This is a genomic window from Fervidicoccus sp. (assembly GCF_049967375.1).
GTDB lineage: Archaea > Thermoproteota > Thermoprotei_A > Sulfolobales > Fervidicoccaceae > Fervidicoccus > Fervidicoccus fontis.
Genome location: NZ_JBMFSV010000001.1, coordinates 1 through 106879 on the forward strand (window position 1 = coordinate 1; position 106879 = coordinate 106879).

Consider the following 106879-nt stretch of genomic DNA (forward strand, 5'->3'; position numbering starts at 1 on the left):
GGCACGCTCATCACATTGTATTTGTCAGCGATGTCAGTGTTCTCATAAGCTTCTACTGTATCTGCAATTACGGATTTGTTTCCTAATTTATATGATTCGAAAGCGATCATGTTTGCAAGCAGCGCTGCATATGGACAGTATGGGCATGATGGAGTAATTATAACTTCAATATACACCTTTCTGTTTATGCTTTTGATGGTTTGCTTGCTGCTTTCTTCAAGACCTGAATCGTTCTGACTAATTCTGATAATTGTCTCTACTAAGCTCCTTATCTCCTCTCCTGAAGGTATACCAGTATATCTTATCCTTCCCTCAACTAATGTTACAGTAGGCGTTCTTGATATTCCATACTGCTTAAATTTCTCTGCATCCTTTTCTTTATCATATACAACAAAATCAAATAGCTTTTTTCCGTTTACGCTAGGACTTTTTTCCCTGAAATAACTTAAAAGCTTTATCGTTTCCTGACAGTAGTAGCAGCTTTCTTTAACAAAAATCTCTGCAATCACTGGAGATGCCATATCTCTAAGCGCCTCTTCGAGAGCCTCTAATGTTTCTTCGTCAAGCTCTCCTCCAGGCACCATTGGGTGCTCTTCATTAAATTCGGATGTCTCTTCTTCTGAACTCATGATTATTCACCTAAAAAATGACATAATCACTCTTTCGTTTGAAGGATTAAAAGGTTAACGTAAAGATCTTTTTTTGCACATTAGAAATGTCATATTTAATCCGAGAGCCTCCTCTATCTTAGTATGATGTTTGAATATTCCTAAGGTATTATTTTTTAAAGCCCGATGATAAGATATGAGTATGGTAAGGGAGTCAGTTCATTTTAGCACTTGATCCTCGAATACTCTTTCTTTTAAGGTCAGCGTCTTACCTTTTTAATCCTGTTTCTTGAATTTTAAAATTTTTAATTTAAAATATCTGGAGATCAGATTATACAACATGTCCATATCAACAAATTGAAGGTTTTTAATCATGAAGCTGTACTCAAAAAAAGGCGATGAGGGAAGCACGTTCTGCATGAAGTATCTAGAAATGGTTCCTAAGAATCATCCGTTTGTTGAATTCGTCGGAGAGCTTGATGAGGCTGAAGCTTCCTTAGGGCTAGCTAGTAGCTTGATTCCAGATGAGCTTAAGGAAATAAAAAGCGAGGTTGATTGGATCCAAACCCTTTTGTTCAGGATAGGTTTTACTATCGCTGGTAAGGACTGCATCAGCGAAGAAGACTTAAAAGTACTTGAGAGCATAGCAGATAAATATTCAATTTATGCAAAGCCTCTATTTTTGCTCAACGGTGGGCATCCCGCTGCAGCAGCCGTATCGCTATCTAGGGCAATAGTCAGGAGAGTTGAAAGAAGACTTATAGATTTAATTTCAAGAAAGGAGGTCATAAACAAAGAAAAGCTGGTCCTTTCCATTTTGAATAGAGCGAGTAGCGCTTTGTATGGAATACAATTAGCCATAAACGGCAAATTGGGATATGAAACCAAAAGGATAGAGTGTGGAAGCTCAAAGCTCGTATAAAAATTCCGGAATTTCTACGATTTTTTTCCCAGAAATTACCTGATCAATGCTGTGTATTACTCCTCCATAGTTTAAGAGCTCCCTTTCAACTTCTTTCAGATCAATATCTCTGCCCTCTATCACTATTAAGATTGACTCCGTTTCTACATCAATCTCTTTGACAGTTATGTTTACACCTTCAACTCCCCTCACTCTTTCTAAAACTAGCGAGAGCTCATCAATGCCTATTCCTTTGATTGGAATGAGAACATCCAGAACGGCCCTCAAAATGCCCATATTTTATTATCACCGGCCTATTCCAAAATTATATTTGATTTGTTATCTTTATCTTTTTTTCTATATATTGCGGCTCGCTATTTTCCTTCCATATCAACCTCAAAGTAATCGAACTAGAATTAGGAGGCAACTTAAGCACCAGCTCCCTCTTTGCTGAGCTTTTTGGCTGTATGCTTTCTAAGTCAATTTTTGATACGAGAATACCTGAAGAAAATGCAACCAGCATCGGTGCTTCGAGCGGACTTTCAGAATTATTGAAGACGTCTACATTTACGATTACACCGCTTTCATTTCTTCCCCTTATCTCCGCCTCCAAATCTATGCTCCGCTGTTTCTTACTTGCAGAGTTCACTATCAAATTTGTAATTAATATGAAACTCTGGCTCTTTCCGCCGACATCAATTCCATCATTCTTAAAACTTAAAGTTAATATGGGCTCCTTGTCAAAGGGAATTTGATAATCATCGCAATTTTTTGAAATCTCTAAGCGCTTAACGTATCTCTCATTAACCCTTATCTCTAAATACTGAGGAACTTTCTGCGCAAATATGTTAAAGTGAATGTTATTTTGCCTCAATTCATTGCTTTTTACGGATATCTTCTTTATTTCCTGGCTCTTTATAATAGCCCCTCCAGTATAATACTTTATCCAGTTAGTCGTATCCGAATTATCTTCAATTAGCTTTATAATCGTCGCATGGGTCAAAAACACAGGTGTCGAGGATATAACTGTAAGCTTATGGAACCTCCTCTTCGCCTCTCTATTTACAAGCGGGGTGATGTCTATCACCGTAGCTCCATATGTATTTTCTCCAATAGGTAATATAAAATTCGGCTTAAATTGTTTTGATACAGAAATACCATCGAACCAGATCCTCCACTTAACGCTTTCCTGCTTGTCAAAAATTGCTCCTATTTCAAGCAGTGATAAAGTAGCTTTAGAATTGTTCTTCACTTTGTGAAAATAGACTGACTGCTTAGAAGGTCTATACAGACCGCCAATGCTTTCGCCTATTACTACCGATTCGCTAAGGGCCTCACCGCTGAACTTTTTTTCCAATAGTGCTGTTAAAGTGCTATCATCCAAAATAATGTCACCCTTTCAATAATTCTTAACTAAAAAGCAATATATATCATTTGACAGTTTTAGCTTTTATCATTTGCCTAATTAAAAAACATGCTAAAGATTTACCAATATAAATGATAAGGGAACAATTATTGGAACCACAAATCCTGTCAGGAAGCCCTGCACGAAAGCAGCGATAACGCTATCTTCACTCTTGCAGTACTTAAGCACAAATGGAAACAAAACGTCATATACAGGATCTCCGGCATAAGTTACTGCGCCAAAATCTCCAAAGTATTTTTGAATGCTTGGAAATGCGATTATGCCGAAGAGCTCACGGGACAAATTGGAAAAGAAGCCTATAGTTCCTAGAGTGCTTCCGCCTAAAGCGCTTAAATATGGACCTGTAAAAGTATACCATCCGAGCCCCATGCATGCAGGTATGGAGCCCTTCCCAAGCACAAAAAAGAAAAGCAAACCCGTTATAAGAGAACCTAAAATTCCGAACAACAGCGTTCTTACTCCTAAAAACGCCTTTCTAAAGCTTTTGATTTCCTTAATCCTTAAAGATGCTTCTATGCTGGCAAAAAACACAAGCATCACTAAAAAAGAATTCTCCATTAAAAGACTTACATTCTCAGGCCTAAATAACTTTCCTGCAATAAAACCAGCTATGAACGCGAGGATTACTGCTTGATAAAACTTCATCATTTGGTACCTTTCATAACTATTTTTGCTAGAAAAGCTCCTAAAATTCCACTTAACACTCCCATTATTGAAGATATTGTGATCAGAAAGACGTCCGCGGTTTCCCAGCTTGAGCCCATCTCCATACCCACAGAAAATATTATAACAAGAACTGAAATTTCTAGCCCATAGCCAATGGCCTTTTTCACTCCCTTTCCGTTTTCAAACCTTTTCCTTCCAAAAATTCCAGCGAGAAATCCTATAAATATTGCAAAGTAGAGAATGCCCAAATATGCAATTTCATCCATTTATCCTTCACCTTTTGCTCTCCATTTTCCCATATGTTTAGGATAGTTGTATTTTGGTTCTATTCCAGCTTTTTCAAGCATTTCGCAGAGCTTGCATACATCTCTTCCGATGCTCGTCGGCTCGCCACATATTCTGCAAGTTGGGAGGGAGTTTAGTTCCTTCAGCTTGTTTGTTCTATCTAAAAGCAAGTTATCAAAAAATTCCAAAATCCTCAGCTCAACGCCCGGAGCTTCCCTTTCAAGCATGTAGAGCCAGTGCCTTATTCTCGCTCTCAATGTCGGCTGGTAGATTATATACGGACACTCGGTTTCTTGAAATTTGAATCCAAGTAAATAGGCATAAAATGCTGCCTCATACTCGTATATCTTTCTCAAGGGCTTTACTCTCTGCACTAGCTTGTCGCTCAACTTAGGGGAAAGTGGGTGCTGTCTCAGTAGCCTTTCCGGATCTCCTCTAAGTATGTTCATAAAAATGGTTTGAACCTCATCATCCAGATTGTGGGCTGTGAGTGTCCTGTCTGCTCCGAGCTCTCTGGCATAGACATTAATTATCCTTCTCCTCAAGCTGCCGCAGTAAGTGCAGGGAGAGAGCTCAATCCCCATTTCACGAGATTTTTCTACTATTTCTCCAAGGGAATAGCCCACAAATTCCTTTATGCTGGTTATTACTGTATCTATGCCCCTCTCTTTAGTATATTTCTTTATCCTTTCTATGTACTCCTGCCTATTATATCCGGGAATTCCCTCTACAATTGATAGTGCTATAATTTTGCTTGAAGGGTGAAAATGCGATACTGCATCTAGAAGAACAAAGCTGTCTTTTCCTCCGCTAATTGCGAGGAGGAGATTGTCTCTTTCTGAGAACATCCTCTTATCTTTTACTTCGTTTGCAATCCTTTTCCTAACATCCTCTATAAAGCACTCTCTGCAGAGATACTTGTTCGTGAAGGCTTGATAGAAAACTGCCTCTCTTCCGCACAAACTGCACTTCACAATCTCACGCACTTGCATCAGTATTATTGAAATGAGAAATTAAATACATTTTGTTTAAAAAAAGAGATAATTTTTAGAAAAAGTTTATATTAAAATATGAAAAAGATCAATTGAATTTTAACAAAGGTGACTATTTTGCTTTTAACGAAAGAAGATGCTTTAATAATCGGCGATTGGGACGCTGATGGAGCAGTCTCCGCTGCAATACTTTCGTATATGCAGAACAGCAGAGCGTACCCTTCAAATAAAAAGCTTGTCGTATATGTAAGACCTAGCGGTCCCAGAGAATTGAGAAAAGTTATGAACGATTATTCTGGGTGCCCCGAGTTTATTGCGTTTCTAGACATACCATATATCCAGGAAAATTTTGGGATTTTTGAAGACATAAAAAAGAGCTGTCCTAACACGCAAGTCATTTATGTAGATCACCACTTCTCCACAATAGACAATGTCGAGGTGCTTAGAAAATTTATTGACAAGTTTAGACTGGGGAAGGATAAGCCTACGTCCATGCATTTATTGGATATTGCTCACGAAATTAAGCTCCAGCTTCCTCAAAGGCTTGAGCTTTTTGCGAAGGCTCTTTGGTATATAGAGCTAGGGAGGAAGCCATCTGATGAAATAAAGGAGACCGTTAGAGTTGTGGCTACGATCTCGAGGGCTCTAAAGCTGAACAGGGAGGAGAAGTTTTGGGAGAAAATGGTTAGGTGGCTATCCAACCCTCTCCCGATACCTTTGGGAAAAAGCGATTTGGAAATAATGAATAAAGTTGAAGAGGAAATAAAAAAGAGAGATGAGGAGCTTGAAAAGGCAGTGGAAGACCTTGCAATAAGCGCGAGGAGGGTCGGATGCTTCAGGTTTGTTGACGCGAGAAAGAAGTGGAAGAGGAGAGGCGTCTCCAGTCTTGCGACGAGGTTAGCGAGGAAGTTCAAGGCACCTGTCGCTCTTTTAGCTAAAGTAAAGGATGGAGAGATTTTGGTGATAAGGACTAAAAATGCAACTGCTAAAAAAATCGCGGACGAGCTCTATGCTATTGGCATGGCTGTTAATACTGGAGGCCATAGAAATATAAGCATTGTAAGGCTGAAGAGAGGTTATGATTTGAAAAAAATAGAAGATGTATTAGTAAAGTACTGTAGGTACATATGAAAAATCACATCACGTGACTTTTGAAGACCTTGTCATGATATATAATTATTCCCTTATCAGTTATATCGAAAGGATGTCTTCTCATATCATGCGCAGTGCCCCTCATCTTCCAAACAATTATAGACCTTAAAAGCTGCCCATCATATTCGTCAAGATCTAGCCTTATTATCCCATCAGCAGCATGCTCAACACCAGGACCTCCGAAGCCTCTTTCTGTTACGCTTACTTGGGAAATTAAAAAGCTTGTTGTTCCCAATCCAGAAAGTATCCTTTTTAGTTGCATTACTGTATTTCTGGCAATTGCAGGCTTAGTCATGTATAAAGTGGAGACGGAATCTATAACTACTCTCTGAGCATTTGTCTCTTTAATAGCCATTCTAATTACATCTATGAGCTCTCCGACATCATCAACGCTTTTTACAACATACTTCTCTCTTTTCGCAGCTTCACCTATGCCCGAAGTAAATGCATCTACAATAGCGAACTTTCCCTCCTCTTCAAATTTTTTCACATCCCAGCCGAACGTAGCCATAGCTCTCCTCACTTGAACAGGATGCTCCTCTAAAGACACATATACTGAAGCCTCTCCCCTCACAAGTCCATTGTACAGAAAGTGCTGCGAAAGTATTGTCTTTCCTGTTCCCGGCCCTCCGGTGATTATGACAACGTTTCTTTTAGGAATCCCCCCATTCAGTAGCTCATCAAGCCCGGGGATCCATGTTTTTACCCTTTCAATAGTAAAAGACACTTTTCATCACTCATAAGGATTTTATAATATATTATGCAGGCGTGTAATAAATTATTTACTGAATATTTTTATTTGAAACTTTTTCTGAAACTTTTCTGTGGTTTATTTGACGCGAATGCCTGAAAGATACGTCTCCTCTATCTTTACATCTCTGATCTCTCTCTCATCGAGCTCAAACGGATTTCTATTTACAACGATGAAGTCGGCGTATTTTCCTTCTTCTAGGCTTCCCAAACTACTCTCTTCAAACAGGATATATGCAGAGCCCTCTGTATAGAAATAGAGAGACTCCTCTAAGTTTATCCTTTCATCTTTCGTGAATTCATATATTGGCAAATTTTCGTATTTTCCCCTTGTAATGGAGCTATAAACCGTTTCCCATGGGTTCAGCGATTCTACTGGAGAGTCTGTGGAAAATCCCAGTTTAATTCCTTTCTTAATCATCGACTTGAATGGGTAAGCCAACCTGATCCTTTCCTCTCCAACTCTATTTTTGATCCACCAGTCAGATATTACAAAGCGCGGCTGAAGTGATATAGCTATTCCAAGTTCAGCAATCTTTTCTAATTGGTCAGGCCTCAGGATTGATGCGTGCTCTATCCTATGCCTTTTCTCCTTTAAATTTCCAAGCTTTTCGTAAGCGCTAATTATCATATCTATTGCCCTATCTCCAATTCCATGAACAGCAATCTGTAGCCCCAGCTCGTCCGCAGCTTTAACAATTTCCATTAGAACTTGTTCATCAATATTTGGATGACCGCTATTTTCTGGGTCATCAGAGTATGGGCTTGAAAGCCATGCGGTTCTTGCGCCAAGGCTTCCGTCTGCTATTATTTTAATTCCCATGAGCTTCAACATATCATCCCCTACCCCTCTTTTTAATCCCAAACTCTTAAAGAAGTCGAATAATTCCATAGCTTCTTGATAATTCAAATAAGCCCTTACCCTAACCTTCATCCTGCCCTCATCTTTTATCTTCATAAGAGCTTTGAAAGCCTTTAAGCTACAGCTCACGAACCCCACAGTAGTTACTCCTTGGGAAGATGTGTAATTCATCGCATCTTCCAAAAACTTTGAGTAATCGTCAATGGTGAGGGATTCCGAAAACTTTCTCCTTGCAACTTCAAACGACTCCTCTTTCACCACTCCAGTTGGAATTCCATTCTCATCCTTCATAACACCAGGAAGATCGCTGTTTATAAGACCACTGAGTTCCATAGCTTTAGTATTTAGAACTGCAGCATGCATGCAGATCCTTGTAAGCATTACTGGCTTCTCCTTTACAACTTCATCCAGGTCGTGCCTAGTTGGCCATCTCTCCATTTTTTCTTGATCCCATCCGTGCCCGAGGATCCAGGAATTTCTTGCTTTTCGAACGTATTCCCTAAGCATAGACTTCATTTCTTCTACGCTCTTCACTTCTCTCAGATCAAGCATATTTAAAAACATTCCGAGTTCATCCAAGTGCATATGCGAGTCAATAAATCCAGGAAGGACCACTCTTCCATTAAGGTCTAATATTTTTCCATTGAGCTTTCTGACCACATCTCTCACAATGCCTTCCTTACCCATATATACAACCCTACCCTCGCTTACGATCATTGCCTCTTCTATCCTCAAAGGGTTAAAAGACGCATATATCTTCGCATTAACGAAACCCGTTACCATAAAGCTCCCCATCACTTGAATATAATTATAATCACTCACTTTAAAGAATGTGGGTTCTTAAAAGCGAAGAAGGAGGTCAAATAGGATTTTGCAAAAATTTAAAAAGCAATAAATTTTGCGCTTTTAGAAATTAAAGAATTGCAGTTATTTATAGCTAATTCAAAAAATGCGGCGGCCGGGATTTGAACCCGGGATCACCGGCTTGGAAGGCCGACGTCCTAGTCCAGGCTAGACGACCGCCGCTCTTGTTCCTCAACTAGTGATGTTTAATGAAAAAATCCTTATAATTTTTTTGCTTTTTCAAAAAAAGGAGTATAGGGGATTGTTAAAAATTATTGAGCCGTATATCCCCCATCTACTACAACTTCTGAACCAGTCATGAAAGATGACTCATCGCTCAGCAAAAATACGATAACTGAGGCGATCTCCTCCGGCCTTCCAAGCCTTCCAAGAGGATGCAGCTTCTTTAGGGCCTCATATACCGCATCTCTATTTCCTGTACCCTCCGCATAACCCCTCACCATTGGAGTATCAATAAATCCAGGATGGACAGAATTCACTCTTATGTTATATTTCGCATAGAATAGAGCATCGACCTTAGTCATGATCCTTACGGCTCCTTTTGAAGCATGATATGGAGGTACATCCGGAGCTCCTACTATTCCATAAATAGAAGACAGGTTTACTATGCTACCTCTGTTGTTTTTAATCATGTATGGAACTGCGTGCTTTGTGCAGAGGAACACTCCATTGAGGTTAACATTTATGACCTTATTCCACTCTTCAAGCGTTATCTCATGAGTGGGCTTGCTCACTCCCGCTATTCCAGCGTTGTTAACCAACCCGTAGATATCTCCCAGATCTTTTGAGATCTGCTCAAATGTTCTCTTTACCTCATCTTCGTTCGTCACATCAAGCCTGTAGAATTTTACGTTTTGATTCCCAGTTGTCCTCTTAATCTCCTCTGCAGCCTTTTTCCCTTCATCTTCAAGAACATCGCACACTGCTACCTTTGCCCCTTCCTTCGCTGCGAGCATTGCTGTAGCATATCCAATGCCTCTTGCAGCACCTGTTATTACCACTACTCTATCTTTTAATCTTTCACACAATTTTTACATCATTTTATATTATAATCTTCTATACTATTTAAAAGTGAGTATATATTTTATATAATTTTATATTTTATAATTTTTTCATAAAATTAATTTGTTACTGTGAAAAAGAATTCAAAGATCGGAGAACCAGTAAAAAAAGCGCTTTTTCAGCTTATTTTTAGAAGAATTTTTAATTTGAATCTCCAATTGCCCGGACGCTTCGATAATCGATTTAGCGATTGATCGATCAGTAAATTTATCGGTGCACTTTATAAAACACCTCTGCAGTTTTAATATGGAGAAATACTTTGAATCAATTTTTTGGAAAAGTTATGGAAATACTTTGGAAGGTGTTCCACTTCAAAAGAAAGCAGTTTAGCTATTTAAAAGGAAGATTTTCCTCTATATAAATGCTTTTAAGTTTTACTTCTTTTCCTTCAATTGATATATATGTATGAAAGTTTTGTATGATTTGTGGGAACACCATAAGCTTTGGGAAAACGGAAAATTTTCGCCGATTAGCTATGTATTTTACCCAATTTTTTGTGAAAGGATAGCTAACAAAATCCCCTTAATTTTTAGTGTAATTTAATACTGAAAAATCGGATAGCTTCATTAGATATAAACTTTTTCTGTAAGATTTTTGGCACTCTGTACAGCATTTCTTCATTTACCTTTTAGTGAATTTAAATAGCTATTTTGCCATTTTCGAGGTTAGAGAACATTCATTTTTAATACCAGTTGTCCTCCATCTTAAAAAGGAGAAATGAGCTTAACAGTTAATTGTGAGCATGATTGAAATGCTCGGACATCTTTTTTCTTGGTCTCCGCACGGCGCATTGGAAATGAGGTTAAATCAACCGCCGGTGTTTTTAATCTCCAGTTAAACACACCGAATTTTAAGCTTGGTTGTCTTGACATAATGCTCGGATGTTTTCATGGAGACCCTCATCGGAAATCTTCGTTAGAGAAAATTTCTTTTACATCGGCACATCTGGTGGAAGCCTTATGAATATAAACGCTTTCTCTATATCACTCAGAAAGGCATCTTATTTCTTCAACATTATTGCTTTCAATCTTCTTTCCAAGAACAGCAGATAGGAAGCCTCTGTATGCTCTAAACAGTTATATTCCGCACTCAAAAATACAAATCCTAAAAGAAGAAAAGAATTAAGATGGATCTTACGGAATTCCTAGACATGCTAAGACAAATGGAGATATGGAGAGAAGAACTACCCATATAAAAGACAGTAATACTAACAAATTCAGAACGGTTAGTAGCAAAACCAAAAAAAAAAAAATAACACGGACAAGATGGCTCAAATTGTTAATCGTATAAGTATATAGACTGCAATTCTTCGATCAACACTACTTCTGCGAACTACCAAAATCCTAAAAACGATCAAACTCAAAAAACGGTACCGAAATACGCAAGGAACCAAAACCTTCCTCTCTAACAACCTAATAAAAATTTTCAAATCCAACACGATACCAATCATCAAACCCTCTTCATCTCATGCTCACGAAGCCTAAAAATAAAATACCAATGACCAACTATCCTTCTGCGCTTGAAGCAATCCTTATTGGAAAGCCTTACCACGTTAAAGCTCTTTTTATAATGGGTGGCAATCCGGTATTAACAATCGCTATTTACAGATGGCTAAGGAACTAGATTTTATAGTTTTTTGATGCAAGTCGATAAAAACCCTTTCAACTCTAATCCTATATCTGTAATTTTCCAAATTTGCTAGAATTTTTATGATGAATAGTTTTAGAAAAGTTTTTTACTTTCGGCACGAAAGTAACTTTCGGTGTGAAAATGTTATTTGATCCGAGGCCAAAAGTAAATAAAAAAGATCTTTACGATTTCGAAAAAGAATTTGAATTTCTCAAGAAAAATATAGGAGAACCACTTTTAGTAGTATCGGGCTTAAGAAGAACGGGAAAAACATCTCTCATTCTTTCCACTCTCAATGATTCCGACATTCCTTATGTTTTCTTTGATATGAGAAGCATGCCGAATTCAAGAAGAGACCTATATCATCTCTTATCCGAAGGGCTCACTGACTTTCTTACTAGAATCTCAAACAAAGAAAAGTTTTACAAGTCCTTAACCAAGATGCTTAAGCTGATTAGAGGCATATCTGTAGATGGATTCGAAGTTTCTCTTTCATGGGGGAAAGATAGAGCTTCGCTTGTGGAAATTCTTAGAGCTTTAGATGAATCATGCGCTGAATACGGAATAAAAGCGGTTATTGTCTTTGATGAACTTCAGAGGGTAACAGGAAAATTATCTGTAGAGCTGGCTAATGCCATTGCATATTCGTATGATCACTTGAGGAATTTATCATTTATCGTTTCTGGCTCGGAAATGGGTGTACTATACCGATTCTTCGATGAGCCGAACGCTCCACTCTACGGAAGAGCTTACCTTGAAGTAAAGACTAGAAGGCTTGACAAGGAAAAATCTATAGATTTCTTGAAAAGGGGATTCGAAGAATCGAAAATTAGAGTAAATGATGAAGAATTAGAAGCTGCTGTTGATAAGCTTGACGGCATTATTGGCTGGCTGACTTATTACGGATATTCTAGAACAATGCAGAATAGAGATTTTGAAAGTATATGGAGAGAGGCTGTTACAATGGCTAGGCAGGAGCTTGAGAACTTTTTAAAAAACAGGGTAAGTGCAGAAAGATATAGAGCCGTATTAAAATTTCTCGCTAATGGAGAAAGAGAATGGAAAGAGCTCAAGAAAAAAATGGAAGATTTGGAAGGAAGGGTTTTAAGTGAAAGGGTGCTTTATGATATCCTCATCACGTTGAGGAAATATTCAATAATTGATGATCAGAACAATTTCCTAGATCCTCTTGCTGAAGAAGCTGCAAAGAACTTATAGCAAAAGTGATCTTTGAAGAATAAAGGTTTTTAAGACTATTTTAAGCGATTTTGTTCAATATTAATAGGTTATTATTTTAGAACCATAACACCAAAATATAAAGATCTCTTTACTAATCTCGTCACTATTTTTGCAATAGCCACCCTTTATCCATATATGGTTCAACTGAGAACAGAAGCGCTAGGAAGGCAGTTGAAGCTTTGGAAGAAAATTATAATCTCATTAATTTACGTATTCATTTTGTTTCCACTACTAGCAATATCTGTAGCGAGTAAGTTGGGTCCTCAGTTTGGAATAGGATTTGTTGCAGCGAATTCGGTGCCAGCATCAAGCGCAGCACTTGGTTACGTTTTAATTTCGGCAGGAAACGTAGAGCTTGCTACTGCCCTAATACTAATTTGACATAATTGTTGCAATTCCAGCCTTGCCAGTAATTTTGGGATTATACAGCAGGAGCATATCCGTCCCTGTGCCAATTGGCACAATTCTTATCTCACTGACTGAAATATTGATCCTCCCGCTGATTGCAGGACAGCTAACCAGAATATATATAGAGAAAAGTGTGGAAGCTTGAAGAGCTTAGAGTGATAAGGAGCTCACTTTCAGTAGCGACTATGATTTCACTGTTTGTTTTGATATTCATTATAATTTTTTCAAAAGCTTCATTGCTTATTGCAAAGCCAACAATTGCCTTAGAGATCATAGGTTATCAAACACTGATAGTGTTCGGATTAATTGCGCTGTCTTTGGCTGTCGATAAGGTCCTGCGCATAAAGTATGAAGATCACCAATCAATTATATTGACTTCCATTACCAAAAACGAAAGTGTTGCTGTAGCGATGGCTACAATGGCGCTTAGCCCTGCTGCCTCCGTAGTTCCGCAATAATCCTATTGATCCAGCCAGTGCTTGCAATTTCTTACATTCATCTTGAAAAAGAGGTAAAGAAGTTATTAGGAACAGCAAACTCCTAATTTTTAAGAAAAGCTTCAGCAATTGCTTGTTTCAAGATAATTCATATTTTTTTGTTTTTCCTATTAATAAGTCCATCAGAAGTTTTTCATGCTTCTTTTCATCTTCTTCTATAAGCTCAAAGATTTTTTTGATTCCTCCCTTTAAATTCTCTCCGAGAATCCTGGTGATAATCGAAGACAGAGCTTCCTCATAAACTCCTCCTTCATAATTAACCAGCATACTTATAATTTCATAAATTTGCTCGTCTGAAATTTTGTCTATTTTAAATACAGAGGCCTTTAATTGCTTTATAGAATTCAAGGAATCCATAAATAAGTCTCCAAGAATATCTCTACAAAGATCTTCATCGGAGGATTCTCCGTTCAAAAGTCTATCGTAAATCAAATAATGCTTATAAGAGTCCATCCCGATGTATAAAAATATATGCTTGATTTCTTCTTTTTCTATTTTGGAATAAAGCATGTTATAAACAAAATATGTTTCATATTCTATATCTCTTAAACACTTTAAGTATTCTTTAAATTCTTCCATAACTTTATATCTCTTTAAAATTTTCTCTTCATTATTTATGTTTTATATTTTTTCCGTTTGCTGAAAGATCTTAGGTTTTCAATAAATAAGTACGATCATTCCGATATATAATTGCGATCGATTTAACATTATTAATGCAAAAAACTTATATAAAACCTTCATTTATTTTTTAATTGGTGAATTGTGCGTTGACGGAAAAATATCTTCAGGAAAGGAAAGATTACGTAATGAGTGCAGTTCCCCTATACCATCCGATAACCGTCGTAAGAGGAGAAAATGCTTTTTTATTTGATACTGAAGGAAAAAAATACATAGATTTCACCTCAGGGATCGGAGTTACCTCTCTAGGACATGCAAATCCTGAGCTTATCGATGCGGCTGTAGAGCAGCTGAGAAAGTTGTGGCACATATCAATAGTGAACCTCAATTATCCTTCATATGTTGAGCTGGCAAAAAAGATATCCGAGGTATCTCCAGGAAAGGAGAAGAAAAGAGTTGCATTTTGGAACAGCGGATCAGAGGCGATTGACAACGCTATTAAGGTGGCAAGACAGGCGACTGGAAGGCATGTAATAGTTGCATTCGAAAATGCATTTCACGGAAGAAGCACTTACGGTCCAGCGCTGGCTGCTACAGGAAAATATATGCCATACAAAGAGAGCATGGAGCCATTTTCCCAAGGAGTTGAGCTTCTTCCATATCCTTATTGTTACAGATGTCCATTTAGGCACGAATATCCGGAATGTGGTCTAGCTTGTCTAGATTATATGAAAAAGTGGTTTACACATACAAGATATCCTCCCAACAGAATTGCTGCATTTTTAATGGAGATGATCCAGGGAGAGGGAGGCTTCGTCGTTCCTCCAAAGGAGTATGTAAAGGAGCTGAAGAGCTTTTTGGAGTCAAATGGCATTCTGCTGATAGATGATGAAGTTCAAGCAGGATTTGCGAGGACTGGAAAAATGTGGGCAGTTGAGCACTTTGATGTCGAGCCAGATATAATGGCATTTGCAAAGGCGGTAGCCAACGGCCTTCCACTCTCGGGAATCGCAGTTAGAGAGAGCATCGCGGAAAAAGTGCATTTAGGCTCCCTTGGGGGAACCTTTGGTGGAAACCCGGTCTCCTGCGCCGTTGGATTGAAAGTTTTAGAAATAATGAAAAGAGACAACCTTCCTGCTAGGGCTGAAATGCTTGGAAGGATAATTAGAAAGCGGCTAGAAGAAATGTATGAAAAATATGAAATAATAGGGGATGTGCGTGGCTTGGGGATAATGCAGGCAATAGAGATTGTAAAGGATAGAAAGACAAAAGAACCGGATGAGGATATAACAAAAAAGATAACAGATACAGCTAGAGAAAGGGGTCTTCTTTTGTACATAGCCGGTCTATACTCTAATGTTATTAGGCTACATCCGCCTTTAACAATCGAAGAAGACGTGCTAAAAAGAGGGCTCGATATATTAGATGAGTCAATAAAAGAAGCTTTAAAAAAGAAGTAATTTTTACTTCTTCTTTAAATATCCTATAATTATTAATGCGGTTAAGATAAAAGCGGATCCTAAACCTACCAATGCTAAATAGTTATATGAAGCAACTATGTTTATAATTGAGCTATATACGCTGAATCCTGCTGAATCCGTTACTTTTACTTGAATTTTATTTAAGCCATTCGCTAGAGAAAATGTATATTCCGGCTCACTGCTTGTTGATACGATCTTTCCGTTTAAATACCATGTATAAATGTATGGAGGCGTACCGTTATTAACGCTTACAAAGACCTCGACCTTGTTGTTTTCAAACAAAAAGTTACTTGATGAAGAAATATATGTGAAGTTACTCATAACGGGATCTGGATTTACATCTACTTTGATCTCTTTTGAAACTTCATATCCTGCTGAGTCTTTTGCAATGGCTTTAACATAATAGCTTCCTGGATAGGTCGCATTAAGTATATACTGAGAGGTGTTAAAAGCAACGGGAGTTCCGTTGATCATCCATATATACATAAAAGGAGGAGTCCCTGAGCTCACATTTACAGTAAAAGCTATTGGAACGCCTACATCACTATTACTTCTTGCATAATCAAGACTGATCGCTGGAGGACTGTTTACTTTTATTTCAAGAAGCTTTTCTACGGTGAAATTCGCAGAGTCTTGTAAATATAGAACAACGAAGACAACTCCAGAGGCGCTTGGAGCATATGTAACATTAACTTTGCTCCCTTGCTGCAAAATACTTCCACTATCTATAAGAGACCCATTGGCATAGATAGAGTAGGTGTACTGAGGAGTGCCGTTAAATGCATAAAATGAGATACTTATTGGTACACCGACATCTGTTTCTGTTGCATTTGCAGAAATAAAAACGAAAGGATCTGGGTTTACATTTATAGTATAACTATTTGAAAAAAAGGAATTCCCTAAAGAATCATTTACTTCAATAACAATATAATGCCCTCCCTCATTCAGAGGCTGAACAAATGCTGAAAAGTTTAGCTTATCTGAATAGGAAGTTAGCTGATAGATTGGAGAACCGTCTACATAAATAATGTAAGTATATGGGGGAAGACCTCCAATGATCTGAGAACTTATTTCAATTGGAAAACCGACATCTGCATCTGCATTTGGATATGATATTGCAATTTTTGCGCTGAGTTTAGAGAGATTGACCGAGTAGAACACAGGATAAAAATTTCCGCTCCCTATTTGAACCGTGGGAATTCCATCAATTAAATTTGTCGAGAGGTCATCTGCTCCTTCAGCTGTATCGCTCCCAAATCCGTATAGAGACATGGGAAGAACAATTGTTTCATTCTCCAGAACATATTTAAGCATCAGCTGGGCATTCATTTTTGTAAAATTAGTGATCTCTCTATTCCCTTCTCCTCCGAACACCAATTCAGAGTCGTAAAAATGTCCGCTTGGAGTTTGGGAGAAGCCCGAGATTATAAATGAAGCTGATGTTATCCCTGTTTGTGGTATAATAACTTCATCGTACCAAGTAATTTCTTCGCTTTCTCCCAGAGAATATCCAAATGAGATGTATACAGCGTTACTTGAGAAATTTTCGCTCACTGCAAGTTTTAAGTTCAAAGGAAGAGTATATTTTCTCATTTCTGTTGAATAAGCATAGTAGTCTTCTCCTACGTTGTCAACATAAACATACCCATTTCCTTTAACGCTCTGGTTTGTAAGGAAAGAAAAATGTGAAGTAGAGTTCCAAACGTTATCTACAAAGAACAAAGTATTATTATTAGTCCAGAAATTTGGGACGTTCTGAACCCAATATGTATAAGATCCGTATGTTGTATTCACCTGAAGAACAACGTTGAGCTGAAGACTAGCTCCGTATTCTGAAACCCCAGATGGAGGCGTTGAATTATATGCCTCTATTGAGTATATGTTCGCTATTCCAATAGCTTCCTTGTAAAGCAATTCATATGGAATTAGGACTCCCGAGGAATTTACAACCCCATAGTCCGCAATTCCGATTGGCGCAGGAAGGCTGTTATAATATGAATATACATCTATAGGGATCGTTGAAACCTGGTAGCTTACATAAGCTATTTCGTTCGAGGCATCATTGTAAACTACTAGATAGTAAGTTCCGTAATGCATAGGACCTATATTAGCTGAAATGTTATATCCTCTATAGGAATAAAGATATTCGATTGAGCCGGAAGATTTAAAAGTAGATAATTGGGAAGGAGTCATAAGATACACATCTACTATTTCACTGGAATTTACCTCAAATGTTATGTTCATTCCGCTTTCAACTTGTATAGGATAGTAGAGAAAGTAGTTAGGTTGGATGCTCACATAACTTAATGAGCTTTTTTCTGGCACTTCTCCGAAAGGCTCAGATCTTGCAACTGAGCTATTTTCAACAAGTGCAACATTATAAATACTCGCAATAGCAGTAACAAAAATAATTGTAAAAGCAAGGCAAAGAACTTTCTTCCTCATTTATAGTAGACCTCGCTCAGCAAATATAAATAAGCATTTTTTTAAAAAAGCTTTTCTATTTAAATTATGAAGGTGCTTTTGAAAGCTTTTTCTTTTTGTTTTAGTACATATTGAAAAAAATATAACCTAATTTTACTTATTTTTAATGTTTCTTAAGACTGGGGAACTAAGTTGACCGGAAAGCTTGAAAACCTAAAGAGAATTCTAGCTATAGGTCCAGCAACTTTAGTTTCTGTCGCATATATTGATCCGGGAAATTTTGGGACGAATATTGAAGCTGGCTCTAAATACGGGCTCACTCTGCTTTGGGTCGTCTGGCTTTCCGGAGCAATGGCGATCATGTTTCAGTATATTTCCGGAAAGGTTGGTATTGTCACGGAAAAAGGACTGCTTGACGTATCGATGGCAAAGCTCAGAAAAAATGAAAAAAAGCTCTACTTTTTCGGACTGTTTATTGCGATACTCGCCACCGACATGGCGGAGTTCGTAGGTATGGCTGTCGGTTTTCACCTAATTTTAGGCATACCGCTCTCAATTTCAGCTGGCCTCTCAGTTGTGGATGTTCTCTTGCTTTTTTTACTTACTGAAGACTTAGGGAGAATGGAAATTGTAATAGCAGGACTTGTAGGGATTGTTGGATTAAGCTACTTGATCGAGTTAGTAATTGTTCATGCTAATCCTGAAGAAATTCTCATGCATTCATTCATCCCTTATTTAAGTGGAAGTGAAATGATCCTGACCGCAACAAGCATAATAGGTGCGACAATAATGCCTCATGCAATTATTCTTCATTCGTATTTATCTGCAGAAAAGTCAGCAGGGAAAGGAGGAATTAACAAAAAAGGGGAAATTAAGAACCATCTTAAAGAAACACTCGTTAATTTAGGAGGTGCCAGCCTTGTTAATGCTGCAATACAGATAATGAGCTATTATGCATTTTATCTAAAAGGGTTGACTAATATTACTAGCTTGGAAAGTGCGTATTACACATTAGCTCCTCTTTTCGGTGCTTTAGCATCATGGATTTTTGCGATCTCTCTCTTCTCGTCTGGATTGAGCTCCTCTATGGTAAGTGTAATAGCTGGAGTAAAGATATTGGAAAGCTATTTTGGAACTCCTACTAAGCAGTGGAAAGTTAGGTTAATGCTGAGATTGATAAATATGGTGCCATTTCTAATTGCAGTTTACCTTGGAGTGGACATGATGAGCATTCTCGTCTATACCCAGGCAATTCTCTCTTTCTCTCTTCCCCTTGTGCTCTTTCCTCTTATTAATATAAGTAAAGATGGAAATTTAATGGGAGGATACAAAATTAGTAAGCCTCTTTACGTTATATCCTTAGTATCTACCGTATTTATTGTCCTAATAAACATCGCTATGTTTGTCTTTTAATTTTTCTGACCTCCTTCCCAGCTTAAAAAGCGAGGCTTTCAGTTATAAAGAGTATTTGCAAAAAGAATTTTGAATATTTGGAAGTAGATTTATCCAAACCATTATTCGAAAAAACGATAGAAAAATAAATTAGTGATAATTTTCATCCTGTAGATCAGATGCTTTTTCGTTTTTCGTTTACACTTTTTTTGTAATTAATCAGATGCTGGTTTATATCCAATTTCGTTACGACTTTAAAGACAAAGCTCTATATTTCAACAAGCTCTTCAATCGGTATAAATCTTCTATACCACTTATCAAAAATCTCTCTAGTAATAATGTGTAGCTCGATGGGTTCATCTATCGATTTAAAAACCTTCACCATTATTTCATATTTCAATTCAATTTTTTCTGTTATTATCAAAATATCAATGTCGCTTGAGGCTACGTTTTTTCCCTTGACAGCTGAGCCAAAAATATATAGTTTTGCATTAGGGTCAAAGCTGTTTACAATTTCTTTAATTTTTCTCCCTATTTCTATATAATTTTTAAAATTTGCTTTATAGGAAAACATTATAATTCATCAATTATAGGTTTAAATACTTCTTTGACAAATTTAAAAAGGCTAATTGTTTCCTTTTCTTCATAAGTATAAGGGAAATATCTTGAAGCCACGTATGCCTCCTCTAATCTTGCTATGTAATGCAGTTTATCCTCGTCTTCAATAAATGAACGCAATTTTGTATTTATTTTTGTTAAATCTTTTATAAGTCTTCTAATTGAATAAGTCCTTGGATAAGTTCCAAAATGCACCAGCATTTTATATTTTAAAATAAGCTGGCAGTACTGCTCCAAGCTAAAAACTGCGAGGTCCCATTCCTTTTTCCCAATAAGATCCTCAGAATTCCTTAAAAAAGCTTCAGCCCTTCTCTTTATGATTTCCGCTTCTTCAAAAGACAGTTCTGTTCACCATGAGTTCTTTAGGTTTGTTTTTATTATAAGTTTTGCCTATACAATAATTTCGACAATAGTATTAAATTAAAATAAGATCTTCTTTAGCTGCATAATCAACTACTTCAAAATATTCATCTTTTCTCACTTTCCGATTTAAATCTCTCCACCTCTCGCTTTCTGATAACACCCTATAAGTAGGATAGTACTGATCCATAATGTTTACAACAAGCCAATCCTTCGGCATGTTTTTAGAAAGCCATTCAATTATCGGGATACTGCAACACTTCACATGGTTTGGAAGCACTAAATGCCTTAATATGATGCTACCTTCATTTTCTATCAATAACAAATTTCTGATTACAGCTTCTCTATACCTTGGTGCAGCGGAGAGCACTATTGCATGAGAATCATCCCAGTATTTAAAGTCTGGAAGCCAAAGATCTATGAGATCTCTGAGCAGTATAGTGAGTTTCTCGCTCATATAGAAATTGCTGTTCCATATCTGAGGCGTATTCGTTTTTAGATATTTAAAGCTTTCAACAATTGCATGTGTATAAGGGGTAGGCTCTCCACCTACATGATTTATATTCTTTGCACCTTCTTTTACAAGCTTATCCTGTATTGCAGCAAGCTGCTGAGGTGCTACGACTTTTCCTTTGAGTGGAAAGCTTTGAGAGATTTCATAGTTCTGGCAATAAACACATCTGAGATTGCATCCAGAGTAAAAAATTGTCCCGCTTGGAACAAGTGGATATTCTTCTCCGTAGTGCAGAAAATATGATGAAATATATGTCTTATAATCCACTTTGCAGAATTTTCCCTTATCTGTTAACCTATTCGATCCGCATTTTCTCTCGCAATATTCGCAATTTGTAAGCATTCTTTTTAGTATTTCAATTTTAAGGTCCAAATATGAATTATTAGAAGAATCTCGTAGCTCGATGGATTCGTCTTTCATTATGTCGTTTGATAACTTATGAAATTCTTTCTCAAATTCTTCATGTAAAGACCAAAGCTCTTGTAGGCTAAGGGAGGTCAACTTAACATCGACTTCAAGACTTCTAGCGATCTTATATTTGGGCGGATACCTTCCTCTTAATATTCCATAGTACCAGCTTAGTGCTCTCTCGATTCTTGAGTTCAAACTGATCCCTTCCGCGAACTCGTCATAGAAAAAATTGGTCAAAAGGATGTTTGATCCGATGTTATTTGATTGAAATGAATGTTTTTAATTGCAGACCTTTGCATCATCTAATAATTGATTTTAAATATACGGATTTGTCAGGAACAGAGGGAGATATAATGTCTAGTACTTCTTCTGTAGCTTTCATAGAATCCCCATTAAATGGCTCGTATACATACATTGCATCTTTAATTAGGTCAATATCAATTCCCGTAATAATGGAATATAATTCTAAATATCTGCTTCTGTCCTTCGAATACGCTTCTAGAGATTCTCTATACATCCAAGTTATTTTTTCTCTCACACTTTCAGCAACAATATTTGAAATTGCTAGGGAGCAACACAGCTCATTTTCCATAATTCCCGCATCTTTTACTACTTTAAATCCCATCGATTCGACTTTTTTATACAAAGGATGCCAAGTTATTACATAACCTTTTTCTTTTTTGGCCATGTAGAGGAGCTCATCAGGAGAGCTATAATATACGGTATTTTCAGCATCAATAATACCATTTTTGATAGATAAGCTTCTTATGTAATCCATAGTGCTGAGCTTACTCGAATGAACCTTATTCCCCCCATCAAGATATAAAATCTCATACCCTCTCCCCATACCTCTAGGGAGAATTTTGTAGCTTTCATAAATGGTTGAAAAAATGAGCTGACCAATAAAGGGGGAAATTGCAAGATCTATTCTCCCGTGGACTAAAGCATCTAGAGCTTCTAAGCCATCGCTAAAAACTTTCACGTTCACTTTATGTTTCATTTCGTTCATTTTTTTCAAAAAGTATCCCAAGAAGAGGTATTCGCTCGAATAAACTATTCCGATCGTCATCCTCATTTCATCTTTTTCATGAGCTTTTTCCTTTATCCCGGTATATGCATAGATAAATTTGCTTCTTCCTATCTGCTTCCTTTTTATAAGCCCTTCTCTTTCCAGCTCATATAGGATTTCACTTACTCTCGACTTTGAAGCAGAAATGCTTCTATGAATATAAGATTGGGGTATTGATTCCCCTTGAAAGTTTGCGAGAAGTTCCAGTATTTTTTCTTTAAGCTCTCCTTTAGACATGATCTCAAAAAATTTTATATATAACTGAGTATTTAAAATTTATCGAACATATGTTCGGTTGTGATTTAAAATGAGAAGAACATATATAACGTTTAGCTTTCTCATATTAGCTCTTTTTTATCTGGTTCCCTATGCTTTTCTGAGAAATTCAAAAGGAATTGAACTCCTACTCTTCTGGCCTTCTTTAGCTTTCTTTTGGATATTGCTCTCCTTAATACTCTTGTGGAGAGGGAAAATGGAATGAACGTTTTTATCATCTATTTTTTAATTTATGCTATTATTGGAACAGCAATTGCAGTTGCATCAAAAAGAGTTGGCATAAAGAGCGCGAGAGATTACTATATTGGTGGAAGAAAAATAGGAGGAATTCTAGCTGGTGCTACTTATGCTGCGACCACTTACAGCGCGTTCATGATGATAGGACTTGTAGGAATGGCTTATTCGACAGGAGTGGGGACGCTTGGCTTTGAGCTTTCATATTTGCTTTCTACAGTCGCAATTCTCTCAACAGTCGGATATGAAATATGGAAGATCTCAAAAGAAAGGCAATGGATCTCTCCATCTCAGATGCTAGGAGATCTTTATGGTTCTATCTTTTTATCAAAATTTATTGCTCTTTTATACATTTTTGCTATGATCCCATACATAGCAGCTCAAATTCAGGGGTTGGGCGTAATTTTCCAAATAGGAGGGATGAGCTATGAAAGTGGCGTTGTCGCTGCGGCCGTAATCGTCGCACTTTGGATAGCTATTGCGGGAATGTGGAGTGTGGCAACTACCGATTTGTATCAAGCTATTTTAATGCTCGGAGGTGGAATATTATTTTTATATGTCGTTATTTCGATGATTTTGCCTTTTGGCGGATCTCTAAGGGCGATAGAGGTTCTAGCAAGCAGCGGATATTTAGGTATTATGCCATTTTGGAGCTTTCCCGTTTTTCTTTCTTATACACTACCATGGATCTTCTTTGCTATAACAAATCCTCAAGTCATTTTAAGGCTCTTCATACAGAGAGATGAGAAATCTTACAAAATGAGCGTCACATTCTTCGCTGCCTTTGGACTTCTATATACTTTATTGGCAGTAATGATTGGGCTTTTTGCGAGATATCTAGCAATAAACGGTATAATCCCTTCAGGTTTGGGAGGCAATTATGTTACTCCTGCGATTCTCTCAAAGCTTAGCGCAATAGCAGCTGGTTTCATAGGGATATCTATCATAGCTGCTGCGATTTCTACGGCTGACGGCATTATTCTCTCTGTATCGAGTGCTATCTTCAAAGATCTTCTAGGACTTAAAGATAAAAAAGTTGAGTTGATTGCTACAATCGATGTGGTTTTGACAGTAGTAGCTTCAATTTTAGCTTATCTTCACCCTGCTTATATTGTTGACCTTTCAGTTATGACTTCATTGTTATTATTGCCTTTAGCTCCAGTAACTATAGCTGGAATTGCTTTTAAAAACAAACTGGGAAAGTTTTCAAGAGCTTCCAGTTTAGCTTCTATAATATCGGGAGTGACGATAGGTGTTTATGGTTTGTATGCCAATGGAGCCGGAAGAATATTCACATCGATGCTTTGCGGATTGCCAACATCCCTATGGGTTTTATTGATATCATGCTTAGTCATTGTAATAGGGATATCTTTAGATTATCAATCCAAATTAAAAAGACATATTTTAGATTTAAAATAATTTTTAACAATAAAAATGATAATAATGAATTTTTATTATTAAAAAATTTTATAAAAAACTTATAAGTTTTTTTTAAAAATTGTAAAAATTCTACAAAAAATTTTTATATATGAGAAAATATTATAATTAATATGGGTAGAAAATTTGAAAGAAGATTTGGAAGACTTCTTAAAAATGAATTTGGAATCGATATTTACACTTACTCCAGCTAGGCCAGTTACGTATTTTGGAGTTGGAGCGATCAGGATGATATCTGAAATTTCAAAGAACTTAAAGTCTAAAGGCATTGATAGGGCAATTATTGTTACAGATCCTATTGTTTGGCAGTCTACAAAAGTGGAACAATATATTAAGCCTGCTCTTGAGGAGAACGGAATAGAATTTACAATTTATGATAAGGTTAGACCGAATCCTACTTATGCTTCATGCGATGAATTAGCTAACATTGCAAGAGAATTTAATGCCAAAGTATTTATAACAGTTGGTGGAGGAAGCCACAATGATACGGCGAAAACGGCAGCCGCACTCTTAAAGAATCCGGGAAAGACTGCAAAGGATTTGTATGAGAAGATAATTCTGATAAATGAAGCAATACCAGTTGTCTCAATCAACACTACTCATGGGACTGGGAGCGAGCTTGATAAATATGCAGTAGCTCAATCTGATGGCGGCTACAAGCCTGCAATTGCAGGTCCAGGTTTATATCCCGTATTTGCTATTGAAGATCCGGCCCTTACCTTAACCCTTCCTAAGAGGCAGACTTTGTCAACAGCATTGGACGCATTTCACCACAGCTTTGAGGCTGCAACCACAAAAACAAGAAATCCGTACTCAACACTTTTATCGAAAACAGCAATAAGGCTAATTGCAAAGTGGCTGCCCGTAGCAGCGAATGAGCCCAATAATATTGCTGCAAGATACTGGCTAATGTATGCTTCTGCTATAGCTGGAATATCATTCGATATCGCATCTCTACATTTAACACATACTCTGGAGCATCCAATGAGCGCGCTGAATCCAAAAACTCCTCACGGCATAGGACTGACTGCAATTTTCCCAGCTGTATTAAATGTAACTTATAAGATCTTCCCGGAGCTATCAGCAGATCTTTTGAGCTCAATAATACCAGATCTAAAGGGAGTGCCTGGAGAGGCAGAATATGCTGAAAGAGAAATTGAAAAGTGGTTCGCATCAATTGGAGTTCCAGACAAGCTGACGGATTTAGGATTTACGGATAAAGATGTAGATAGACTTGTAGAAAATGCAATTACTTCTCCAATGACTCCGCTCATGGCAGCAACTTCACCTGTTGAGGTCACAAAAGAAGTTGTAAGATTTATATACGAAAGGTCGCTCAGACCGATACATTAAATTTTAAAAAAATTAACTTTTTTTCCGTATGTCTTCTAATATTTCTTTCGCCCTATAGAATGAGATGTTTTTCTCGTTTACCATTATTTCAGCTATTTTTTCAGCCTCTTCGTAGCTTGCTCCTGCCATCACAGCAATATTCTTAGCATGAAGCCTCATATGACCTTTTTGTATTCCTTCTGTAGTAAGTGCTCTGAGCGCCGCAAAATTTTGAGCCAAACCAACTGCCCCCATTATTTCTGCTAGCTGTTTAGCAGTACTTATGTTTAAGATCTTCAATGCGATCTTTGTTATTGGGTGAACTTTAATAGAACCTCCTACTATACCAACTGCTAAGGGCATTTCCAACGTACCTACAAGATTCCCCTCTCTGTCTTTTTCCCAAAATGATAGGGTTGTATATCTTCCAGTTCTAGCAGCATAGGAATGAGCCCCAGCCTCTATAGCCCTATGATCCTGACCTGTAGCGAGGGCGACGGCTATTACTCCATTCATAATTCCCTTGTTATGAGTTGCAGCTCTATATGGATCGGATGCAGCAATTTCAGAAGCCATTGCGATAAGTTCAACGGCCTCCTCTCCAAGCATTTCTTTTTTAACGATAGCCCTTGTCCTTACGATCCTCCTATCAGCCAGGTTGCTCAAGATCCTTAAAATTGCTCTTCCTTCAGTTAATTTTTCAATGAATGGCGCGACTTTTTCTGCCATTGTGTTAACCGTATTAGCTCCCATTGCATCTTTTACATCTACTAGTAGATGAACACATAGAACTTTTCCATAATTTCTCGTATCAATTGCCCTTACCTCAACGTCCTTTGCTCCCCCTCCTATGTTAACCAGATATTTATCTGTCTCATTTGCTAGCTTCAAGATTTCATCTTTATTCTCATAAATGATTTGCGAGGCGAAGCTGATGTTTTTTACTCCATATATATAAATTTGCCCTATCATGATCGAATCTGTAGCAATGCTGATTATTCCGTTGCCATCTCTCATAAACCTAGCAGCGTTTGATGCTGCAGCTACAACGCTGGCCTCCTCTATTACCATTGGTATTAGGTAATCCCTTCCGTTGATTCTAAAGTTTGGTGCAACGCTGAAAGGCAGAGGCATCACTCCTACCACATTCTCTACCATAGTTTCGGCTATTTTTCTATCTAGACTACCCATGCTTTTAAGGAGGTTTACTTCTTCATCGCTCAAATTTGAAAATTCCTTGACTATTTTTAGCTTTTCTTCAAAGCTCATTTTATGGAAATCCTGGATTCTAGAGCTTTTTTCTCCCATCTTTTCCACCTTTCAAACTTGACCTCCTGAAGAACCGTCTCCCCTTATATCGCTGTAGGCCGCTTTTACTCCATTTTCCAAAATTTCTGCAATTGCTGCAACTCCGATCCTACTCGGATATCCCCTTTTAATAATCTTTTTCCCATTCAATTCATTCGCGCTAGGCATATCTATTCCCTCCTCATATTCCACTAAATTATTTTCAGGGTCCCACACAAACCTTGGATGCTCGAGAGCTTCTTGAGGATTCATCTTAAATCTAAAAATGTTCTCATAAAGTTGAGCGTGTAGCTGAGGCCTGTAATGGGCTCCAGAAAGCCCTAAAGACATAACCCTTTCTTTACCCTTTATTATCATTGCGGAAAGAGTGTGAAAGGGTCTCTTTCTCGGTCCAAGCGCGTTCGGATGCCCATCAATCAAGTTAAAAGAAGAAGCCCTCTTATTAAAAGTAATTTCAAATGTCGGCTCAGTTACATAGCTTCCCCAGCCTGTAAATAATGACTGTATCCCGCTAACTACATAACCGCTTTCGTCTATAATAGAGAAAAATGTAGTATCGCTACCTTGAGTAGATAGCGTGTTTCTGTATTTCATTGATTTTATTGCATTATTTAGAAACTCCTGACTTAAAAGCTCCTCAACAGTTGTTTTCATATATTCAGGATCTCCTATGTATGCATCTCTAACTGCATATATAGGCTCATAAAGCCTCAAATGAGATAAAACTCTCTCTCTTGAGGTTGAATTATAGCTCATTCCAAGATACTCCAAGAGCTTTAGAAGCTGAAGGGTTGTTATTCCTTGGGTATTGGGAGGCATTTCATATATGGTGTTGTCTCCCAGCTCTATGCTTATAGGTTTTCCGATGTGGGCTTTAAACTCCTTAAAATCTGAAAGCTCAAACGCTCCACCAAGACTGTTTAGGTATTCTACAGCCTTTTCAGCTATCGGACCTTCATAAAACTCTCTCGGATCCTGCGAGATAAGAATAAGCGCATTAATTAGGCCGTCATATTTGAATATATCTCCTGCTGTATAGCTTTCTTTGTTCGAGAAGTAGGTTTTTCTAGATCCAGGATCCTCGAGAAGTTTTTCCTTGCTTGAATTCAGAGCAGAAGCGAATGAATTGCTAATCGGAAATCCGTCCTTAAGTGAATCGACAACTATACTAACCAACTTCTTCCATTCCATTGTTCCGAACTTTTCCCACATAACTCTCAAGCCATCTACCAAGCCCGGAACTACAATACTATGAGGTCCCTCGTTAGGCATCTTATTAAATCCTCTGCTTTTCATATATTCAATACTAAGCCTCTTTGGGGCCCAGCCTGAACCACTTATGTAGTGGACTTTTTCAGAAGGATCCGCGATCAAAGCAAAAAAATCTCCACCGATTCCCCCGAGGTGAGGAAGTACAACGCTCAAAGTCAAAGAAGTCGCAACAGATGCATCAATCGCGTTTCCCCCCAAATCCAATACCTTCACTCCTATAGTTGTAGCAATAGCAGACTCACTTGTAACTACTCCACCTTTTGAATAGAACGGATGCTTAAACATAAATTTTACCTCTTTTATAATTTATTTTTAATTTGATAAAAACTTAATGGAATTTTCTAACATAAATCGACTAGCTTTCTAGATAACTCGTGTTATTTTTTCCCTCTTCTTTGATAGTTTTCTTTTCACGCTCGAGAGATAAATAGTGAAGATATGCAAGATAAATTGCAACCGCTCTAATTTTAATATAGCTTTCAATTTTTTTCTTTTCGGAGTCAAGAAGTTGCTTATAGCCTTGTGACTTCATCCTTTTTATTATCATATTGATCTCCTCGATGTCGGCTAAGTCTGCTTCCTTTCCAATTAATTTTCCATAGAGCCTTTTGCCGAGCATTATGTAGGGCTCAAGTGATGGCGGCTGCATTACGTTTTCCAGCAACTTCATTACTTCAATTCCCTTTGATTCAATCATTTTGGGGAGCTTTCTAAGCCCCATTGTAGATATGGACTTCGCGACCTCTTTCGAACTGATTAGTATGTTGTATTCTTCGTATTCTGCGAGATCATCGATTTCACTTTCAATTTTTTTAAGCATTGCTCCTGGTGGAAGCCCGAATGAAATCATGTCAACCCTTGTCTCCCCTTCTAGATTCTCTCCATCAAAGTATGTTAAGCCCAAAACGTAGAAGAGGGGTGTTTCGCTACTCTGATCTTCTATAGGTTCAAGTAGCGCGTCTATCGATAAAAGCTTTAGAGATTTGCTGGGCTTTGTTATCCTTGCAGCGAAATTTTTTACAGAAAGCTCTATGTGCCTCCCTTGGTCTAGGTACTCTAAGACCTTCTGGGCATAGCTTTTTACATCTTCCCATCCCATCCCAAAAGCGAGGAAATCAGCATATGCTATTTCATCGACCTGATCCATCATTATAAGATCAAGAGTATCGGGCTCATATCTTCTGACTTTTTCCGCGAACTCAAGCCAATCAAATGAGTCCAAAAAACCAGCCGATGCAGATTCGTGAACTTCAATGAACTTCTTCTCACTGACATTGCTGATTCCATATTCAATAAGGCCAAGATGTATACTCTCGATCCTCCTCAGAGCTACGGAAATAAATGCAAGAGCGATCCTAAGCATCCTTAAGTCGAGTCTTTCATCCACTTCATAGATATAGCCATAAGTAAAATCTCTGTACATACCATGAACTTCAACCGGAACTACTATCGCCCTCTTCTTCCTGTCAACTATAGTTGAATTTCCTACTTTGAATATTGAAGGCTTTTTCGATGATACGAGCCACATTATAGTATCAGGAATTTTAGTGAGCATTCCAAATCCATTTCTGGGAGGATATACAACAGGTTCCACTCTCGAAAAGAGCCTTCCACTTCTTATATCGTTGTAAAAGTTGGCATCTTCCCCCCACCTAGCTTTTGTATCTAAGTACTCCTCAATCGCTCTCGCAAGTCCCTCGTCCTGCCAAAAGTTCACATCTTTGATCTTCTTTTCGATTACTGAAGTCACGGATCTATATTTTTCAGACATTTGGTGGTAAACGACTATCGCATCATTTGCGTGATCGAAGCATCCAAGCTGAAATATTTCTACCAAATCGCAGAATCCTATAGGCTCTAAAGGTATCTTTTCACTGTCACTCTCCAAGTACCTCTTTATGCCATACGGGGGGCCAAGCTCATAGAAGTTCAGCCTATCCCAAATGAACTTTAGCCTGCTTTTATTGACCTGCCCATCGGTCAAGATCTTAGCTCTTTTCAGCGCCTCTATTTCTGGCTCAGTTAAGTCCTGCCTCAACCAGGGGGAGACAAGCTTCACTATTCCAGTGAAGAGCTTCATGTACAGATTCTTTGGGTTTATTATTGTTTTTTCTACAGGAAGCGAAACCCAATTTTCAAAAGCCTCGTAGCCCTTCGCAAAAAGCTCTCTATCCCAGTGGTTGTGAGGAATAATTATTGACTCAGTAAACGGTATTTCCTCCCTTCTTCCCTTCCTTCCTTCCCTCTGCAAAAATTCTCTTAAACTGTCTGGAAGACCTATATGCACAATCCTAACTACTGAACCTATATCAATGCCCTGTGAAAGCGTTCTCGGCGAGACTATTATCTTTATTTTACCCTCTTTCGCCCAATCCTCGATCTTCTTTCTTTCTGATTTCGAAACTAAATGATGATGAGTTGCAACCTTGTCCTCTCCAACTTTTATTTTCAGCTTCCTAGCAATCTCTTCAGCTCTGTTTATTCCCGAAGTAAATACAATTGTAAGTCCATCATCTTGCAGGTATAAAGATAAGATATCTGTAATATCAAATTCTATGGAAGGAACATTATAGCCTAAAGCCTCAAGATACTCAAGGGTTTTGTAGGGATTTTTCTTAAACGAATTGAGATCTTTTAGGGAGTCCAATATTGACTTGTCGACATCTTTTCTGCTAGAAAGTGAGCCTTCATACTCTTTTAATTGATTCCATATTTTTTCAAGATCTTTTCCAAGGACGACGCATAATCTGTTTTCAACATGAAAAGGTTTTCCTTCTATTATTTCAAAATCTCTATCTGTGATCGTTTTTAAATAAACTCCCAACTCAGTTGGATTGGAAAGAGTAGCAGTTAAGATAGCTACCTGAGGCTTTCTTTGAGATACTTTGCTTATGAGCTCAAGGATGCCTAAAATTAAACTAATACTTCTAGGATCGTAAAAATCAAGTTCATCAATAACAATTAAGCCTGGATTGAAGTAAAAGTCCTGAAATATTGATGTATTCTGTTTTGTGAAAAATTTTTTCAGGTCTGTCAAGAGGAATGCAGGATTGGTTATCAAGATTTTGCTTGAGATTATCTTTTTTCTAAGGCTTAAAGTTCCGTGTTCCTTCCTATAAGCTTCTTTTGACGGAGAATCCAGCTGCATTACAGGAACTGAAAAAGCCTTAGAATATGCCTCAATCCTGCTCACTTGGTCATTTGAAAGAGCTAGCGTTGGATATATAGCAATTGTCCTGAAATTTTCATGAGTGCTGGCCTTTTTTAAAGCATAGAGGGCCCATGCTTCAGTCTTTCCAGACCCCGTTCCAGACTTTATAATGATGTTTTTTCCTTCTTCGAGGGCTTTCATAGCTTTCAACTGATGGGAAAATATAGGCTTATCAGATATTCTTTTTATGAACTCCTCTTCCGTATTTTTGAGCTCAGGAAACATTTCTGCAAAAGTGATCTTTTCATATTCGGGAGAGATTTTTGGTTCGACCTTTGTTATGACCGTATAGCCCTTTTCTTTTAATACATCTGAAGAATCTGTAATCCTCATCTAGAGTTCACTCACTATAACGTTATTTCACACTCTCTAAAGGCAAATCTAGATAACTGTTTTCTGTAAAATCATTAATGTATTTTGAATCTAAGAATAAAAATAATTTACCATATATTTCAGGCATTCTGTTTTTCCCTGATAAAGCACACAATTCTTTAAGGGCAGAGGTGCAGTTTATTGAGCACCGAATAAGCTAATTATACATAAACATAAAAAAGTAGATTTTATTTAAAAACATTAAGAATTTTAAACTGGTGATAAATTGTTCAGCATAGTTGTTGTAAGCGATAGAGTATTTAAAGGAGAAGCCGAAGATGAAAGCGGAAAGCTTATGAAAGGGCTTTTAGAATCTAAAGGATTTAAAGTCGATTATATATTTACAGTTCCTAATGATCCTAAGGAAATACTGAGAGTGTTAAGAAAGTCGAATTCAAAAGCATTTATATTCATAGGAGGGACGGGCCCGAGTCCAAGAGATATTACACTAGACACTTTGGAGGAAGTAGCTTGGAGAAAGATTCCGGGGTTCGGGGAAGCGTTTAGGATGAAATCCTTTGAAAAAGTTGGTGCGGCAGGGCTAATTTCAAGAAGCGAGATGTTTCTGCTTTATGACGGAAGAGTATCTGTGGTAATTCCAGGCTCTTTAGATGCTGTCAAGACAGGATTCGAGCTAATAGCAGGCATCGTACCGCACTTGTTAGAAGAGGCAGAAAGGTTTGAAGGAGAACACAAAAAGCCTAATGTTAGCAACAAATAACTTTTCCTGCATTGCTATCAGCTATATATCCGAAATACCTCTCTGCAATTTTTTTGATCTTATTAAACTCTAAGGAATCAATAAATGTCTTAACAGCATTTTTTTCAAGGCTCTTTCTGTTTACTGCGAAGTCATAGTGCTCCTCTGTCAACGGTATATATCTCAGTCCATAAATTCTAGCTGCATGCTCTATGCAAACACCTGCATCTGCTCTTCCCTGTGAGATAGCAGCAGCAACTGAATTATGAGACGGCAAATTATATTCGTAACCTTTGAGCTCCCTAGTTATCTTTTTAAAATCTACCCCTTTTTCAGCAGAGATTCTTTTGAGGAGATAGTCAACATACATTCTTGTACCGGAGCCCTTGTTTCTATTTGCAAATCTAAGTCCACTTTCCAATACATCTTCTAATCCTCTTAAATTTGTTCCCTCTCTAAATGCCAGCACGAGCTTTCTTGAGTATCCTCTAACAAGCAGCGCACTGCTTTTTAGAACTGGATCTTTATTCAGAAACGGAGCATTGTAAGTACCTGTATTCTCATCAAAGAGGTGGATTGGAGCTATATCAATAAATCCCCTCTTAACTAACTCAAGCCCTAAATATGACCCAACAGGTATGTATGAGAGTTTCGCTTCGAGTCTGCTTTCTTTCAAAATATCTGGAAGCATTAGATCGTGGCTTCCCATTATTATTCCTTCCTTGTCTTCAAAGCTGTTAAAAACAACGACATCTACCTCGCTTCCCTCCTCAATTACATCTTTATTCTCACTCAAAAGAGCGATCCCATCAGCCCTCGCAACCATCATTATGCTTCCAGAAGATGTAGAAAAAGGTATTGCATATATTTTTTTATCAATACTGTTAAGTAATACAGGGACCAGCCATCTCCTTCCGATATCCTTTCTAAAGCTGACCGCAATAGAAGCTTTTTTTGTTTTTGCCCTATATTCAGTACCTCTGATTTTGAATAATGCAGGTAGTAAAATGAGCAGAGAGTTTGCAAGAGAAGAGAATGGAAAGCCCGGCAATCCTATTAGTAGTTTTCTTCCAGATCTCGCTAAAACCGTTGGCTTTCCCGGCTTGAGCTTAAAACCGTGTATAAGTACTTCTCCTACCCTATCGAAAACTCTATAAACAACATCATCGATTCCAGCAGATGTTCCTCCACTTGTTATAATGATATCATAGCTTTTGAGCAATTCTCTTATTCTTTCTTCAAGTATGTCTTCTTTGTCTTGAACGATTCCAAACATATCAGATTCTATTCCATGAGCTTTTAACAAGCTGTATATCATATAGCCATTTACATCGTAGATCTTTCCGATGCTAAGATCAGATCCGGGTGGAACTAACTCATTGCCGGTGGAGAGAATAGCAATTTTCGGCTCAATATATACTTTTACCTTGTTTATTCCCATTGAAGATAGAATTCCTATGTCTATATGGTCCAAAACCCTTCCCCTACTAAATAGAAGCTCTCCTTTTGCGATATCGCTACCTGCAAATGATATGTTCTCTCCGGTGTAAACAGATCTGTAAACTTCCACATATTCATTCTCTTTTCTTTTTGTGTATTCCTCCATTACTATTCCTGAAGTTCCCCTCGGTATCATTGCTCCTGTATCTATTTCTACCGCGTTTTTCTCATCTACTTCTATTTTTGGGAACTCCCCTATCCTTACCTTTCCAGCTATTTTGAGGACTGCAGGATTAAGCTCATCCGCGTTTTCAACAGATTTTATATTTACAGCATATCCATCTACTTCAGACCTATCAAAAGGAGGATAGTCGATAGGAGCATATATGTCATCTGCAAGGACTCTATAAAGGGCTTTCTGCAAATTCACTTCTTCAATTCCCAGGGGATTTAGCAACTGCTCTTCTTCTAGAACTTCCAATCCTTCTTCAACTGATACTAACCTATGAAACAGCTTTCTTTTCTCCATCTTCATTTCACCTTATAGAATAAAATTTATATTAGATGGACCCAAACCGTCTCTCCCTCTTCAAAACCTTCAACATTTCTCGGTATTATCATGAATGCATTCGTTTTAAGGAGAGAGCTCAATATTCCAGATCCTCTGAGCATAACGGGCTCCGCGCAAAGCTCATCGCCGCACCTAAATACATTTACACGGATAAATGTATCATAACCAATTCCTCCCGTAACCCTCTTTGTAAGCTTTGCAGGTATTTCAATATTTTCTAAACCCTTTGTCCCGAAATACTTTGATAAGAACGGGAGAAAGATGAATCTCAAAGCTACAAACGAAGCAACAGGATAGCCAGAAAATAAGAATATTGGTTTTCCTTCTATTAAAGCTATGGTAGTAGGCCTTCCAGGTCTCATCGCTATTCCTCTAGAGAGAATCTGCCCGTTTAGGTTTAAGATTGCATCAAATGTGAGATCTCTCTCCCCTGGACCAGTGCCACCTGTAGTTATTACGATGTCGTTTTCTTCTAAAGCTTTTTTGAGAACCTCTACGATTTTCTCCTTCTCATCTTCAACTACTCCATAGTGAGTCAATTGCAAAAAATTATGCTCTATTAATGAAGCGTAAATCAGCCTTGATGTAGAATCAAATACATAGAATTCTCCCTTTTTGTGCGTATTATTTATATCTACAACTTCAGAGCCTGTAGCTATTATGCCTATTTTAATCTTTTCTAAAACTTCAACCTCTTTAATTCCCACTGAAGCAAAAAGCGATATGTGCCAAGGCTTAAGGATCTGACCTTTTTCTGCAATTATATCTCCCTTTTTTAGATCCTCTCCTTTTTTAGAGACATTTCCGTATTTTGGAACGCTTTTCAATATATGGACTGAGTGCTCATAAATTCTGGCATCCTCCTTCATAACTACTGAATCGTATGGAGAAGGAATGGGCATTCCGGTATTAACTTGAACTGTTGAGCTGCAGTCAAAGCCCTCTCCATTCTTTTTCAAAGCTAGAATTACGGGATTGTTGAATGATGCAAGCGATACTTCGTCGCTACAAACAGCAAAGCCATCTACTGCGCTTCTATTCACTTCTGGCACATCTACTGGGGAAACAATAGATTCATTTAAGATCATCCCTATAGATTCATTTATGTGTGTTTTGAAGCCTCCTTTGCGGATTTTTACGCTTTCCAAAAGAATCTTAATTGCATCTTCTATTGGTAAAAAATTATATTCATAAGCGGAGTTCATATTGACGCGAGCACCATTTTTATTCTGAATAATGCATTATTAAAACGTTTTTGTATAAATTTTTAACCGCGAGATTCAAATATTAACGAAAGATTTTTTTAATATATGTTTTAATTTAATATCATTAAATTTCAAGGGGCAATAGTTTTGCAAAACGATAAATTGGTCGATAGATTCGGAAGGAAAGTTGATAGCTTTAGAGCTTCAATTACATCTCGATGCAACTTCTCCTGTATCTTCTGCCACCATGAAGGGTTGACTGCAATACCTAGGGATGAGCTTCTTTCTCCAGATGACTATGGCTTTCTATCTCTAGTTGCAAAGAAGTTCGGAATAGTTAATTATAAACTTACAGGTGGAGAGCCTCTAGTGAGGAAGGACGCGCATGAAATTGTTCGTGCTTTAAATGAAAACGGCCTTCATGTAACTATGTCGACAAACGGATATTTTCTCAAGGAAAAATCAAAAGATCTCTCTGAAGCTGGTCTGGAGAGGGCGAATGTGAGTCTTCACTCTCTAAACCCGGGAACATTTTCGTACCTTACTGGAACAAATGGGAAATATCTGGAGAAGGTCATTGAAGGGATTAATGAAGCTTTAAGCTACGGTATAGACATCAAGCTCAACTTCATACTGATGAACTCCAACAAAAATGAGCTTAAGTCAATAGTTGATTTTGCATCAAGCAAAGGCGTTAATTTGAACTTAATAGAACTTATTCCCTTAGGCACTCCGAAAAATGTATACGAAAGGGAGCATTTTCAAGTTAAAAGTGAATTTGAATATCTTGAAAAAGTTTCCGTAAAAAAATATATAAGAGAATTTCAAAACAGGCCTGTATATGTTTTGCCCAATGGAGTAGAGGTTACAGTAATTATAGGATATGGGAATCCTTATCTTTGTAGCAAATGCTCGAGACTGAGGCTAACACCTGAAGGAAGAATTAAAACCTGTATTTTCGTTGAGGACAAGTATGTTGACATACTTAAAGAAATAAAAAATAGAGATGAAGACGGCGTTGCTGAAGGATTGAGGAAAGCCGTTTTATTAAGGGAGCCGTATTTCAAATTTGGAGGTGAAAAAAATGTGCACCAAAATGGTTGACATTAGCGAGAAGGAAAGCGTTTACAGAGAAGCGATGGCAACTGGATTTATAAAATTAAAGAAAGAGACACTTGAACTCATGAAAAGCGGAAGAGTTGAAAAGGGAGATGTATTCTCGGTTTCGACAATTTCTTCAATTATAGGAGTGAAGAAGACTCCCGAGCTCCTCCCTCTTACTCACAACATACCTATAACTAATGTCGATACAAAGTATGAATTTGAGGAAGATGGAATTAGAGTCTATGTTACAGTAAGAAGTGTCAGCAAAACTGGAGTTGAAATGGAAGCACTTGTAGGTGTTGCGAGTGCACTCTTAAACATATGGGACATGGTTAAAAAATATGAAAAGGATGAAAATGGTCAGTATCCAACAACAGAGATAAGGGAAATTAAAGTAGTTAAAAAGATTAAAAAGTAAAAAAAATTTTATAGTTAGATCAAAACTTAAAAAATTTATATATTGGAATCACATTATATATTTCTTAAAATAATTCTAAAGGTAAGGAAATAATGTATGGGAATTGGGGTAAGATTTTAAGGGTAAATCTTACTGAGAAAGAGATAAAAGTTGATACTTATGAAGAGGAAGTAGCTAGGAAATGGCTCGGCAGTAGAGGACTTGGAATTTATCTACTTCTAAAAGAAATGGATCCGAAGGTTGATCCGCTCGGTCCAGAAAACAAGCTTATTATTGCTGCAGGACCGTTAACAGGGACACCGGCTCCTACTGGAGGTAGGTACAACGTTATAACCAAGAGTCCTTTAACAGGATACATAACGTTCTCTAATTCAGGAGGGTACTTTGGAGCTGAGCTTAAAAAGGCTGGATATGATGCGATTGTCGTTGAAGGAGCCTCAGACAAGCCCGTTTATCTATACATAAATGACGAACATGTAGAGTTGAGGGACGCATCTCATCTGTGGGGCAAAAAAATGAGCGAAACAGAGGCAATAATAAAGAAGGAGCTGAATGAGGAACACTTGAGGGTTGCAGGAATTGGCCCAGCTGGTGAAAATCTGGTGAGATTTGCGAGCATTATGAATGACGTGCACAGGGCAGCTGGAAGAGGAGGGCCAGGGGCAGTTATGGGTAGCAAAAAGCTCAAGGCCATTGCTGTTAAGGGTAGCAAGGAAATCCCCGTAGCAGATAAGAACAAGTTTATGAATGTCGTGAGGGAAAAGGTCAACAAAATTAGAAATGACCCTGTAGGCGGAGGAGGTCTTCCAAAGTACGGGACCGCAGTTCTCGTCAATATAATAAACGAGAATGGTCTATACCCAACAAGGAACTTCCAGACAGGAGTTTTCCAATATGCATATGAGCAGAGCGGAGAGGCGCTTGCAGAGAAATATCTTGTAAGGAATAATCCGTGCTTTGCATGCCCAATAGGATGCGGAAGAGTTACAAAGCTCCCAACAGTTGGTCAAACAGAAGGTCCAGAATATGAGACGATCTATGCTTTTGGCAGCACGTTGGGAATAAATGATCTTGCCACAATAGTTGAAACCAATCATTTAGCGGATGAATACGGCCTTGATACTATATCTCTTGGAGGGACCATTGCTACAGCTATGGAGCTATATGAAAAAGGATATATTAAGGAGGAAGATTTACAGAAAGGTCCTCCGCTTAGATGGGGCAACACCGAAGTACTTCACTATTATATTGAAAAAATTGTGAAGAAAGAAGGTTTTGGAAAAGAGCTCGCAGAAGGAGGATATAGGTTAGCAAAGAAATATAATGCCGAGCAGTATTTTATGGGAGTAAAGAAATTGGAGCTTCCAGCATATGATCCCAGAGGGGCAGAGGGACATGGCTTGGGGTATGCAACGAATAATAGAGGAGGATGCCATGTAAAGAACTACATGATTAGCCCTGAAATTCTGGGATATCCGTACAAGATGGATCCCCACGATATTAGCGATGCAAAAATAAACATGTTGCTTCTATTCCAGCACCTCACTGCAATTATTGACTCTGCAGGTCTCTGCCTCTTTACGACATTCGGGCTCGGTGCGGATGATTATACCGATCTACTCAATGCTGCACTTGGATGGAACCTGAAAACGGAAGATTATTTGAAGATCGGAGAGAGGATTTGGAACGCAGAAAGACTATTCAACCTCAAAGCAGGTCTCGATCCGCTAAAAGAGGATACATTGCCAAAGAGGTTCTTAGAAGAACCTATGCCTGAAGGTCCAAACAAAGGAAGAGTCGTCAGGTTAAAAGAAATGCTTCCGAGATACTACAAGATGAGAGGATGGACCGAAGACGGGAGGATTCCAAGAGAAAAGCTTAAGGAATTGGGATTGGAGCAGTTTGCTTAATATGAATATATATAAATATTTTTTTTAAATTTTTCTTTAAAAAATTTGCTAAATACACAATAATATAAGATTTTTATTAAGATGAATTGAAATGGTTAAGGTAAGACTTTTCGCAATGCTCTATGAATTAACTAATAAGAAAGAGCTTGAAGTAGAAAATGCAAACACTGTCAGAGAAATTATAGAAAAACTTGATTCGATGTATCCAGGCTTCAAAGGATTTCTTGAAAAAGGCTACCTTATATTGGTTAATGGAATAAACATTGTACATTTAAATGACCTCGATACAAAAGTTAATGACACCGATGTAGTGAGCATATTTCCTAAAGTAGGCGGAGGGTAATTATGAGTAAAGGCGAGAGAAAATTAGAGACCGATTATACATTAGAATTATGGGATTCGACTGTTTTTTTAAGACCTTCGCTTAACATGAAGTACCTATATATTGAGCTAACTACGAGGTGCAATTTGAAGTGCAAAATGTGCTTTAAGCAGTATTGGGAAGATAAAGAAGGTGATATGGACTATAATCTCTTCTTAAAAATATTGAACGATGCACAGGAATTTCCAAGCATAAAAATGATCTTTCTTGGTGGAATAGGAGAGCCTACCGTATATCCGAAATTTACCGATGCAGTTAAAGAAATAAAAGATAGAGGCTATGCTTTAGGGCTTTCAACTAATGGAACGCTTTTGAATAAATCTTTAATAGACTTTCTTATCAATGAGCAAGTTGATCTCATTTATTTTTCAATGGATGCCCTTCCTGTTCAGTCAAATCAGGTTAGATTGGGGCATGTGACTTCAGAAATAACAGGTGCAAATATCAAGAAAATAATTGAGGAGAAAAAAAGACGTGCACTTCCAAAGCCTTCTATCAGCGTGGAAGTTGTCGCAACGAAAGAAAACTATAAGCAGTTGCCAGAAATGGCAAAATATCTAAATGAATTAGGAGTTGATTCGATGCTTATATCGAATCTCTTGCCAATGACTGAAGAACAGGTGAACGATATCGTCTATGACGGGAAAGTAGACATGAGTAAAATAGTTGATGAACTGGAAAAAATATCATCTTATGGAATTTATATAAAGATCCCCTACTTTGAGTTAAAAACTGAGAGGAGATGTGAATTTGATGAGAACAATGCAGTTGTAATTAGATGGGATGGCGAGGTCTCGCCTTGCTACAGGTTCCTTCATACTTACTATGAATACATATTTGGAAGGAAGAAAAAGGTTAATGCTTATTCTTTCGGAAATGTGAAGAATAGGAGCCTTAAGGATATATGGCTCGATCCTAAATACTCGAAGTTCAGATTTGTCATGAAAAACTATATGTATCCTTCGTGTACTGATTGCCCACTGAGAAATGCTTGCGATTTCGTAAAAACAAGCGATATAGACTGCTGGGGTAATGAGCCCAGCTGTGCTGATTGTCTTTGGTCAAGAAGACTGATTTTCTGCCCTATTCCTCAATATATGTACGGAAAGTACTTTTAAAAAATTAGAGGTATTTTTTAAACCATGAAACTATTTGATTGAGCCTTTCAACTCTGTTTTTAGGTTTGCCCTTTCTTGAGAGCTCGTGGTTTTCACCTGGAAATATTACGAGCTTGGTTTCCACACCTTTAAGCTTTAATGCTGTGAATAGTTGGTATGCTTGATCTATCCAGCACCGGTAGTCCTCATCTGAATGAAGGATAAGTGTTGGTGTCTTGACATTGTTGACATATTTCAATGGACTTCTGTCCCAATATACTTCTATTAAGTTACCTGTCCATAGATCCTTCCCTAAGTCTCCTCCTATTTGATCTTCAGCGAAGTAATAGCCTATATCAGAAGTTCCATAGAAGCTTATCCAGTTGCTTATTGACCTCTGAGTTACTGCCGCTTTGAACCTATTAGTATGACCAATTATCCAATTTGTCATGAACCCGCCATAGCTTCCTCCAGCAACTCCAAGCCTATTTTCATCAATGAAGGAAAAGTTCTTAATCGCGTAATCTAGTCCTTCCATTAAATCCTGATAGTCTCTTGTACCATATTTTCCTCTCATATCCTTGAAGTCCTCGGTATATCCTGCGCTTCCTCTGGGATTGAAGTAGATTACCGCAAACCCCGCATCAGATAGTACGTGGAACTCATGCATGAAGCTCTCGCCATATGCAGTTGCAGGTCCGCCGTGAATGTATAATATAGCCGGGTACTTTTCACCTTCTTTGAATGTTGTTGGCTTGAGAACCCATCCATCTATGATGTTCCCATCAGAAGCAGTAAACCTGAAGTACTCGGGAGCCTGAATCTTAGCTTTTTCTATAACTTCATCATTAAAGCTCGTAACTTTTCTCAACTCTTTGTTTTCATAAATGTACAGCTCTGCAGGTCTCGTAGAGCTCATTATTGTTAAAGCCACTCTATCTTTAAACGATGTAAAGTCCTCAACCGTAAATTCACCTTCTACGGCTGGCTCAATCCTTCCTATACCATCAGTTCTATAAAGGGAAACTATTCTTCCTCTATTGAACGGGAAATAGAGCCATTTCTCGCTCCATTGGAGCTTTCCCTGAGAGGAGGGACCTCTAACATCAGAATTCATATTATTTGCAATGTCCCAGTCGCTTAAAGTAATCTTCTTTATTTGTCCGCTTGATAGATCCATTATCCAAAGCTTTATATGGGAATTTAGACCATGGGTGAAATCGCTAGCTCTAAAAGCTATTTTAGAAGAATTTGGATCCCAGGCTAGATCTTCAATCGAAAACTGTCCCTGAGTGAGCTTTGTTACTTCTCCTGTTTGCAAATTAATTAGCTTTATATCCGTTTTGTAAGGCCTCATATGGTCTTCCGCAGAAATGTAAGCAATTTTCTTTCCATCAGGGCTAATTTGAGCAAAACCTATTTCTTCATTTCCCTCAGTAAGCTTTTCTAGATTCCCATTGTTCAGATCTAAAAAGTAAAGCGCATTCCTTTCTCCATATATATATCCTTGACCATTGAACCAAAAAGGAACTTCATCTATTATTTTTATCTCTTCTTTCTTTTTAAGCGTCGGTAGGCTTATTAAGACCTTATCTTTTGAAGGGTGATGCCCGAATATCTGGAAGCCTTTTTCATATTTGAACACCAATCTAGGCTCCGTTTTGTTCTTTAAATCGAGAACCCAAAGCTCTAGTCCCTCTTCGTTTTCTTTTATCGATCTTCTAGATAGGAAAAGGATCTTGTTCGAATCTCCTGCCCAGAATGGGGAAAAATCCGACGGTCCGTTTGTTACGTGATAGTATTCATCTTTTTCAATGTCATATATCCAAAGTTTCGAGTAGTATTTATTGTCAGAAATGGAGGGCTTTGTTGTGACAAAAGCGACCTTCTTTCCGTCAGGAGAAATCTTCGGATCTGATACGAATGTTATCTTTTCAAGATCTTCTATCTTAAGTCCCATAAATTCCACCTTTTAAATTTTTAACAAGTCTATTTATTTAAAAATTATGTATGTTAATAGCACTTGCATTATTAATTAGTAATTTAAGGTTCCATTTGTAAGCTAACATTGAGAGGAAATTTTGAAAATCTCTAACATAATTATCTAATTAGGTTATCATAATTTAAGGAAAACCGACTAGATAAAAAATTAGATTATTCCAAAAAGCATAATCAAAATTGTTGCCAATATTAAGCTGATTATTGTCAATATGAGCGTTGACGAAGCTGTGAAGTTTGGGTGCCAGTTATATTTTAAAGCCATTATCGTATTTAGCGTTGCGGGTGGCATTATCCCAAGCAATATTGTTTCATACATATAGAGCTGTGAAATATGGAATATATAAATATATGGAAGGTAGACTATTGGATTTAGGACAAACCTCATGAATGCCATAACATAAAACGCTTTTCTGAAGCTCCCTCTAAATACGTCTGTACCGAAAGTTAGTTGCATTCCCATTACAAATATTGATAAATAGACAAGGGCTTTTGGAGCCCAGAAAAGCAGAATCGGAATATTTGAAGCGATATATGGAGTAGCGTAGTGTATAACGTTTCCCATAAAAAATCCCAAGATCACAGGATTCAAGATAATCCGTTTTGATAACACTTTACCGCTTCCTATAATATCTGGAATAAGTATTGCATATATAAACGATATTAGCCCAAAATATAAAGACATAGTTGCATTTCTAAAAGCTGAATATAGGACAGGATATCCTATAAATAAGTTGTTTTGGTTGACGCTATTTATTAGAACTACATATTTCGTTTCTTTATCTTTGAACGACATTTTACAAATAATTACCCCTGCAATTAGAACGAATGTAGTTATTGCTACAAAGGGAAAAATGAGCACACTCATAATTCCGCTTTCTGAAAAATTGTTTATGAATGTTAAAGGGGTGAGCACCCAGTAAACAATATTGAAAAGTATTTTTGCCGTTGCTGGATACCAGTTATAGTTTATGAAAAGACGCTTGTAGAAAAAGCCTGCAAACATAATTGCAAAAAGCAATGCTATAGACTCTAGCACAGGTACTAAATCGAACGCCATTCTTCACCATCTCTTCTTATTTTTCACTTCAAGTAGCCGGATTTAAACAAACAACCACCAACCTCAAAATGGAGGCTCACGTTTTTTTGTGAACTAGACTGAATTATCATTTTCCCTTAACATCGCCTCTGACACTCTATTCTCCTTAAACTAAGAGGTTTCCCTTTAGGTAGATTCATAGGTAATATTTTTAGTAAAAAAATATTTTTTGTAAAGTTAAAAAATGTTTTTAATAATTTTTAAATAAAATGATATCATGGTATTAAGTAGAGGTATTGAAAATGTGGAAACTTAGAGCCTTAAAAAAATTTCCCTTTGGCGGACTCTATAAAAATAAAGAAGAAACAAAAATCAGCTTAATAGGCGCACCATTAGATTTGACAAATTCACATGCACCGGGTACATATCTTGCACCTGAGGCCATAAGGAGAATTGCTGAAAGCCTTGAATGGTATTCGCTTCTCTATGAAGGAGACTTTTCTGAAAATGGAATTTATGATGAAGGAGATTTGGTGCTTTTTCCCGGAAAAGTGAGGGAAAATATAGATCTTATTTCAGAGTCGCTATTAGACATTAAGGAAGAAAAAAGAATTCCTTTTATGCTTGGCGGAGAGCATACCGTGACACTCGCTTCTTCAAAACTGCTTGATGAAGACACTTTGTTGGTTGTGTTCGATGCCCATTTTGATTTGAGGGACGAGTATTTGAATTCAAACATAACACACGCGACAGTAATGAGAAGAATAGTTGATAATTTCGAACCAAAAAATTTACTTTTTATCGGAACGAGAGCTGTTTCTCAAGAAGAACTGGATTTTGTAAAGAAGAATCAGATTGAATATATAACAAGCAGAAGGATCTGGCTGTATGGAATAAGCGAGTTTGCGAGGAACATTGAAAGAAAGTTGGAAAAATTTGGAAAAATTTACGTTTCCATAGATATAGATGCGGTAGATCCTGGTTACGCACCTGGGGTGAGCACTCCTGAACCTTTGGGGATAGACCCGCACATGTTTTTTGGACTACTGGATCCTCTTGTTAATGAGAAGCTAATAGGATTAGATATAGTAGAAGTGAATCCAATTAGAGATGCAGGAGAGGCAACAAGCGCTCTAGCAGCAAAAATTGTGATAGAATCTGCTATAAAGCTTAATAAAATCTATAACAAAAGATAATAGAAGATTAAATTGCCTTGATTTTTTTCACTGAAGGCTTCCTGACTTTATAAATAATTTTGCTACCGCAGTAAATGCACTTTATGCTGTGAAGTAGCTCGAAATCGTGAGGTTTAAGCTCTCTCCCGCATCTTGCACATATGTAAGTTATACTTTCTAGACCTTCATTCTTACCTTCTTCTTCCAATGAAATCACCCGGCTATTATATTCTTGTCCATCATTGGTTAATTACTTTTTTTAAAAATCTAGAATTGGAAAAATTATTTTTCATCGAACCCCTCTTTTCCTATAAGAGGAACAAAAACACACGAAATACTTTTTTTAATATTGAAGGTTTTTTCAGAATTTTTTCTAATTACATAAAGCGACTGAAATTCTATGCTACCTATTGGTATTACCAAAGTTCCTCCTACTTTTAACTGATCCTTTAGGCTTTCAGGAACTTTTGGAGAGGCTGCGGTTACAATAATTCTATCATAGGGCGAAAATTCTTTCAACCCTTGAGAGCCGTCTCCTACAAAAACGGTGACTCTATCACAATAGCCTGCCTTTTTTAAATTTTCTTTAGCGAACTCAGCAAGTTCTTTAATTCTTTCTACAGTATATACATGACCCGATTTTTTAATTTCTGTGTTACTTGGTGCTACTATTTCTGCGAGAATGGCTGCTTGATACCCGCTACCCGTTCCAACTTCGAGGACTTTATCTCCAACTTCAGGATCAAGTAGAGTTGTCATTATTAAGACCATGTGCATAGCGCTTATAGTCTGTCCATATCCTATAGGCAATGGAGTATCTGCATTGGCCATATCTTCATATTGCTGAGGAACAAAGAGCTTTCTGTCAACCTTTAGAAAAGCCCTTCTAACTTTTTCTGGAATTCTAAATCCTTCGCTTTCCAAATTTTTTATTACCCATTCTTTTTCCTTCATCCGCTTGCCTCTTATCATTATTAATTTGTTAAGAGTAAATATTTTTTACAGACAGAAAGTAGCTTAAAATTGGTGCATTGCCATTGAGAGAAATAAAACTCATCGTAGCAGCCAGTGATTGGATCGTCGCTTATGGACATTACAATGTCTTAGCTACCCACAGGACAACTTTTGAAATTACAAAGGATAATTATCTTACAAAAAGGGGAAATTGCATAATAGGTATAAAGTCATCGAAATCATTAAAAGATCTTTCTGAAGATATGAAAAATAACCTGAGGAATTCTAATACAATAGTGAGATTAATTCTATATGTAGATGGAAAGAGTGATGCCGTAACGTGTATGGGCAATGAAAACCTCATACTCAACAGCGATTCGAAAATAATTGTAAGAAAAAGTGGCTATATCGATGGCTCGACGCTATGCATAAATGCAGATAAGTCTTCGAATGAGCTAAGCAGAGAAGTCGTAAAAAAATTAAGAGAAGGTAAAAAGGTCACTTTAGGATTGATTGTATACTCATTATCACTTCATTGAACTGATATATCTATTCTGTAGATAGATTTTGACGGAGAGTATTCGATTGCCTCCTTTATATAATCTATCCTTGAAGATTTGATCAAAGACGCAATCCCCTTAACTTTTTCTTCAAGTTTGTCCTTTACTATAAGGGCATATATATGAAGCGTTGTCCCTGTTTTTACAACGGCATTAACGTTTTGAAGAAAGCCTTCGATCATTGTCGGATTATTCATTATTATTCTGTCAAACTTAGCTTTCTTGCTCATCATTAAAAGCAGTTTATTAGCCTCGAGGTTTGAAGCTATTACCTCTCCAATTATCTTCTTTTTATTGAGCAAAACTGAAGCATTTAAGAACTTTATTGCATATGGATTTATGTCGTTTGCGAAGACAATAGCTCTTTTTGCTGCAGCCAAATGTATGGAGAAGCCTCCAATTCCTGAAAAAAGGTCAAGCACAACCTCCCCATCTTCTGAAATTTGTGATATATAGTGATGCTCTTCTGCAAGTCTCGGATTGTAATATACCTTTGAAATATCTACATAGAAGAGGAGCCCGTATTCCTTTGCTATTGTCTCCGTCTTTTTTTCCCCGAGCAAATGTATTATCTTTGGAACCCTAAATTCTCCTTCAGTTCCAATTTTACCATAAACACTTTTTATATATTTGTTCACTCTCAATATCTTCTCAGCGAGCTCCTTTCCACGATCAATCTCATTTTCATTTTTTAAATTTACTAATGCAATGTCTCCTATCACTAAGAAGCTTGAACTGCTATCTAGGTTTTTATTGTTAGAAAGTTGGTTTTCAGACATTTTTCATCATTTTTTAAATAGTGAAAAAAGCCGCCGGCGGGACTCGAACCCGCGACCACCAGCTTACAAGGCTGGCGCTTTAGGCCGTTGCGTCTGCCTGCTGAGCTACGGCGGCATATAATGTTTTTATCTATTAAGATTTTTACAAGAGGATTTAAAAATTTTATACTTTGACCGTATATAAACAAATTTAAAATCTATTCAATAAAATGTATGCTATCCATCAGGTTCTCTTCGTATGTTTGTGTTGAGAGATCAATTACTGCATATGCGCCTGTCTTATTCTTGTACGGATAACCCTTCGTAGTAAAGAGAGTAAGTACACGTCCATCATGATTTATCTTATAGCCAAGCTCTGTATATTCATGCCCCCTTATAACCATTTTTATGCCAAAGTTATCAGCAACCCAATTGGTCACTTGCTTTCCCCAAAGGTATCCTATTCCTCTATATGAAGGAAGTTTGTCTATGTTTTCCTCAATAGGATCGTTCCAAAGGATTTCTGTAATTACATTTATTTTCTCGCTTTCGTTCCTTCCAAGGAGGTACTCATAGATATTACTTACCTTTTGAAAAGTCGTTACTGGAAGCCCTCCATGAAGTGCTATTATGTTTTTATTTAATATAATTGCGGCATCTAAATAATCTACCAAGCTGACAAATGTATTATAAATTCTTATCCCTCTAGTGAAACCGTACCTGCTATAAAGTTCTGTAGGGAAATCATGAGGATATGGAGGCGCATGCTTTAAAAGCTCGTGATTCCCTCTTAGAACGAAAATCTCTTCAGGGTACATAGATTCTAATTCAAGAACTGAAAGGAGAGTTTCGGTTTGATATAGTCCTCTATCCACATAGTCTCCCAAAAAAATAATCTTTAAATCTCCTTTTTCTAAGCTGTTATAATCAATTTTTGACAGTATATTTTTTAAAGTCTCAAAATCGCCGTGGAGATCTCCTATAAAGAAGACTCTACCGCTATGAGTTACCTCTCTTACATAAAATTTATCGTTATTCCTGCTTCTTTCTTCAAGATAAATCCTAAATGAGTTCAGCTTCTCTTCAACCTTATAAGGATCATTTATGTAAGAGTTTATAATTGAAGCTACTGCTTCTGCGATCTCCACAGAAACTCACTGACATTATTTTAAAAACATTTGAAATATAAAGCATTTTCTCCGCATATACTAAAAGAGCAAAGAACAGCAATTTTCTAGATGAAAAAAATAAATTATAGTTGTGCATATAATATATATAAAAATAAATAGGTGAAGTTTGGTGGAAGTCTCATTAAAAACAGGACCGGTGAGAATGAGCGGATATGCTTTAAAGCTTAGGAGGGCCACTAATGCAGCTTTAAGGAAACTTTACCAGGAGAAGAAAATAGAGCCAAAAATCGCTAATCAGATGCTTACTGACCTCAACAAAAGCCTTTATGAGATACTGATAAATAAATACAATATTCCAAAAGATGCTGTTATAAATATAGAACTCGTTCTTGATATATCAGACAGCAACCTAAACCTCAAAGATATAAATATCTCCATTTATAATAAAGATGATATACTCAGCGGAAATGTAACTAAGGAGCTTAAGCAGTTATTGAAATTATAACCTCTATTTAAAATTTTTGCCATGTTGTTAGCTATAATTTTGCGAGAATAAGAATAGGTTATCGAGCAATCAAATACGAAAAAATATCGTAATACGCGGTTTTCTCATTAAAAAGGCACTTATAATATTATATAATAATTGGATCGGAGGAGCTTGCTATGAGCTTAAGTAGTGATTCAAATGAAATTAATGACTCTATATTCAAAGAGAGTTATATCCTTTACAAGCTTTCAGAACTTAGCAATATCGAGCTCTCAGCCATATTTGAGAAATCTCTTTCAAATGAATCTTTCGAGCTCAACTTAGGCATTGAGCCAGATGGATATGCTCAGATACTATTTAACGAGGTCTTAAGAAGGGCGGGGAGACTGCCTTATTCAAAAGAGTTAAATTTTTATATATACAATGATCTTTTAGAATTTACAGTAGAAGATATAATTCAATCGGTTGGGGAGGAAAAGCTAGAAAAATTAATCATGTTTATGCTTGATGAAAATGATAAAAAAGAAGAGATAGAAGCAATAATATTTGAAATGGTAAAAAATTTTTCGAATAATGATGAAGTAATTGAAAAATATCATGAAGTCAAGAATGCATTAATAAGGAAGTATGAGAAAGAGAAATCGGTGATAAAGAGCTTTATAGCACACATGATAAATAAAGCAATAAACAATTCCTTCCCGCCGGCAGTGATAACCCTATGAGACATGATAAAAATGAGAAAGCCATGGCAAGAAGAATTTACATATAGCGTAATAGACCTCTATCTATTCAACAAAGGCGATTTGAATTCAGTTTCTCAGATCCTTCCGATGGGTCTTAAGGCATTTGGAAGCGAGCTAACCGATTATATCATAAAGAATATTATTAAAGAAGCAAATGGAGATTTTTACTGCGGGATTTGCTCAAAGGGACCATTTTCTAAAAAGGGAATAAAGCTTCACTTACTGAGAGTTCACCAGAAGGACATATTGGAAATTATTGATGAGTTTGTCATGAGCAGAATAAGCGCGATCAAAAAAAGCAGGATTTAGCTATAGTGTCATTAAAGCTTAATGATCAGCTTTGCAATGTGATGACGATTAGCCCCGAGCACAAAGCAATAGAGTTCTCTGTGCGATCAAGAAGGATCCATTCACTTTCCAATCTTCTTCAAAAAAAGTGTTCATGAATAGATGCGGAAAACCTATGAATTGCTCTAAAAAACTTATTCCTGAATTGAGGAGAGTAGGTCAGTTAACTTCAAGTGCTGGCAATTATTAAATTCTTTCTTATTTTGTCGGTCTTTCTTTTTACGTACCCAATAAAGAATCTAAGCAAGAACTTTAAAGGATAATACGCTCTTGACTTCAGATAATAATGGTTCATGATTTCCTCGCTCCAATATATGGAATGATCCAATATCTTGAACATCAGCTCTATATGGGAGTCTTTCAGCATCTCTCTCTTGAACATTACTCCATGTTTTAAGTTACCCATAGGCACGAAGAGCATTGGGACTATAAGGCTTCTATATGGCCTGAGCTTTTCTATCAATTCAATTGTCTCCATTACATCCTTTTCCGTTTCTTCAGGAAGCCCAATTATAAGCGTTGCTGCAGGAATTATGTTGTTTTCATGCATAATTCTAAAAGCATCCTCTACTACTTCATGCCATTTTTCTGGTTTGTATGGAGCGGACTTAGCAGGCATGATCTTCTTCGCAAGTTCATATCCTCCAGTTTCAACACCTACTTCAACCCCTATATAATCCTGTTTTTCTCTGATCTTCTCCATAACTTTCGTTATGAGCTTATGCTCTTCTTCTGCATATTTTATTGCAGCTAAACTTGCATGGCTCCAAGCAAGGCTTTTCACGTGCTTGAGCACGGTATCATGAAGCTTGAGAACAGGATCAGGTCTGGGCTTAACTCCATCTGCGCCGTAAAGAAGGATATCCTCGCTGTGTATTAAACCTCTGGTTACACCATTCCTAACATTCACTAGAACTTCTTCTTCAATTTTTTCGAGAGGAATATATCTCAAAGGTCTGAGCGTTACGCTGCAGAATTTGCATCCTCTTGGACAACCCCTCATAATTTCAATAAGCCCATTAACGCTTGCTTTTTTTATCGTAGGAATTTCCTCAATGCTTGGAGAGTCATGTGAACCTACATAAATATAAAATGGTAGCTCCTCGTTGTTTAGTGCTTTCTCTATTATATTTGGAAGAATCCTCTCAGCTTCTCCATCGAAAATAGATGTGACTCCCCACTTTTTCCAAAGCTCTACCTCATAAAGCCACTGCCACGCAGCTGGTCCGCCTGCGATTATCTTCACGCCTCTCCTTCTCATCTTTTTAACAGCTGGACTCTCCATAAGCCTTCTAAAGCTTTTTCTATTTACAGGCTCCCTTCCTGTTATAAGCCACCATTCATTGCTTGGAGGTCCATATGCAAAAAAGTCATGATGTCCAACCAAAAGAAGCTTTGAAGTATCAGCATATCTGTTAAGATAGCTTGGATCTATAATTGATGCATTGTATCCTTTATCTAAGAGTACTGCCTCCACTTTTCTCAATCCATACGGAGCTTCATTCGGCTCTCCGTTAGCCTTTATTTTTGGCTTCGGTGAAGAAATCCAGGTCCATAAAAATTCTGGAAGCCCGATAGATGGACCAGTTGCAACGAAGCCTAAAAACTCCCTTCCATGATGATTAGACATCATAGTCCTATCAGTGGTAATAACAATATCCAAATTACTCACTTTCATTCACCCTTTTTAGAATTGTAAATTGTATTCCCTTTTTCTTTAGGGCAGAAATTGCGCTTTCAAATTGCTCATCTACAAGTGTAAAATCCGCCATGTCATCTAATGCCTCATCATCCAAGCTGGGGTCTACTTTCCTCACATATATATTTACTCCAAGGAAAAAGTTCATTTCTAAGAATTTTTTCACAGTTAAAACTGCTTTAGGCTCATAAAGAGGGGTAAAGATTATAAAATCTACGCTTTTTCCCTTATTTAGAGCCTCTCTGTATATGTCTGAAAAAGTACCAGAAAAATCTAGCATGCTGTTATCTTTCGTAAAAACGTTCACTCTGAGAGATGTTCCATTAGGCGTTTTTGCTCACCCTTCTAAGCATTAAATCTAAATCACTAAGGAAAGTTTGAGCCTTCTTTCTGTCCTTTTCATCAAAGTTGTTAATTATAGAAGATAAATTCTCCTGAAGGCTTTTTAAATGCATAACTACATGATTATATATCCCTTCTTTCTTAGCTACGAAATAGACCTTCTTTCTTTCTGGAATCCTCTCCACCAGATTGAAGGATTCCAAAAGCTTTAAAATGTTGGATACATGTCCTTTAGTATATCCGCTCTTTTCAACAAGCTCTTTAAAACTCATTGGCTTTCCGTTGTAGAAAAGTATGCTGAACAGAACACATGCGGAAAGTGGAAGTCCTGTAAGCAGAAGCAATTTTATTAGTCCTAGATTTGTCATCTTAGATTTCCTTGTTTGTTTTTTATTAAACTTTTCAAACTTTAAAAACTTATACTTATTTTACTGATTTAAATATTTTTCTTATTTTTGAAAAGATCAGACCTCACACGGCAAATCATCGCATGAATGCTCATATTCAGGTCGCTCATCATTTCTAGAAAGTTTAGTAATCAATGCTTTTTATGCATAAAGATATTAATTTTTTGAAGCTTTTTATAATTTGTTTGGTTAAAAACAAAGACAAGGGCATTAGATGTTCCTCGTTTATCGAGAGTTTTATTCTTTGAAAACTAGAAAAAGCTTATCACTCTTTATAAACAAATTTTTTATACTTTATTTTTGAGGGTGTTAAATTTGGATGGAATATCGCCAATCATTAAAAAACCATGCGTAGTAGTTTCAATATTCAGCGGGGGTCCTGACAGCTTTTGCTACACGCTTAAATGGATCAAGGAAGGGTGCGATCTTCATTTGCTCACATTTAACTACGGGCAGAAAGCATCAAGAGAGGTTGAAGTCTCTAAAAAGTTATATGAAAAACTGAAGGAATTTGCTGGAGAGAGTATAAGAATAGAGCATAAAATATTAGATATTTCCTTTATGAAGGATCTCTGGAACAAGACGCAGCTTATCGATAAGAGCAAGGAGCTCAGCAGTGAGTATGAGACCAGCATCGTCGTTCCAATAAGGAATGTAGTAATGCTTTCTATAGCCTCTGCTTACGCATATTCCCTCATTTCTGAAGACGAATCACTTAATGCATACGTAATTTATGGGGCTCATTCCGATGACGCTTCAATTAGCGAAAAAGCCGGTGGTCCAAAATATCCCGACTGCTCTTCTGAGTGCATAGAAAGTCTTCAGGCTTCTTTTAGGATATGTCATTTTCCAAAAGATAGGAGGCTTGAGATCTGGAGCCCGATAAGAGAGGGCATGAGCAAAGCTGAGAATATAAGAAAATGCTATGAAATTGCTGAAAACATTATCTACGAAACTTGGAGCTGCTATAGAGATGGTGACTTTCATTGTGGTAAGTGCGAAAGCTGCATAAACAGGCACAAGGCCTTCTTAAAAGCGAATATCCCTGACTGCACGATATATGGTGAGCCACCGGGAAATCGGGAAGAATTCATAAAAGTAGAAAAAGGATATATACATAAATCATGTAAAAAATTTTATGAATTTTCAACAAATTATAATAAAGAATAAGCATGTATATTAAATACGGGGCTTAACATGAAGGTTAACATCGTGAGGTTTGCTGTATTTACTGCTTTAGTTTATGTCTTTACTGTAGTAGTTCAATTTGCACAACCTTTTACAGGTGGATATTTCAATTTGGGAGAAGCTGCTATTTACGTATGTGCGCTGATTTCCGATCCATTAACTACTGGACTTGCAGGGGGGATCGGCTCAGCACTTGCTGATGCGACCACAGGATACGGAATATTTGCTCCAGCGACCTTATTAATAAAATTTACAGAAGGATATGTTGCCTCTCTTCTGTTCAAAAAAATGGGAAGAAGCAATAGCAGTATCGCTAACTGGCTGGTGAGCTTAATTTACTTTGTTGCAATTTCTGCTATAGGAATAAAATTCTTCAGTGGAAACCTGACCCTTTCGCTTTCAAGCTATTCATTTTCATTTAATATTCCCTGGGAATTTTGGGTATTAGTTGGTGCTATTATTATGATAATTCCCTTCATAATTGAAAGAAGGACAAAAGCAGGCGCAAGATATGCTTCTCTTCTTCTGGCTGGAATGATCATGGTCACAGGATATTTTCTTTATGAATTTTTCATTAGTAACCCTCTGACTGGAAGGCCGAGCATCGCCGCTGTGTTTGAGGTACCGGTTAACTTCGGTCAGGCATTAGTGGGAGCGGCTGTAGCGATTCCAGTATATAGCTTTTTAAGGAAAGGAGGTTATATTGAAGATGAGGAGGACAAAAGCGAGGATAAGGATAAGAAATGAACATATCTCAGAAAGTTTTCGTTGATAATTTGAGCATCTCTTATAAGAATGATGAGCAAATAGTAAAAAATATCAATTTCTCTTTAAATGAGGGGGAGCTTCTTCTCTTAATAGGGAAAACTGGAACAGGAAAGACATCAATTTTAAACGTTCTTGCAGGAAATACTCCAAGACTGATAAAGGCTAAGGTCGAAGGGAATGTTAGGATAAACGGCATAGACCCAAGAGATTCGCCTAGCGAGGTGCTACTCAGAAACGTTGGTCTAGTCCCTCAAGAACCTTCTGATGGAGTAATAGGAGATACTGTAGAAGATGAGGTACTCTTAAGCTTGATGTTTAGGAATGATGATGCGGATGTTGAAGGGTGGCTGAGGCTTTTTAATCTTGAAAGGCTTTACGAGAGGACTACATTCACCTTAAGTGCAGGTGAAACTCAAAAGCTTGCTATACTCTCAAGGGTTCTTTTAAATGCGCATGTTCTCCTCTTCGATGAGCCCACAACGTATTTAGATGAGGAATCCAGAGAGGGTTTTAAAGAAGTGGTCTTCTCTCTTCTGAAAGCCGGAAAGACGGTTATAATCACTGGACACGGTGCTACCTTTTGGGATAATATACCTAAAAAGATAGTAGAACTCCCGAGAAAAGCGGAAGAAGTAAACGTCGAGGAGTTTTCAAGAATTGAAGTTGATCGATTAAATAAAATGACTTATGTGAAGGTAAAAGGTCTTGAGTATCAATATTACCCTTCAAAAGTTCCGATATTTAAAAACATCAACCTAAGCTTTGATGGTCCGGGAATTATCCTCTTGAAAGGACCTAATGGCTCTGGAAAAACAACATTTCTCAAGCTCCTTTCGGGAATTGTTAGGCCAAAAAGGGGAAAAATAGAAATGTCTCACAGTGCTTTATTTATTCCTGACAACCCGCTTCTATACTTTAGCAAACCAACTCCAAAGGAGGAGCTAGAGTTGTTCGCAGGAAATTTAAAAAAAGAGGAAAAAGAAAGGCTTCTGAAAATTAAGATTTTTGCAAAAAAGATGAAGGAGCTGAGTAGTGGGGAGAGGAGGCTGATCTCGTTGATTTCTGCATCTCTTTCCCACTATCCGATAATTCTCATGGATGAACCAACTGTAGGTCTAGATCCGGAGTATAAAAGCACTGTTTTAGATATATTTAAAAAGCTTTCAGATTCTGGCAGACTTCTTATTATTTCATCTCACGATAGAGAGGTTGAAAAAGTAGCTACGGAAGTTGTTGAAGTGAATAAGCTGAGTGAGAACTAATGCTTAGAGAGATCATCTCTTTCCTTGCGAACACAATAATTAATTCGATATTTATCAACCCCTCCGTTCCTCACAGAAGGGCACATATATTTTCAAAGCTTCTTTTTGTAATTTCTATTGCAGTACCATTTTACGAGAGACCTATACTTGGTTTTTTCTTCATAGCTGAAATCTTCCTTATTTATCTCCTTTCTGCAAAAAGTTTTTTGGAGCCTACATCTATGATCATCATTTCTTCGATTCCCGCTTTTTGGATGGCAATTTCAGGAATGATAGTTTTTGCTCTTTCCGGAACAATATCAATTTCCTGGTTCGCGGAAATACTATACAAAACTCTGTTCTACTCTCTAATCGCTATGCTAACCGTTAGCCTTATAACTCCAAGCGACATATCCTCGATTCTTAGATTTTTTACAAAAAAGATAGCATACCCTTATCTTCTCTGGTCACTAATTCCTTATCAGCTCAAGGACGCAGTCATTTCACTCAAGGTGCAAGAATTGAAGAAAAGCCCCGTGAGTAGCAGTGTTTTCGTTGTATTTTCCGAACAGCTTGAAAGGTCTGACCAGATCACAATTGCAAATATACACAGGCTTGAATCGAACATTAAAAGGTTCATTTATAAGAGGGGGAGTAAGAAATTTACCTTATTTTTCTTCATTCTTTTCGTAATCAACTTCGCTTTGATGCTTATCTTTCAATATATCAATCTTTAAAGTTTCGTTTTAATGAACGTTCAATAAATATTATAAAAATTCCATCACAACAATTATATTTGAGATTATCGGTAATGCCTATGCCAAAATACACTTTTGGTCCAATAATTTCTAGAAGGCTAGGATTAAGCTTAGGAGTGAACAACATACCATACAAAACTTGCTCATATTCATGTATATACTGCCAGCTTGGAAGGACGGAGAATTTTTCAATTGAACGGAGAGAATTCTATAATTGGAAAGAGATTGTAAACGATGTCGAAAGGACTGTGAATGAGCTGAATGGAAAAGTCGACTATATTACGTTTGTCCCGGACGGCGAGCCGCTGTTGGATAAAAATATAGGGATTGAAATAAGTGAGATCAAGAAAAGAGTTTCTCCAAAAGTTGCAGTTATTACCAATTCATCTCTTCTATACCTTGAAGGAGCGAGAAGCGATCTCTCGGAATCTGACCTCGCATCTGTGAAGGTTGATGCAACTAGAGAAGATGTTTGGAGGAGAATAAATAGACCTCACCCTAAGCTATCTTTATCTAGCATTTTGGATGGAATAAAGGAATTTTCTAAGACCTATAGAGGGAAGCTAATAACTGAAACCATGCTTGTTGATGGAGTGAATTCGGAGACTAAAAGCATTGAGGAGGTTGCCTCATTTATAAATTCAATAAATCCGGCTAAAGCATATATATCAATTCCAGTAAGACCTCCTGCGGAGCAGTTCGTAAAATCTCCGAGTCCAGATAAGCTCGTTGAGGCACATGAAATATTTAAGAGAATCTTAGGAGAAGAAAAAGTGGAACTTCTCAACCTTCCTGAGCCTCCGCCTCCTTCTGCGCACGGTAGTTCGGAGGACTGGATCCTCTCTGTAACTTCGGTGCATCCCCAAAAGCTTGAGTACGCATTAAATGCACTTAGTGGAATAACAAACGATCCGGAAGGAGTTATAGCAAGGCTCGAAGCTGAAGGAATGATAAAAACTGTTGAATATGCGGGATCGAAATTTATAGTTAGGTGGTTCGAAAACAGAAAGAAATGATCAGAACTGTAAAAGTAGTTCAGTATATTTTTTAATTTTATCTTCTCCAAATTGAGCGAGCCAAGCCGTCCACGTCAATTCTATGGGTCTATATCCGTAAGAAATAGCGATTCTTTCAGCTTCCCTGACAAATTCTATATCTCTTTTTGTATTTATTTCAGCAATTTCTCCTGATTTATACAGGGTTTCATTTAGAAATCTTTTGACAACTCTATCTGGCACGATAGTATCTACCCCTCCCATCATCCTTAAATATTGAAAGGTGACGATTCCCATTCCTTTCATTCTTCCTATTAGATCCTCCCTCCACTTTTCCAATACAGCACTCTTTGCCCAAAGTCTGAGAGCTTCTCTGTCTTCCCTATTTATGGATGATAGATAAAATGCTATTTCCTTTGCGACATTCCAGGACCTCTCGTTCTTCCACACTGCTCGAAGATTATCGATATCTGCGCCAGCTAGGTCTCTCAAGCCTTTTATCTTCCCAGCATCGACAAATTTTTCTTTGAACTCCAGTGCTCTCGGGAGAATTGAGTTGAAGTAGTTTAAGCCTGTAGAGGTGAAGGAAGCATCAATGACCATCATTAGCGCGCTTCCTCCCCACCTATCACTCTTCAGCACCTTATCGCAGTATTCTCTAATTCCAGGAATTTTATTTAAGTACGAATTTAAAATTTCTTTAAGCGAAGCCAAGCTCTTCGCCTTTTAGATTTTTTAAGAATTTACGGTTATTTGAACGGGATAGAAAACGCATGCCCCCTGATTATTAGGCATCGTGCAGTATTCTAATTGTAAGTAAAGCGTAGCTTGCTGAGAGCTCTGAGTAAAGAAGCCTGAAAAGGTAGCATTAACATATCCATTTGGTGGAATAGAAACCCATCCTGTGGAGTTGCTTAAAATTGCCCCATTGGAAATTTGAATATAATTGGAAGAAGTATATGTCGAGTTGTAAAGTGCGATATTTGCATTAAGGCTTCCCATATTTCCGGTCATATTATTGAGGAAAAGAATAACATAACATGAAGAGCTATCTGTATTGATAATAGAAAGAAGAATAAATCCCGTGATGTTATATGTATTTCCCGAAATAGCCGCACTGACATTAATAGAAGTTTTATTTGCCCCAAATGAAAATGAAAGAACCCCGCTTGTCAATGTATAATTATCTCCTCCCAAGATGCTATCTGTGCTTGGAACTGTATAATTTAGTGTATATTTTCCAGCATTGCTTCCTATGATTATTGAACCTCCAGAACCCGTTCCGACTACAATATCGCTCAAAATATAAAGCTGCACATTATTTCCTGTTGAAATAGTTGAATTGATTAGATTTCCTAAATTATCCCAAACTTCTATTTTATAACCTTGAGGAACGTTAAGAAAGTTTACATATCTAGGATCAGTAGTAGATGTTATGAAATCATCAAAATATACACCACTACCACTTAAATTATTAGTAACATCATCAATTTCTAACCCAACATATGAAGGTTGAAATAAATAACGCCCTTTTATTGTGGCTGATGTACTTGCAACAAGAGCTCCAGATGTATCATATACGTATGCAGATATGCTTATGCTAGATGATGCATATACATAATTAACAACTAATATATACCAATTATTTACATTATAATTTGATATGCTAAAGTAATTGAATTGATTCCATCCCCATTTATCTGAATAGCCCCATATGTATAATTTACCATTATATATTGAAATTTCGTAAAGTTGAGGTTTATTGCTATCAATTAATGCTATCCCTTTATAAACATCAGGATTAGTTGTTGCTAGCTTAACTTTAACGGAAACCCAAAGCGAATTATAATTGCTTATGCTCGTTTGCCAATAATATTGAGATGCATGACCAATCCCTCCGCCATTATCCTTTCCATATAGAGCATTTCCCTTATAACCCTCATTTGGAGAAATACTCCAGTTTCCTCCGATGTTACTCCATCCAGAAGGCATCTGCTCAAAATCTGTGTAACAAATAGCACTTCGAGAGGTTCTCTGAAGGCTCATTGGATAGGAAGGAGGCGGAGCTTGGAACTTAATTGAAGGATTCGTTGGTTTTACATTGATTTGAATCGGATCATATACAAATACGCTTGCTATTGCTATTAATCCCACTAGAGGAACTATCAAGATCGCGAGTGTTTTAAACTTATTCATTTTCTTCACAATTTTCTTCCATAATATTTCTACGATCATCAAATTTTTGTCTTGTCTACTTAAAAAATTTTTATGTTGAAAGGTTCGCTTTTTTGAAAATGAACCAACCAGCAACAAATGGAACTGCTATCCACAGAATTCCTGAAGCTATTACAAGAGCTGGATTGATGACTGAAGAAGCAACGCTCGGGGCTAAGCTCAGAGATCTGCTCACGAAATACGAAGCGAATTCCGTCAAACCGAGTGGGCTGAAGTAGTCTAGCTCGTACCTGAGCTTCTGCAACATATCGAATAGATTGCCGCTTGTTCCGTATAATTCAAAGGCAACTACAGAGGCGATTATGCTGAGGATTATCGTGAAGAATATATACAGGAATACTGAAAGCGCTAGGTATCTTCCTGAGCTTGCGACAGTCGATATAAAATAGCACAAGCTATAGAAGGCGACTAGAGCGCCAGTGACTCCTAAAAATAGGAGAACCATTTGGCCTGCTCTCAATGTGTATCCTATCAGAGCAATGCTCCCTAGGACGAAGGAAGTAAAGAACACCGCCGTAGAGGTAATAGTTGTTAGAACTCCAGCCGCATACCTCGTGTAGTATATATCCCACCTCGTTACAGGTCTGGCTAAAAGGAACTCTAATGCACCCATTCCTCTAGGCTTTGCAATGAGCGCATATACTATATAGAGCACAATGATTGGAAAGAACTCTGCAAAGAGCGAAATTCCTGAGGCCCCTAAGGCCAAGCTTGTTACAGTCCTCTGCACGCTACCGGGCGTGTATTGCTCTACAGGAATTGTTGAATAATATTCATTCCCTTGAGGGTCTTTCATTACAAGAAGAGCAAGTGACTGGTTCGAAAGATTTTCACTCAGCGAAAAGATATTCGCGCCTGGAGAGACATTTCCTATATATTTCGCACTGCTTAAGTTGATTTGGCTTAATGAAGATAAGATTGTCGAGTTCACAAGCTCATAATAAAGCGAATACCCTCCACTAGGTAGATCTAGAATTAGGAAAGCTTTGCTCAGATTCTCATTGCTGTAAACGCTTCCGGATCCGTAGATTTTCTCCGTATTGTTTATTCCTGAAAAAGTCAAACATGAAGTGCACCAATACAGATTTCCTCCTCTTTCGTTAAATATAGATAAATACATCAAAGACCCTATGTTTGTCGAAAGGTCTATTTCAAGCACAGGAGTCAAGCCGGATGTATTCAGCATGGAAATATCTTGAGTGCCGAGAGAAATACTGTAATTTCCGTAGCCGCTTATTGGAAAAGTCTCACTCTTCACCAGAATTGAGGAATAAGGAGTTCTAGGCGAATTAGCCTGTTGCGTGAGGTTTACAAGAGAAAGCGTTACATTAACTGTTCCCCTAGCTGGATTCAGATCTGCATCGTAAGCATAAAGCTGAACGTTAAGCACACTGCTGTTGATATTAAGGCTGCCATAGCCGTCAAAAGAAACTGTGCCTGAGCTCATGCTTAAAGTTGCAGATAGCATATAGGATAGACCTATTCCTGCAAGTATAAAGACGATCAAAGCTATAAGTGTTGCAGGTCTGAGAAATGACCTTTTGAAGTCGTAAAGTAGAGCTCCCATTGTTATTCACCTCTGCTTTTCAAAAGCGAGAAGAAGAAGTCCTCAAGGCTCCTCTCCTCATACTTTATTTCGAGAACGTTGAGACCCTTTTCTACTAAAACCTTTACAACCTCTCCTGAGCTCACGGATGGAGAAGAAATGACAACGTACTCTCCTTGCTTTGATACTTTTCCGTATTTTTCAAGTAAGTTCACAGTATTGTCATCAATTTTATCCAGCTTAATTACAATTGATGGCTTAACTGTGTTTATTATTTCATCAACTTTGTAGGATCCTATAACCTTGCCTTTATGTATGAAAACTACCCTGTCAGCTATATTCTGAACCTCTCCAAGTATGTGCGATGAAAATAATATTGCCTTCTTCCTCTTTTTGAAATCCACCGCCATATCTCTAAAAAAAGCAATTCCTTGCGGGTCAAGCCCATTTAGAACCTCATCAAAAATGAAATTGGGAGGATCGTTTATCATGGAGACTGCAAGTGCAAATCTCTTCTTCATTCCCTGAGAGAAAGCTGAAAGCTTCATGTTAAGAGCATTTTCTAGTCCAAATCTCTCCAGCATTTCCTTTCCCATTTTCTTTGCCTCACTTGAAGATAGACCATAGTAACCTGCCAAGTACACGAAATAATCTAAAGCTTTAAAGTCTGTTTCGAAAATGGGCAACTCTGGAACCCAACCGATCTTCTCAGAAGCCTTCCTCTTATCTCTCGTAATTGAGAACCCATCGATTGATACGTCTCCTGAATCAGGGGGGAGAACGCCGACGGCTACCCTGATAGTTGTCGTCTTTCCTGCACCGTTTAATCCGACATACCCTACTATCTCTCCATTACTTACATTGAAAGAGACGTTCTCTATAGCTTTCACATTTCCAAAATATTTGCTTATGTTGTTTATTTCTATCAAAATTCGACACCAGAAAATTGTCCTGAGTCTATTTTGCGTAATTCTCTTAATATTTTTAATTAATATTAATAAATTATCAAACTATAGAAAGTAGCAATGGCAGAAGCAAAGGTTATGCGTAGCAAGAGCGTTAGTAGTTGAGCCAGAAGTTCTGCTCATGGACGAACCAACTTCTTCTTTAGATACTATTTCTGCTGATAAAAAAGCTGATTAAAAAACCTCAGAATCATTTTGCTATAATCATTGTAACTCACAGTATATACAAGCACTGAGATTATCTGAATATACTTCATTTTTATATTTGGAAGAGTTAGCCAAATATGGTCATACAGAGCAGATCTTTGACAAGCCTAAAAGCGAGTTGACAAAAAGATACATAAGAGGAGAGTTTGGTAAAAAATCATCATTATTTTTAAATAATAAAATTCGATTTCAATTTCACAAAATTATTTTTCAGAGAACATCCCGCCTCCTCCAGGAGTCTCAATAATTACTTCATCTCCCTCTCCAAGCATCTCCTTAAATTTGCTCCCCTTCTCCTCTATCTTTCCGCTTTTTCTCACTACTTGAACTCTTGCAGGCTTTCCTGAACCTCCTCCCCATAGTCCATATGGTCCTCTCTTAAACCTATCTCCTATTATCGCTAAATAAGCAGGCTCCAAAACTCTAAAAGCCCTAATTATTCCGTCTCCACCTCTATATTTCCCCTTTCCTCCGCTTCCCTCTCTGATTCTATATTCAGTAAAAATTATTGGGTAGCTCCTTTCAGCTATCTCTATCGGCGTATTCATAGTATTTGTCATGTTAACATGAACTCCGCTTACCCCGTCCTTCCCCGGCCTTGCGCCCGTACCGCCACCTATAGTCTCATAATAGGCCCAACTTCTCCCTCCTTCAATATATCCTCCAAGCATAACATTCATCATAGTTCCTGAGCCTGCTGCTGGAATCTTTTCAGGGAGAATATATGAAAGCGCTTTGAAAACCGTATCTACAATCCTTTGGCTAGTTTCCAAGTTACCCCCAGAAACTGGAGCGGGTTTTCTAGGGTTGAGTACGCTTCCCTCTTCAGCCCTCACATTTACTATAGAGTAAAAACCCTCATTTGTAGGGACATCCTCTTCAAGGAGAGCTCTAACTGAATAGCTTGAAGCAGCAAATGTTACTCCAAATACGGCATTCAGAGGTGCAGCAACTTGCTTAGAGGAGCCTGAGAAATCTATATCAACCCCTCTGCTGCTTATTGAAACATTTGCTCTTATCGCAATATCTCTATCATCGAGTTCAACACAATCCTCAGCGCTCGCCTCTCCCTTCTTCCAGCTATCTATTTGCTTTAGAGAAAGGATCCTTGAATACTCAATAGACTTTTCCCATGAATTCTGAACGTTTTCTACTCCATATTTTTCGATCATCTCCTTTACTCTTACAGTTCCAACTAAATCTGCCGCAATTTGTGCGTGAAGATCCGCTATTACACTCTGAGGAGTTCTAACGTTTTCCGCTATAAATCTTAAAGCTTCTCCATCAATCTTTCCCTTCTTCACTAACTTTATTGGAGGTATTATTAGGCCTTCTTCATATATGCTCTTGGCATCAGGATTTATGCTTCCTGGGACAGGTCCGCCTATATCTACGTGATGAGCCTTATTTACCACATAACCAATGAGCCTTCCGTGATGAAAAACAGGAGCGAGTAGCATTATATCGTTGAGGTGGGTCCCAGAAATATAAGGATCGTTTACTGCGATTATATCACCTTCTTCAATCGCTATGCCATTCTGTTGGATAAAAAATAGAAGTTTTTCAAGTCCAACCCTAAACGAACCTAAGTGAACTGGAATATGCTCGGCCTGAGCAACGATCTTCCCATCTTCATTCGCTACAGCGCAGCTATGATCCATCCTCTCCCTTATGTTAGGGGAAAAAGCCGATCTCTTAAGAGAAATGCCCATTTCTTCTGCAATATACGAAGTAGTTTTATATATAAGCTCCCAGGCTACCATAGCTACATCCTCTCCAATATGAGCTCTGAAAAAGCGCCAACAGATACCCTCCACCCTGAAGGTACAAATGTCGTCGTATCATATTCATCTATTAGCAATGGCCCTTCAGCTTTAAAGCCTTCATCCAATGAATACCTGCAATATATTGGGGTTTCGATCCATTCCCCATTCATGTAAACTTTTCTGTATCCTTTTGCCCTTCCAGACGCTCTAATCTTAGGGGCTGAGAACAAAGGTTTCTCCCTCTTTGAAACTGCAAAGACTCTTGCCAGTACAACCTCTATATCGCTTTCAAGCATAAATCCATAAGTTGAGAAGTGCTTTTTATTAAAGGTCTTTTTTATCTCCTTAATATCTGCGGGACTTCCAACTGGAACGGTGAGCTCCCATCCCTGTCCTACATATCTCACATCGGCATACCTAATAAAGTAATCGACTCTTCCAACCTTCTTTAAAAGCTTTTCCTCCATATTTCTATAGGCCATTTCAATGTCTTTTGGAAATGCTGTCCTATCCTCAAATCTCCAATCTGCCATTAGAAGTCCTAAAGCACTGAAGACTCCAGGATGCGGAGGTATAACGATTTTCTTTATTCCTATCTCGTTGGCAAGCTCAGCTGCAAACTGGGGACCTGCACCGCCGAAGGCAAATAAAACGAATTCTTCTGGATCTATCCCCCTCTCAACAGTTACGAGCCTTATAGCTCTGGCCATTTCAAGGTCTGCAAGCTTTATTGATCTGTTAGCTATCTCTACAGGTTCTCCTAAAGATGAGAGAGCCTTGATAGCCAGATCTTTCCGGATCTTCATTTTGCCACCCAAGAGGCTTTCCCCTATCCTTCCAAGAACAAGATTTGCATCTGTGAGAGTTGGATACTTGCCACCCCTATCATAGCAGGCAGGACCAGGGTCAGCACCTGCGCTCTTTGGTCCAATTCTAAGCGCTCCTGCATCATCCCTCCATATTATTGTTCCTCCGCCCGCTGAAACTTCAGCTAAGTCTATAAATGGAAATCGAACCGAGTACCCTGAGCCCTTAATCATTCTTCCATGGTTGCTCTCTCCTCCCACCTCATATTCGCTTGTTATTTCGAACTCGTAATTAACTATAGTCCCTGCCTTAGCAGTAGTACCCCCCATGTCAAAGCTTATAGCCTTATTGATACCCATCATCCTGCAAAGCTCTGCTGTAGCAACGACCCCAGCAGCAGGTCCGCTCTCGACAAGCTGGACAGGCCTCTTACTGGCCTCCTCTGCATCTACAATACCTCCTGAGCTAGACATAACCAAAAGCTCCTTTACGTTAAGCTCTTTCAGCCTCTTATTGAGCCTTTCAATATACTTAGAAATTATTGGCATTAGAGCAGCATTCACCAAAGCGGAAGAAGTCCTTTCATACTCTCTGGGCTCGGGTGATACGAGATAAGATGGGGAGACATATTCTACATATTTGCTTAAGATCCTTTCAGCCGTCTTCTCGTGTGATGGATTTATGTAAGAATGGAGGAAAGAAATTGCCACTGAAGAGACACCCGCCTCCTTCAATTTTGATCCTATCTCTTCGATTTGCTCCTCCCTAATTTTCTCGAGCACCCTGCCGAATGCATCTATCCTCTCATTTGCCTCAAATATAAAATCTCTTTCAACAAGAGGCTTAGGCTTTTCGAAAAATATATCGTAGAGTTTTGGTCTGTTCTGCCTCCCTATCTCAATTACTCCCTTAAATCCCCTTGTAGTAACTAGAGAGAGTTTGGGAATCTCTATTCCAAACTGCCCTCTGATGGCATTTGTACCCAAAGTAGTAGCATGTATTACTGTTTCTCCACTGCCCAAAGCTCTTAATCCCTCTATAACAGCATCTTCTGGGCTTTTTGGAGTAGATAAAGATTTGAAGAAACCTATAGATCCGTCATCCTTTATATACACAAAATCCGTAAATGTTCCGCCAGTATCTATTCCGACGACTTTTGGCAAATGATCCCACCTAATGAAGCATAAATTAATCTTGAAAATTTTGCTCTAAATAAATTAATTGTTAATATTTCAGGGGATTGCATCAGATTTGAGATAAAAAATCAGTGTATTGTTTTTTTTCATTCTTCAGCTAGTGATTTTACAATGAGTACTTTTAAAATATATATTGAAATGACATTTATCCAGAGCAAATTTCAAAAAATGGTTGAATTGCATGTAGAAATCAAGAGCAAAAAACCACTTTCATTCTGGTTTCATAAAAAGTTAAAAAACCTCAATTTTAAAGTTTGATATCAGTAATGGTACTCAATTGATATTGTGAGAGCTACACCATTGAATATCGAAGGGTTGTATATAGTTACATATACTTCTCCCGGAAGCACAGGCACAACAAAAGTTCCGCTAGAAGATTCCCTCTGAGGAGGGTACCTAGAAAAGTAGTTTCCGTCCGGGAACTGCTGGGAAAAGTTGCTTCCTACCCAAATATAAATGGCGCTCGTTGAACTATATGATATTTTCAAATAGCCAGCATATGGAAGTGTATAATTTAATGTAACGTAACTCATAGAAGGTATTGCAAGCGCTTTATTCGATTCAAGCGATTCGCTATAGTTCAAGTTTGCAATATTGGAAAGCACGCTCATCTTATAATAGCTCCAAGCGAATGCGCAGATGAACAGGAGCGCTATAACGAGGAGAATGGCATTTGTCACGTTAAAAGATCCTTTTCTCTCGCTTTTTCTTTCTTCACTTTGGGTTCCAGTAGATATTTTTCTCACCATCACATAACTTAACCTCTTCTCTATCTTATATTTTTCGAAATGCCGAGGGAAACGCATTTATCTGAAATCTTTTAATTTTATATTTATTGATCTAAAAGGGCGATTGAATTGGTGAGACCAAAGTTTTATGGAGTTATTACTCCATTTATAACTCCTTTTAAAGAGGATCTTTCCCTAGATTTGGATTCTGCTAGATGGCTCGCAAGGTATCAGGCAGAAGGAGGTGTTCACGGAATCTTTCCAAACAGCACTACTGGAGAATTTGTTCACCTTTCAAAAGATGAAGCTGTAAAATTGACAGGCACGGTACTAGAAGAGGTAGGCGGGAAGGTCTGGATAATTCCAGGCATAAGCGCAAATAGCACTGAAGATAGCATATCGCTCGGAAGGATTTTTAAGAATATGGGAGTTTCTGGAACGATCATCACTCCGCCATTTTTCTTTAAAGTTTCTGGAGAGAGGCTGAAGCTTCACTTCTCGATGGTAGCTGAAAGAGTAGACCTACCTATTATAATTTACAACATTCCTAGCGCAACTGGAATAAATATCCCAATATCGCTCTACAGGGAGCTTTCGGAGGAGTACAGCAATATAGTAGGGGCTAAGGTGACGTATGAGAACTTCACATACCTCAGGGGGCTGATCCAGGAAGTGAAGTCAGTGAGAGAAGATTTCTCAATTCTTGTAGGATTTGACGACATGCTTTTACCGAACTTAATGATGGGCGGGGATGGAGGAATAATGGCTTTAGCCAATGCGGCACCTAAGATTCATAGGAATGTGTACGACTTTTGGAGAGAGGGAAGTTTTGAAAAGGCATTGGAATGGTGGAAAAAGTTGCTTGAGCTCACTAAGGTCTACGACATTTCCACATCTTTTCCAACAGCTGTGAAAACGCTTCTAAGTGTAATGGGATCGCCAGTAAAGCCCTACGTTAGACCTCCTTTAACTCCTGAGAGAGATGAAGTTGTTCAAAAAGTAAGAAAAATAGCGGAGAGCTTGGGCTTGAAAATTTAATAATAAAAGTTTTTTAAAAAAATTATCCCCAGAGGTCTTTAGCTTGCTTTAAAAGCCCCAGCTCTTCAAGCTTTTCTTTCATAGGCTTTCCAGTAACAGGATCGATTTTTCTCATAGCATAATAATGCCTCAGCATTTCCTCAATATTCGGGACATTCCCCTGAGTCCCTCCTCTTTTTATGGACCTGAGGATTATTTTTGGAAGCTTTTCATCTTCTTTTCTCATTCCAAGTCTCAGGTTTATGCTTCTCTTTATATTGTAGATCCTCTCACCCAATACATTGAACTCTTTAGGCTCAACCTTCACTCCAGTTATTGCTGAATAGAATTTTGATATCGTTGTAAGAGAATTTGCGGAGAACTTGCATAGTATAAGCGAGTCGTAAACTTCTCTAACATTTTGGAACTTTATAAAAGACTCCACCTTCTCTGGATTGGAAGCAAACCTATCTGTCTGCCTGATTCCGAGCTCAGGTATCTCCTGTCCAATCTCAACAGTAAAGTAATCAGGTCTCATGTGACACGCTCCTCTAGTGCTTGTTGCGTATGTTAATGCTTGCATCGAAAAAGCCCTGGGATCATGCATAGGTATTTCAAGCCCCTTTACAACAGCTACTTCTCCATCTTCTATGCCCAGCTTACTTGCAGCAACTTTCGTTCCCTCTGCGAGAATCCCTCCAATGCTCTTTCTATTTGCTATCATGTGAACAAGCTCTATAGCTACATCCTTATCTCCCCATTTAGCTTCCAATCCTCCTAGCTTTTCCTTGGTGAGCTTCCCCTTTTCATATGCATTCATCGCAAAAGCTACGGATGCTCCTGCGGAAATTGTGTCCATCCCATAGGCATTGCAGAGGTAGTTTATATATATCAATGCATCTAAATCATCAATACCGCATAGAGGACCAAAAGCCGCAGCGGTCTCATACTCTAAAGTATCAGCCTTTTCTAAGCCATATTTACCGAACTCAATTTCCTTGCCGCACGCGATCGGGCATCCCGTGCATGCGATTGGCTTCACATAATATTTCTCTCTTAGGGCCTTCCCATTAAGTTTGTATGCTGGAAATATTGAATCCTGGTAGTATTTAGTAGGGACGTCTCCATAGGACATTCCGGCTGCGACATAATCTAAAGTACCGTAAAGGCGAGACATATGGGTTGTGGGGTTTGACTCAATTTCTGCTATTGCTTTAGGCAGGAGCTCAGAAAATGTCTTGGGATCCGCAATCGGCGGCTCCATGTTCCCGTATACTGCTACAGCCTTAAGATTCTTCGATCCCATAACTGCCCCCATTCCTGTCCTCCCAGCAGCTTTTCCCTCGTCATTGATTACTGCTGCAAATTTGACCATATTTTCCCCTGCAGGTCCTATAGATGCCACCTTAACATCCCTGCCGAGCTCATCCCTTATCGCTTCTTGAGTCTCATACGTAGTTAGTCCCCACAGGTCGGATGCGTCCTTTATTTCTGCCTCTCCGTTATGGACAAATAGGTATACAGGCTTGCTGGATCTTCCCACAAATAGTATTCCGTCGTAGCCGCTCAGCTTTAAGGATGCAGGAAAATGTCCCCCTGCAGTCGACTCTCCCCACAGCCCAGTAAGCGGGGATTTTGCACAGATAGCGTATCTGCTAGATGAGGGAACTTTACTTCCAGTAAATGGACCTGTTATAAAGAGGAGCGGCGAATCAGGAGAAAGCGGATCCAGATCTCTGGTAAGGATGTCATAAAGCAGTGCTGCTGCAAGCCCTGAGCCTCCTACAAAGCTCTTTGCCATTTCTTCGCTTAGTTCGAGCGTTTTAATTGTGCCTGTGCTCAGATCGACTTTAAGTATTTTTCCATGAAATCCTCCTATCATAATTACCACCCATACTCTCCTTTTAATGCGTTAAGAAACAGCTCTTTAACTTCCTCAATAGAAATAGGCCTTGGAGACATTGGAGTGCATATATCTTCATATGCGTATTCTGCCAATACATCGAGCTTTTCTCTGAGCTTTGCCTCATCCACTCCTAGATCCTTTAGAGTTAATGGAGCTTTGACCTGCTTGAAGAAGTCCAAGAACTTTAAAACAAGTGCTTTTTGCAGCGGCTCTTCATTCACCCCAAGCTCCTTTGCAAGTTCTGTATATTTATCAGAGACCTCAGCGTAAAAGCCAATGACATACGGTATGAAGACTCCAACTGCGAAGCCATGATGTATTGAGAAGACTTTTCCCAACGAATGACCCAAGCTGTGAGTGAGTGCTATTCCTCCATTGCTAAAAGCTAATCCTGCCATCGTAGCAGCCTCATGGATTTTCAGTCTAGCCTCTATATCATCTGAATGCGAAAGAACTCTCGGAAGCCATCTCATAATCAACTTTATGGCGCCTATCGCTAAGAAATCGGTCATTTCAAATGAAGAATGGGTTAAGTAGCTATCTACAGCATGAGCAAATGCATCAAGTGCGGTTCCTAATGTAAGCTTTGGAGGAAGCCCCACAACAAAAGAGGGATCAAGGACTGCAAAATCTGGAACGAGCTCTGGATGGACGACTGAGAACTTTCTAGGTGGGGAATAAGACTCATCGGTGATCACTGCTGCAGAAGTTGCCTCGGAACCTGTTCCGCTTGTCGTAGGAATTGCTGCAAAGAGAGCTTTATTTCTTAATCCGAGAGGGGCCATAGGGTTTATAAGCTTAAAATCAATATCTGGTCTTTCATAAAGTGCCCATGCAACCTTTGAGGTGTCAATAGCGCTCCCGCCGCCAACAGCGACAATTAAATCTGCATCAAACTGTTCCATAGCTTGAGCACAAGGCTTAAGCGTAGATATGGGGGGTTCTGGAACGACCTTATCCCATACGGTGGTATTGAATCCAAATGATTGAAGAACCCTGCCTACTCCAAATGCCATGGGCTTAATATAAGGATCGGTCACGATGAACGCTCTTTTCTTTTTTAAAGCTGATGAAACACTCGACGCGAACATAGGAGTGGCGGCGAGGCCCATAAATATTCTTGGAGAAATGAACGTCGTTATTAGCGTTCTACCTTCTGGGGAATATGCAAACTGTAAATATTGTCTAACAACTGGTTTATATAGATACCAATTCGACATGGTTAGAACACCTTTATATATCTTTATTATTTATAATTATAGTTAGAACACTTATAAAAAACTTTTTAATATGACTTATCAAAGGATTTAAAAATAATTACAACAATAATTAAAGTTTTTTCTTCCAGATACCTAAAATAAGCAATGATGCGACTACCGCAAGTGTTATGTATAACACAATTATTCCCATCAAAGAGCCTTTTTCGGAACCGACAGTCTGCGAATTGTATAAAGTGCTCGTTGAGCTGTTCTGAGGATTCTCTTTCTCTTCGCTTTGAGAAGTGCATGTCCCGTTGTAGGTGCAGGCCTCAGTTGTTTGGTTCTCAAAAGTGTTTGAGGAAACGTTTCCCCATCCCGATTTCAGACCTTCAAATTTAACTTCAACATATGCGGGGATTATGCCAGAGCTTGAATAAGCTCTGAGGAATAGACTCAAGCTTGTAGAGTTACTTACCTGTATCGTTACCAGGGAAATCCCATTGCTAGAACTGCAATTTTCGCTGCTGTAAGATCCTTCTATTCTCGTTACTTCTACATTACTCGAAGTTGGATGGAGTATTAAAACGTATACAATACCTGGAGATTCCGCATTTATAGAAATTACCGAGCTACCCTCTTCATTCAAGATCATGCTCATGTTCTCTAATTCTTCACCTCCTATGCTATTCAGGATGTATTCCGCCCTACTCGCAAGATCTGAAGGAATTAGCACGTCTCCGAGCAAGGTCATATTGGGATAGAAGCTCCAACTTTCAACCCAATTTATGGCTTGAGTAAGTAGCTGCTCCGAAGTGTTGGTGTTGAATGACTCTAAATTGAAGCTGAAGTATACTGAACGGTATCCATTATCGCTCCAGAACTTATCATAGGCAATTATCCCGGCGAGCCCATCGCTTGATATTGCCACGATTTTTGGCTGATATGCTCCGAGAAGGGCTTCCATCAAACTTTCTGGGATTCTTAATGTTATATTGAATTTCCCAATTCCTGGAATTTTAAAGGAGATATTAAGATCATTTCCGTAAATAGAAGATGTTTGAACCGCTTCATAAATGAGAAGCATATCAGTAAAGGAAAAATTGCGATAATTTGATAGATTACTCCCGTTTGAGTTAGAAAGGTTTACAGTTGGCCATTTTGAAAAATTGATTTTATTTGATACTATAAAGTCAATATCCTGGGGGAAAGCCAGTTGCCATCCTACTTCTGTATATAAAAAAGGAGAACCGTTTTGGCTTCTTTGGTTGTCAAATTCAAAATTTTCTGGCAACGAAAGGCCCATTTTCTGAGCATCTGAGGTTGAGTTTAACTTCCCGCTGAACTGAACAAACGGAATCTGAAGAGGAATTGATCCTATCATCTCAGCTACTTGAGGATCAGCGTTAATGCAAAAGAAGTTTGACACCTCATCTTTTACATATTCGAATAAGGTAAGCTGCGGAATGCCAAGAAGAGTTGCCAAGTTGTCAAGGCTAGATAAATTTGACGTATTATAGTCTATGTTTCCTTTAGCTCCTACTTTTGTCTTTTCGCTACAAGATTCCCAAATTACCCAATCGCTGAGAGATCCCTGTGTAGCTATTAGACCGGCATGGTGTTGACTGACATAGCTTGAAAGTGCACCAAGAGCTCCATTGTCCTTTAAATCCCAATCGAGGAGAGTTGAGCTCTCCAAGCCTAAATACAAATTGCTTAAGATGATCGCATTCGGCTCATATTCTTCAAGTGCTGAGCTCAAATCGCTCGAATCTGTTATGTATATTCTATATTGCTTTCCTATTAAATTCCAGTAATGAAATTGCAATGCTCCTAGACTGTTGTGCTCACTTGCCTCGGTCCAGGAGTCGTTTATGTTATTGATAAGACCTTGGGAAAGATTATATGAAGAGATTGAATTGATAAAGCTACTTGTACTATTGTAGATTAGCCAAAGCTTAACGCTGGGATCAACGATGAGAATTTTGTTCGTACTAGAGCTGTTGTAAACATAGTACATACCTGCCAAAGATTCTGATGTATTGTTGTAAATGTCACTCGCCATTGATTTGTAAACTACATAGTTGCCAGGTTCTTGACCTGGTATTTGTGTTTCAATTGCTTCGATAGTTGAAGTTATATTGGGAATACTAGCATTTATTCCAAAGCTACTTAGCTTTGAAGCTATTCCCTGAAGATAGCTGTTGATCTCTTCAACGCTATTTTCTATCCCTGTGCTCAGCTCTTCTGAGTGCGCACTTATCCATGGTCCTCCAGATATGCTGTACTCTATGCTCAAAGAACTAAGCGGATTTTCTCCGACTGCTACAGCAATTAAATTTAGTGGCATGCCGGAGCCTAAGGACAGCCCATCAGGAAGAAATATCGGCATACTTAGTGAAGATTGAGTAAAGTTTTGAGAATTTGGAATGAAAATGAAGGTAATCGGAGGAAGCATGCTATGATTTTCTCCATAACTGACATTATAAGAGTCTTCATAAATAATAATCCCGTTTTTAACAACCTTATAGCTTACGCTTGAAATTACAGAGACGGTATAATTTGTGGTATATCTTAAAATTGGGGAAATATATACAGCAGAAAAGTTCTTCGTAATAAGTCCAGGTATATAAGCAACACTCCATCCGGGATAGAAGGGGATTGAATTGAATGTGTAGTTTATGAGCTCTTGCTGGGGGAATTTTAGCCCCATATATGCCCCCAAACATGCTGGACAGATGTCACCTTCAATTCCGACTGTTATGTTTATGCTCACTTCCACGCTATAGCTTTCATTTCCATTAATAAAAATTAGGACAGGCTGTAGCGAGGAGACTTCATTAGAAGCAGGATACTGGTATATAGAAGGCTGAAATGCACATTGGCTTTCATTCGCAATTGAAGATGAAGATACAATTAGAGATGACAAATATGTTATTGTCATAATAAAAACTGAAAAAAATAAAACTCTCTTTGCAATTAAGGAGTTCTCAGACATGCGCATCTATCTCTTTAAAAAAATTTTATTGCAAATTAGATAAATATTATTAAAAATTTTATTTTTTGTGATTTTTATTAAATATACTAACCTAAGTTGATCTCTTTATTAATATAACCAGTGTAAAAACATATGTTTAAAAGTGATATAATCCAGGTTGAGGTTTACTTTTAGCGAAAAATTCTTTAAATTATAGAGCTATTGCATTGTTATAGGTCTTCCGTGACCTGGATATATAATTTTAGGCCTAAGCTCAAGCAACTTCTTCATGCTCTTCTCTGCCATTATTTGATCAAGGGTAAACTTTCTTGGAGGAAAGGATGGTTTTCCATTATCGCTTTCAATTGCATCACCTGAAAACATAATATCTCCAGAAACGTAAGCAGTGCTTCCTGGCGTATGACCTGGAGCTGCGACAGCTTTCATGCCAGCCACTTCATCTCCATCCTTAACTTTAATGTCGACTTTAACAGGCTTAATGGTCGCAAATAAGGACATTATTCTTAGAGACAGGCTCGGAAATTTAGGCCTTGCACTTCCTTCTATAATGTCAGCCTCAGCTTCCGGAGCTACTACTTTTGCTTTTGTCCTCTCAGCTATCTCAGATGCATACTTAATGTGATCATAGTGATAATGAGTTATCAAAACATATTTTATTGAGATCCCATGCTCTTTTGCAATTGAGAGTACATCGGAAGGCTTAGCACCTGCATCGATTAGAATACCCTCGCTTGTAAGATAGGTATTACACATTCCTTTTATCAAAAATACTTCCAAGCTTTTTCCCCTCTTTTAATATAATTACGTAATTTATAAAATTTAACTCATTTAGATATGAAGTATAGGGAAGAATCTCAAAATATATACGTAACGAATTAATTTTTCGCAAATATAAAAAATGAATTAGGAATGAGCTATGAAGAGGAAAGCCCTAATTCTTATAGGACCTGAGTTTGAAGATATTGAAGCATTATATCCTTATTATCGCTTAATTGAAGCCGGATTTGATGTAACAGTAGCTGCGCCTTTCAGCGGTGAAGTAGAAGGCAAGCATGGATATAGAATGAATTCTAAAGCAATAAAAGACATAAACCCTGATGACTTCGATATTCTCGTCCTTCCTGGTGGAAGAGGACCTGAAAGGATAAGAGTTTCAGCAAGAGATGACGCTGTAAGAATTGTGAAGAGCTTTTATGATTCTGGAAAGCCTATTGCAGCAATTTGCCACGGACCTCAACTCCTCTTGTCTGCAGGAATCGTGAAAAATATCAAGCTTACAAGCTATCCAGGGATTGCAGACGACCTAAAAGCTGGAGGCGCTGAGTGGTTAAATGAAAAGGTTGTTGTTCACGGAAATATAATTACATCGAGGCTTCCAGAAGATCTTCCTTATTGGATGGAAGCATTACTGAAGGCGCTCAGCAATTCCTGAAGTTTTTCATTCATTATTATAAATTTGTAGAAATCGACAGCTTATATATCTTATATGTTTATCACTTCCTCAATAAAGACTTCGTAAAGCATTCTCAGAAGGAAAGGCTTCTTTTAAGCGAAGTTATAGATGAAATTAGGGAAAAAGTCCCTTTATTTACAAGAAGAATAGAAGAATTTGCTGAAGTTCCAGACAGAAGCACGCTTTTATACGTAATTCTTTACTTTATTACCTGCGGACTTTTCGGCATATATTGGGTCTACACGCTTACAAACGATCCAAACAGACATTTTGAAAGCCACGAGCTGATTGAGAAAGAGCTGATCACAGCACTGAAGGAAATTTTATCAAAACAGTAATTTTTTGCAATATTTTTTTAAACGCTAGTAAACTGTCTCGCTTAAAGTACTGTGTCTCTGATAGAGAGGATGAAGTTATTTGCAAGTAGCTCGAAAAATTATTCTTCATTAAAATGCAATATTTTTATATTAAATTTATATATAAAAATTAATAACTAAAAAGTTAATCGATCTATGATTAAGTACCATAATCCAGGTATGTTGGTAATGAGGGAGAGTTCAAGCTGTTTAAGGAGCCGTGGAAGTTCAGGTTCTACGATGTTAAAAGGACTGAGTGACCAAAGTGTCACGCTATATTCACAACTATTACAGCGTGCTTTTCCAAAGGAAAAGGAGTCGGAGTTCGTGATTCAAGTGTGACAGAAAAAGGTTATAAATTAAGAAAATGTCGCAAATGCATCACTCAACATTTTAAGTGTAAGCGGAAAGTTTTCCAATTCTGAACAAAAGTTTGTATTTCCAATTACAGCTATATCAACTTTTTTATTCCAAGCTTTTAATAGAAGTACTAAGATCCTAGTGGAATAAAAAAGACGGAGATTCTGCTGTCAGTTAGGAAAACCTTCTGAAGGAAATAATCAGTATGATCGCGAACAACAAAGTAGCATTTGAAATTCTGACTAAGGGCAGCGCTTGCTGTAGGGGATGATCTTTGCCTAGAAGAGGCTGAAAAGCATTGAAGCCTCCGCATTGCTTTCTGCTAGACTGATTTCATTTTCGGAATGTTTTCTTCAACCGTGTCTTTTGATTCCAACGAACCAAAAATCTTATAAAATTCGAGGATGAGGACCTGCAGGCATCATATCTTTTTTGTTCTAATGGTAGATTGCTATTTTTTTGATGACTCTGCCCTAGCTGCCCTCCTTCTTGAAGAAGAGAAATTGAATCTCTCTGTCTGAGTGGATAGCATGTAATGATCCGCTAGTGGTATCATGCACTAGCGAATTTGAAAATTTTTAGCCGATTCCATAGAGCGAAATTCTTCAGCTTTTTTAAAAGACCAATTATCGATATGATGCAACTATTCCTTCGTAAGCATTATCCTATCATTCGATTGATTTTAATAAAAAAATATTTAATAGTGGGATAATTTAATATTAAAAAACAGAAAAAGGTAATTTGATATGGAAAAAGAAAAGGGCAATATATGGTATATCTTTGCATATATATTGACCTGGTTATCAGGCATAATAGTATTCATCACTGAGGGACAGAAGGATAAGAGGCTCAAGTTTCACTCCCTGCAGTCGATTTTCCTCGGAATATTAGGCACAATAATAGATTTGGTATTTTTCTTCATACCTTTCCTCGGACCTTTCCTGCTCTTTCTGGTTTGGCTGTACGGGATGTACATAGCTTTTAAAGCATACAGTGGAGTGGACGTCAAAGTTCCAGTCCTCGGAGACTATGCAGCGAAGTATTCTGAATACACTCCTTAGCCTTTCTCCTTTCCAAAAAAGCACGAGAGCTTCAGAAAATTTTTTATCATTTCCCTAATGCAAATAAGATAAGCGAGGTGCGGCTATGTGCCAGAAGAAAGCGCCAGACGAGGTGTCCAACGTCGCACCTCATGTAAAATAGAGCGATGGATCGGAAAAGAGCTATATCTCGTCCCAAAGATTTTTAGAAGACCCTTGTATTGGAAGAGCCCTCGAGAACTTCTCGATGAGAGGTTTGAGCTCCTCCCACTCTTCCTTGCTAATTGGAGGTGTTCCCACTTCTTGCTTGATCTTCCTCATGAGCTCCACTGACTTCCTGCACCCGTTCTCAGATTTCGGAATCACGAACCACATGTAGACTATCAGCGGTGTGAACTTCATGAGCTTTGCCTGAGATCCCATGAATTCCATTATGAAGAATTCATCGGTCTCAGCAGCCTCAGAGAAGGAGAGCTTTTTGAAGTAAGAATATATGAGTGAAGTTGGGAGGAAGAGGGCCTCAATCATGTTCTTCACGATTTGGGCGTCGGAGGTTGTAATGCCGCTCTTTTCTTTCGCTGTATTGAGGAGCTCGACTGCATCTTCTCTATCCAGGAGCTCGGCGCTTTCTCCGTATCTTCCGAAGATCTTTGGAAGTGGCCTGTCAAGTATTCCTATACTGTAGACCTTCCTCATTTTGTTGAAAAAGTTGCCTCCATAATAAAGCACATAAGGCTCGCAAATCAAAATAAATCAGCTCATATGTTTTTTGTTGCACCAGCTAATTAACTTATCCTCGCTCGGTTTAAGCGCCTTCCAGCATTACCTCCTCATTGAGCTGATATGAATGATCTTTAGAAAAAAAGCTTTCCATGAACAGCATTAAAGATAAAGAAGCTCTGTGCTTCGAATTCTCGAGCCTAGATGTAAACCTTTTCTCAGGATTCAACGTCTCCAGGAACAATATAGAACAGAAGGTGCGTCTCTGGCTTTATTCTCAATGCTTTCCTGCATTTTTCCGTATCTCTTTTATTACGCTCGAGCTAAGCAAAAAGATTTTGCCAAAAGGCTTAGAATAGATAAATTCGTACTAATTTATTAAAGATAATTTATAAAGATATAAAAAGGAGAGAAGATGATTTATGAAAGAATCGGCATAAATGTCTTTCTGACAAATTCTGAAGGAATAGAGGCTGGTGATTTTTTAGAAAGGTGCTCAGACTTCATAGTTATTGAAAGATCTTTCCCACCTACTAATAATGAGGGAAAATTCTATGCATATTTCCTTGTAAAGAGTGGGTTATCTACCGAGAGTGCGGTTAAGATTATCCTTACTCTTATCCATAAGGGAAAAGCGTTTTACTATGGATTGAAGGACAGCAACTCGCTTTCTGTGCAGAATATCGTTTTAACAGAATTTGTTGGAAAAAATTTGTGTTTTGGAGGTAAAGCTAGGCTAATATATCAAGGAAAAACTGATTTTATCCCCAAAAAAGGGGGGTTCAATTCAAACATATTTGCAATAAAGTTTCCGGACTCTATAGATGCGGAAAAAACACTTGAGGAAATTAAAAAGCTCAAAGCATTTCCGAACTTTTTTGGTCATCAAAGATTCGGGTTCCATGAACCCTTTAATCATGAAATTGCGATAAAGCTATTGAAAGATGGAAAGCTAAATACAAGAAGTTGGAAAGGTGAGTTTTTAGCGGAATCGCTACAGAGTTATATTTTCAACGTCTGCCTTTCAAGAATAGATTTTAAGGAAGATTACAACAGTAAGATGGGAATTCTTTTAGGAACAAGACATAAAGAGGCTTTAAAGAAGAAAGTCTTGTTAAAGGATCATTACGAATGTTCACTGGAAGTTGCGGAGGAGCTTGGAATATTGGAGCTGATAGAAGGAAAAGATTTCCTTAAATACCAGCTAAGGCCACTGTTTATAAAAAACCCTCTCATCAAATATTATAAATCTAAAGAGAAGCTAATAGCTATTGCCAAGATGCCTCCTGGAAGCTATGCATCTCTGATTATAAGAGAAGTTTTTAAGAATGATGAAAGCTGGATGAATAAAAAATGCGTTGCTGAAAAAGTCTGTAAATAAAAAGTGAAGGCTTCTTCTATGATTCTTTGCTGTTCAAACGCAAAAGGACCTATTCAGTGATTTTATTAAATATAATACTTAAATTTTCAAAGAATTAATTAAATTGAGAGAGCGGTTGAGGAAAAATGAAAGAGGAAGAGGAAACCAAGAAAATTCTTCAAGAAATGAAGGAAGACCACATTCATGGTGCTTCATGGTATTATGAAAAAATGGTTGAAGTATTTAAAAAAGCTGGGTTTTTCGATAAAAAGCTTGCAAATGAATTAATTAAGATAAGACCCGGGATGGCCTCTATCCAAAATGTGATTGAATCGCTAGAAAAGGCTGAGGAAAAAAGGAATCGGTTTTAATAGAGCTTTAGAAATGCTGGAAAAATACAAAAAAAGCTTCAGAATACTTTTCTAAGACTAAGATCAACGCCACATCTGTTATGACAATAAGCTTTTCATCTAATGTTTTCAATTTTCTCAAAAATTCAAATGTTAAGAAAATATATAGTTGAATCTGAGCCGAACTTAGAGCTAAATGAAGCTAAGGAAAAGCTACGGAAAAATTGCCGATGCCGAGGTTATTTTACACAGCTCAGTTCATTATTTCATTGGGAAAGTGAATGCCGTTGCAACTGGAGCGGATGGGATATATGCATCAGGAGATGTTCTGACCTTCTCCCCGCTCTAAAGGGCGAGGGTTTCAGTTGTAAAAAAATATTTAAATTAGGCTAGTCCCATAAATAGCATTAAAGCTGGTACTAGCACGCCGATTATTCCAAATACTATTAGAAGCCAGCCTAATGCTTTTAAAGAAACTTTTCCTCTGGTCATCAGAAATATAGCAATAAATGTTATTATATATAATGTTGTCGCATACGCGAAGAGGTAGTTATGAACTAGCGCAATAAAGGCGTAGAGGAACCAAATCATACCAATTGCTGCATACAAGGAGTAGTCTCCTACGGGAGTTAACCCATACCCTTTAATTAAAATAATTCCTAACGCAACCCATATTACTCCAAAGGTTAAAGCAAAAGTTGCGGTTGTTCCTAAATTTAGTGCGGTTGCTGCATATAAAGCGGCAACTACGTTGAAAATTGCCGCAGCCTCACAAAAAACCCCTGAAGACTTGAGGTCTGGCTTGTTGCTTATAAGTGACATTCCCAGCACAAAGAAGTTTGCTCCAAACAAATATAAAATCATTCCTACTAAAGATTCAACCCACTGCATTTTTATCACTTATAATATTATTATAGAAAACTTTTATTTAAATTTTCATTTTCTATATTTTTATTCTATAAAAATTTTTCGATTAAAATGGAGAAAATTTCTTATCAAGTTGTTCTTACAACTGGACACCTTGTCCAAGTGTGGAGGAGAAATCAGCTATTAGAAAGCTTTGATGAACTTTTTTCTAGCGAAAAAAGGGATCACCGCTATTCCTGTGAGAAACCCCCCGACATGTGCCCAAAATGCTATTCCTGTATATACAGCAGAAAAAGTGGTTAACACAGCTAAGACGAGCTGATAAATAAACCATATGACAATGAAAATTATTGCAGGAAAGTTTATAACTACAGGCGCCCAGAACCAGAGGGTCAATGTCTTAACCATGGAGCTTGGATAAAGCATGATATATGCTCCAAGGACTCCGCTTATCGCTCCGCTCGCTCCAACCGCTGGTATAAGCCAAGGGTTGTTCATTTGTGAAATTATGCTTGAAGTTTCAGGAACATGAACTAATGTTATACTAGTTACGTAAAACAGTGCGGCCCCTGTACCGCTAAGAAAGTAAAATAGTAAGTACTTCACTTTACCTAAAGCAATTTCTATACTGTCACCAAATATGTAAAGAAAAAGCATATTGCCCAATACATGTACAATATCTGTATGTATAAACATAGCTGTGAATATGGTCCAGAGTCTCTCTCCATTAATAATGTAATACGGCGTTATCCCAAAAAACTCTATTATATCATTGATGCTTGTAGCGTTTGGCAAAATCACCCATGGGAAGAAATACGTGACCACGAAGATCCCAATGTTTACGAAGATCAAAATTTCATTCACAATTGGTCTTTCTGTAATTTTTTCGCTATTTGTTGCAGGAAGCAAAGTCTCACTGTCCTACGCTCTTCGTCTTAACCTCTAACACTACCTTTGATCCATTCTTCAGCCCGAGTTCTCCCCTCAGATAATCGGGTGCAACTATTTCAATTATATCCTTCTCATGACTAGTCCTGTCTGGGATTATTATCGCGGCTTTCTCATATCCGTTTACTTTAACGGGAAATAGCGTTGCCCCTCCGTAATACCTTTCCTCATTTCTAAACCCTTCTATCCTCAATCCCTTTTCTGGATTCAAAAATGCTCTCTTCAAAACGCTTTCCCCCTTAAGTCTAACATTCAGAGTCCCTGGATATGGAACGAAACCGACTAGCTCCTGTATTTTCTTTGAGTAATATGGCAATTTTATGTAGAACCTGCCCTCTCCCAGTCCTTCAACGATCTCTCCTTCCAGAATCAAAACATCCTTTTCCTCTTTTACTATGCTTTCAGCTTTGCTCCATAAAGTCTCAACAAGCTTTAGACCTTTTTCCGTGATTTCCAAATATTCTCCTTTCCCCTCTACGATCCTATAAATAATACCTTGAGCTTCCAGCTCTCTCAAAATTCTGGATATGCTCTGCTGACTAAGACCGATTTTTTCAGATAGAGCTTTTTGGGTTGTTCTAATCCTTTTTTTGCCATCAAATATTAAGATTAGCAACATACCAAATCTTGCATCCTCATAATTCATCTTTAGCAACCTTCTTGCTTATTTTATCTGCATAATTAAGAGGAAACGGTAACCCGGGTTTCTTTCTCAAATTTTTAACAATTTCAAAAGCTTTTTCGAGAGGTATCTTATAGCCTGGACTTATATAAAGTTTCCTTGCATTTTCCGGATAGCTTAATATTTTTCCGATGAGAATGCCTTTATAGAAAAAATTTCCCTCTTCATCGATCTTGTCGTAAACAAGCAAACTCTTCGCCACGCCAATAGTTGGAATATCTAGAGCTAATCCCAAATGTGTCGCAGAACCAGAAAATCTCGGATGAGCGATGCCGTGGCCATCCACGAGGAGCAGATCGATGTCAACAAAATCTCTTAAAATAGACACTGCAGCAGCTGCCACGGGAACTTCTCTAAATCCGAGGAATCCAGGTATATACGGGATTCTGATCTTGTCTCTAATAGCCACGAAGAACGCATCATTCTCTTCCCTTCTGTATGCGACTGCAGAAGCGATAATTTCTTTTCCCTTTGTGAAGGCACAATCTACAGCAGCTATGTTTATATTGTCCGATAAGTATGTTTTGATTAAAGATAGTTGAGCGAATGCTTTTTCTTTAAACAAAAGCTGTGATGCCTTCGCTTTTTTTATCGAGAACCTTCGCTTCATAAACATATCCACTAATTAAATTATTAAAAAACTAAATCTGCTTTACGGAACCCTCATAAGATCCCCTGTCGCTGATTACTACGTAGTCTATTGATCCTCCTGACATCGCATCCCTTCTTACTCCCTGCTTCACAGCCCTTATTGCGAGGTCAATAGCAGTCTTTTCATCTATATTCTGTTGATATAGCTCCTCTAAAACACCTATTGCAACCGGACCGCCCGTTCCAATTGCCATATATTCATCTTCAAGCACTGAACCTGCAGGATCTAAAACTACCAATGTTGGCTTTTTATCATCAATCCCGGCTAGAATGAATTCTCCATAAAGCGGAAACCCCCTATAAGAATAAAGTATATTCGAAAGCAACTTTGCTGCGCTCTTTGTAGACATTTTGCTTTTTATTTCTGTTTCGTAATACCTTATTTCCTCCCTGAAAATTCGAATTATGTTCTGCGTATCTCCCATCAAGCCCGCAGTTCCAGCCCCAAGCCTCTCGTTAATTAAATATACCTTTTTTGCCTGGCTGCTCATTATAAAAGTTCCATAGGTCATCCTCTCTTCTCCTGCAATAACGGCGCCATTTGAGAATTTTAAACCGACTACCGTTGCCCCCTGAAAAGTTTCAACCATTTAAATGCACCTTATATAATATTTTTAACGCTATATGTTATTATCATTTCACATTATACCAACTAAAATAATTTTTGTATTGTTTAACGTGATATTTTACATTATGAATTCAAAAAAATTAGTTGCGCCCGGTTAGAAAAAAATAAAACTAATTCAGTATAATATTCTATTTGTTGGAAGGAGGTTTTAAAAATGAAGTCTTTTGCAAGAGTTTTAGTTATGGGCTACGGAGTCATAGGGAAAAGAGTTGCTGATGCAGTTGTTCTCCAGGACGACATGAAGCTTGTCGGAGTTGGTGATGTTTCTTCGGATTGGAGGATAAAACTCGCGCAAAAGAAGGGGATAAATGTTTACGCTGTTGGGAATGATGCGAAGGAGAAAATGGAAAAGTCAGGAATAAAGGTCGAGGATACTGTAGAGAGCTTACTAAAAAGTGGGGCCGTCGATATCGTAGTAGACGCCACTCCAAAGGATATTGGTGCTAGGAATAAAGAGACTCTTTATAAAAAGTATGGTGTCAATGCAATTTTTCAAGGAGGAGAAAAGGCTGAGATTGTAGATGTGAGCTTTATTGCGCAGAGAAACTACAGAGAAGCATTAGGCAAGAAGTTTATAAGAGTTGTAAGTTGCAATACAACTGCAATAGGTAGAGTTATAGGAGGGCTCCATGAAAAAATTGGAATAAAAAAAGCGAGAGTTTCTATCATAAGAAGGGCCGTAGATGTTTGGGAGAGCCACAGCACTGGTATAATGAACACTGTGGTACCGGAATCAAGCATACCGAGCCACCATGGACCTGATGTTAAGACTGTTGTAAAGAACTTAAACATAGTAACAATGGCATTCAAGGGATCGCATAATCTCTTTCATATGCATTCCGGTTTCATTGAATTTAACAGACCTATCAGTAAGGATGAAGTATTGAATGTTCTTAATGCGGAGCCGAGGGTATCGCTGATCGCATATAAAGATGGTCTGATGGGGCTCAACAGCGTTTTTGAGCTTTCAAGGGATTTGAACAGACCAAGGGGGGACCTTTATGAGGTTCCTGTCTGGAGCGATCTGATGAAAGTAGAAGATAATGAGCTTTACCTTATATGGGCCACTGGAAACGAGAGCATAGTCGTTCCGGAAAGCATTGATGCTATTAGAGCGTCACTTGAAATAGAAGAAGAACCTGAGAAAAGCATACAGAAGACTGATAAGACACTTAACATAACTAAAAGTTTATATTAGAAAGGAAAAAAGGATCACGGAATATAATTGAGCCAGCAATGGATCGGTATTAAATACGATTTTAATGCTTTTTTCATTACTATTCAACTTAAATCTAAACATTATCTCTTTTGCTATATCCTCTTCTACCGTAGTGCTTAAAAGAATATTTCTTCTTTGTATGTCCTGCATTCCTATCGCTATATCACCCCTAAGCAACCTGCAGGCAATTCCCTTTTCCTGAAGGATATACATTAGATAAATTGCTCCCGGCTCCAGAGAAGGCGTATAGATTACGTCGCAAGATTCCCCAGAACTTTCAAGCTCTTTTATAGATTCTAAATATTCAGCATATCTTTCCGAAATAAATGAAAAGCCTTCCGACAAGCTTTCTAAATCTCTTTTTGCATTTGAAATTCTCATATCGCTTCTATTTGTCAGCTCTTTTGCGACCTCAATTCCCAATAAAGATGCAAGTATAGAGGAATACAGAATTTGGTTTTCCCTTGCATCTATCTCTATAGAATTCTCCTCATTTATCCATCTTGAAATTACCGGATCATCTCTATATGGTATGAGGAATAATGAGGGAACGAGCATAACTGAAGAAGAGCTTGCGAGTCTAGCAAACTGGTTTCTTTCTTTTAGGCTTGCCATAATATAAAAAATCTTGAATGTACTCTCTCTATAGGGAATTACGTTTAAATACAGCTCAGTAGACGGAACGAGCTCAAATCTTGCCTCCTGGGTTAAAACCCTCAAATAGTTGAAAAAAATTGTTGCAGGAATTACCCCATATCCAGAATATGAGATGATTATATTGCCTTCTTTTAAAAAATCAAAAACCCTGTTGAAAATTTCCTTCGATTTTTTTACCGCATCATTCAAAATGCTTATCGTTTCTTTTTCATCAAAATTTACAGAAGCGCCGTGTTTAGACTCCTGCAACAGCTACATCCTCCGTTTTCTTCTGGATTTTCGGGAAGCTCCGGTATTAAGTTATATAAAATCTCTCTGGCTTTTTTAACATTTTCTGACATAACTCTTTCAACCTCATCAGCAGTAACTGGTCTTTCCGCCCAGACATCGTAGTCTGTTATCATTGCTAGTGTTGCATAGCACAGCTCCATTTCGCATGCTAGGTTTACCTCTGGCACTAATGTCATTCCAACTATATCTGCTTTAAATACTTCTTTCCATATCCTGCTCTCAGCAAAAGTACTGAATCTCGGTCCCTCAATACATACATATGTGCCTTTAGTATGTATATTTATATTAAGTTTTCTTGCGGTTTCTACTACTTTTCTTCTAAGCGACTCGCAAAAGGGATAAGCCATGCTTACATGAGCAACTCTAGGTCCGTCGAAGAATGTATATTCCCTACTCTTTGTAAAATCGATAAATTGATCCGGTACTATAAAATCTCCAGGCTTCACATCTGTTCTTAAACTCCCAACGGCACTAACGCTCAGAACCCACTTTGCACCAAGCTGCTTTATTGCCCAAATATTTGCCCTATAATTTATCTTGTGAGGCGGTATTCTATGACCCTTTCCATGCCTTGGAAGGAAAGCTACTTTTTTGCCTTTCAGAGTGCCTATTGTAAAGGCATCGCTCGGAGCTCCATAGGGGGTATTGATCAATAATTCCTTTGCATCTTCTAAAAATTCCGCAGAATAAAGCCCGCTACCGCCTATAATGGCAATATCTGCCTTTTCCTTAATTTTTGAAGAAGTTTTATTTAACCAGTTTTCCAAGTATAACACCTCTTTTTTTATTTTTTATAACTCAACTATATTAATAATTAAATTTAGGGTATCACATTGCTTAAAGAAGCTAAATTTTTAATTAAAAAACTGAAAATGCAAATGTTAAATTACCAATTTTTCGCGAAAAATATGCCGAAATTAAAATATAACATCTGTTGTTATTGTTTTATGGTGATTTTTAATGGTGAAGATCCCGATAAAGCTGGTAACATGGAGCGAAGTTGAAAGTTGGTCAAGAGACCTTGCAAGAAAAATTATTGATTCTGGATACCAGCCGGATGTGATAATTGCAATAGCTAGAGGAGGGGTTGTCACTGCGAGAATTTTATGTGATTATTTAGGAGTTCTTGATCTTTTGTCCATAAAAATTGAACATTGGATAGAAACTGCGGCTCATACCGAAAACGCAACTGTCAAATATTCATTTAATACGGACCTTTCATCAAAGAGAGTCTTGCTAGTTGATGATATATGCGACACAGGTAAAAGCATAGTCGTTGCTAAAGAGCACATTACAGAAAAAAGTAGACCTTTAGAAATAAAAACTGCTACGATGCAATATATAAGCAGCGTCGCAAAGTATAAGCCTGATTATTACATAGATGATGTAAAGGACTGGATATGGTATTTGTATCCGTGGAACTACATGGAAGATTCTATAAATTTAGTGAAAAAGATCCTTCAGTCAGATCCTTTCAGAAAGTGGAGCGTTGATGAAATATCAAAAGGATTTAAAGAAGCATATGGCATTGACCCGCCTATAGAGCTGAACCAGGTAATTGAAGAGGGAATAAGAAGAGGTATATTTTATCACGAAAACGGAGAAGTCAAAATTAAGAAACAATATACAATTTAGGCAATATATGTTATTTTATTCATCTTCAAAACTTCTTTACTTCGTTCTTTTAATAATCACTGTAAATTTAAAACTTGATGAAGCAAAGATAAACTCGAGTCGGTAGAAATGAACGAAAAAGCTTTGAATTACGAGGTTTCTATATTTAAATATTTAGCAGAAAAAGGAGAGGCAAGTATAGATGAATTATCAGATGTTTTCAGCCTTCCTCCAAGCAATATTATTGAAAAGATAAAAAAGCTAAATGAGATTGGGCTATTTATAAATTCGGAAGACAACAAATTCAAAATTCCTTCAAGTTCTGATTTCAGCTTAATTGCTCTATATTTAAAGAGGATGAATACATTTATAAATTATAATGTGATTTTTTATGAAGAATGCGATGGCTCTCAGGAAATTGCGGAAGAAATTGCGAAGAATGGAGCTGAAGAGGGCAATTTAGTATTGTGCGAAGAGATAAAAAATGCCAGGGGCAGGTTTGGAAGAAAATGGCATGCACCAAAAGGCGGTATTTGGTTTTCTTTAATTTTAAGACCTCCGTCTCTTGAATGGATAAATTTAATTTCTCTAGCAATGGGAGCCTCTGTATCTATTGCTATTGAAGACGTTTTGAATATTAAATCAGGGCTTAAATGGCCGAATGATGTTTTGATTAATGAGAAAAAAATCTGCGGAATTCTCAGTGAAGCTAAAATTACAGATGATAGGCTTGATTATGTAATTGTGGGAGTTGGGCTTAATGCAAATAATGAATTGCCAAACGAGCTTAAAGCTCAAGCTATTAGCCTTAAGCAGATATACGGACGCAATATTCCAGCGCTTCCTCTCCTTGGTAGGATTTTGTATCTGTTCGGCTGGGAGTATAAAAAAATAATTGAAGGCAGAGTTGAAGCTATAATAAGCGATTGGAAGCTACGCTCGTTGACCATAGGGAGAAAAGTTCGAATAGAAAATCGTGATGAAATCGTATATGGAACGGCTGTAGATATTGACACTGATGGTTCGCTCGTTGTAAATTTAGAAAATGGGAAAATAGGAAAATTTTATGCTGGAGACGTTTTTCATTTGAGGTTTTGAAAAAATGAGGCTGAAATCTTTGTCTTTAAGGGGGAATAAAAATGCTGTAGTTTTTCTATCGATGATAAGTATTAAAACGATACATGTATTGAATAAAGAATTGTCCCAAAGAAATAGATGAGAGATTAGCAATCCAGAAACGATCCAGAAGTGGATCTCTGATCGTTCTTACTGCCATGCATATGAAATATGTAAAAACCGAATAGACACATGAAATTTATGAATCGCTCTAAAGGACTTATTCCTGATGAGAAGAAATCAGAGATATTTAAGGCTCTTTATACTATAAAAATATTGTAGCGTAAAAATAGTGTAGAAAATGAACAACATTTATAGTATAGTAAAAAAAGCTCTTTTGTCGAAGGAAAAGAAAGAATATGTCTTCTATGCTCTTGACAGAAAAAAGTCAACCTTAAGAGAAATTAGAGGAAATGAGATAACCGATGTAAATGAGTTCGGATTTCTTATCCTTCTTGATGGCTCGCAAATTCCTATTCACAGGATCAGAAAAATAACCTTTAAGGGTGAAGTCATTCTAGAGAGAAAGGGGTGAGATTTTGTCTTTTGCTGGTGCTTTCCTTACATCTAATGAAAAAGCGGGGCTTTTCCACTATTCTATAAGTCAAAGGGTCGTGGAAATATTGATTGACGACTATGAGGAAACGGAGAAAGGAAGAAATTTGCCCTGGAGCATGTTTAGCAAAATTAAAGATGAGCTAACAAGTGAAGAGGTAGGAAATTTGGCAAGAAGGTATAACCCGAGGCTTATCATGTTCAATGGAAGCAATCCTTTAAAACATGAATGGATCTTAAGATCTATTGAACTTATTAAAAAAATGAATATAGATGTTGGAATAAGCTATTCCTGCCATAAAATCGATGAGAATTTTAGCAGTTCTACAGCAGGCTATTATGCGCCTAAAATCTTCAATGCAAGTATTATATATAAAAACATAGAAAAAATCGAAAGGTGCATAGAATTTTCAAATCTAAAGAAAGAAGCCACAGAGTTGCAAGTTTTTCTCGAAAATAAAGGTGATAAAGCTATTGTTGATCTTCTGCTAGATCACTTTAATGAATTTGAATTTCCCGTTCATATATACAACTGGATCGATGAAATGAGCAAAGAAGAAATTAATAAAATAATGAGTATCTCTCTAAATACATACTTTCATGACCACACGGGAAAATCTATCAATTATTTCGCCACGAGATGCCAAAAATGCAGAAATGTTGTAGTTACCAGGCATGAAGAAAACCTCATGAAAAACAACCTTAATGGGGAGAATTGCCCTTTCTGTGGTTATAAAATACTATATAAGTCGCCTCTGAAAAAATATAACATAAGTAAAACTTTTGTGAGCAAGAAGGTCGAAATAAATTGGTTGATGAATATAGAACTCCCTTAAATAATTCTCAAAATTTAAGAGTTGCAAAGTTTTGGGATCAGGTAGAAGGAAAAGAGAAAACTGTAAAATGCAAGCTTTGCAAGAGGTATTGCGAAATACCTAATAATAGCTATGGAGCATGCGGTGTAAGAAAGAATATAGATGGAAAGCTTTATACATTAGTCTACGGTCTTCTTACAGCTGTTGCTATTGATCCAATAGAGAAGAAGCCCTTGTTTCACTTTAAACCAGGCTCCTCGGTTCTTTCAATTTCTACCGTTGGGTGTAACTTCTTCTGTCAATTTTGTCAGAACTGGGAAATAAGCCAGTCGAGGTTGGAGGAAGGACTTTACGGAAACTATTACGAACCTGAAGAAATAGTTAATATAGCATTATCAAATAGGGCAGATGGAATTTCATATACTTATAATGAGCCTACAGTATTTTATGAATATATGTATGATGTCGCAAAAATAGCCAAGCAGAAGGCGCTCTTCAATACAATGGTTACAAATGGATATATAAGCGAATATGCTTTAGAGGAGATTTCTCCGTATATGGATGCAGCAACTGTTGATTTTAAGGGCAGCGGAAATAAAGAGTTTTATCAGAAATATATGGGAGTGCCAGATCCCTCACCTATTTTTGACACCTTAACTCTCATGAAAGAGAAGAAAATTCACATTGAAATAACTGATCTCGTAGTTCCCAAAATCGGTGATAGAGAAGAAGATATTGATAAGCTTACAAAGTGGATCGTGGAAAACCTCGGCGATGAGACACCTTTCCATATATTAAGATTTTATCCCCAATACAAGCTGAATTATCTGCCTATAACCCCTGTAAAGACTTTAGAAAAATTTGCAGAAATAGCTAAAAATAATGGACTAAAATATGTATACATAGGCAATGTTCCCGGACACGGGCTTGAAAATACATACTGCCCATCATGCGGAAAAGTTCTTATTGAGAGGGAAGGTTTTTATATAGGAAAAATAAATCTCACAGAAGACGGGAGATGCAAATACTGCGGATATAAGACAAACATAATATTATAATCAACTGGTGGGAAATGATGGAATGCAAATATGTTGTTTTTATGGGTCCTGCTGGAAGCGGGAAAACAACATTAACTGCGACTTTTTCTGACTGGCTTTCTTCTCAAGGAATAGACAATGTAAAGGTTAATTTAGATCCCGCAGTAGAATACCTTCCTTATGATCCAGATATTGATGTTAGAAACTATGTAGACGCCAGAGAGGTAGCAAAGAAGTATTCTTTAGGACCTAATGGCGCTCTGCTTGCTAGCATGGATCTCCTTTATGGAAAGCTTGAAGATATAAAGAAAGAACTTATGGAAATTGAAGGTGAGTATGTGCTCATTGATATGCCTGGTCAGCTCGAACTTTTCAGCTTTAGGAGTACAGGTCCTCTAATTGTAGATAGACTCTCTTCCAAAAATCGGACAGCTGTAGTTTTTTTAATGGATGCAAATTTTACAGCTTCAGTTGAAAACTTTCTCTCAATACTCATGCTTAGTCACAGCATAAGAATCAGGCATTATTTCCCTCAAATAAATGCAATATCCAAGATCGATCTCCTCTCTCCGGAGCTATTGGAAGAATTATTGACTTTAAAGGAGTCTCCTGAATTATTAAAAGAAAAAGTCATAGATAAGGGAGATCCGAAATATCATGACTATATCAACAGTATTGCTGACTTTCTTATCGAGGAAGGCATTGATTTTATACCTGTTTCAAGCACAACTGGAGAGGGGTTAGATGAACTCTTCGCCTCAATTCAAAACCTTATTTCCAATTTAGATGAAATAGAAACAAATCTCTAATTTTTTATTTTCGTTTGCTGAAGGCAAAATACTAACTTTCTGAACAACATTTTTTTATTAAGGAATAAAACTTAGCCATTTTATCTTCTGAAACTCTGTTGAGGAGGATCTTCACATTTTTAGAATTTACTATATTTCCGTGAGGTCTCAAGCCTCCGGACATGTTATATGGAATGTGCAGAAATTCATGAATTAAGACTCCAGTAATTTCTCTTTCATTCAAAGATTTTATTTTGTTACACAAAAATTCTATGGTATATAAAGGTGGAAGGACGTGTCCTATTTGGATAGCTTTTGATAGACCGTATATCCTTGCATACGCATTTGATTTTGCTCCATGCGAAACGACAAATGCAATGTTGTTAAAATTTATTTTTAAATCAGAATCCAAAGCAATCCCTTTTGCAACTTCTCTGATCTCATAGCATCTTTTGTATTTTATCATTACGCTCACATCTTAATTTATTATAATAAAAAATTTAATGGAGGTAATTTCTTTTTTATTAAATGGAAAAATTATATGAAAATCACTTTGTGATAATTGGCTGGTGAAATTAATATTGATAAACTTTCGCAATAATTTGGAAGCCTTCTTTGAAGATAAAAAAACACTTTTGGACAAAAAGATCAGCGAGTTATTGGAAGAGCATGTAGAAGCCAATGCCATTGATGTATCCAAATATATAGTAGAAGGCGGGAAAAGGCTTAGAGGTCTCCTAACTCTCTTCATTACTGATGTTTTAGTAAATGACTACAACAGAGCGGTGAGGGCAGCTGTTGCATTGGAATTGGTGCACTCTTGCAGCTTAGCAATTGATGACATAATCGATCAGGATGTAAAAAGAAGAGGTAGGCCTTCGGTATGGGTTGCTAAAGGAATTTCTAAAACAGTTCTTGTAAGCAACTTATTAATACCTATTGCAATTAAGGAAGTTTCTTATTTGGGAACTTCAGCTGTAAAGAAGGTAATAGAGACGTGGCTGAAGGTGACTATGGGGGAAATCTATGATGTTTTCGATGAAAGTTCTTCTTATCTGAAAACTATCGAATATAAAACCTCAAGTCTGTTTCAGCTTAGTCTTGACTTAGCCGCAATAGCTTCAAATAGAGAAGATCTTATAAATGTATTTGAAAGATACGGTTTATATCTGGGTTATCTGTACCAGATTAGCGATGACTTGGTTGATGCTAAGAAATATATTGAAAATAAAAATGAAGAAAAGCCTTTATTTTTAATAAAGATGCTAAATTGGCTTGGTGCCAGCAATTTGATCTCATGGGAAGAACTTAAACTAATGGTTTTTAAGAAATTAAATGAATTTTATAACTCAGCTATTACCGCTATAAATGGTATTAATGATAAAGACCTGACGCTTATACTGAAAGAGTTACCAATCTATATTGTCGACAAGATTTTGGAAGAGGGAAACTTGAAATGGAATTTAGTAGAATAAATATAATAGGTGCGGGTCCAGCAGGAGCTAGCCTTGCATTTTTTCTCTCTTCCCTAGGCTATAGCAATATTACAGTTTATGAATCATCAAAAATCCTCGGGAGCAAACCGTGCGGAATGGCTGTACCAGCTTCAATTAAAGATTTGATAAAACTTGAAAATGAGCACATAATTAATGAAATTAAAGGATATAGATTGTTTATTGATGGAAAATTGCTTCATGAAGATATCTCAGGAACGCATTGGGGATATATAATAAATAAGCAAAAATTTCTTGAAGATCTTGTTAGTGACGTGGAAGTTAAAAGAGAACATTTAAAAATAAACTTAGATGAGCTTAGTAAAAGGAAAGATGATCTGTATGTAATAGCCGCGGGGATTTATTGGAACGGATCGCCAAAAGAAAGACTCAATGCTGTGGAAGCTACTGTAAACGTTTATAATTGGAATGAACCTTCCATTATTCAAATCTGGTTTGATACAAAATTAATGGGATATTACTGGGCATTTCCTCATTCAGAAAAGAAAGTAAACATAGGTGTAGGAGGATTTGAAGATTTTTTCAGTTTAAAGGCTAGGCTTATTAAGTTTATCAAGAAAATCGGTTCTGTTGAGAAAATGGAACCTGAAAAGATACTAGGAAGTCAGATTGTAAGCACAGGAATTGTTGATAGTATCCTTTTCCCCGCTGAAAATGTATTTGCAATTGGTGAAGGAGTCGGCAGTGTTCTCCCACTTACAGGTGAGGGGATAAGACCGTCAATTCAAATGGCGAAAATCTTTTCCGAAAATATTAGTAGTAAGGAATTATTCATTCAAAATCTTAAAAGTTCCACTCTTTACAAAACGAGCAAGATACAAAGAAAAATACTTTCTATTTTAAAACAAATGCCCCCATTTTTGAGGAACAAAATAATGAGGAGTATCCCAAAAGACATAATGATAAAGATCGGATTAGGAAGCTACAGTGAAAATGATGTCAACAAGCTAAAATTGATATTAAAAACATTTCAAGTCTGAGTTCTTTTGCTTTAACACTATCGGAGTTTTAAAAAGTGGAAATCTCTTTCATGAAAACAGAATAGTTTAAAATCTAAATAAAAAGAATCAGTGAGAGAGCTCATCATCATTGTTTTGTTCTCAGACGGTTTGCTTTCCATCATCTTCACGTTATTAAATTAAAATACTTAAACTCGCTAGATTAAAAAATTAACTTATTTATTTCGCAATTAAAGTGGTTTTATATGAATAATATGAATTACATAAGGGTGGGTGAAAAATTTAAATTCAAATGCACTAGATGCACGCTATGCTGTGGCACTGGTCCTAATGTTTCAATAACGGTATTTGATGTAATAAGGATGTCAAAGTATCTCGATGTAAACCCAATTCAATTTCTTAAAATCTTCACCAATGTTATAATTGCTGACTTAATTCCAGTAATAGCCTTAAAAGGAGATATTGCAGGAAGGTGCGAATTTCTTGGTTTTGATAGTAATGGAAAGACCTTCTGTAAAATTTATAAGTACAGACCGCTTAAATGTAGGCTTTATCCTGTCAAGCTCATTTCTCCAAAAAGCAACCACGTTTATTTAGATACTGATTGCCCTGGACTGTATGCTGAAGATGCAGAGTTCATTGACTTTCCGGTGGATATATACAAAAGAAATGCGTATGAGGTTGAATGGCAATATAAAAAGCTCTATGAGAAGATCTTTAATGAAGGGAAGGAACCGCTCAATGCTCTTTTAGAATTAATAGAGGAGCTCTATGAGGAGGCAAAAAACAAAAACCCGTCATGGCTGGAAATATGAGCTATTTCATTCTATTTTTCCAAGCTTTCAACTGACCTCCCCCCACCCTAAAGGGCGAGGCTTTCAGTTGTAAACTATTTGATCAGTGAAGTAGCAAATGTATTGTTCGTATTTAAAACATATTTACCTCCATCGTTTAGAACTATAATTTTTTCTTTCTTAAATTTATAAACCGTCTTTCTGATCTTTTCTTCACTAGCTAATCCTTTTAGCAATTCGTGAAGTTCTTTTATAGTAAATCCTTTGCAGTTATTTTTAAAGAGCTCCAAAATAATGTTCTCAAGCTTATCCACATGTGGGGCTAACATAACCACTAGGTCTTTGTCTTCATATATTACATCTAAACTATTTTCAACTATTTCCTTTTCGGCATTCATTCTAATACATCCCTCACAATATTCAATTAAAGATTAGAAAACTATATAAGAGAAAAGCTAAGCTCTTTCTAGAGCTCCATTTTTTCTTTCAATTTATCAATGCAGAGTTCAGCAACCACCACAGGATATTTTACTCCGAACATTTCCAATATTCTTGGATGGACTTCTCCTATATAGCCAATTCTTTCTTTTTCTATAAATAATGATGCGCTTCTCCCCTTAATTAAGAAGCTTTTTTCCTCTCTCTTCGAAATTGGCTTTAGCTTCAGAATTTCTAGCAATGAATATATATGAGATTGCATCTCTTCAAAACTTGCTCCTTCATTCACAATTGCATATCCTGCTTTGTTTTCAGTAATTGGGATTCCACCGCTCGCATATCCACATTCTCCGATTTCGAATATCTTAATTGGAAGCTGGAGATGTTGACTTTCTTTAATCGCATAAAGTAACGAAGGTATAATTGAAGGTCTTATAATTTTCATTGTCTCTGTAACCGGATTTTTTACTCTGATTACTTCTTCATTTTCTCCTATAAATTCAGACGCGTCATCTCCTGATAGAATAAATCCGAGTATTTCTTGAAATCCTAATCCTGTGCTTACTTCTCTTATAATTTTTTCTACAACAGTTAAATCTGAAATTCTTCCATCCAGAGGTGTGTATTTGAAATCTAAGGGTATAGAATTATACCCGTAAGCCATTGCAATATCTTCTACTAAATCTACTTTATGCAGAATGTCCATTCTGTATTCTGGCACTATTACATTTATGCTATCTTCAGAAACAGAAGCAACTTTAAACCTCATTTTTTCTAAAAGCTCTGTTATGTCATTCAATGACAACTCGAAGCCTAAATTTTTAATTATATATTCTGTTTCGATCCGAATTTGCTTTCTTTCTAGCGTAGGGGTCAACACCTTTCTTTCCTCATTTCCGTTAGAATAAACAATTTCAACTTTTCCAATTATACTTCCATGGTTTTCATTCAAAACGCTTGTTATCAAATTAAGAGTGCTCGAAATGGTATAAAAATCGTTGCCAGTGATGTCAATTAAAAGATTTTTTGTGCCTGGCTCAATTCTAGTAATATCTGAGTTTATGACTGGAGGTAGGCTTATTATTTCATTACCAGAGTAGATTGCAGGATGACTGCCATTGTAAAGAGAAAGCTCCCCATAGCTTATTCCTTGCTCTGTTGATTTTAGAACTTCCCTTATCTCCATGTTTCTACCTATAAATAGAGGTCTCATTTTTTCATTGAGGCTGGCAAGCTTATAAGTTATTTTCCTATCAGGAATCTTATCTAAATCATGTATTCCAATAGCCATTTTCTTCCTTTTTCTTCCAACAGTTAAATGAAGCTTTTCCTGAAACTGGATTAGCTCTTTTATGTCTTCGTCATCGAGAGAAATTCCTCGAATTGTAGCTATTACAATCTGCGGTCTGCTTGGCACATATTCAGCTAAGACCTCTATATTATCTATTAAGGTATTTGGCTCGAAAAGCCCTTTTTTCTTTCCCAGTAAGCCTTTAATAGCCCTTCCCAAACCTTCACTTATATATAAATCAGGCCTATCGCTATTAACTTCGACTTCTAAAAGCTGATTGTCTATAGTTCTGCTTTCTGATTTCAAGTTGAAAAGAAGATTAGAAAGTTCTTCTTCTGAAAATTCTTTTTCTATGAATTTTGCCAACCTTTTTTTGTAAATTTGAAGCACGGGCATATTCTAAAGACACCTTTAGTAATTCAAATATTTAAGAGCATTTGAGTAGGAATTTCTCAGATTTTCTAAATTTCTGTCATAGAGCATTCTTATATCGCTTAGATTCAATAAAGCCATAGCAAGCCTGTCCAGGCCCATTCCCCAAGCACCAACAGGATGTTTTATATCGAAAATTTCAAGCACCTCTGGCCTGAACATTCCTGCACCAAAAACTTCGACATAGCCTAAGTTACCAATTTTCACGTAACCCTCTACACTAGGCTCAGTAAACGGGAAGTAAGCTGGCTTAAAAATAAGCTCCTCAAATCCCATTTTTTTAAAGAACAGCTTCAGCATTCCTAAAAACTTGCTGAATGACATGTCCTTCTCGGATATGATCGCATCAAATTGATAAAACTCAGGTAGATGCCTTGCATCTATAACATCCGGCCTGAAGACTTTCCCTATTGTAAAAAATCTAAACGGAGCCTCAGGACTTAAGCTTAAAGTCCTTCCCGAAACCACTGTAGTCTGCGTCCTAAGTATTAATCTTTTTGCCACCTCTTGATCCCACTTATATCTCCATCCGATGCTACCAGTTTTTCCGCCATATTCATGAACTTCTCTAGTCTTCTCGATCAGCTCCTTTCTAGCAAATATTTCCTTTACTTCTTTATCAATCCAAAAAGTATCGTGTATTTCTCTAGAAGGATGATCCTGAGCTTGAAATAGAACGTCAAAATTCCAAAATTCCTGTTCAATTATCGAACCGTAGACTTCTTTAAATCCAAGCTCTAAAAGTATCATTTTAATTTTCTCAATAAATTTGCTGTAAAAATGCTGAATACCGGGATAAACTTTAGGAGGCTCAGCCTCAACGTTATATTCTTTGAATTTTACTTCTCTCCATTTGCCGCTCACAATGATTGAAGAGGTTATTTTTGAGACGACCGATTCTCCTTTTTCAAGCACTTCCTTTATTTTCTTAGCTTCAGGCTTGATCTTTCTTTCCTTTAGAATTTTTTTCTCAATAAGACCTCTCTTTATTAAGATCTCTATTCTTTCTTTAAATCCTTCTACGCTCTCGCTTCTTTCTATTTTTAAAAGAATTTCTTTGTCTTTCTTCAGCTCTTCTACCTTTTCTGGAATTAACTTAACTTTACCATTTTTTATGTCTATTAAACCTCTCTTCTTCCCTGCAGCAAGCGCAATTGGGAGAATCTTTCTGTCTATGTTTTTCTCGAGCTCTTTCATATCTATTTCCTGTTTTTCTCTTAAAGCATCCAATAATGCTTCTTCCGGAAATCCCTTTTCGAGGACTTTTTTTCCTTCTTCCGTTAACTTATATTGTATCTTATAATTTACCTCCTCTCTCACCAAACCCTTAGATTTTAAAAGTTCAACTACAGCATTCGCTGTGGAGATAGGAATATTGCAACCGCTAGCTAATTCTTCTATACTGAAGACTTCATTTTTATCAGCTAAGAATTTTACAACCTTTTGCTCATTATCGCTTAATTCATACTTACTTTCCATCACAACCGCCAAAAGACATATATTTATATAAGTTTGAGATTTTTCAAACTTAACTGATAATTAATAAAAACCAATTTAAATAAATTTTCAGTTAACTTTTAGTCGGTGATTCCCTTGGAAAAAGGCATAGGAATAATAGGAGCAGGCTACATGGGACAGGCACATATAAGAGTTCTATCTGAAATTGCGAAGAAATATAGCTTAAAGATAACCTTTGTAGTGGAACCTGACATAAATAAAGGAATGGATATATCCGCTAAGTATCAGCTAAGATATTACCAAACACTATCCGAAGCAATAAAGAATGAGGAAAATTTTATAGCATTTGTTTCTTCGCCCACATCCACTCACTTAGACTACATTGATGAGCTTTTGTCTAATGGAATTGAATACATTTTTGTGGAAAAGCCGCTGGGAAGCGATATAAATAGAGCAAAAGAGATTTTTAAAAAATATGGAAGAAATGTGTTAGAAAAGGTAATGGTCGGTCATATAGAAAGGTTTAACCCTGCGTTTGTAGAGTTCAAAAAAATTGTAAAAGAGGAAAGTGTGCTAGGAGACCCCATAAGTATTACTTCGAGAAGAGTTGGGCCTTTTGCGGGCAGAATTAGAGATACTGGAGTAATATTAGATCTAGCAATTCATGACATAGACCTCTCTCTAAGTCTCTTTGATAATGAACCTAAAGGAATAGATTCTTACAAGTACAATGTTTATAGCAAGGAGTACGAAGACTCTTGCTTTATAATACTGAATTACGGAAAATTCCTCCACTTTATAGAGGCCAACAGAGTTACCCCATATAAGGAGAGGAAAGCTATATTTACAGGCACTAAAGGCATAGGTATAATAGATTATATGCAACAGTCATTAGAAGTATTTACTGGTCTATGGAAAATGGAAAGATCTGTTAACAAGAGAGAGCCTTTGGCTGTTGAAGACGAAGCATTCCTTAATGCTGTTATTAAAAAAGAAAAAGTCCCTGTGACTTTTGAAGATGGAATTAGAAGCCTAGAAATCGCATTAAAGGCTTTAGAAATAGCGAAAAATAACAATAAATAATTTTTAATAAAGTTAAGCTTATTTATTTGCACTGGCTTATTAATGATATTAGCCCGCTAGTCTCACGTCCTCAGAAACGCCATAAGGCGGATGAAGATGAAAGAGGAACGGTTAAGCGGGCAAAATTCTCAATCTAACAAATCTGAGTATATAGCTTTCTTAAGCTTTTTTCTATATTCTTTATCTCTGATCAGCTTTAAAGACATTGTCAAGAAAAGCTTTGGGGAAAAAATAGGAAATAGAATAAAATTTTGGTGTTCATCGTAATCTATTGCTTTGCTGGATATTATCGAATAATTTTTAGATATGAAGCTAATTGTTTCATCTAATAATTCCTGATTACTTGGATTATGAAATACTCTAGAAATCCTCTCCTGTTTTTTCAGCTCTCTAAGGACATTAAAAATATTGCTTTTTATTTTTTCAAACACGTCCTCACAATTTATTCGCGTTACGTCAAAGTTTAAAGCCTTACTTATGCCATATATACCACCACCACTAAGCGGCTTCGACATTCCGAGAGCATCTCCAATTGCTATGACTTTTTTTGGAAATGCTACAGCTTCAGGTAAAGATACATTTATGACTCCACCGTAGCTTTTTACAATTTTTATCCTATTATTCCCAAATAGTTCGTTCTCAAACTTATTAAGCGATAGCGGTATTTTTTTAGGGTCAAGAGACCCCAGTCCCAAAATGAATGTTCCTCTATTTAATGGAACTTTCCAGCTGAAAAATCCTGGAGAAAGATAATGATTAAAATAAACAGAAATATAATTTTCTTCTTTTATATTTCCCTCAATTTCAATAAGTCTGTTGATTCCTATTATTTGACTCGTTCTTTTATGCAAAAAAGGAGGAGGATTTTGCTGTATTGAGTTTCCCCAAGCTAACACTATATTATTAAAATCTTCAATTTTTTTCGTAGAAAAGTTGTAAAATCTGTCATGATCAACTAAAGCTACCTTTGTCTTTAAATAAACATTAACTCCTAATCCTTCAGCTATTTTTAACAGCTTTTTTTCCAAGCAAACTCTGTCAATACTGAATATTGGCTCATTTAGTTTTAATTTAATGCTTTCACCCTTTGAATTAAAAAAAGCGATCTCTGTAAATTCTTTTTTGATGCACTCATCTATTGGCGCATTCATCATCTTTAATGTCTTCTTGGAAACTATGCCTGTACAGTGCTCAGGGAGGCCCACTTCTGTATGCTCTTCATATAAATAAACATTGCAACCTGATTCGGAGAGTCTTATAGAAGTAAGGAGGCCTGATATGCCTCCACCTATTACACCTGTTTTCAAAAAATACACCTTTATGGAAAAACGTTTAAGCTCCTGTATATTGTAATTTTTCTTGATTCTTCTTCTAGCAAAAGCCAATCATCATAGCTCATCTTCCAATCTGCGGCACCAACATTTTCTATAACTTGTTCAGGATTCTTCGCTCCTGGAATTACTATCACATTATCATATGAAGTGAGGAGCCAGTTTAGCGATACTTGCGAGGGAGTTTTTCCGTATTTTTCTGCAATTCCTTTAACAAGATCTATTAGCGGCATAATATTTTTAAAGTTCTCAGGATAGAAGATGGGCTCATTCTGTCTTACATCAGAGAATTTAGGAAGATTTTCTGCTGTATATTTTCCGGAAAGGGCTCCTTTTGCGAGAGGACTCCATGCTATTATTGACATATCGTTTTGTAAAGCATGCGGTATTATTTCTTTTTCCGCATCCCTTTCAATCAAATTATATCTTACTTGATTGCTTACTACTTCTTCCCTAGAAAGGCAGAAGTTTGCCTCTTCAACTAATATTGAAGGAAAATTGCTAACACCGATATATCTCACCAAACCCTGAATTACCAATTTTTCCAAAGCCCTCATGTATTCGCATGTAGGTATATTATTCCAAAGAGGAGGAGAATGCACTTGAAGAAGGTCAATGCTCTCCTTTCTCAGTCTTCTTAAGCTTCCTCTTACAGCTCTCAATACGTCGTGATAGCCAAGCATCTCTCCGGGTATTTTAGTAGCTACAAATACTTTCTCTTTGAGATTGAGCTCCTCGAGAGCTCTCCCTACGAAATCTTCACTCTTCCCTCTTCCATATGCTATTGCAGTATCAATCATGTTTATCCCATTGTCAACTGCCGTACTGATAATCTTTTTTATCATCTCATAATCCAACAGTCCCCAAGATTCACTGAACTGCCAAGCTCCTAAACTTACAGCACTTATTTTTTCTTCTGTTGAACCTAAAGATCTGTATTCCATTTTTTCACCTTAAACATTATTTAATCTTCTTTCTAAAAAATTTATTTAAAAGTTCGAATAATAACCAATTAAACATAAAAAAATAAAAATGGTGTTATTTAATGAAAACTCCTTGGAAAAAACCTTTTCCACCCAGATGCCTTACAATTGCCGGAAGTGATAGCGGAGGAGGAGCTGGGATACAAGCAGATCTCAAGACTTTTACAGTTCATGGAGTATATGGAATGGTTGCAATAACAAGCATTACAGCACAGAATACAAAAGAAGTAAGAGCTATTTATGATGTTTCTCCTGAAGTAGTTGCATCACAGATAGAAGCAGTTTCGGATGATATAGGAGTAGATGCGGCTAAAACAGGAATGCTAAGCAACAAGGAAATAATCCATGCAGTTTCCAGCATTTTAAAAAAATACGACTTTCCTCTCGTTATCGATCCTGTTATGGTCGCTAAAAGCGGAGCTAAATTGCTGAAGGATGATGCTATTGAAGCGTTGAAAAATGAGCTTTTACCGAGGGCGAAAATTGTTACTCCAAATAGAATGGAAGCTGAAATTCTTTCCAATGAAAAAATACAAACTATTGATGATGCTATAAAAGCCGCAAAAAAGATAAAAAAAGAATATGTTCCTGAAGCCGTTGTCGTGAAGGGAGGTCATATTTCAGAAGATAGTAAATATGCTGTTGACGTCTTGTACGTTGAAGACCACGCAATTCTACTAGAAGGTGAGAGGGTTAATGGATGTACTCATGGGACAGGTTGTAGCTTTAGTGCTTCTATAGCTGCTAATTTAGCCTGGGGATACGATATTATTGAAGCTGTAAAAAATGCGAAAGAATTCATTACTCATTCAATAAAAACTGGCATTAATTACGGAAGTGGACATTGCCCTGTAAATTCTTCATCTTGGATATACATTCCTGCAGAGAAGTTCAATATAATAAAAAATCTTGAGCAAGCAGTAAGTCTTTTAGTAGATAATAGTGAGGAATTCGTTAAGTATTACCCGGAAGTTGGCATTAATTTAGCAATGAGCCTTCCTTCATGGTACGTAAAAGATGAAAATGATGTAGCAGGGATTCCTGGGAGAATAATAAGAATTGGAAAGAAGCTAGAGGCGTGTTATAAGCCTGAATTTGGAGCTTCGAAGCATGTAGCAAAAAGCATTATAGCAATTCAGAAGCACGACCCCTCAATTAGAGCAGCTATGAATTTAGTATATGATGAGAGTTTCTTAGAAAATGCCGAAAGGCTTGGATACATCATTTCAGGATTTGACAGAAAGTTTGAACCTGAAGATGTCAAGAAAACTGAAGGAGCCACCACACCATGGGGCATTGATTTTGCAATCAAAAAAATTGGGAAGGTGCCTGATATCATATATGATGTAGGAGAGCCTGGAAAAGAAGCATTAGTCTTCATATTTGGACAAAGCGCTAAGGATGTAGTAGAAAAAGCGCTTAGGATTATAAGAAGTAATTAATAAGAGAAAAACATATTTTATTTTCTCACTTTATATAATAATAAGGTGGTTTCTTTTGAACAACTGTTTAAAGATTTTTTACCATGGACATTCATGCTTTGAAGTAAAAACTGGTTCAAATTCAATTTTATTTGATCCTCATCCAGGAGAAAGCATAGGGCTAAAGCCCATTGAAACAAAAGCAGACATCGTTTTAATAACGCACGAACATTTTGATCACAACGCAAAAGAAAATGTAGTTAAAGAAAACACACAAGTACTTTCGTCATATTTTGGAGAAAAAAGACTAAATGCTAATGCAGAAGAAATCTTCGTTAAAGGTTTTAAACTTCCACATGATAATCAAGGAGGAAGGAAAAGAGGTTTCGTTGCTGCATATCTTGTAAAGATAAGGAATTTCAAATTGCTTCATCTTGGAGATTTAGGAAGCGATATTTCCAATGAATTGCTAAATGAAGTTAAAAAAGAAAGGATTGACTTTCTATTTATCCCTGTGGGAGGATACTACACAATAGGTCCTCAAGAGGCATGGGAGATTTCAAAAAAAATAAACCCGGTATATATAGTTCCTATGCATTATTGGAGAAAGAATATGAATTTGCCAATAAGTCCTCTAAGTGATTTTCTGAAATTTGTCAATGTTAAAAGAACTGAAACTACAAATCCATTTGAATATTGCAAAGACATAGAGAAAATTGAAAGAGAAATGGAAGTACTTTTATTTAAAGAATACTACTAATTCTTTAATCTTCAATTATTTTTATTCTCGGTTTTTTAACCGCAGACTCTTTTTCCGCTTTCGAGAGATACATTATTATAGCTTTTCGTATTATATCGCTTCTATTTGTACCGCTTTCCTGCGCAAGCATGTCTATTCTTTCCAGCAATTCTTCATCTAGCTTAAATGTAATAATTTTCATCGTCATTTTTTACCCCTATAAATAAGTAATGTCTACAATGTTTTATTTAATTATTTGATCGAGTATTACCTTATTAGTAATTAAATAAAAAGACTAATGGCAATACTATATATACTTGTATTTCAGTATTTTTCTTGGAAGGGAAAGACTATGCCAACAGTTCATCTTTCTATCTCAGATAAGCTGTATGATGAGCTCAGAGAGATAGCTGAAGAATATGGCATCCAAATAACAGACCTAATTAAAGTATTTATTAAAAATAATTTAAAAGCAGCAAGACGGGGTACTTTATCTCCAGATAATGAGGATACTGAAAAATTGGAAGAATTGGAAGAAAAGATTGAACAAATTTCAAGCCAAATAATTCAACTTAATAAGTTTACAGAAAGACAGTTAAAAATACAAAACTCTATGATCAAAGCTTTGGAAGAAAAAGTTTCTAACTTAGAGCTTATAATTGATGAGCTGGAAGAAAAAATGGATAATGAAAAACCTTACGTTGAACCTGAAATCATGAAATAAACTTGTTAAGTTCGCTGATAGTAAATCAACTTTTAGCTGAAATTGAGCTCGGTAGTAGAAAAAATTATAAAAGGGTTGAATACAATAATTAAAAACTGATACCGCAAGCCTTGTTAAAAGGCTTCCCCCCGTAGCTCAGCGGTAGAGCGGCCGGCTGTAGTGAGACGGCCTCCGAATTAAGGAGGAAGATCTGCCGAAACCGGCAGGTCCCGGGTTCGATGCCCGGCGGGGGGACTCTTCCCCCCAGTCAGCCTTTGAAAATTTCTTAAAAATTGAAAAGCTTTTAAACTATACTTGATTTGGGAAAGCATAAACTTAACTAATAACTATTCTAAAAAATGCAAAATGGTGATTTTTTTGAGCGATGTGGCTATTAAGGCAGAGGATGTATGGAAGATTTATAATCAGAATCACACTGACGAAGTTATTGCCTTAAGAGGTTTGAATTTAGAAATAAAAAAAGGAACGATCACAACTCTTTTAGGAAAGAATGGGGCTGGAAAGACTACATTTTTAAGAATTATTGCAACGCAGTTAATTCCTACAAAAGGAAATATTAGCGTTTTAGGATATGATGTGATTAAAGATGTTTGGAAAATAAGAGAAAAAATAGCTGTAATACCTCAGGACGCTAAACCTCTACTTTTCCCTTCTCCATTGGAGTTCATAAGCTCTTTTCTGGTAATGAGGGGGTATTCATTTTCTGATGCTAGAAAAAGAGCAAAGGAAACGCTCAGCGAATTAGAAATTCCTGAAGAATATTGGAATAGAGCTGCTTGGGATTTAAGCGGTGGATATCAAAGGAGACTTCTTCTAGCCGCAGTAATGGCAAGTGACTCTGAACTAATATTACTCGATGAGCCTAGCGTAGGATTAGACCCTATTTCAAGGATGGAGCTTTGGGGAAAAATAACTCTGTTGAAAAAAATGGGAAAAACTGTTCTTCTCACAACGCATTATATGGAAGAGGCAGAAATGCTCAGCGATCATGTAATTATAATCGACAAAGGAAAGAAGATTTTAGAGGGAAATCCTAAAGAGTTAATAAACAGTTTTAAATGGAAGCATAAGATTGAAGTTCTTGACGAATGCGATATAAGCTTAATGAAGAAAATGGGTGTACTATTCGGTTCAAGACCTCCTTTTGTCATTTATCTAAACTCTTCCATTGATTCTGTTTTAGAAGAACTAAATTCAAATGGCTGCAGGGCTTCTGCTTCTCTAACAACACTTGAGGATGTATTTCTGTATGCTGTAGGTGAGGAAAAATGGAGCATAATAAAAGAAGAATAATATTGCAACTTAGAGGAGCTATATCTCTGGGTTGGCTAAACGGTGTTGTAGCTGCAAGGAGAAACCCGCTTTGGATAATAAGTAATTTGATACCTCCTATTACATTCCTTATACTAATGAAGATATATGCAAGGCCGGAGATGGTGGAATACGCACTGATTGGAGGTTTTATAATGATCATCGCATCAAATGCGATAGGACTTATGGGGGATACCGTTTTTTATAAGAGGGAAGTTAAATTCCAGGATATGATAGTAGCAAGCCCTATGACGCCTGTGGCATATATGTTCGGTCTTGTGCTTAGTGGAGCTTTCTTCTCTATACCTGGCATAACGTTATTTTTAATATTAATGGCTTATTATCATCTGCTCTCTTTCGTAGCTTTTGGAGTAATAATACTTTCTAGCATTTTATCTCTAGTAGCACTTTCTGGACTAGCATTCACATTAGCAACTTTCGTCAAAGAGCCAAGATTCGTATGGCCTCTCTCTGGAATTTTGTCCTTTTTAATCTCTGTACTTCCTCCCGTTTACTATCCTTGGATCCTGTTAAACAAGTGGCTTGCAGTTATCTCCATGTTTATTCCTTCTAGTTCTGCTGCCGCTTTATTTCAAAAACACTTGAGATTGACTTCATCGTTGCCCATGAATGAATTATTTATATGGATAATTTTAATAGTAGAATCCTTACTATTATTAGAGGTTGCCATGAAGCTCAGTAATTGGAGAGAATCGTGAGGTGTTCGAAAATAACAATAAAGGTATTTTTTGATGGATTATATGTAAAAAAAGACGAGGAAGATATAGGTACTTATGCTTTTGTAATATATAGGAACAAAGAGAAAATTTATGAGGAGATGGGTAAAGTTAGCAGAAAAGAAGGAAGGGTTACGAATAATGCTGCGGAATATATAGCTTTAGAAAAAGCACTTAGATGGATTATTGAAAGAGGACTTAATGATGAGAAAGTTATAATTTTGGGAGATTCTCAACTAGTTATAAGACAATTAAATGGGGAATATAAGATAAAAAGCGAAAATCTTTATCCTTTGTTCTTGCAAATTAAAAACTTGCTTAATAAATTTAAAGATGTTGAAATTTCATGGATACCAAGAGAAGAAAATCAGGAAGCCGATTTTCTGACAAAAAAGGCTTTAAGTCTAAAGTAAAAATAAAAATAATCTTTAAAAATTTTAAACCCTTCTACAAACTTATTTGCCTCGACAAACTGTTTTGAGTTTCATAAAAGTTTATATTTT

The 106879-nt window shown here is 37.2% G+C and carries 108 protein-coding genes, 3 tRNA genes and 1 pseudogene; 55 read left to right on the top strand and 57 right to left on the bottom strand.

What is annotated here, in order from left to right; genetic code table 11:
* On the bottom strand, positions 1–629 hold a 629-nt coding region (gene pdo / locus ACP5SL_RS00005), incomplete at its 3' end, for a protein disulfide oxidoreductase (RefSeq protein ID WP_428227980.1).
* 352 nt (positions 630–981) lie between these two features.
* Here pdo and ACP5SL_RS00010 point away from each other — a divergent pair.
* Positions 982–1530 carry an ATP:cob(I)alamin adenosyltransferase gene (locus ACP5SL_RS00010; RefSeq protein ID WP_014557302.1) on the top strand — a complete coding sequence of 183 codons (549 nt, stop codon included), beginning with the start codon at positions 982–984 and terminating at the stop codon, positions 1528–1530.
* Here the strand turns inward: ACP5SL_RS00010 and ACP5SL_RS00015 are convergent.
* The 5 genes from ACP5SL_RS00015 to ACP5SL_RS00035 form a co-directional block, all read right to left on the bottom strand.
* Positions 1516–1806 (bottom strand): DUF211 domain-containing protein, encoded by a 291-nt coding sequence (locus ACP5SL_RS00015; RefSeq protein WP_014557303.1) that lies wholly within the window; start codon positions 1804–1806, stop codon positions 1516–1518. The two genes, ACP5SL_RS00010 and ACP5SL_RS00015, sit on opposite strands and share 15 nt — an antisense overlap.
* Positions 1807–1834: 28 nt before the next feature.
* Positions 1835–2893 carry a hypothetical protein gene (locus tag ACP5SL_RS00020; RefSeq protein ID WP_428227981.1) on the bottom strand — a complete coding sequence of 353 codons (1059 nt, stop codon included), beginning with the start codon at positions 2891–2893 and terminating at the stop codon, positions 1835–1837.
* Between the two features lie 93 nt (positions 2894–2986).
* A complete protein-coding gene (locus ACP5SL_RS00025) occupies positions 2987–3580 on the bottom strand; it encodes a lysine exporter LysO family protein (RefSeq protein WP_193803456.1) in 594 nt (197 codons plus the stop codon).
* Positions 3580–3867: a hypothetical protein gene (locus ACP5SL_RS00030; protein WP_014557306.1), complete on the bottom strand. Its 288-nt coding sequence runs from the start codon at positions 3865–3867 to the stop codon at positions 3580–3582. The genes ACP5SL_RS00025 and ACP5SL_RS00030 overlap by 1 nt, the downstream gene beginning before the upstream one ends.
* Positions 3868–4860, bottom strand: a complete 993-nt coding sequence (locus ACP5SL_RS00035; RefSeq protein ID WP_428227982.1) for a TIGR00269 family protein — start codon at positions 4858–4860, stop codon at positions 3868–3870.
* A gap of 135 nt (positions 4861–4995) precedes the next feature.
* On the opposite strand from ACP5SL_RS00035, the gene ACP5SL_RS00040 reads away from it, so the two are divergent.
* Positions 4996–6009 (top strand): hypothetical protein, encoded by a 1014-nt coding sequence (locus ACP5SL_RS00040; protein WP_428227983.1) that lies wholly within the window; start codon positions 4996–4998, stop codon positions 6007–6009.
* A gap of 4 nt (positions 6010–6013) precedes the next feature.
* On the opposite strand, the gene ACP5SL_RS00045 is transcribed toward ACP5SL_RS00040, so the two are convergent.
* The 4 genes from ACP5SL_RS00045 to ACP5SL_RS00060 all read right to left on the bottom strand — a co-directional run bounded on the left by ACP5SL_RS00045 (position 6014) and on the right by ACP5SL_RS00060 (position 9534).
* Entirely contained in the window at positions 6014–6757 is a 744-nt protein-coding gene (locus ACP5SL_RS00045) for a KaiC domain-containing protein (RefSeq protein ID WP_014557309.1), read from the bottom strand.
* A gap of 102 nt (positions 6758–6859) precedes the next feature.
* Entirely contained in the window at positions 6860–8425 is a 1566-nt protein-coding gene (locus ACP5SL_RS00050) for an amidohydrolase (protein ID WP_428227984.1), read from the bottom strand.
* A 167-nt stretch (positions 8426–8592) separates the two neighbouring features.
* Positions 8593–8668: transfer RNA gene (locus ACP5SL_RS00055), tRNA-Gly, on the bottom strand.
* Between the two features lie 89 nt (positions 8669–8757).
* Entirely contained in the window at positions 8758–9534 is a 777-nt protein-coding gene (locus ACP5SL_RS00060) for an SDR family NAD(P)-dependent oxidoreductase (RefSeq protein ID WP_272985448.1), read from the bottom strand.
* A gap of 915 nt (positions 9535–10449) precedes the next feature.
* On the opposite strand from ACP5SL_RS00060, the gene ACP5SL_RS00065 reads away from it, so the two are divergent.
* The 6 genes from ACP5SL_RS00065 (at position 10450) to ACP5SL_RS00090 (ending at position 13302) form a co-directional block, all read left to right on the top strand.
* Complete coding sequence (locus ACP5SL_RS00065; protein ID WP_272985449.1) at positions 10450–10620, top strand: hypothetical protein; 171 nt, start codon at positions 10450–10452, stop codon at positions 10618–10620.
* A gap of 445 nt (positions 10621–11065) precedes the next feature.
* Positions 11066–11191 carry a hypothetical protein gene (locus ACP5SL_RS00070; protein ID WP_272985758.1) on the top strand — a complete coding sequence of 42 codons (126 nt, stop codon included), beginning with the start codon at positions 11066–11068 and terminating at the stop codon, positions 11189–11191.
* A gap of 147 nt (positions 11192–11338) precedes the next feature.
* Entirely contained in the window at positions 11339–12415 is a 1077-nt protein-coding gene (locus tag ACP5SL_RS00075; protein WP_428227985.1) for an AAA family ATPase, read from the top strand.
* Between the two features lie 135 nt (positions 12416–12550).
* Complete coding sequence (locus ACP5SL_RS00080; RefSeq protein ID WP_428228017.1) at positions 12551–12817, top strand: hypothetical protein; 267 nt, start codon at positions 12551–12553, stop codon at positions 12815–12817.
* A gap of 13 nt (positions 12818–12830) precedes the next feature.
* A complete protein-coding gene (locus tag ACP5SL_RS00085) occupies positions 12831–12989 on the top strand; it encodes a hypothetical protein (RefSeq protein WP_322741380.1) in 159 nt (52 codons plus the stop codon).
* Positions 12990–12999: 10 nt separating this feature from the next.
* Positions 13000–13302, top strand: a complete 303-nt coding sequence (locus ACP5SL_RS00090; RefSeq protein ID WP_148683459.1) for a hypothetical protein — start codon at positions 13000–13002, stop codon at positions 13300–13302.
* A 117-nt stretch (positions 13303–13419) separates the two neighbouring features.
* Here the strand turns inward: ACP5SL_RS00090 and ACP5SL_RS00095 are convergent, their stop codons facing one another.
* Positions 13420–13920: a hypothetical protein gene (locus tag ACP5SL_RS00095; RefSeq protein WP_428227986.1), complete on the bottom strand. Its 501-nt coding sequence runs from the start codon at positions 13918–13920 to the stop codon at positions 13420–13422.
* A gap of 188 nt (positions 13921–14108) precedes the next feature.
* Between ACP5SL_RS00095 and ACP5SL_RS00100 the strand changes: the two genes are divergently transcribed.
* The gene (locus tag ACP5SL_RS00100; protein ID WP_428227987.1) at positions 14109–15419 is read left to right on the top strand and encodes an aspartate aminotransferase family protein; all 1311 of its coding nucleotides are present in this window, start codon (positions 14109–14111) and stop codon (positions 15417–15419) included.
* Positions 15420–15422: 3 nt separating this feature from the next.
* Here the strand turns inward: ACP5SL_RS00100 and ACP5SL_RS00105 are convergent, their stop codons facing one another.
* Entirely contained in the window at positions 15423–17885 is a 2463-nt protein-coding gene (locus tag ACP5SL_RS00105; protein WP_428227988.1) for a thermopsin, read from the bottom strand.
* A gap of 171 nt (positions 17886–18056) precedes the next feature.
* On the opposite strand from ACP5SL_RS00105, the gene ACP5SL_RS00110 reads away from it, so the two are divergent.
* Positions 18057–19277 carry an Nramp family divalent metal transporter gene (locus ACP5SL_RS00110; protein ID WP_428227989.1) on the top strand — a complete coding sequence of 407 codons (1221 nt, stop codon included), beginning with the start codon at positions 18057–18059 and terminating at the stop codon, positions 19275–19277.
* A 247-nt stretch (positions 19278–19524) separates the two neighbouring features.
* On the opposite strand, the gene ACP5SL_RS00115 is transcribed toward ACP5SL_RS00110, so the two are convergent.
* The 4 genes from ACP5SL_RS00115 to ACP5SL_RS00130 all read right to left on the bottom strand — a co-directional run bounded on the left by ACP5SL_RS00115 (position 19525) and on the right by ACP5SL_RS00130 (position 22465).
* Positions 19525–19830, bottom strand: coding sequence for a nucleotidyltransferase domain-containing protein (locus tag ACP5SL_RS00115; RefSeq protein WP_014557321.1), 306 nt, complete (start codon positions 19828–19830; stop codon positions 19525–19527).
* Entirely contained in the window at positions 19830–20216 is a 387-nt protein-coding gene (locus tag ACP5SL_RS00120) for a HEPN domain-containing protein (RefSeq protein WP_428228018.1), read from the bottom strand. Before ACP5SL_RS00120 ends, ACP5SL_RS00115 begins: the two co-directional genes overlap by 1 nt.
* A gap of 73 nt (positions 20217–20289) precedes the next feature.
* Positions 20290–21354 carry a radical SAM protein gene (locus tag ACP5SL_RS00125; protein ID WP_148683463.1) on the bottom strand — a complete coding sequence of 355 codons (1065 nt, stop codon included), beginning with the start codon at positions 21352–21354 and terminating at the stop codon, positions 20290–20292.
* 103 nt (positions 21355–21457) lie between these two features.
* Entirely contained in the window at positions 21458–22465 is a 1008-nt protein-coding gene (locus tag ACP5SL_RS00130; protein WP_014557324.1) for a DUF7343 domain-containing protein, read from the bottom strand.
* Positions 22466–22705: 240 nt separating this feature from the next.
* On the opposite strand from ACP5SL_RS00130, the gene ACP5SL_RS00135 reads away from it, so the two are divergent.
* Together ACP5SL_RS00135 and ACP5SL_RS00140 are read left to right on the top strand one after the other, a co-directional pair.
* Positions 22706–24157, top strand: coding sequence for a sodium:solute symporter family protein (locus tag ACP5SL_RS00135; RefSeq protein WP_428227990.1), 1452 nt, complete (start codon positions 22706–22708; stop codon positions 24155–24157).
* Positions 24158–24301: 144 nt separating this feature from the next.
* Positions 24302–25528 carry an iron-containing alcohol dehydrogenase gene (locus ACP5SL_RS00140; protein WP_211206237.1) on the top strand — a complete coding sequence of 409 codons (1227 nt, stop codon included), beginning with the start codon at positions 24302–24304 and terminating at the stop codon, positions 25526–25528.
* A gap of 12 nt (positions 25529–25540) precedes the next feature.
* Here the strand turns inward: ACP5SL_RS00140 and ACP5SL_RS00145 are convergent, their stop codons facing one another.
* The 3 genes from ACP5SL_RS00145 to ACP5SL_RS00155 form a co-directional block, all read right to left on the bottom strand.
* On the bottom strand, positions 25541–26815 hold the full coding sequence (locus ACP5SL_RS00145) for a hydroxymethylglutaryl-CoA reductase, degradative (protein ID WP_148683464.1): 1275 nt from the start codon (positions 26813–26815) through the stop codon (positions 25541–25543).
* A 12-nt stretch (positions 26816–26827) separates the two neighbouring features.
* Positions 26828–28372, bottom strand: a complete 1545-nt coding sequence (locus tag ACP5SL_RS00150) for a gamma-glutamyltransferase family protein (protein WP_428227991.1) — start codon at positions 28370–28372, stop codon at positions 26828–26830.
* A gap of 70 nt (positions 28373–28442) precedes the next feature.
* Entirely contained in the window at positions 28443–31631 is a 3189-nt protein-coding gene (locus ACP5SL_RS00155) for a DEAD/DEAH box helicase (RefSeq protein ID WP_428227992.1), read from the bottom strand.
* Positions 31632–31896: 265 nt separating this feature from the next.
* On the opposite strand from ACP5SL_RS00155, the gene ACP5SL_RS00160 reads away from it, so the two are divergent.
* Positions 31897–32391, top strand: a complete 495-nt coding sequence (locus ACP5SL_RS00160) for a MogA/MoaB family molybdenum cofactor biosynthesis protein (protein ID WP_014557331.1) — start codon at positions 31897–31899, stop codon at positions 32389–32391.
* On the opposite strand, the gene ACP5SL_RS00165 is transcribed toward ACP5SL_RS00160, so the two are convergent.
* Together ACP5SL_RS00165 and ACP5SL_RS00170 are read right to left on the bottom strand one after the other, a co-directional pair.
* Positions 32378–34339, bottom strand: coding sequence for a molybdopterin biosynthesis protein (locus ACP5SL_RS00165; protein WP_428227993.1), 1962 nt, complete (start codon positions 34337–34339; stop codon positions 32378–32380). The two genes, ACP5SL_RS00160 and ACP5SL_RS00165, sit on opposite strands and share 14 nt — an antisense overlap.
* 26 nt (positions 34340–34365) lie before the next feature.
* Complete coding sequence (locus ACP5SL_RS00170) at positions 34366–35586, bottom strand: molybdopterin molybdotransferase MoeA (RefSeq protein WP_428227994.1); 1221 nt, start codon at positions 35584–35586, stop codon at positions 34366–34368.
* A 147-nt stretch (positions 35587–35733) separates the two neighbouring features.
* On the opposite strand from ACP5SL_RS00170, the gene moaA reads away from it, so the two are divergent.
* The 5 genes from moaA to ACP5SL_RS00195 all read left to right on the top strand — a co-directional run bounded on the left by moaA (position 35734) and on the right by ACP5SL_RS00195 (position 40518).
* Complete coding sequence (gene moaA, locus ACP5SL_RS00175; RefSeq protein WP_272985639.1) at positions 35734–36690, top strand: GTP 3',8-cyclase MoaA; 957 nt, start codon at positions 35734–35736, stop codon at positions 36688–36690.
* Entirely contained in the window at positions 36671–37108 is a 438-nt protein-coding gene (gene moaC, locus ACP5SL_RS00180) for a cyclic pyranopterin monophosphate synthase MoaC (protein ID WP_014557335.1), read from the top strand. The genes moaA and moaC overlap by 20 nt, the downstream gene beginning before the upstream one ends.
* Positions 37109–37200: 92 nt before the next feature.
* Complete coding sequence (locus ACP5SL_RS00185) at positions 37201–39018, top strand: aldehyde ferredoxin oxidoreductase family protein (RefSeq protein ID WP_428227995.1); 1818 nt, start codon at positions 37201–37203, stop codon at positions 39016–39018.
* Positions 39019–39109: 91 nt separating this feature from the next.
* Positions 39110–39361 carry a MoaD/ThiS family protein gene (locus ACP5SL_RS00190; protein WP_014557337.1) on the top strand — a complete coding sequence of 84 codons (252 nt, stop codon included), beginning with the start codon at positions 39110–39112 and terminating at the stop codon, positions 39359–39361.
* Positions 39362–39363: 2 nt separating this feature from the next.
* Positions 39364–40518, top strand: coding sequence for a tungsten cofactor oxidoreductase radical SAM maturase (locus tag ACP5SL_RS00195; RefSeq protein WP_193803476.1), 1155 nt, complete (start codon positions 39364–39366; stop codon positions 40516–40518).
* A gap of 4 nt (positions 40519–40522) precedes the next feature.
* On the opposite strand, the gene ACP5SL_RS00200 is transcribed toward ACP5SL_RS00195, so the two are convergent.
* Together ACP5SL_RS00200 and ACP5SL_RS00205 are read right to left on the bottom strand one after the other, a co-directional pair.
* The gene (locus ACP5SL_RS00200; RefSeq protein WP_148683465.1) at positions 40523–42457 is read right to left on the bottom strand and encodes a S9 family peptidase; all 1935 of its coding nucleotides are present in this window, start codon (positions 42455–42457) and stop codon (positions 40523–40525) included.
* Positions 42458–42646: 189 nt separating this feature from the next.
* Positions 42647–43555, bottom strand: coding sequence for an AEC family transporter (locus ACP5SL_RS00205; protein ID WP_428227996.1), 909 nt, complete (start codon positions 43553–43555; stop codon positions 42647–42649).
* Between the two features lie 281 nt (positions 43556–43836).
* On the opposite strand from ACP5SL_RS00205, the gene speB reads away from it, so the two are divergent.
* A complete protein-coding gene (speB, locus tag ACP5SL_RS00210; RefSeq protein WP_014557341.1) occupies positions 43837–44730 on the top strand; it encodes an agmatinase in 894 nt (297 codons plus the stop codon).
* A gap of 7 nt (positions 44731–44737) precedes the next feature.
* Here the strand turns inward: speB and ACP5SL_RS00215 are convergent, their stop codons facing one another.
* Positions 44738–44917 (bottom strand): hypothetical protein, encoded by a 180-nt coding sequence (locus tag ACP5SL_RS00215; protein WP_228009340.1) that lies wholly within the window; start codon positions 44915–44917, stop codon positions 44738–44740.
* A 74-nt stretch (positions 44918–44991) separates the two neighbouring features.
* On the bottom strand, positions 44992–45663 hold the full coding sequence (locus tag ACP5SL_RS00220; protein ID WP_211206241.1) for a protein-L-isoaspartate(D-aspartate) O-methyltransferase: 672 nt from the start codon (positions 45661–45663) through the stop codon (positions 44992–44994).
* 83 nt (positions 45664–45746) lie between these two features.
* Here ACP5SL_RS00220 and ACP5SL_RS00225 point away from each other — a divergent pair, with 83 nt between their 5' ends.
* On the top strand, positions 45747–46202 hold the full coding sequence (locus ACP5SL_RS00225) for a DUF371 domain-containing protein (RefSeq protein WP_148683466.1): 456 nt from the start codon (positions 45747–45749) through the stop codon (positions 46200–46202).
* Here the strand turns inward: ACP5SL_RS00225 and ACP5SL_RS00230 are convergent.
* The 3 genes from ACP5SL_RS00230 to ACP5SL_RS00240 all read right to left on the bottom strand — a co-directional run bounded on the left by ACP5SL_RS00230 (position 46196) and on the right by ACP5SL_RS00240 (position 48129).
* Positions 46196–47002 (bottom strand): class I SAM-dependent methyltransferase, encoded by an 807-nt coding sequence (locus tag ACP5SL_RS00230; protein WP_193803478.1) that lies wholly within the window; start codon positions 47000–47002, stop codon positions 46196–46198. The genes ACP5SL_RS00225 and ACP5SL_RS00230 overlap by 7 nt on opposite strands.
* A gap of 28 nt (positions 47003–47030) precedes the next feature.
* Positions 47031–47117 (bottom strand) — tRNA-Thr (locus ACP5SL_RS00235).
* An 82-nt stretch (positions 47118–47199) separates the two neighbouring features.
* Positions 47200–48129 carry a metallophosphoesterase family protein gene (locus tag ACP5SL_RS00240; protein WP_014557346.1) on the bottom strand — a complete coding sequence of 310 codons (930 nt, stop codon included), beginning with the start codon at positions 48127–48129 and terminating at the stop codon, positions 47200–47202.
* 151 nt (positions 48130–48280) lie between these two features.
* Here ACP5SL_RS00240 and ACP5SL_RS00245 point away from each other — a divergent pair, with 151 nt between their 5' ends.
* From ACP5SL_RS00245 to ACP5SL_RS00255, 3 genes are all read left to right on the top strand, one after another.
* Positions 48281–48616, top strand: a complete 336-nt coding sequence (locus ACP5SL_RS00245) for a DUF2258 domain-containing protein (RefSeq protein WP_193803479.1) — start codon at positions 48281–48283, stop codon at positions 48614–48616.
* 158 nt (positions 48617–48774) lie between these two features.
* Entirely contained in the window at positions 48775–49320 is a 546-nt protein-coding gene (locus ACP5SL_RS00250; protein ID WP_014557348.1) for a hypothetical protein, read from the top strand.
* 12 nt (positions 49321–49332) lie between these two features.
* On the top strand, positions 49333–49650 hold the full coding sequence (locus ACP5SL_RS00255) for a hypothetical protein (RefSeq protein WP_428227997.1): 318 nt from the start codon (positions 49333–49335) through the stop codon (positions 49648–49650).
* 208 nt (positions 49651–49858) lie between these two features.
* Here ACP5SL_RS00255 and ACP5SL_RS00260 read toward each other — a convergent pair whose 3' ends face one another.
* The 3 genes from ACP5SL_RS00260 to ACP5SL_RS00270 are packed head-to-tail and all read right to left on the bottom strand — an operon-like array spanning position 49859 to position 52098.
* Positions 49859–51319 carry a B12-binding domain-containing radical SAM protein gene (locus ACP5SL_RS00260; protein WP_428228019.1) on the bottom strand — a complete coding sequence of 487 codons (1461 nt, stop codon included), beginning with the start codon at positions 51317–51319 and terminating at the stop codon, positions 49859–49861.
* Between the two features lie 34 nt (positions 51320–51353).
* The gene (locus ACP5SL_RS00265; protein WP_148683467.1) at positions 51354–51695 is read right to left on the bottom strand and encodes a hypothetical protein; all 342 of its coding nucleotides are present in this window, start codon (positions 51693–51695) and stop codon (positions 51354–51356) included.
* Between the two features lie 16 nt (positions 51696–51711).
* Positions 51712–52098, bottom strand: coding sequence for a hypothetical protein (locus ACP5SL_RS00270; RefSeq protein ID WP_428227998.1), 387 nt, complete (start codon positions 52096–52098; stop codon positions 51712–51714).
* Positions 52099–52443: 345 nt separating this feature from the next.
* Between ACP5SL_RS00270 and ACP5SL_RS00275 the strand changes: the two genes are divergently transcribed.
* The 5 genes from ACP5SL_RS00275 (at position 52444) to ACP5SL_RS00295 (ending at position 57108) form a co-directional block, all read left to right on the top strand.
* Positions 52444–53307 (top strand): 7-cyano-7-deazaguanine synthase, encoded by an 864-nt coding sequence (locus ACP5SL_RS00275; protein ID WP_193803537.1) that lies wholly within the window; start codon positions 52444–52446, stop codon positions 53305–53307.
* Positions 53308–53334: 27 nt separating this feature from the next.
* Positions 53335–54072 carry an ECF transporter S component gene (locus ACP5SL_RS00280; RefSeq protein WP_014557354.1) on the top strand — a complete coding sequence of 246 codons (738 nt, stop codon included), beginning with the start codon at positions 53335–53337 and terminating at the stop codon, positions 54070–54072.
* The gene (locus ACP5SL_RS00285; protein ID WP_428227999.1) at positions 54069–55355 is read left to right on the top strand and encodes an ATP-binding cassette domain-containing protein; all 1287 of its coding nucleotides are present in this window, start codon (positions 54069–54071) and stop codon (positions 55353–55355) included. Before ACP5SL_RS00280 ends, ACP5SL_RS00285 begins: the two co-directional genes overlap by 4 nt.
* Positions 55355–56071, top strand: coding sequence for a hypothetical protein (locus tag ACP5SL_RS00290; RefSeq protein WP_193803481.1), 717 nt, complete (start codon positions 55355–55357; stop codon positions 56069–56071). Before ACP5SL_RS00285 ends, ACP5SL_RS00290 begins: the two co-directional genes overlap by 1 nt.
* An 80-nt stretch (positions 56072–56151) precedes the next feature.
* Entirely contained in the window at positions 56152–57108 is a 957-nt protein-coding gene (locus ACP5SL_RS00295; protein ID WP_148683468.1) for a radical SAM protein, read from the top strand.
* Here ACP5SL_RS00295 and ACP5SL_RS00300 read toward each other — a convergent pair whose 3' ends face one another.
* The 4 genes from ACP5SL_RS00300 to ACP5SL_RS00315 form a co-directional block, all read right to left on the bottom strand.
* Complete coding sequence (locus ACP5SL_RS00300; protein WP_014557358.1) at positions 57109–57801, bottom strand: hypothetical protein; 693 nt, start codon at positions 57799–57801, stop codon at positions 57109–57111.
* 21 nt (positions 57802–57822) lie between these two features.
* Complete coding sequence (locus ACP5SL_RS00305; RefSeq protein WP_428228000.1) at positions 57823–59283, bottom strand: hypothetical protein; 1461 nt, start codon at positions 59281–59283, stop codon at positions 57823–57825.
* A gap of 70 nt (positions 59284–59353) precedes the next feature.
* Positions 59354–60889 carry an ABC transporter permease subunit gene (locus tag ACP5SL_RS00310; RefSeq protein WP_428228001.1) on the bottom strand — a complete coding sequence of 512 codons (1536 nt, stop codon included), beginning with the start codon at positions 60887–60889 and terminating at the stop codon, positions 59354–59356.
* A 2-nt stretch (positions 60890–60891) separates the two neighbouring features.
* Positions 60892–61797 (bottom strand): ABC transporter ATP-binding protein, encoded by a 906-nt coding sequence (locus ACP5SL_RS00315; protein WP_014557361.1) that lies wholly within the window; start codon positions 61795–61797, stop codon positions 60892–60894.
* Positions 61798–61906: 109 nt separating this feature from the next.
* Here ACP5SL_RS00315 and pstB point away from each other — a divergent pair.
* Positions 61907–62011, top strand: a pseudogene (gene pstB / locus ACP5SL_RS00320) (phosphate ABC transporter ATP-binding protein); the annotation flags it as partial.
* A 232-nt stretch (positions 62012–62243) separates the two neighbouring features.
* Here pstB and ACP5SL_RS00325 read toward each other — a convergent pair.
* From ACP5SL_RS00325 to ACP5SL_RS00335, 3 genes are all read right to left on the bottom strand, one after another.
* Positions 62244–63803 carry a hydantoinase B/oxoprolinase family protein gene (locus tag ACP5SL_RS00325; protein WP_428228002.1) on the bottom strand — a complete coding sequence of 520 codons (1560 nt, stop codon included), beginning with the start codon at positions 63801–63803 and terminating at the stop codon, positions 62244–62246.
* 2 nt (positions 63804–63805) lie between these two features.
* Positions 63806–65776, bottom strand: a complete 1971-nt coding sequence (locus ACP5SL_RS00330) for a hydantoinase/oxoprolinase family protein (protein WP_428228003.1) — start codon at positions 65774–65776, stop codon at positions 63806–63808.
* A gap of 293 nt (positions 65777–66069) precedes the next feature.
* A complete protein-coding gene (locus ACP5SL_RS00335) occupies positions 66070–66558 on the bottom strand; it encodes a hypothetical protein (protein ID WP_428228004.1) in 489 nt (162 codons plus the stop codon).
* A 111-nt stretch (positions 66559–66669) separates the two neighbouring features.
* Between ACP5SL_RS00335 and ACP5SL_RS00340 the strand changes: the two genes are divergently transcribed.
* Positions 66670–67575, top strand: coding sequence for a dihydrodipicolinate synthase family protein (locus ACP5SL_RS00340; RefSeq protein WP_428228020.1), 906 nt, complete (start codon positions 66670–66672; stop codon positions 67573–67575).
* Between the two features lie 22 nt (positions 67576–67597).
* Here the strand turns inward: ACP5SL_RS00340 and ACP5SL_RS00345 are convergent, their stop codons facing one another.
* The 4 genes from ACP5SL_RS00345 to ACP5SL_RS00360 form a co-directional block, all read right to left on the bottom strand.
* Entirely contained in the window at positions 67598–69436 is a 1839-nt protein-coding gene (locus ACP5SL_RS00345) for an aldehyde ferredoxin oxidoreductase family protein (protein WP_193803486.1), read from the bottom strand.
* Positions 69437–69438: 2 nt separating this feature from the next.
* Positions 69439–70680: an iron-containing alcohol dehydrogenase gene (locus ACP5SL_RS00350; protein WP_014557367.1), complete on the bottom strand. Its 1242-nt coding sequence runs from the start codon at positions 70678–70680 to the stop codon at positions 69439–69441.
* Positions 70681–70789: 109 nt separating this feature from the next.
* Entirely contained in the window at positions 70790–73654 is a 2865-nt protein-coding gene (locus ACP5SL_RS00355; RefSeq protein ID WP_428228005.1) for a hypothetical protein, read from the bottom strand.
* Between the two features lie 198 nt (positions 73655–73852).
* On the bottom strand, positions 73853–74431 hold the full coding sequence (locus ACP5SL_RS00360) for an MBL fold metallo-hydrolase (RefSeq protein WP_272985565.1): 579 nt from the start codon (positions 74429–74431) through the stop codon (positions 73853–73855).
* A 139-nt stretch (positions 74432–74570) separates the two neighbouring features.
* Between ACP5SL_RS00360 and ACP5SL_RS00365 the strand changes: the two genes are divergently transcribed.
* The 3 genes from ACP5SL_RS00365 to ACP5SL_RS00375 all read left to right on the top strand — a co-directional run bounded on the left by ACP5SL_RS00365 (position 74571) and on the right by ACP5SL_RS00375 (position 76884).
* On the top strand, positions 74571–75086 hold the full coding sequence (locus ACP5SL_RS00365) for a type 1 glutamine amidotransferase domain-containing protein (RefSeq protein ID WP_193803489.1): 516 nt from the start codon (positions 74571–74573) through the stop codon (positions 75084–75086).
* Positions 75047–75445 carry a DUF4234 domain-containing protein gene (locus ACP5SL_RS00370; RefSeq protein WP_428228006.1) on the top strand — a complete coding sequence of 133 codons (399 nt, stop codon included), beginning with the start codon at positions 75047–75049 and terminating at the stop codon, positions 75443–75445. Before ACP5SL_RS00365 ends, ACP5SL_RS00370 begins: the two co-directional genes overlap by 40 nt.
* Before the next feature lie 1124 nt (positions 75446–76569).
* Complete coding sequence (locus ACP5SL_RS00375; RefSeq protein ID WP_014557372.1) at positions 76570–76884, top strand: DUF4870 domain-containing protein; 315 nt, start codon at positions 76570–76572, stop codon at positions 76882–76884.
* Between the two features lie 162 nt (positions 76885–77046).
* Here the strand turns inward: ACP5SL_RS00375 and ACP5SL_RS00380 are convergent, their stop codons facing one another.
* Positions 77047–77610 (bottom strand): hypothetical protein, encoded by a 564-nt coding sequence (locus ACP5SL_RS00380; RefSeq protein ID WP_428228007.1) that lies wholly within the window; start codon positions 77608–77610, stop codon positions 77047–77049.
* A gap of 125 nt (positions 77611–77735) precedes the next feature.
* On the opposite strand from ACP5SL_RS00380, the gene ACP5SL_RS00385 reads away from it, so the two are divergent.
* The 4 genes from ACP5SL_RS00385 (at position 77736) to ACP5SL_RS00400 (ending at position 79642) form a co-directional block, all read left to right on the top strand.
* Complete coding sequence (locus ACP5SL_RS00385; protein WP_272985556.1) at positions 77736–77942, top strand: hypothetical protein; 207 nt, start codon at positions 77736–77738, stop codon at positions 77940–77942.
* A gap of 56 nt (positions 77943–77998) precedes the next feature.
* Positions 77999–78964 (top strand): tRNA pseudouridine(13) synthase TruD, encoded by a 966-nt coding sequence (truD, locus tag ACP5SL_RS00390; protein WP_014557375.1) that lies wholly within the window; start codon positions 77999–78001, stop codon positions 78962–78964.
* Positions 78965–79089: 125 nt separating this feature from the next.
* The gene (locus tag ACP5SL_RS00395) at positions 79090–79314 is read left to right on the top strand and encodes a hypothetical protein (RefSeq protein WP_193803492.1); all 225 of its coding nucleotides are present in this window, start codon (positions 79090–79092) and stop codon (positions 79312–79314) included.
* 175 nt (positions 79315–79489) lie between these two features.
* A complete protein-coding gene (locus tag ACP5SL_RS00400; RefSeq protein WP_193803493.1) occupies positions 79490–79642 on the top strand; it encodes a hypothetical protein in 153 nt (50 codons plus the stop codon).
* Positions 79643–79677: 35 nt separating this feature from the next.
* Here the strand turns inward: ACP5SL_RS00400 and ACP5SL_RS00405 are convergent, their stop codons facing one another.
* The 5 genes from ACP5SL_RS00405 to ACP5SL_RS00425 all read right to left on the bottom strand — a co-directional run bounded on the left by ACP5SL_RS00405 (position 79678) and on the right by ACP5SL_RS00425 (position 83031).
* Positions 79678–80184 carry an AmiS/UreI family transporter gene (locus ACP5SL_RS00405; protein ID WP_193803494.1) on the bottom strand — a complete coding sequence of 169 codons (507 nt, stop codon included), beginning with the start codon at positions 80182–80184 and terminating at the stop codon, positions 79678–79680.
* Positions 80185–80343: 159 nt separating this feature from the next.
* A complete protein-coding gene (locus ACP5SL_RS00410; RefSeq protein ID WP_014557378.1) occupies positions 80344–81069 on the bottom strand; it encodes a rhomboid family intramembrane serine protease in 726 nt (241 codons plus the stop codon).
* A gap of 4 nt (positions 81070–81073) precedes the next feature.
* Complete coding sequence (locus ACP5SL_RS00415; protein WP_428228008.1) at positions 81074–81754, bottom strand: DUF120 domain-containing protein; 681 nt, start codon at positions 81752–81754, stop codon at positions 81074–81076.
* Positions 81744–82400, bottom strand: coding sequence for an endonuclease V (locus ACP5SL_RS00420; RefSeq protein ID WP_158308279.1), 657 nt, complete (start codon positions 82398–82400; stop codon positions 81744–81746). Before ACP5SL_RS00420 ends, ACP5SL_RS00415 begins: the two co-directional genes overlap by 11 nt.
* 31 nt (positions 82401–82431) lie before the next feature.
* A complete protein-coding gene (locus ACP5SL_RS00425) occupies positions 82432–83031 on the bottom strand; it encodes a proteasome subunit beta (protein ID WP_193803497.1) in 600 nt (199 codons plus the stop codon).
* Between the two features lie 192 nt (positions 83032–83223).
* Between ACP5SL_RS00425 and ACP5SL_RS00430 the strand changes: the two genes are divergently transcribed.
* A complete protein-coding gene (locus tag ACP5SL_RS00430) occupies positions 83224–84267 on the top strand; it encodes a type II glyceraldehyde-3-phosphate dehydrogenase (RefSeq protein ID WP_193803498.1) in 1044 nt (347 codons plus the stop codon).
* On the opposite strand, the gene ACP5SL_RS00435 is transcribed toward ACP5SL_RS00430, so the two are convergent.
* Together ACP5SL_RS00435 and ACP5SL_RS00440 are read right to left on the bottom strand one after the other, a co-directional pair.
* Positions 84259–85194, bottom strand: a complete 936-nt coding sequence (locus ACP5SL_RS00435; protein WP_428228009.1) for a hypothetical protein — start codon at positions 85192–85194, stop codon at positions 84259–84261. The two genes, ACP5SL_RS00430 and ACP5SL_RS00435, sit on opposite strands and share 9 nt — an antisense overlap.
* Positions 85164–86003: an S-methyl-5'-thioadenosine phosphorylase gene (locus ACP5SL_RS00440; RefSeq protein ID WP_014557384.1), complete on the bottom strand. Its 840-nt coding sequence runs from the start codon at positions 86001–86003 to the stop codon at positions 85164–85166. The genes ACP5SL_RS00435 and ACP5SL_RS00440 overlap by 31 nt, the downstream gene beginning before the upstream one ends.
* A gap of 193 nt (positions 86004–86196) precedes the next feature.
* Between ACP5SL_RS00440 and ACP5SL_RS00445 the strand changes: the two genes are divergently transcribed.
* From ACP5SL_RS00445 to ACP5SL_RS00470, 6 genes are all read left to right on the top strand, one after another.
* Positions 86197–86871, top strand: coding sequence for a phosphoribosyltransferase (locus ACP5SL_RS00445; protein WP_014557385.1), 675 nt, complete (start codon positions 86197–86199; stop codon positions 86869–86871).
* Positions 86872–86979: 108 nt separating this feature from the next.
* The gene (locus ACP5SL_RS00450) at positions 86980–87948 is read left to right on the top strand and encodes a biotin--[acetyl-CoA-carboxylase] ligase (RefSeq protein ID WP_428228010.1); all 969 of its coding nucleotides are present in this window, start codon (positions 86980–86982) and stop codon (positions 87946–87948) included.
* Positions 87949–88267: 319 nt separating this feature from the next.
* A complete protein-coding gene (locus ACP5SL_RS00455; protein WP_193803499.1) occupies positions 88268–88501 on the top strand; it encodes a DUF504 domain-containing protein in 234 nt (77 codons plus the stop codon).
* A gap of 4 nt (positions 88502–88505) precedes the next feature.
* Positions 88506–89357, top strand: a complete 852-nt coding sequence (locus ACP5SL_RS00460) for a hypothetical protein (protein WP_428228011.1) — start codon at positions 88506–88508, stop codon at positions 89355–89357.
* Positions 89330–90394, top strand: a complete 1065-nt coding sequence (gene amrS / locus ACP5SL_RS00465; RefSeq protein ID WP_193803500.1) for an AmmeMemoRadiSam system radical SAM enzyme — start codon at positions 89330–89332, stop codon at positions 90392–90394. The genes ACP5SL_RS00460 and amrS overlap by 28 nt, the downstream gene beginning before the upstream one ends.
* Positions 90395–90411: 17 nt before the next feature.
* Complete coding sequence (locus ACP5SL_RS00470) at positions 90412–91182, top strand: ATP/GTP-binding protein (protein WP_014557390.1); 771 nt, start codon at positions 90412–90414, stop codon at positions 91180–91182.
* A 31-nt stretch (positions 91183–91213) separates the two neighbouring features.
* On the opposite strand, the gene ACP5SL_RS00475 is transcribed toward ACP5SL_RS00470, so the two are convergent.
* Positions 91214–91627, bottom strand: coding sequence for a putative metallopeptidase (locus ACP5SL_RS00475; RefSeq protein ID WP_014557391.1), 414 nt, complete (start codon positions 91625–91627; stop codon positions 91214–91216).
* 115 nt (positions 91628–91742) lie between these two features.
* On the opposite strand from ACP5SL_RS00475, the gene ACP5SL_RS00480 reads away from it, so the two are divergent.
* The 3 genes from ACP5SL_RS00480 to ACP5SL_RS00490 all read left to right on the top strand — a co-directional run bounded on the left by ACP5SL_RS00480 (position 91743) and on the right by ACP5SL_RS00490 (position 94449).
* Positions 91743–92636 carry a polyprenyl synthetase family protein gene (locus tag ACP5SL_RS00480; protein ID WP_428228012.1) on the top strand — a complete coding sequence of 298 codons (894 nt, stop codon included), beginning with the start codon at positions 91743–91745 and terminating at the stop codon, positions 92634–92636.
* Positions 92618–93655 carry a hypothetical protein gene (locus ACP5SL_RS00485; RefSeq protein ID WP_428228013.1) on the top strand — a complete coding sequence of 346 codons (1038 nt, stop codon included), beginning with the start codon at positions 92618–92620 and terminating at the stop codon, positions 93653–93655. The genes ACP5SL_RS00480 and ACP5SL_RS00485 overlap by 19 nt, the downstream gene beginning before the upstream one ends.
* Before the next feature lie 224 nt (positions 93656–93879).
* Complete coding sequence (locus ACP5SL_RS00490) at positions 93880–94449, top strand: YkgJ family cysteine cluster protein (protein ID WP_148683476.1); 570 nt, start codon at positions 93880–93882, stop codon at positions 94447–94449.
* A 74-nt stretch (positions 94450–94523) separates the two neighbouring features.
* On the opposite strand, the gene ACP5SL_RS00495 is transcribed toward ACP5SL_RS00490, so the two are convergent.
* From ACP5SL_RS00495 to ACP5SL_RS00505, 3 genes are all read right to left on the bottom strand, one after another.
* Entirely contained in the window at positions 94524–94826 is a 303-nt protein-coding gene (locus ACP5SL_RS00495) for a hypothetical protein (RefSeq protein ID WP_014557395.1), read from the bottom strand.
* Positions 94827–94894: 68 nt separating this feature from the next.
* On the bottom strand, positions 94895–96553 hold the full coding sequence (gene pheT, locus ACP5SL_RS00500; RefSeq protein ID WP_193803504.1) for a phenylalanine--tRNA ligase subunit beta: 1659 nt from the start codon (positions 96551–96553) through the stop codon (positions 94895–94897).
* A 15-nt stretch (positions 96554–96568) separates the two neighbouring features.
* Positions 96569–98068 carry a phenylalanine--tRNA ligase subunit alpha gene (locus ACP5SL_RS00505; RefSeq protein ID WP_014557397.1) on the bottom strand — a complete coding sequence of 500 codons (1500 nt, stop codon included), beginning with the start codon at positions 98066–98068 and terminating at the stop codon, positions 96569–96571.
* Positions 98069–98182: 114 nt separating this feature from the next.
* Between ACP5SL_RS00505 and ACP5SL_RS00510 the strand changes: the two genes are divergently transcribed.
* Positions 98183–99130 carry a Gfo/Idh/MocA family protein gene (locus ACP5SL_RS00510; protein ID WP_148683477.1) on the top strand — a complete coding sequence of 316 codons (948 nt, stop codon included), beginning with the start codon at positions 98183–98185 and terminating at the stop codon, positions 99128–99130.
* Between the two features lie 128 nt (positions 99131–99258).
* Here ACP5SL_RS00510 and ACP5SL_RS00515 read toward each other — a convergent pair whose 3' ends face one another.
* Both ACP5SL_RS00515 and ACP5SL_RS00520 read right to left on the bottom strand, forming a co-directional pair.
* Positions 99259–100437: an NAD(P)-binding protein gene (locus tag ACP5SL_RS00515; RefSeq protein ID WP_272985521.1), complete on the bottom strand. Its 1179-nt coding sequence runs from the start codon at positions 100435–100437 to the stop codon at positions 99259–99261.
* Between the two features lie 11 nt (positions 100438–100448).
* A complete protein-coding gene (locus tag ACP5SL_RS00520) occupies positions 100449–101405 on the bottom strand; it encodes an aldo/keto reductase (protein ID WP_272985520.1) in 957 nt (318 codons plus the stop codon).
* A 101-nt stretch (positions 101406–101506) separates the two neighbouring features.
* Here ACP5SL_RS00520 and ACP5SL_RS00525 point away from each other — a divergent pair, with 101 nt between their 5' ends.
* Entirely contained in the window at positions 101507–102886 is a 1380-nt protein-coding gene (locus ACP5SL_RS00525; RefSeq protein WP_193803508.1) for a bifunctional hydroxymethylpyrimidine kinase/phosphomethylpyrimidine kinase, read from the top strand.
* A 55-nt stretch (positions 102887–102941) separates the two neighbouring features.
* On the top strand, positions 102942–103625 hold the full coding sequence (locus tag ACP5SL_RS00530) for an MBL fold metallo-hydrolase (protein WP_193803509.1): 684 nt from the start codon (positions 102942–102944) through the stop codon (positions 103623–103625).
* A 4-nt stretch (positions 103626–103629) separates the two neighbouring features.
* Here the strand turns inward: ACP5SL_RS00530 and ACP5SL_RS00535 are convergent, their stop codons facing one another.
* The gene (locus tag ACP5SL_RS00535; protein ID WP_169311376.1) at positions 103630–103812 is read right to left on the bottom strand and encodes a CopG family ribbon-helix-helix protein; all 183 of its coding nucleotides are present in this window, start codon (positions 103810–103812) and stop codon (positions 103630–103632) included.
* Between the two features lie 144 nt (positions 103813–103956).
* Between ACP5SL_RS00535 and ACP5SL_RS00540 the strand changes: the two genes are divergently transcribed.
* The 5 genes from ACP5SL_RS00540 (at position 103957) to rnhA (ending at position 106789) form a co-directional block, all read left to right on the top strand.
* Entirely contained in the window at positions 103957–104328 is a 372-nt protein-coding gene (locus tag ACP5SL_RS00540; RefSeq protein WP_428228014.1) for a hypothetical protein, read from the top strand.
* A gap of 124 nt (positions 104329–104452) precedes the next feature.
* Positions 104453–104562 (top strand) — tRNA-Tyr (locus tag ACP5SL_RS00545).
* A gap of 132 nt (positions 104563–104694) precedes the next feature.
* Positions 104695–105621, top strand: coding sequence for an ABC transporter ATP-binding protein (locus tag ACP5SL_RS00550; RefSeq protein ID WP_428228021.1), 927 nt, complete (start codon positions 104695–104697; stop codon positions 105619–105621).
* Positions 105597–106358, top strand: a complete 762-nt coding sequence (locus tag ACP5SL_RS00555) for an ABC transporter permease (protein WP_428228015.1) — start codon at positions 105597–105599, stop codon at positions 106356–106358. Before ACP5SL_RS00550 ends, ACP5SL_RS00555 begins: the two co-directional genes overlap by 25 nt.
* Positions 106355–106789 carry a ribonuclease HI gene (gene rnhA / locus ACP5SL_RS00560; RefSeq protein WP_428228016.1) on the top strand — a complete coding sequence of 145 codons (435 nt, stop codon included), beginning with the start codon at positions 106355–106357 and terminating at the stop codon, positions 106787–106789. The genes ACP5SL_RS00555 and rnhA overlap by 4 nt, the downstream gene beginning before the upstream one ends.
* Positions 106790–106879: the final 90 nt, after the last annotated feature.

Excerpts from the sequence above, each read along its gene's own strand:
- ACP5SL_RS00485 (WP_428228013.1), top strand. The coding sequence starts at position 92,618 with ATGGAATTTAGTAGAATAAATATAATAGGTGCGGGTCCAGCAGGAGCT.
- truD (WP_014557375.1), top strand. The coding sequence starts at position 77,999 with ATGATTTATGAAAGAATCGGCATAAATGTCTTTCTGACAAATTCTGAA.
- ACP5SL_RS00010 (WP_014557302.1), top strand. The coding sequence starts at position 982 with ATGAAGCTGTACTCAAAAAAAGGCGATGAGGGAAGCACGTTCTGCATG.
- ACP5SL_RS00015 (WP_014557303.1), bottom strand. The coding sequence starts at position 1,806 with ATGGGCATTTTGAGGGCCGTTCTGGATGTTCTCATTCCAATCAAAGGA.
- ACP5SL_RS00475 (WP_014557391.1), bottom strand. The coding sequence starts at position 91,627 with ATGATAAAATACAAAAGATGCTATGAGATCAGAGAAGTTGCAAAAGGG.
- ACP5SL_RS00540 (WP_428228014.1), top strand. The coding sequence starts at position 103,957 with ATGCCAACAGTTCATCTTTCTATCTCAGATAAGCTGTATGATGAGCTC.
- ACP5SL_RS00255 (WP_428227997.1), top strand. The coding sequence starts at position 49,333 with ATGAGAAAGCCATGGCAAGAAGAATTTACATATAGCGTAATAGACCTC.
- ACP5SL_RS00355 (WP_428228005.1), bottom strand. The coding sequence starts at position 73,654 with ATGTCTGAGAACTCCTTAATTGCAAAGAGAGTTTTATTTTTTTCAGTT.
- ACP5SL_RS00075 (WP_428227985.1), top strand. The coding sequence starts at position 11,339 with ATGTTATTTGATCCGAGGCCAAAAGTAAATAAAAAAGATCTTTACGAT.
- ACP5SL_RS00470 (WP_014557390.1), top strand. The coding sequence starts at position 90,412 with ATGGAATGCAAATATGTTGTTTTTATGGGTCCTGCTGGAAGCGGGAAA.
- ACP5SL_RS00535 (WP_169311376.1), bottom strand. The coding sequence starts at position 103,812 with ATGACGATGAAAATTATTACATTTAAGCTAGATGAAGAATTGCTGGAA.
- ACP5SL_RS00445 (WP_014557385.1), top strand. The coding sequence starts at position 86,197 with ATGGTGAAGATCCCGATAAAGCTGGTAACATGGAGCGAAGTTGAAAGT.
- ACP5SL_RS00095 (WP_428227986.1), bottom strand. The coding sequence starts at position 13,920 with ATGGAAGAATTTAAAGAATACTTAAAGTGTTTAAGAGATATAGAATAT.
- ACP5SL_RS00310 (WP_428228001.1), bottom strand. The coding sequence starts at position 60,889 with ATGGGAGCTCTACTTTACGACTTCAAAAGGTCATTTCTCAGACCTGCA.
- pheT (WP_193803504.1), bottom strand. The coding sequence starts at position 96,553 with ATGCCCGTGCTTCAAATTTACAAAAAAAGGTTGGCAAAATTCATAGAA.
- ACP5SL_RS00455 (WP_193803499.1), top strand. The coding sequence starts at position 88,268 with ATGAACAACATTTATAGTATAGTAAAAAAAGCTCTTTTGTCGAAGGAA.
- ACP5SL_RS00165 (WP_428227993.1), bottom strand. The coding sequence starts at position 34,339 with ATGGAGAAAAGAAAGCTGTTTCATAGGTTAGTATCAGTTGAAGAAGGA.
- ACP5SL_RS00270 (WP_428227998.1), bottom strand. The coding sequence starts at position 52,098 with ATGACAAATCTAGGACTAATAAAATTGCTTCTGCTTACAGGACTTCCA.
- ACP5SL_RS00400 (WP_193803493.1), top strand. The coding sequence starts at position 79,490 with ATGAAGCTAAGGAAAAGCTACGGAAAAATTGCCGATGCCGAGGTTATT.
- ACP5SL_RS00430 (WP_193803498.1), top strand. The coding sequence starts at position 83,224 with ATGAAGTCTTTTGCAAGAGTTTTAGTTATGGGCTACGGAGTCATAGGG.
- ACP5SL_RS00065 (WP_272985449.1), top strand. The coding sequence starts at position 10,450 with ATGTTTTCATGGAGACCCTCATCGGAAATCTTCGTTAGAGAAAATTTC.
- ACP5SL_RS00155 (WP_428227992.1), bottom strand. The coding sequence starts at position 31,631 with ATGAGGATTACAGATTCTTCAGATGTATTAAAAGAAAAGGGCTATACG.
- ACP5SL_RS00415 (WP_428228008.1), bottom strand. The coding sequence starts at position 81,754 with ATGAATTATGAGGATGCAAGATTTGGTATGTTGCTAATCTTAATATTT.
- ACP5SL_RS00220 (WP_211206241.1), bottom strand. The coding sequence starts at position 45,663 with ATGAAGGAAAAAGAATGGGTAATAAAAAATTTGGAAAGCGAAGGATTT.
- ACP5SL_RS00375 (WP_014557372.1), top strand. The coding sequence starts at position 76,570 with ATGGAAAAAGAAAAGGGCAATATATGGTATATCTTTGCATATATATTG.
- ACP5SL_RS00185 (WP_428227995.1), top strand. The coding sequence starts at position 37,201 with ATGTATGGGAATTGGGGTAAGATTTTAAGGGTAAATCTTACTGAGAAA.
- ACP5SL_RS00070 (WP_272985758.1), top strand. The coding sequence starts at position 11,066 with ATGACCAACTATCCTTCTGCGCTTGAAGCAATCCTTATTGGAAAGCCT.
- ACP5SL_RS00150 (WP_428227991.1), bottom strand. The coding sequence starts at position 28,372 with ATGTTTAAGCATCCGTTCTATTCAAAAGGTGGAGTAGTTACAAGTGAG.
- ACP5SL_RS00135 (WP_428227990.1), top strand. The coding sequence starts at position 22,706 with ATGAACGTTTTTATCATCTATTTTTTAATTTATGCTATTATTGGAACA.
- ACP5SL_RS00285 (WP_428227999.1), top strand. The coding sequence starts at position 54,069 with ATGAACATATCTCAGAAAGTTTTCGTTGATAATTTGAGCATCTCTTAT.
- ACP5SL_RS00295 (WP_148683468.1), top strand. The coding sequence starts at position 56,152 with ATGCCAAAATACACTTTTGGTCCAATAATTTCTAGAAGGCTAGGATTA.
- ACP5SL_RS00420 (WP_158308279.1), bottom strand. The coding sequence starts at position 82,400 with ATGAAGCGAAGGTTCTCGATAAAAAAAGCGAAGGCATCACAGCTTTTG.
- ACP5SL_RS00490 (WP_148683476.1), top strand. The coding sequence starts at position 93,880 with ATGAATAATATGAATTACATAAGGGTGGGTGAAAAATTTAAATTCAAA.
- ACP5SL_RS00505 (WP_014557397.1), bottom strand. The coding sequence starts at position 98,068 with ATGGAAAGTAAGTATGAATTAAGCGATAATGAGCAAAAGGTTGTAAAA.
- ACP5SL_RS00195 (WP_193803476.1), top strand. The coding sequence starts at position 39,364 with ATGAGTAAAGGCGAGAGAAAATTAGAGACCGATTATACATTAGAATTA.
- ACP5SL_RS00450 (WP_428228010.1), top strand. The coding sequence starts at position 86,980 with ATGAACGAAAAAGCTTTGAATTACGAGGTTTCTATATTTAAATATTTA.
- ACP5SL_RS00260 (WP_428228019.1), bottom strand. The coding sequence starts at position 51,319 with ATGTCTAATCATCATGGAAGGGAGTTTTTAGGCTTCGTTGCAACTGGT.
- ACP5SL_RS00130 (WP_014557324.1), bottom strand. The coding sequence starts at position 22,465 with ATGTCTAAAGGAGAGCTTAAAGAAAAAATACTGGAACTTCTCGCAAAC.
- ACP5SL_RS00030 (WP_014557306.1), bottom strand. The coding sequence starts at position 3,867 with ATGGATGAAATTGCATATTTGGGCATTCTCTACTTTGCAATATTTATA.
- ACP5SL_RS00395 (WP_193803492.1), top strand. The coding sequence starts at position 79,090 with ATGAAAGAGGAAGAGGAAACCAAGAAAATTCTTCAAGAAATGAAGGAA.
- ACP5SL_RS00425 (WP_193803497.1), bottom strand. The coding sequence starts at position 83,031 with ATGGTTGAAACTTTTCAGGGGGCAACGGTAGTCGGTTTAAAATTCTCA.
- ACP5SL_RS00350 (WP_014557367.1), bottom strand. The coding sequence starts at position 70,680 with ATGTCGAATTGGTATCTATATAAACCAGTTGTTAGACAATATTTACAG.
- ACP5SL_RS00345 (WP_193803486.1), bottom strand. The coding sequence starts at position 69,436 with ATGATAGGAGGATTTCATGGAAAAATACTTAAAGTCGATCTGAGCACA.
- ACP5SL_RS00115 (WP_014557321.1), bottom strand. The coding sequence starts at position 19,830 with ATGTTTTCCTATAAAGCAAATTTTAAAAATTATATAGAAATAGGGAGA.
- ACP5SL_RS00230 (WP_193803478.1), bottom strand. The coding sequence starts at position 47,002 with ATGTCTGAAAACCAACTTTCTAACAATAAAAACCTAGATAGCAGTTCA.
- ACP5SL_RS00170 (WP_428227994.1), bottom strand. The coding sequence starts at position 35,586 with ATGAACTCCGCTTATGAATATAATTTTTTACCAATAGAAGATGCAATT.
- ACP5SL_RS00205 (WP_428227996.1), bottom strand. The coding sequence starts at position 43,555 with ATGGCGTTCGATTTAGTACCTGTGCTAGAGTCTATAGCATTGCTTTTT.
- ACP5SL_RS00305 (WP_428228000.1), bottom strand. The coding sequence starts at position 59,283 with ATGAATAAGTTTAAAACACTCGCGATCTTGATAGTTCCTCTAGTGGGA.
- moaC (WP_014557335.1), top strand. The coding sequence starts at position 36,671 with ATGTGCACCAAAATGGTTGACATTAGCGAGAAGGAAAGCGTTTACAGA.
- ACP5SL_RS00525 (WP_193803508.1), top strand. The coding sequence starts at position 101,507 with ATGAAAACTCCTTGGAAAAAACCTTTTCCACCCAGATGCCTTACAATT.
- ACP5SL_RS00365 (WP_193803489.1), top strand. The coding sequence starts at position 74,571 with ATGAAGAGGAAAGCCCTAATTCTTATAGGACCTGAGTTTGAAGATATT.
- ACP5SL_RS00145 (WP_148683464.1), bottom strand. The coding sequence starts at position 26,815 with ATGGGAGAAAAAAGCTCTAGAATCCAGGATTTCCATAAAATGAGCTTT.
- ACP5SL_RS00250 (WP_014557348.1), top strand. The coding sequence starts at position 48,775 with ATGAGCTTAAGTAGTGATTCAAATGAAATTAATGACTCTATATTCAAA.
- ACP5SL_RS00025 (WP_193803456.1), bottom strand. The coding sequence starts at position 3,580 with ATGAAGTTTTATCAAGCAGTAATCCTCGCGTTCATAGCTGGTTTTATT.
- ACP5SL_RS00405 (WP_193803494.1), bottom strand. The coding sequence starts at position 80,184 with ATGCAGTGGGTTGAATCTTTAGTAGGAATGATTTTATATTTGTTTGGA.
- ACP5SL_RS00050 (WP_428227984.1), bottom strand. The coding sequence starts at position 8,425 with ATGGTAACGGGTTTCGTTAATGCGAAGATATATGCGTCTTTTAACCCT.
- speB (WP_014557341.1), top strand. The coding sequence starts at position 43,837 with ATGTGGAAACTTAGAGCCTTAAAAAAATTTCCCTTTGGCGGACTCTAT.
- ACP5SL_RS00105 (WP_428227988.1), bottom strand. The coding sequence starts at position 17,885 with ATGAGGAAGAAAGTTCTTTGCCTTGCTTTTACAATTATTTTTGTTACT.
- ACP5SL_RS00290 (WP_193803481.1), top strand. The coding sequence starts at position 55,355 with ATGCTTAGAGAGATCATCTCTTTCCTTGCGAACACAATAATTAATTCG.
- ACP5SL_RS00495 (WP_014557395.1), bottom strand. The coding sequence starts at position 94,826 with ATGAATGCCGAAAAGGAAATAGTTGAAAATAGTTTAGATGTAATATAT.
- ACP5SL_RS00280 (WP_014557354.1), top strand. The coding sequence starts at position 53,335 with ATGAAGGTTAACATCGTGAGGTTTGCTGTATTTACTGCTTTAGTTTAT.
- ACP5SL_RS00520 (WP_272985520.1), bottom strand. The coding sequence starts at position 101,405 with ATGGAATACAGATCTTTAGGTTCAACAGAAGAAAAAATAAGTGCTGTA.
- ACP5SL_RS00190 (WP_014557337.1), top strand. The coding sequence starts at position 39,110 with ATGGTTAAGGTAAGACTTTTCGCAATGCTCTATGAATTAACTAATAAG.
- ACP5SL_RS00200 (WP_148683465.1), bottom strand. The coding sequence starts at position 42,457 with ATGGGACTTAAGATAGAAGATCTTGAAAAGATAACATTCGTATCAGAT.
- ACP5SL_RS00335 (WP_428228004.1), bottom strand. The coding sequence starts at position 66,558 with ATGGTGAGAAAAATATCTACTGGAACCCAAAGTGAAGAAAGAAAAAGC.
- ACP5SL_RS00555 (WP_428228015.1), top strand. The coding sequence starts at position 105,597 with ATGGAGCATAATAAAAGAAGAATAATATTGCAACTTAGAGGAGCTATA.
- ACP5SL_RS00385 (WP_272985556.1), top strand. The coding sequence starts at position 77,736 with ATGAACAGCATTAAAGATAAAGAAGCTCTGTGCTTCGAATTCTCGAGC.
- ACP5SL_RS00325 (WP_428228002.1), bottom strand. The coding sequence starts at position 63,803 with ATGGTAGCCTGGGAGCTTATATATAAAACTACTTCGTATATTGCAGAA.